The following is an 84,521-nucleotide window of genomic DNA, read 5'->3' as shown; positions in this document are numbered from 1 at the left end:
GATTTGCCGCCGACTTCCTTCAGGCTCCACCTCACGGTGGACACCCTTGTCTTAAGCTAATCGCTACTACTGCCTTCACGATTCAGGACTTTAACCTTATAGAATATGTGCATGCCTCGCACACTAAATAAAATCCGCTCAAAGCTTTGAGCGGATTTTTCAATGTTTAATTTTATATTATCCAAAAAAAGCTTCGTAAATGGATTTTACTGCTTTTTCGACGTCAGCTTCTTTGACACCAAACATCATACTCACTTCTGAAGACCCTTGGTTAATCATTGCAATGTTTACATTTGCATTTTGAATCGCAGTAACTGCTTTTGCGGCAACGCCAATCGTTTGATTCATTGCTTCGCCGACAATCATAATGAGTGCAATGTTCCGTTCAATTTTCACTTTGTCTGTATGAAGTTCTGTTTCAATTCGATCGATAAGCCGAGCTTCTTTATCTTCTGTTAGTTGATCTGCCCTCAAAATGACGTTGAGACTGTCAATGCCTGAAGGCGTATGTTCATACGATAAACCTTCTTCTTCAAAAATTTGTAGCAACTTTCGTCCGAAACCTATTTCGCGATTCATTAAATATTTTTCAACATAAATGTTCAAAAAACCATCGTCACTTGCAATACCAACAACAGGATCACCGTTAAGCTTTCGTTCCGCAACAATCATCGTTCCCGGTGCTAGCGGGTTATTTGTATTTTTTACACATACAGGGATACCCGCACGGAACGCCGGTGCAAGTGCTTCTTCATGAAACACACCGAAACCTGCATACGATAACTCACGCATTTCTTTATATGTTAATTCAGTAATTTCTTTCGGATGATTGACGATATTCGGGTTCACTGCATATACGGAATCAACGTCGGTAAAATTTTCATATAGATCGGCTTTAAGAGCAGCAGCTAAAATCGCACCAGAAATATCTGAGCCACCACGCGGAAATGTAACGAGATTCCCTTCTGGTGAATATCCAAAAAAACCTGGAAATATAATGATCTCTTGTTTATTTCGTAACTCATATAAACGATCATATGATTCAGGAAGCACTTGAGCATTTCCAACTTCATCACTGACAAGTAAACCAGCTTCTTTCGGGTTTACGTACGTCGCTGCAACACCTTCCCTTTGAAAATAGCGAGCGATGAGCTTCGCATTGTTATCTTCTCCACCCGCTTTAATACAATCTAGAAATCGTTCCGGATCGTCGCTTAAGGCAAGACGTTCTTTAAAGTCTAACTCTATTTCATTTACAATTTCTTTATCAAGTTCAAGCGTTTCTGCAATTTCACGATAACGGGCAATGACCGCTTCGAGTTCGGCTTTTGCTTCTCCATTTTTTAAATATTTTTCAGCTAGAGCAATGAGTAAGTCCGTCGTTTTAACATCATCAGAAAACCGTTTACCCGGTGCCGAAACGACAACGACTCTACGCTCTGGATCAGATTGAACAATGTCAAACACTTTGCGGATTTGCTCTCCACTTGCAACGGATGAGCCCCCGAACTTTGAAACTTTCACTCTATTTCCTCCTGACTGTGGACCAAAAAAAAGTTTACTAGATTAACTACAACAATTTATTTTAACATAAAATAAATATGTTGTAAGTGCATTTTTAATTCCAACATCAACGAAGAAGTCATGAAACCGGCAAAAGCAATCACAATCCCGAACAAATATGTGAGGACGATGTAGTTTGTAAAAAAAACCCAATTTTTTTCTTGTTTAAATGTAACAAGCTCAGCATTGATCGTTGAAAATGTTGTAAACGCTCCAAGAAATCCAACACCAAACAACAAATTCACCGTAGTCGAAACTTGAAAACCGAGCATAACACCGAGTACGAATGAACCGAGGACATTAACAAATAACGTCGCATGCGGAAACGTTCCAGAAAAATTTTTTGTCAATGAGCGTGTCACATAATAGCGGGCAATTGCTCCAAAAAAACCACCAACCGCTACGAGAAGGATGTTCATCATGATGCTGTACCCCCTTCTCTTTTGAAACGTTTTCCGATCGAATAACCGAACATTGCGATCAAAAAGCCGCCAACAGCACTTATTATCACATAAGTGAATGCTAAGAAATAAGCATCGTTCTGCAGCAACTCTAGTGTTTCGACACTAAACGCGGAAAATGTCGTAAATGAACCGATAAGCCCTGTATAAATGATCGCCTCTACTTTTTCAGATAATTGTCTTTTTCCTGAAAAAAAACTAATTAGCAATGCGAGGATTAAACTTCCAAGTAAGTTTGCAATGACCGTTGCGAACGGAAACGTATCTCCAGCAGCAAACGGAAAATATATACTTAAACTGTAGCGAAGGACAGCACCGATCGCTCCAGCTATTCCAACAAGTAAAAATACGAGCATGATTCATTCCTCTATTCACATAATTTCGTAGATTCGACTACCCTTCATGTCTACTTTACGATGTTCACCCCGATTCATCAACCTTCTTGTCATACGATGCGAATGACAATTCTTCAAGTGCTTTGCTTTCGTCAAAGGAACATTATACCCCGCGTAGGTAAATATCGATAAAGCCCGTTTTTTCAAACTCGGTTTAAATGAGTATCTTTAAATTGACCCGGATACTTTAATCCAAATCCGAACATTCGATCCATCCCAATATGCGCCATCCAAATTAAGCCAATCGCTAAGAGTAGTGGGTTTTCTAGTAACAAACTAATTAAAATAAAACCAATGACAACACTATACGTGTGAAAGAAGTTATAGACTATCGCTCCAATTCTATAATTTAATAAATAAGCGAACATCGAGAGATCTGGTGCAAATAACAAGATGACAAACATTACCCAGCTATACTGGAAATGCATGTACATGTATAGGCTTAAAAGTAAAATCGAAAAACCCTCGATGTGCAACATAATTTTATTCACCAACATTTCCCCCCTTGTTCAGCTAACGTTTATCACTACATTGAAGCGGTTTTTCCTATTCATTACGCAAAAATAATCACTAACGTACCAACGATAAAACAATATAAACTGAAGTAAATTAAATTCCCTTTCTGCATAATGCCCATAAACCATTTTAATGCAAAATAAGATGCAATGATCGATACGAGAAAAGCGAGTACATAGGGGACAAACAATGTCGTTAAATCAGGATCATTGATCATATCAGTTACACTTAGGAGTGTACCTCCAACACTAACTGGGATATAAAGCAAAAATGAAAACCGCAACGCAGTATCAGGTTTCATACCTACCCCCATGGCAGCGACAATCGTTGCACCAGAGCGGCTAATCCCTGGAATTAATGCAATCATTTGTGCCAAACCGACGATAATTGCATCACGAAGGCGTAAATCATTATCTTGTTTACGACCGCGAAGGTTCCGAATGAGAAATAACGCTACTCCTGTAATGAGAAGCGTGATCCCAATTCCAATAACGCCACCTTTAAAAATACTTGAAATTTTTTCTTCAAAAAGAACTCCGGCTACACCTGCAGGAATGGTCGCAATCATTAAATAAACGATAAATCGAAAATCCGATTTCGCTGCTTCATTGCGTGTTGTTAAGTATGAAAGCCCATTTTTGATGAGACGCCATATATCTTTTCGATAAATGATAAGAACAGCAATGAGTGATCCTGCATTGACAAGAAGCTCAAACGTTAATTTCTCAGTTGCAATCCCCATAAAATGTTGTGCTAACACGAGGTGTCCACTTGATGAAATCGGAATTGGCTCCGTAATCCCTTGCAATAACCCTAAAAAAATGTATTTAAGTAAAATCATTATATTTGTTTCCATCATCATTCCCCATTTCCCGACTTTTGCTTCCTATCAGTCTATCTAAATCTACTTTTCAATCGTCACAAGAACAGATGCCTCATCGTACTTTCCGTATGCCGCGTGATACGTCGGACCAACTCCCCGTTTGAATCCAAATGAATGACGGATCGCAGCTGTAATAAATTTTTTTGCTTTTTCAACCGCATCTAGTACTGTTTTTCCTTTAGCAAGTTCTGCTGTAATTGCAGCCGAATACGTACAACCCGCGCCGTTCGTGTGGATTGTGTTAATCCTAGGCGACTCCAAAATATAATACTGTTTCCCGTCATATAAGATGTCAGTAGCTGGACCTTCAAGCCGTCCGCCTTTCACAAGCACATAATCTGATCCTAATTCATGCAACGCTTTCGCAGCAGCTTTTAAATCGGAAACTGTCGTAAGTTTGTCAATGTTAAGCAGTCGAGCCGCTTCAGGCATATTCGGCGTAATTACTTTCGCGAGCGGGATAAGCTTCTTTTTCATTGCATCGATTGCATCGTCTTTTAATAATGCTGAACCCATTTTTCCAATCATGACTGGATCGACGACGATATTGTCCGTTTCAGCCTTTTTAAGCCAATTCGCTACATGTGTAATCACTTCTTCAGTGAACAGCATGCCTGTCTTGAGCGCATCAACGCCAATATCTCTTAAGATTGTATACAACTGTGCTTCAATCACTTCAAGTGAATGAGGAAAAATCCCTTTCTTCGTCTCCGGGTGAGTCGCAACTATTGCTGTAATTGCGCTCATTCCATAAACATCTAGTTCTTGAAATGTTTTTAGATCTGCTTGAATACCAGCTCCGCTTCTTGCAGCGGCTCCGGCAATCGATAATGCTCGGTACATGGATGTTTCACCATTTCCTTTCTATACTTACGTTATTATTTCTTAGCAACGACAATGCCAAAATTATACTTTACACCTTCACTAGGCTGCTCAAATGTCACTCCCCGCGTTCATAAAACTGCACTTGTTCAAAGGGCAGAGAACGAAATAGCGTCTCGAATTCTTCACGAGTCAGTTGAAAATAATGAAATCGGATACAGTACGGTTTACTTCTTCCTTCCCCAAATGGAGTAGACAATATGAATATACCACCAGGCTTTAAAAAAGCGGTACATTTGTTTAGCAAACTGTTTCTCGTCGGCTTACATGCTCTAGCGTTTCAAAACTCATAACCGTATCGAACTGTCCGATTTCTTGAATGAGGGTAATAGAGCATTCTCTCTTTGCTAAGTTACAAGAGGATGTTAATAACGTTTCATTGCATACTGAATTGTATCGTGGTCAATATCGACTCCGACAATTTCTTCACAATCGTGTTTACACATTTTTGCAACAAAATAGGCCCATCGCCCGAGCCACATGCGATGTCGAGCACTCTACCTTTTACATATGGAGTTACAAAATTTAATACATTCAATTATCCCGCTTCATAAAATCAGGAATGATCCGCTCCCCTGTAACAACTTAAACACCGCTTTCGATTAAAATAATTTGCACAGGAACGTCATTTTCATCAAATGCTGATGATGCAACTGCTTGAATAGGTACCTTGCGATGTTGTGGTTTCATCTGCGTTCAAAGCTTGCGGCACTTATGTCACCCTTAGAAACAGTTCATTCTATTACTGTATCGTAAAAAAATTTGTTTCACAAATAAAAATTGCCTTGCATGTTTCACTTGTTATTTGGAAAAACTAACGTTAAAAATTTTTGAAACTATGGATAAAGAAAGGTGAACAAAGTGGAAAGCACCTGTTTCAATTGTGATGATGTCATTGAAGAACGAAATTTTCATTATATTTCTTTTTTTTACGAAGCCAAAGAACGAGAAGAAACATTGTGTGATATCTGTTACTCTGAATGGCTTGAAGGCATCAAAGAATAAAGCCGATCACTTACCGGCTTTATCTTTTTTTCTTTATATCCGTTAATATAACTTTGCTTTTCGGAATGCTCGGCATATCAACTAAGCTATAGCTTAAATCTTGCTCAGGCAATTTATACTCGATTCGGTTAACAAGAAAATTTAGACTCATTTTCATCACTTCAATCGTAACTGCTTCTCCAGCACACCGATGTCCAGTGACATATTCTCCTCCTCCTTGCGGAATGAGTGTAAAAACATGCTCATTTTTTTCAATAAAACGATCCAACTTAAACAAATCGGGGTTTTCCCAAAGTTTTGGGTCATGATTTGTTCCATACAAATCAAGCAATGTTAACGTACCTCGTTTAAACGTAAAACCGTTCCACGTAAAGTCTTGTTTTACACGTGCGGCTGTATACGGAAAAAACGGATAAAAGCGTCGTACTTCATGGATAAACGGGTCTGCATACTGTTCAAAGTCAGAAATGACTTTCTCTCTGTCGTTTGGGTAATGTTTTAAAGCGAGTACAATGAAGCAAACATAAACTGCAATCGCAATAATCGGACGTAAAATATTAATTACTTCAACTGCCGCAACTTCAGGAGACAACAGTTGCTCATTAACATCACGATGCCATGAAAACGTATGTAACGCTGTTCCCTCCATCGGCTTTAACTTTTCCTCCCGAACGTCTGTAATAATTTTAGCAATCCAATTTTCAACTACATTTCTTCCGTGACGACCACGCCAATGATTCGGTCCAATTTTTGTAGGAGACTCAAACAAACTGCTTAAGGCATCAGTTCGTTCATGCCATTCGTTATCTTTTAGTGGAACACCTGTCCATTCGCAAGCGACTTGACAAAACATTTTTTTAGCTTCCTCGTATAAAATAACTTGCTCGGTTTGTTCCCAGTTTCGAACAGCATGCTCCCATGCTTTTTTTGTCAAATTCGCCAGATCTGCTAGTTTTTCAGAAGACATAAGCGACATAAACATTATCTTTCGATGCTTATGTGCTTCACCATCTAACGTCTGAACGCCTTTTTCTCCGAATAGCGTTTCGCGTACACGATTTGGCGCTGCACCCTGTCTTTGAAATTTTTCATTGTCATAAAAAAGCTTGACTGCTTCCTTACCACCCATGCAAACCGCTGTTTGTCCCATTAATCGAGTCTCAAATAAATCTGATTGAAGACTTTGTCTTCGGTTCAAGATGTAGCGATATCCTTCTCTCATTAAATTGATGCTATGATCGAATCCTTTTTCACGTGGTAATCGCTTCGTTTTTTGCATTGAACATTTCTCCCTGTCAAAATAATGATTTTCATGATAATAGCCCATTAATGTAATCGATCATTGTCAACAAATTTTCCATAATTCGGAACTGCCATTTGATCAAACTTTTCAACTAACATTTTTAAATTGCTTGAAAGCTCATTCCCCTCCATCGGTGCCCCGTGACCCGTTACCGCAACAGACGGCTTTAAAGCTTCTAGTTTTTCAACAGATTGTTTTGCAGCTTTCCAATCTGTCGTCAAGTAGCGTGGTGGTCCACTCATTTCTTTTTCTTGTGTTATCACCTTATACAAATATTCTTGCTTAACAGTAACAAACGCATCTCCTACTATGAGCGATCGATCATTCTCTCGGAATAACGAAACGTGACCAGGTGTATGTCCTGGTGTATGAATCCAGCGAAATCCAGGCATGTGTGGTACAGATCCATCTGAAGGCAAAAGATGAATATTCGTCCCTAAATCAATCGATTCATTCGGAAACATCGGAGACAACTTTGCAACGATTCCGCCTTCAACTGATGGATCGGGTTTAGGATAGCTTTTCTGCCCTGTTAAATAAGGTAGTTCTAATTCATGTGCATAAACAGGAATTTTCCAATACTCAACAAGCTCAATGACAGCTCCAACGTGGTCAAAATGTCCATGTGTTAAAATTATCGCTCTCGGTCGACTATTCTTTTTGAAACGACCTTCTACAACTGAAATAATTTTATTCGCCGACTCTGGCATGCCGGCATCAACTAATACAAACTCATTTGTCTCGGGCTTCCCGACTAACACGATATTCACGATTTGAATTGTATAACAATATAAATCAGGAAGTAATTCAATACCGATGCCACTTCCAATTGAAGTTGTCGGAATATATTTATAATCACTTCCGTAACTCATGTCTTTATTCAATTTTTATCTCTCCTGTTTCTCTCCAAATTTAATAAACGTTTGTTCGTTTTCGTTCAATCCGCAGACCGCACATTGTAGCCTTCTTTCTGGTCCACTATACATTTTGTGAAACGGACCAGGATTAACACCAGCTTCGTACTTTTCAATAATTTGACCTGTTTGAGGATCAAGCTTTACTGCATAAGCATTTTGTTCAATAATGTTAAAACGAGAACGATTTGTTCGACAATTTGGACAACGATACCGAGTAGCCATAGCAACAACTCCTTTACAATTAGTTAAGACTGTACATTTTATCATCCCCATTTCATAACAGTCTATAATTCAGTTAAATATTTTACACTTTTTCCCAGCTGAAGCGAAAAAGACTTGCAGACGAGCAAGTCTTTAATTTATGAGCTTTATTTCTTTCTAATAGGTTATAGATGGAAATACAAAAAGGCGCCATATCAGTATTTAAACTGAATGGTTCGCCTCTACAAAATTAGTTTTCTTCTATTCCCATTTCGTCTTGAACAATGCTCGAAATTTTTTGTACATATTCGTCGCATTGTTCTTTTAACGGGGCTTCAACCATCACTCGTACGAGTGGCTCTGTGCCAGATGGTCGTACGAGTACGCGCCCATCTTTGCCTAGTTCCCGTTCAACTTGATCAATCGTTTGTTTTATTCGCTCATTTTCAAGTACACGATTTTTGTCCGTTACTTTTACGTTAACGAGACGTTGTGGATACGTTTGCATATCTCCTGCTAACTCAGATAGCTTTTTGCCTGTCCGTTTCATGATGTTAACGAGTTGCAAAGCTGACAGCATCCCGTCACCTGTCGTCGTATAATCAAGAAAAATAATATGACCCGACTGCTCACCACCGAGATTAAAATTCCCTTCACGCATCATTTCCATCACATACCGATCACCGACTGCCGCTTGTTTAGATTGAATACCATTGGTTTCTAATGCTTTATAAAAACCCAAGTTACTCATAACGGTAGACACAACAGTATCGTTCTTAAGCAGTCCGTGTTCTTTGAAAAACTTAGCACAGATGAACATAATTTTATCGCCATCGATAACCGTGCCATTCTCATCAACAGCAATTAAACGATCACCGTCACCGTCAAACGCTAAACCGATGTCAGCATGTTCTTCTTTCACTAATTCGATTAATGCTTCAGGATGTGTCGAGCCGACACCAGCGTTAATATTTAGCCCATTCGGATTTGTACCCATTGTCACAATCTCAGCTTCCAAATCAGCAAATAAGTGAGGAGCAAGGGATGATGTCGCTCCATGTGCACAATCAAGGGCAATGACTAAACCTGAAAAATCTTCATCGATCGTTTGCTTTAAATATTGCAAATACTTCTGATTTCCTTCAAAGTAGTCATTCACTACACCTAGGTCTTCGCCAATTGGACGAGGTAAGTGATCGTTATCTTCATTCAACAAAGCTTCAATTTCAGCTTCTTGTTCATCTAAAAGCTTAAACCCGTCAGAACCAAAAAATTTAATCCCATTATCTTGCATCGGATTATGTGATGCTGAGATCATAACACCGGCTTGAGCATTTAACGCTTTTGTTAAATACGCAACCCCCGGTGTCGATATAACACCGAGACGCATCACCTCAGCGCCAATTGAAAGCAACCCTGCAATCAGTGCCCCTTCAAGCATGTGACCTGAAATTCTCGTGTCACGACCAATTAGCACTTTCGGTTTACCTTCACAATTTTTTGTTAAAACATAACCACCATATCTTCCAATTTTAAATGCTAGTTCTGGGGTGAGTTCACGATTTGCAACTCCACGGACACCATCTGTGCCAAAATATTTCCCCATTTCATTCACTCCTCTTTTACAATAACAACCATTAATGAATTGAAATCGTCGTTTTCCTTTTCTGCCATGATACGTTTTGGGGTCCGTTAAACTTTACTTCAACACTATGTTCTCCTTTTCCTAACCCTGAAGCATCAACAATCGCATGAATATCCTTTGCTGTAATACGTTCTAAAATTGTTTTTGCTCCACTCATGGCAACATCCAGTTCTCCATCTTTCGGATCGATAAAAGAAACCGTCAACCCTTCACGCAAACCATTCACTTCAAGCGGAACATTTTTAATTGTTTTTGTTTCTTTCTTTCCTAGTTCAATGGTAATTTCAATTTGTTCAGGCTCAACTCGTTTTACTCCTTTCGGTAACGGAATGTCAACGGTTAGCGTTACACTGTTCCCGTCTTTATCAGACAGCTTATTCAAATCGACTGCAACTTCAACGAACTCAATTTTTTCAATGTCACCCTTTGAACCGAAAATAACAACCGTTTCTGGGTTTGCTGATATCGATTCAATGCTGAGACCATCAGGTAAGCTATTTTCCCGATTTATTTTTATCGGTACAAACTTATGCGGAGATACAATTGGTATTTCAACATCAACGACATTCGGATTTAGTGAAAAACCAGTTAATTCATTATCATTCTTGTCGTACACCTTAATTGGAACACTTGTCATAAATGTATCTTGTGCTCCGTCCAAATCAACAAATCCTTTGATTGACGCAATTTGATTGAGTTGACTTTCACTTCCATAAATCGTCACTTTCGTCGGTGACACGACCGCGTCACTTACATTGTAACCTTCGGGCAAACTATCTTTATTTACATACTCTATTGTAATTGGAAAATCTTTGCTCACTCGTTCCTCAATTGTTACTGTTATGGACGCTGGATAAATGGCCACATCAATTCCATCTGATAACCCACGATGCTGAAGTCGAACCGTATGGGTCCCAACACTTAAGTTGTTCAAGTCCGCAAACACTTCTAAATTTTTTTCCATTCTAGCCATAAACAACTGTGTCGGTGAACCGGATAACGTGACGTCAACCGTTTCAGGCACACCTGAAACAACGTATTTCGCTTCATCGTAATAAGCATGCACTTCTACATCTTCCAACTGCTCTTGGCCAACTTGATTACGCGATTCCGAACCTGAATTCTGCATATTTTTTGGTACTGCTACGGTTGCATAAAGCATCAGTGCAAATATAAAGGAAATTAAGACGACAAACCAGTTGCTTTTCAACAGTTTATCCATTATTTTTCCCCCTCCATTGCCAACGTGACGAAGCTGTTGTGCTTTGACGATGGAGTTCAGTCGTTAACAATCGTTTTAATTGTTCTTCATCTAAGTCTCGATGAAGTTCTCCATTTTTGGCTAATGAAATTTGACCCGTTTCTTCTGAAACGACAAGCGTTAAACTGTCCGTCACTTCACTTATTCCGATTGCAGCCCGGTGCCTCGTCCCTAACTCTTTCGGAATCAATTGGCTTTCAGATAAGGGCAAATAACATGCTGCTGCTAAAATATTGTTTTTACTCACGATAACTGCGCCATCATGAAGGGGTGTATTCGGAATAAAAATATTGATGAGCAATTCAGACGTAATTTTTGCTTGAACCGGCACGCCCGTTTCTACGTATTCATTCATTCCTGTTTCACGCTCAATGGAAATTAACGCACCGATTCGTCGTTTAGCCATATATGTAGAAGCTTTAACGAGAGCATCGATCGCATCTTTATATTCGTCTTCTTCAATTGTCGCATATCGCGTAAAAAAACGACCACGTCCAAGCTGTTCAAGCGCTCGTCGTAACTCAGGCTGGAAAATAATAATAATCGCTAAAAAACCAAAATTTATCGCCTGTTCAACGAGCCATTTTAACGTCTGTAACTGGAAAGCACTGCTTAAAAACCAGACGGCAATAATGACAGAAATCCCTTTCAACAGTTGAATCGCTTTCGTTCCGCGTATAAGCATTGTTAATTTATAGATTACATAAGTGACGAGTAAGATGTCGATCACATCTCCAAAATCACTTATGAAGTTCGAAAAGTTCAATTCATTGAGAGGCCACATTCGTCATCCTCCAGTGCGTTTCTTTATCACAGGATTACGCCGTCCCTGCTGGACGACTTGTTACGATCATAACCATTTCATTATATCACATGAACAGCTAGCTATAGTAATTTTTCCCCAAATAAGGAACCGATAAGAGCAACCGCTGTCTGTGCCGTTTTATTCCGCTCATCCAAAATCGGATTCACTTCGACAAATTCAGCGGAAGTTACGATCCCGGATTCGGCTAACATTTCCATAGCTAGGTGACTTTCACGATACGTTAATCCGCCTAACACAGGGGTTCCAACTCCTGGCGCATCAAGGGGGTCAAGACTATCAAGATCAAAGCTTATATGTACGCCGTCTGTATGTTTTGAGAAATACGCAATCGTTTTTTCCATAATGTAAGCCATTCCTAGCCGATCAACTTCGTGCATCGTATAGACAGTGATGCCGAAATCACGAATCATTTGCTTCTCACCTTCATCGAGTGAACGTACCCCAATGATCGTAAGATGCTCTGGCTTTATTTTCGGAGAACCGCTCTCAATTTTCGTTAAAATATCGTCACCCATTCCAAGATTTACTGCCAAAGGCATGCCGTGAATGTTACCAGTTGGGGACGTTTCTTTCGTATTCATATCTCCATGAGCATCAAACCAAATCACACCTAGATTTTTATAGTATTTTGATATCCCAGCAATCGAACCGATCGCGATACTATGATCCCCACCAAAAATAAGCGGAAAGTGTCCTTTGCTGACAACATCTGAAACAAGTGACGCTAATTTACGATTTGCTCTCGCCACTTCTTTTAAGTTTTTTAATTTTTCATTCGTTTCTTTCACTTGAGGTCGTTCAATTTCAAGATCTCCAAGATCTTCGACGTCATAACCTAATCCAATCAGGCGTTCAAGCGCATCCGCATACCGCATTGCTGCCGGCCCCATATCAACCCCGCGCTTCGCCTGACCTAAATCCATCGGAACGCCAATAATTGAAATCGGTTTTTTCATAGGATATTCCCCTTCCACCCTTGCATAATTCGCTAATATAATTTCAATCATACCAAAAAGTAAAGGAACCTTAAATTTAACATTTAAGGTTCCTCGGATGGAGCCTAGCGGGGAGTCCCAAAAATATTATTCCTTTTTATGATACCTTTGACCCTTTCTGCATTTTGATTTTTAGTTTTAAGCAATCTAGATGAAGCAAAAAGCAAAGTAGTCTAGTAAATAATGCATGAATTTCACTCGATTTGTTTATTATACAGACAAATATACAACTCACATTAACATTAAAAATCTAAACGAATGAACACATCATCTTCCATGTCGTAATACTCCGTTAACGAACTAATATAATTATAGATAGACTGTGCACTCAAGTTCGTTTCAACAAAAATGCTCATTACTTCTTCACTTTTCCTCAAAACCTCGTCTGTATAAGATAGAAGTTTTTGAAAAGATTTTTGTTTAGGTAGTTCGAGATATTGCTCAATATCAAAGTCTGCTAGCCAATTTAAATAAGTAATTAATGTATGTTTCCAAGAGTTCACAATAAATTCTTCATCAGCAATTACTAAAACTTTTGGCTTTTTACCTGTGACTGAAAGTAATTCAAAAACAGAATAATATGTATCGCCTATTATTTCTTTTTCCTTACCTTTGTCATATCTATCTTCAGGGATTGGCCATATCTCAATGATTTTTTTATATAGATTTATACCTCTTTGGTGAATTGATTCTTTGTTCCAAGTATTATAACGACATACCTCTCGAGTTAATTTAATATTTGAATCTTGATAATAAGTCACTTTGTCATTAAAAGACTTATTGGACAACTCAGAATTATAATTCGTTAACGTTAAATTTCCTAATACATCTTTATAGAGTTTATGATCATCAATAGCATTATCGCCCAATTCTACCCGCCAACTAGGAGTTAAAGTAGCTGGTAAAATGTGTTCAATCGTCACTTCTTCAAAGTCCACTATTTCTTTATGCGTTTGAATTTCGATTTGACTAAGTATCAATTTAGCTAAACGATGATTACGATTATACATATCATCATTAAGAATACTTTCTTTTAATTTCTCATTTCTTGGAAACAATGCACTACCTGTTCGACTTAACAAATACTCCATAACAGACTCTTCTTCTGTTCGTTTTTCTTTATTTTTATCCGCATCCTTTCCAATTGTACTGAATACTTTATTCAAAGCATTTGTAGGGAAATTGACAATCGACCTTCTGATTAAATAAGAATTAATGATTGTTAAAATATTTATAAATTGTTCCTTATTAATTTCATTTTTATCGTAATATTTATCAAATAGGCGTAATAAGTACGGATACGTCACCGTAGACTTTAACTGAATAATCATCATTAAGTGATTTTGAACAATTTTATTTTTATTATTCGGATTTAATAATTCATTATAGTAACGCGCAAATTTTAGCAGATCTGCTAAAATTACTTCACTAGAAATTTGATTTTTTATCATATAATGTTTGAAATTTTGGTAAACTTTATTTTTATTTGGAATAGCACTTGTTTTCATCGTTAAATAATCTCGAATGAAATCTGATATTTTTGCATTCGTTAACATTTCTTCGATTAATAACCAATAATTTTTATATAAATGTTCTTGCACCATTGGTTTTTCATTCATTAATAAAAAATTGCGAATTAAATCTGATTCTGTTAAAGATAGTCCAGTTGAATTCAAACTTTCAAAAATCACCTGAGGATTTTCTTCTTTTTTTCCCTGTTCAAGTTCAATATAAACAATTCTAATTTTTTGAAGAGCATCAAACAATTGTTCACTAGTAGCTTTTGAATGTTGAATTAAGTAAATTAATCGTTTATAATTCATATGAATTTTCGATGGTTTATCATACTCATTATGAATTAATAATTCTAAAAAGTCTTTTCGGTCATCTTCTACAGATATTAATTTATATTTGTACTCTTCTTCAACGTTTCTATTCTCAAAATATGTTTCTTTGATATCTGCTCGTGTATTTTCATTATCAATTGAATTATAGATTGCTTTTAAAAATAAAAAAGTCGTTGTAATTCTTTGTTGTCCATCTATAATGATATAATCGCTACCCATGCTCGGAAAAGAAGTTTTAACAAATACAATCGTTCCTAAAAAATGTCCTTCGATATCATTATTTAAAGCAATTTTTTCTATATCATTAAAATATTGATTAATCTGCTCCTCTGTCCATTCATATCTTCTTTGATAGACAGGTATTCGAAATACAGATTTAGGAGGGTATAAAAACTCAAGCAACCTTATCGTTCCTGCATCCATTTGTAACACCTCTAATAGTTTTTATAAAAAATTAACACTCGACCCTTTAAACAATTTTCTAAATGTAATATTCCCAATATTTCTAATCGTTCATTGATTTAACACCTTTTAATCTCACGCCTCCCATCTTCAAACTCGATTTCAGTTTCATGCTCATTTATATAAGGAAGTAAATCTTCTTTCTATTGTTCTTCCTCTATATTTCGACCTCAAGATTCATAAAGAGCTGAGCAAAATAATCAGGTTTTCGAATATAAAATAAAGTCCGATTGGAATCTTTCTAAATAAATTTCATCATGACCGAACCGAATTGCTTATTAACGATGCATACTCTCATCCATACGAATTAAATATTTTGCTTAACACTCTTCTATTAGTCCTTCTACTCATTCGGCGATATAATTATTGTTTTTATGATTGATTAATAACTGCAGAGTCATAAACAAAATAGTCTTCCTTTAATTAATAGCATTGTACATTTCCTTAATTGGATATCCTGAAAATTTATTCGTACCACGATGTTTACTAAATTCACTTTTAATTTTTTTCAACATCTAAAAAGTCTTTTACAAATTCTTGAAATTGAGCAGTTACATAAATTGTACGTTTATAAATATTTAACAAACAATGCGTGTATTTATTTGTTTGGATAAAATTCAGAAAACATCTTTACCTCAACAAATATAATAGAGTCGAAATAAAAAAATGTCAAAACCCCTACCGCTTAAGGATTTTGACACTTCATAAAACCAAATAAAACTATTAAATGGAGCCTAGCGGGATCGAACCGCTGACCTCCTGCGTGCAAGGCAGGCGCTCTCCCAGCTGAGCTAAGGCCCCAAGACAAATATTGGATTTCAGACGCCAGATTCAAATCAGTTCTAGCTTGGAACTCCTGACTTCTGGCATGTTGGAGCGGAAGACGGGATTCGAACCCGCGACCCCCACCTTGGCAAGGTGATATTCTACCACTGAACTACTTCCGCACATATACATTCGTAAGCATGAAACATCGATGTATGATGGAGGGGGACGGATTCGAACCGCCGAACCCTAAGGGAGCGGATTTACAGTCCGCCGCGTTTAGCCACTTCGCTACCCCTCCGTTTCCTGAGATCAGAACACAGAAACCAGAGGCCAGATCATTATCATTCCAATCTGACTTCTGGCTTCTGAACTCGGTTTTCCAAAAAAGTATGCCGGCCAGAGGACTTGAACCCCCAACCTACTGATTACAAGTCAGTTGCTCTACCAATTGAGCTAGACCGGCATGATAATAAAACGAAGCTTTTCCACTTAACGTTTACCCCTGCATCTGCTAGCAATTTTCTCAGATGTCAATGCTTCGGGGTTACTCGCAGCTTATTCGGAAGATGTTATGCTCGTTGCTCTACAAATTGAGCTAGACCCGTTCGGTGGAAAATATGGTGACCCGTAGGGGATTCGAACCCCTGTTACCGCCGTGAAAGGGCGGTGTCTTAACCACTTGACCAACGGGCCATTATCTTCCGTCATTTAGAAACTGACGAATATCATTATATAAACAACCTGTACTTTTGTAAAGTGGTTCATTAATTTCTTTATTTTCACACATTTTAGCTTAATACATGTCATGCCGTTCAAACAATGAAGGCTACACGATTTTACAATACTATATAAATCGTTTGCTTAATCATAAAAACGCAGATACACTATAAAGCGAGACTTTGTCCCACAGAATGTGACTTTTAATATTAATATGAGGTGAGCGTATGTCTTCTGAGAGAAAAGAAATTGAACAGAAAATTGCTGAGCTAAAAATGGATTATATTCGTGTTCAAAATGACCTTGAAAAACTAGAATCTGTTGGTCAGCGTACAACAAAAGCTGAAGAACGATTAGAAGCTATTGAAAAAGAGTTAAGTCAATTAAGAAAGCAACTATAATACGGATAAGGAAAACGGTTCATCTGTTCATGAGCCGTATTTTCAATTGATGACAATCTAGATTGGAGTGAGAGGTGTGAAGCAACGAGACTCCCTTACACTTTCAGAATACACCTCGGCTAATAACGCTGCACAATTTTGGCAAGGAGTTAAAGATTGTGTTCCAACATTATTAGGCTACTTAAGTATCGGATTTGCAGCGGGAGTCGTCCAAAAAACCGCTGGCTTAAGCATTTTAGAGATTACACTTATGAGTTTGCTCCTTTATGCGGGCTCTGGTCAATTTATTGCTGCCGGTTTAATTGCCGCTTCCCATCCGATTTCTGCGATTATCGTTACGATCTTTTTTGTGAACTTGAGACATCTCTTGCTAAGTGCTGCCATCTCTCCATATTTTCGTCACTTGTCCCCATGGAAAAATATGATTATCGGAACGCATTTGACCGACGAAACATTTGGAGTTGCCATCAATAAACTTCCAGGCAAAGAACGTGCAAGCTTTTATTGGATGCTCGGTTTAAACATTACAGCCTATTTGAATTGGCTAGTCGCCAATATTGCTGGAGCTTATTTCGGAAAGTGGATCCCAAATCCTGAAGCGTACGGACTTGATTTTGCGTTGCCCGCTATGTTCATCGGATTACTCGTTTTACAAATGCTGAGTAGAAAAGAATATTTTGTCGATATTCTCGTTGGGCTAAGCGCTGTGATGATTGTCGTACTTGTAAGCTTCTTATTTTCAGGTAGTACAAGCATTATCGTCGCTACGATATTAGGCGCAACGATCGGGATGGTGATTGAAAAATGGATATAAACTCGTATATTTTATTCATTATCATCGGTTGTGCGATCGTCACGTTTATTCCGAGAGTTCTTCCGCTGATGCTATTAAGCCGAATTGAATTACCAAAATGGGCAATTAACTGGTTAAAACATATTCCTGTTGCCGTAATGGCTGCTTTGCTTGCACAAGAGTTACTTTTGTCAGACAACGAATTTTCACTCATAGACAATAAACTAGAATTATTTGCATGTATTCCCGCATTTTTAACAGCTATTTTAACACGCAGCTTACTCGGAACAGTCATCGTAGGATTACTATCGATGATGGTCCTGCGCTTTTTATTTTAAATCAAATTAAAAGCAGGCAAAGAAGTTCCTTGCCCGCTTTTTTATATGAACTTTTTAAAACGCACTTCCAGGTGTTGCCTCTGTTTCTTCAAAATGGGTCACGTCTTTATCCTTTTTAAATAGATAAACGACATAAGTTAACGCCAATGCAACAACACCAAATGCTAACAAAATTACGACGTTAAAGAAGATTTGCTCGGTATTTCCTAACATTAATGATGTACGAATTCCTGCAATTGAATATTTAAAAGGTAAAAACGGTGTTAAGCTTCTGAGTCCATCACCTAGCATGATGATGGGTAGATCTCCACCTGTTGTCGGTACTTGCATAAGAACAAAGGCAACGGCAATAAATCTTCCAACATTCCCGGCAACGGAAGCAAGGAATAAAACGATTGCAGAAAATGAGATTGCCGCAACAATTAAGGTGAGCACTAACAATCCAGGATTTGTTGCTCCCATTCGGATAAAAACAAGTGCATAAATTAACAACAATACAGCTTGAATAATAGCCAACAATGATAAGTTCACAAATCGGTCAACAAACCATCTTATCGGTGAAACATCTGCTGGTCTGTTAAAGTTCATAAAGAGCGACAAAATCAAAATCCCGACAAATAAACCGAGAGACATAACAAATGGCGCTGTCGTATCTCTGTAATACTCTGGGCTATTGATTTTTTCAGCCGCAAGCTCTACAGGAGAAGCAAACATTTCAATATTTTCTTCGTTATCTTTTAACGGCGCAATACTCTCTACACCTGCTTTCAATCCTTCAGCAAGTTCCTGACCGCCATCGCGAAGTTGGATGGCTCCATCGTTTAACTGTGTCGAACCATCAGCTAATTGTTTCCAACCTTCGTTTACTTGGGCAGTTCCTTCGGCAATTTGGCCTGCACCAACATTGAGTTTCGTAGATCCAACAGCTAATTGTTTCCAACCTTCGTTTACTTGAACATTACCATCTGCAATTTGAGAGGCTCCATCATCAAGCTGTGCTGCACCGCTTGTGAGCTCATTCCAACCACTTCTCACGCCTGCATTACCGTCAGCGATTTGTTTTGCGCCAGCTTGTAATTCAGTTACTCCTGCAACGACTTTATTTTGCCCCGCAACTAGTTGTGAAAGACCAGCATCTAATTTTTTTAACCCTGGTTGAAATTGAGTAGACAATCCATGATGTAATTTATTGGCACCAGCGTTTAGTTCATTGGCACCAGCTTTTAATTCATTAGCGCCATCCACTAACCTTTGAAAATCTTTCTGCTTATTAGGAGCTTCAGCAAGGTTCTGCTCAAGCTGGTTTAAAATCATTTGATAAACAGGGTTTTCTTTAACTGCTGGTGTTCCTAAAGGTAGTAAATCTTTTAATCCATTATATAGCAGCTCTATGCTTTCTATAGTTTCTCCTACTCCGGCTTGGGCTTCTTCTACACCTGCAGCGAGCTCTACACTTCCTTCAGCTAGTCTAGAACTTCCTTCAGCTAGATCTTTACTTCCCGGAACAACTTCCTTCGACAGACCGTTGTAAAGCTGTGAACTTCCACTTTTAGCATCTTTCAAGCCATCTAAAATCTGCCCTGTTCCGCCTTTTAACGTACTAGTACCTTTATGCAGTTCCTTGGATCCATCAGCTAGTTTTTTAATGTCTCCAGAGTTTCCTTTTAAATTGCTTAATAATAGGTTCGTACCGTCTTTAAGTTCTCTTGAACCCGAAGCTAATCTTGCAATATCACCTGTTTTACTTGTAACGGATTGATTTAATTCATTTGTTCCATCATTGAGCTCTTGTGAACCGGCAGCTAATCTTTCAATATCGGCTGTCTTACTCGTAACGGATTGATTTAATTCTTCTGTCCCTTCCTGAAGCTCAACTGTTCCGTCTGCAAGTTGCTCGGAACCATCAGCAGCTTCTTCAAGTCCTGAGCCGACTTGACCGACAACTTCCGTAGCAAATTGCTGAATAATCGTTTGTTCAAGTTGTTGGCTAATTGTATTCGCAGCCGTATCTGTAATCGTTGCAGCAGTAAAGTTAAGTCCTTCATTTTGAATATATTTCAATTGAAGCTTTTTCGGATCAGGTTCAGTTAGCGTCGTTACATTTTGTGAGAAATCTTCGGGAATGACGATCACCATGTAATAGTCATTATTTTGTAACCCTTCCATCGCTGTCGATGAATCTACAAAATCCCAACCTAACGCTTCACTCTCTTTCAGGCTTTCAACTAATTGATCACCGACATGTAACGGCTCCCCATCAGACATCACACCAACGTCATCGTTCACGACTGCAACTGGCAAGTTATCCATGTGGTCAGTAGGATGCATCTTAGAGGTTAGAAGAATAGCCCCATACAATGCTGGTATAAACAATGCTAAAATAATCGATATAAAAACAGTTTTATTTGCGGATAATTTTGAAAATTGACTTTTAATAAAGTCAGCCATTGAAGTTACACCTCCATAAATAAAGCTTCACACTTTTCAGTCATCAAACATGACCATACGACTCTGCCTTTATCGGTTGTTTGAAATCTTTGAATATTTAATAACCTCCTTTCAACTCCATTATACTGTAAGCGCTTTCTTTTTTGTTTTCTTTTTTTAAAAATGCTTTATTTATTTGTATTAGCGCATTGATAAACTGATGATGATATTTTCATGTTTTTTGGTAAAAAGCACACATACCATCACTCGTACAGCATGCGTGCCTCATTCATAATTTTTTATTCAATCATCACTTGTTTCTTTCTGAAAAGGACTAATGCCCCTCCAGCCAAAGCTAAGATCGAACCAAGTAAGAGGATCACAGGAGTATTCGTAGCTGTTTTAGGCAGTTCTCCACCTTTTTCGTTTTCATCACTTGTTTTCTTCTTAGTATCGTCTGATCCGTTGTCACTACCATCTATGTTAGTAGTTCCATCGTTATCATCACCATCATTGTCACTTCCCGGTCCTTCATCGTCATTACCATTTCCAGTGTCTTCACTGTCGTTGTCAGCGCCCGGACCTTCACCGTCATTGTTATTACCTAGGTCTTCATCGTCGTTGCCATCGCTTGGCCCTTCACCGTTATTGTTATCACCCGGTTCTTCACCTGGATCTTCATCATTACCTGGGTCACTATCACCTCGATCTTCACCAGCAATTTCAATTGAATTTAAAACGAGATTTTGACCATCAATTGGCGTACATGTTACATCAACAGATGTTAAACCACCTAGTACAGTAACGTTCGTAATAATTTCTCCAGCTGAAATTTCAACATTACCAGATTCATCGGCAGTTAAATCTACATTAATTCCGTCTGCTTCCGGAACTCTAAATTCAACGGTTTCATCTTCATCAACAATATTAATTGGACCAAAGGCTAAAGGCTCTGACGCTACATTCACTACATCGGATCCTGAGCCAGTTTCTGTAGCATTATTAAGTTTTAAATTAAATTGTGACACTTCCCCCTGAAGTGGGTTTGCTGCAGTTCTTAATATGTCGGTTACTTCCATGCTAATAGTTGTATAAGAGTTTTGAATTGAAAATTCAGCATCTGGTTCTACAGACTCGGGTACCGTTGAACTAATTTCCACATCCATATTGATATTAACATCAATTAGACCTGCGGCACTTCCAGTACAGCGATACTCCAATGTTTTAGTTTCCTCAGCTGCACTCACTTGTCCAGCCTGACCCGAGTAAAGTGCTATAAGTGGAACTGCCAAAGCTGTTATCCCAGTTTTTTTCAAAAATTGCTTCATTTTTCTTTAGCCCTCCTTGAAAGATTCATAGACTTGGTTTAGAAGCGATACGACCTTAGTATGTAACCCTATCCTCCCCCCTCACGCTGTTTGAAGCAGATTGTTCAGACAGATAAAAACGATTTAGCGCGTAAAAATATTTATATAGATCCTGTACTTCAGCTATAAATCAAAAGCATGTGCTGAATTAAGGATTGCGCTTGTAGAAAGCCCTTTCAACTGATCATGTATAAAGTAAAGATATGAATATAGGGATTTTTTAAAATTTAATATATGAAGGTATTTATGATCCTTTTAACCGTCATTATCTTGTTTGATAATTTCCCATAAATTGTAGTATTTTGTCCTTTGTTGTAATTTATATATTATTCTGCAATATTTTATGATTTCTGTCAATATTGTTTAGTTTGTTTTTTCTGAAAACATGCAAGATTTTATTTCATTGCTTTTATAGTGCCATTTCACGCCATATCATTTTTTTGTGTAATTTTTTGGAATATTTTGCGCATATTTCCTCTTATTTGCTTCACGTAAAAATCAACAAAACCATTTTTTCAGTATAGTGTATGTATATTTTTTACATAAAATCAACCTCCCAATGGTTTGGGAGGTTGATTAGCTTTCAATGTTCTTCTCCGATAACACCGTCAGCAATATTCACGGCGTGATCCCCGATCCGTTCGAGATTGCTGACGATGTCAACATACACGATGCCGGCAGTTCCTGTACATTGATTCGCATTTAGTCGAATAATATGTTTTCTGCGGAGTTCGCGTTCCATCTCATCAATTTGGCGTTCTTTCACAATCACAGCTTTTGCTTCTTCTAAATCATCGGTTTCTAATGCTGCTATTGATTGCTTCAAAGTTGAGAGCGTAAGATTGAACATTTCATCTAAATCTTTCAACGCTTCATCAGAGAATTTTACCTTATTGTTAATTTGACTATCAACGAGTTCCATAATATTTTCCATATGATCTCCGATCCGTTCAAGATTTATAACCGTATCTAATAACATGTGGTGTGTTTTTAAGTCTTGGTCTGTCAAAGAATGGTAAGAGATCTTCACTAAGTATTCAGTAATTTTTTTATCCAAGTTGTTTAACGCATCTTCAATTTGCGGAATAATCTCGCGGTGCTTTTTTCCTTGTGTTTTAAAATAATTGCCTACTTCTTCAATTCCTTGCATAGCTAATTTTGCCATCCTTAGCACTTCTTTTTTCCCTTGCCCGAGTGCAACGGAAGGAGATTGACGAATAAATTGTTCACCTAAATGAACAGCTTTATTTTCAATCATCCGATCTTCGCCTGGAACTAATTTCGTTACAATCCAAGCGAGTGCTGCAATAAACGGAAATTGAATAATCGTATTTGCAACATTAAATGTACCGTGAGCAAACGCAATTGTCATACGGGGATTTAAATCAAGGCTCGCTTGTAAAAATTCAATAAAATGCGTAAACGGAACAAATAAAATTAATACAATGATCGTCCCAATAACGTTAAAAATAACGTGCACAAGTGCTGCCCTACGTGCCGCAACCGAAGCACCAATTGAAGCTAAAATAGCTGTAATCGTCGTTCCGATATTGTCCCCAAACAACACTGGTAATGCAGCATGCAAACTGATTGCACCTTGGTCAAAAAGAGTCTGCAACAAACCAATTGCTGCCGATGAACTTTGGACAATCATCGTAAAAATAATACCAATCAGTACGCCTAGCAAGGGATTGTCTGACATTGAAAGCGTTAAATCAGTAAACGCAGGTGCATCGCGAAGTGGCTTCATCCCATCGCCCATTAATGTTAAGCCAAAGAAGAGTGAACCAAATCCGAAAAAGACTTGACCTAAGTTGTTAATTTTATGATTTTTAAAGAAAAAAATTAAAAAAGCTCCAAGCGCTATAATCGGTAATGCGTATTCGGAGATGTTAATACCGATAATAAACGCTGTCACTGTTGTCCCGATGTTCGCGCCCATGATGACACCTATCGCTTGACGTAATGTCATAAACCCTGCTGTAACTAATCCAATCGTTAACACTGTTGTCCCTGAGCTCGACTGAATTAAAATCGTAACAACAATTCCGGTAAGAACACCCATAAGCGGTTTCGTCGTAAACCGATCAAGCAAATCTCGCAGTCCATCTCCTGCAACTTTTTGTAGACCATCCCCCATTGATTTAATACCGAATAGAAAAATACCTAGACCACCAAAAAAAGAAAACAGCAATGTTTGTAAATCCATTTCTTCAGCTCACTTCTCATTGATTCAACATATTTCAACATTCTTTTCTTAGCTTTCCACTAACATGTTAAATAATAAACAAATGAAAGTAAACCATTTAATTGTTACCAAAATGTATTCTCTATTATTGTAACTCGTCTTTTTTTAAAAAGATATTAAAAAACAATTCCAACTTTTATCACTTCTGTATCGCATCCATACTTTTGTCGAATTACCGATGTTCATCCGACTTTTATAGGGATATCTATTGAATGAATACTACTTTAAAATGATTAAAAGCGAGAGATGAAAGGAGTGGGGGACAATGGTAGAAAACAACCCAACAGATTTGGTGCTCATAAGCGGTTTAATCAATATTCATAAATGGGGTAAAAATTTTTTACATACGATTACTAATCTTTGGGGTTCTAATAATGTATACATTATTTATACAAATTCCGAAACAAAGGTAAAACAAAATTATTTTAATGGAAAAATTGTGTATTCCATCGGAGCAAATAACTACCGTTCTGGAGCAGACTCTGTGGAAAAGCAAGCATTAGAAGTTGAAAAGAAAGTTCGTATTTTGCAGGAAAAACATCATTTAGGGGAGCATTTTCACATTATTGCTCACAGTATGGGTGGACTTGTCGCAAGACAATATATTTTCAATAATCCAAATACAGTCACAAATCTCGTAACACTAGGAACACCTAATTACGGATCGCCTCTAGCTGTCTTTTATAAATGGCTCAGTTTTTTAATCGGAGCTAGAAAAGCCTTTGAAAATTTAACGCCTGGATGGACAAAAGAGTTTAATACACGCTGTCCGATTCATCGTGCTCCACTTTGGAACAACGGAAAGATTTACACCATCCGAGGATATACAACGCGTAACCCTTTAAATAATTTTGGTGTTATCGGTGAGGTGTTATTTGCTTGGCTTACCTTACGGCTCATCTACAAAACGAAAAGTGATGGCCTCGTACCCGAAAATTCCGTCTTAGCTGAAGGGGCTGTACATTTAGCAGACTTCCCAACGTACAACCATTTAGACTTAGTCCGCCAATCATCAGTCGCGGAAAAGGCTTCATCTGTGCTATTAGATTTAAAATCACATTGAATGAAAAAAGATGTATTGTGAATGGAACAGTCTACCAATACATCTTTTTCGATAAAGTTTATTTAATTGTCAATTCTTGCCCTTTAATTACCGTTAAAAAGTTCGTTAAAATCCTTGCCGTTAATCCCCATATGACGTATTTATCGTAGAAATAAAAGTATTCAGGTACTTGACCAGTACGCCATTTATAATATTTCCCTCTTGGGATTAAATGGTAAGGAAACGAATCATCCGGTTTTACTTGTAAATGAACAGGATGTTGCTTTGGTTTGTAGTTAAGCAAGTAATCCAACGGAACAGTAAACACTTCTTCCACTTCAAAATCATCTGGGCAAATTGCCTCAGGCTGAAGGATTACTCCTACGTACGGATAAATGATCGCATGAAATGGTGTGACGTAAAGATCAAGCGGAGCAACCATTTTAATGTGTTGCTTTTCTAAGCCTAGCTCTTCACATGTTTCCCGAATCGCTGTTTCCGCCTCATTTTTATCTTGCCTTTCAACTCCACCGCCAGGAAAGCAAATTTCGCCTGGTTGTGTTCGTAGTCGTTTCCCACGCACCTGAAATAAAACATGAGTTTGCCCGTCTTTTTCTAGAAGTGGCAACAATACCGAAGCAATTCTCATCTGCTCATGACCTAATAAATTAGCACGTCGATTTTTGAATATGCCTTCAATTGATGCCAAATCAATACTCAAATCAGACGACCCCTTTTCTCATTTTATTACAGTTTAACCGCTCCGTAAGGCCCATCCTGTCAACGAGCATATCGAGGACTTATATTAAGTGTATACTCAAATTAAAAGATGGAATAAATCTTCATCATTATTAATTTCGATATACCGAAAGCCTTTTGTTTTTAGTCTTGAGATGAGCGGTTCGTAATCTTCCCGACATTTCAATTCGATTCCGACGAGTGCCGGACCTTCTTCACGGTTATTTTTCTTCGTATATTCAAATCGTGTAATGTCATCGTGTGGTCCGAGCACTTCTTCGATAAACTCACGCAATGCACCCGCCCGTTGTGGAAAGTTAACGATAAAGTAATGTTTTAATCCTTCGTAAATCAGCGACTTCTCTTTAATTTCTTGCATTCTGCCAATGTCATTATTACCGCCACTTAAAATACAGACGACATTTTTACCTTTAATTTCATCAGCATAAAAATCGAGCGCTGCAATCGAAAGTGCCCCAGCTGGTTCAGCAACGATCGCATTTTCGTTATATAAATCAAGGATGGTCGTACAAATTTTCCCTTCTGGAACGATAACGACGTCATCGAGTAAGTCTTTACAAATATTAAATGTTATCTTGCCAACTTTTTTCACGGCGGCCCCATCAACGAATTTATCAATTTTTTCAAGGTTGACGACTTTTCCTTGTCGGAACGATTCTTTCATTGTAGGCGCACCGCTCGGTTCAACACCAATGATTTTCGTTTCAGGGCTAATGCTTTTTATATAAGTAGCGACACCTGCAGCAAGACCTCCGCCACCGATACTTAAAAACACATAATCTGGTGGTTCTTCTATCTCGTTCATTACTTCCATCCCGATCGTTCCTTGTCCGACAATCGTTTTACAATCGTCAAATGGATGAATAAATGTCATTTTATGCTCATTACAATAATTGTTCGCTTTTTGAAACGAATCATCAAACGTATCCCCTGTTAAAATCACTTCAATATATTCCCCGCCAAATCGTTTCACTTGCGTAACTTTTTGCCTTGGAGTAGTCGTCGGCATAAAAACCTTTCCGTTAATCTGTAATTCTTTACACGAATATGCCACACCTTGAGCATGGTTTCCAGCACTTGCACAGACAACTCCTCTTTCCATTTCATCAGGTGACAAGCTCTGAATTGCGTTGTATGCTCCTCTCAGTTTAAACGAGCGTACTTTCTGCAAGTCCTCTCGTTTCAAATAAACGTTGCTCGCATATTTATCAGACAGAACATCATTAAGTTGAAGTGGTGTTTTACTAATGACATCTTTTAACTTTTGATTAGCGATAATGATTTCTTCGATATTCACTTTGTTACTCACTGTGGTCCCTTCTTCTGTCTTCATAACATGGTCCCTCTCTCTTTCCCAAAACAAATTTATCCTATTATTATCCCTTTATTTTAACATATATAAGTTTATTATGTGAAAAAAAGCTGACATGTTCATTATAAACGAGAACGATGTCAGCATGTTGTTCGTTAGTCCGTTACGTTCAAAATAATTTTACCTATATTCGCATTTGATTCCATATATTCATGTGCTTTTGAAACGTCTTTCCAATCGTAAATGCTGTCAATCACTGGTTGTAGCCGTCCATTTTTAAACCGCTCCAACGCAAATTTAGTGAATGCCTTCGTCAACTCAACCTTTTTTTCAAATGGCTGTGTCCGTAACGCTGTTCCGATAATTTGAAGGCGATTTTTTAAAATAAAACCTAAGTTTACATTATTTACGTGTATCCCGCCCATCGTTCCGATCACGATGAGCCTGCCATCGATTGCTAATGATTGCAAATTATCTTCGAAATATGGTGCTCCAACAAAATCGAGAACAATATTGACCCCATTATGATTCGTCTTTTCTTTTATCCACGGTAAAAATGAGCCTTCATTATAATTCCAACCGTCCGAAGCACCAAGTTCGATAGCACGAGCAATTTTTTCATTTGAACCAGCTGTTGCATAGGCTGTTGCCCCCGCTTCACGAATCAGTTGGATTGCTGCTGTTCCAACACCGCTCGCACCAGCATGTACGAGAACATTATAGTCTCGTTTTAGATTTCCGAGCATAAATAAATTCAAATATGCAGTTAAAAAAACCTCTGGAATCGCCGCTGCTTGCTCAAAACTTAAATTGTCTGGAATAGGAATAAGCATCTCTTCTGGTACGACTGTATATTGGGCATAACCACCTCCAGGCAAAAGCGCGCAGACTTTGTCACCTTTTTTCGCCTTCGTCACGTGATCCCCTATTTCTACGACTTCACCAGCCATTTCAAGTCCAAGAATGTTCGAAGCTCCTTTTGGTGGCGGATAAAATCCTCTACGTTGTAATAAATCCGCTCGGTTCAGCGCTGTCGCCCGAACACGAACAAGCACTTCATTCGCATTGATACTCGGTTTTTCCACTTTTTCAATCGATAGCATGTCTGGACCACCTGGTTCTTTAATGACGACTGCTTTCACAACGGTCACTCCTTACTTCATTTAAATTTAGGCGATTAAAACAATAATTCCATGCTTTGACTAAGAAGTTTCCCTATACAAATACATGATTCCAACCATATAGTGATCGTAAACGTAAGTTAGCAAGCTATTTTCTTAATGAAAGGAGTTTCAATATGTCAGCTGAACATTATTACAACATGTGCAATAAGAATATCGGTGTTCCTGTTAAAATTACGTGTCACGACGGTGCCGTTCACCACGGAATCATCGACCGAGTTGACCGTAAAAACGTTTATTTACGACCTCTTGATAGAGGCACGGGTGGCCATGGTGTTTATTTTTGGGGATTCGGTGCCGGTCTTGCCATCGGGATTCCGTTAGGAGCCATTGCCACTCTCGCATTTCTTCCTTGGGGTTGGTGGTAATAAACAAATTGTTTCTGTTCTGCGCCTTCATGAATGGTGAAGGCTTTTTTTCTTATAGAGACTGTTTAATTAGTCAAGTTTTAGCACACCTAAGAAATATGCACAAAGCTACCTGAACTACTTTTCATAGTTTTCAACATGCGATGATGTCCTTTGAACAATTAACCGGATCATTCTTTTACACATTTGGGACTCGTTAAAACGTTACAAATTCACTTATATCGTAAGCGGCTTAAGATTTTCATTCCCACTTAAATTCGAAATGAAATCGACGAGAAGTGAAATTTCTTCTTCAATATCTTGAAGACTTGCAGTCTCAACCGGTGAATGCATGTAACGCAATGGCAACGAAACAAGTGCAATCGGAACTCCTTTTCCAGTCAGTCGAATTTGGTCAGCATCGGTGCCCGTTCGTCTCGGTGTTAACTCATATTGCAGTGAAATATCTAGCCGTTCCGCACTTTTTTCTAGTAGCTCGTTAAGCTTCCAATTGATTGGTGCCCCTTTGGCTAGTACGGGGCCTTTTTCAAGATCAATCTCACCATGTTTTCCACGATCAACACTCGGATAATCTGTTGCAAACGTGACATCCAACGCTAGTGCCATCGATGGTTCAATGTTTGCACCAGCAAAATAAGCGCCCCCCATGTTTGTTTCTTCATTAACTGTGCTAACACCAAAAACACCAACATGAAGAGCTTTATCACTAAGCCTCTTCATGACTTCCGCAACGATAAATGCACCTGTCCGGTTGTCGAGACCCCGACCAGCAATCCGCTCATTGAGAAGTAATTCAGGATCGCGCTTATAGACTGCAACATCGCCAATTGAAACGTATTCTTGTGCTTCGCGTTTGCTTTTTGCTCCGATATCGATAAATAAATCATGAAATTTAAATTCGTCTTTCACACCGCCATGATGTTCCGCATTTACCCCAATCATGCCGATAATCGAGTTTTTTCCAAGAAATTGGACTTTCATACCGATCGCAGGTTTATGGCTAATGCCCCCGAGCTTCTCCACATAAATGAATCCGTTGTCATCAATTCGCCTCACAAGAAAGCCAATTTCATCACAATGCCCTGCTAATAAAACTTTAACATTTGCATTTTTGTTAAGAGCAGCAATTGCATTACCAGCATAGTCTGTCTCAATCGTATCAGCAAAAGGTTTAACATAGTTCAGCCACTTTTGCTGAATCTCCATTTCGTGTCCAGAAGGGGAAGGGGTTTGTAACAATTCAAGTAAAAACTGTTTCGACTGTTCGTCCAACATAATATCCTCCTAAACATTCCATTCATTTCCAACATTAGTATAACAAAAGAAAAGCTTCGTTTACATCAAACAGGCACATTTCGTTTATAGATTTCATGCATCCAAATAACGATGTTTTCATTTATAGTTGGAACATACGTTAGTCAGTATGTGCTAATCCTCTAAATCTTTTCCTTCACCTCTCCCGATCAAAAAAAGCTGAAAGGGATCTATAATGACTGCTTTCTCCGTAATGAGAGGGGAATGAATGACCAAAGTCTGGAACCTGAAACAAATTAAGTCATCATAAATGATTCTTGCAAAAGGATACAGCATAAATGAAAGGATTAACAGTGAAAGATTCATAAAAAAATTAAAGCGGCAAAAAAGGTGACAGTTAAATTAAATCCGTATGATTTTAATCATTCTGACGCTTGAGCGTTCATTTGGTCATAAAGTTTATGAAATTCATTATTGCCCAACACGTTACCACCTCAAATAACTACGCAACTTAGAATGTAGATTTTTGTCTTTTATTGTAAAAAATGCAGATGATAAAAGTTCTGCATCTATAGGTTTATTGTCCGAAAATGTAGCTTGTGGTAAATATGATATATTAGCCAATCTGAAACAACTGTGGAGGGAAGTACTATGGAAGAACTGCATTTTTATCCATCAAAGATAAGGAATTTTTTATTACTCATTATGGGCATAGTATTTTCAGCATTCGGATTTTTAATATGCGTAGCTGCTTTTAACGATGGAGACTACTTTCACAGTGCCTTGGGAGCAACTTTAGGATTGTTTTTTGCTGTAGTCATCATTGTCGGGTTTAAAAAATTCTTCTCCTCAGAGCCTTACTTGATTTTAACTAAAGAAGAGTTAATTTTAAGCGCATCATCAAAAAATCCAATTCCTATTAAATGGAAGGACATAGAAGGGTATCGAATTATAGAAATTAAATTTAATAAATTCGTAGAAATTTTATTACATGATGATGAAAAATACATTCATATGATGACAGTCAATGCGAGAAGACTTATTAAACTAAATCAAGCGATGAATTTTGCTCCATTTGCAATTGTATGGGGACTGATTAAACGAAAGGATCAAGAAAAACTAGTTCATGAACTAGATAGGCGTACTTTTGAAGAAAACGTGGCAAATAACAATTTGAAACATATTAATTGCAAGTGATGTTCACCATACGTTCACTGTACAAGATATAAACCCTTTTCTGTTAAATAAAGACAGAAAAGGGTTTTATACTTAAACTACGGGTTGAAACTTCGGCAATGTTACGTCCTCGGTCACTGGATCAAAAACGACTTCAACAGGCATGTCACAAACAAGTTTAGAACGGTCACAATTCACGATCGTACTCATCATCCGCACGCCTTCATCTAGTTCGATTAAAGCGATAATATACGGAACATTATCTTGAAATCCGGGTCCGCCTGCTCGATGTGCAACAGTGTATGAATAGATTTTGCCTTTGCCGCTACTTTCAACCCATTCGATTTCATCGGACATACAGTGCGGGCATATATTGCGTGGATAAAAAATATGACGTTTGCAATCTTTGCATTGCTGTACCATCAGTTTATTCTGTTTGCACTGTTTCCAAAAATAACGTGTGTCATGATCAATGAGTGGCAATGGTTTTTCATAATGTTGCATAGATTAGTCCCTCCCTAAAATACACGTTGCTGTTGATGAAAGGACGCCGCCTGTGCCATTCACAAGAGCTAGCTTTGCATCTGATACTTGACGGTCTCCACATTCACCACGTAATTGCTGAACGGCTTCGATTATTAAAAAGATGCCATACATACCTGGATGGGCGTAAGATAACCCACCTCCGTTCGTATTCATTGGAAAATCTCCACCTGGAGCCGTTCGACCATTGGCCACAAAATCAACTCCTTCTCCAGGTTTACAAAACCCGAGCGACTCGAGTGTGATAAGAACAGTTATCGTAAATGAGTCATAAATTTGCGCAATGTCAATGTCTTCATGAGTGACACCCGCCATTTCAAATGCACGTTGTCCTGATTCTTTCGCCGTCGTCAGTGTGAGATCCGGCATGCTGCTAATGAGTGAATGTGTATGTGCTTCACCGTGCCCTAAAATCCAGACAGGTGTTGTTTTACAGTCACGGGTTCGCTCCGCTGATGTAATGACGACTGCACCTGCACCGTCTGTCACAAGACAACAATCCAATAAATGAAGCGGCTCACATATGAGCGGAGATTGTAAAACATCAGTAACCGTTATTTCATCCCGGTACATCGCTCGTGGATTTAACTGTGCCCATTTTCTCGTCGACACCGCAATTTCCGCAAGTTGTTCGCTCGTCGTTCCATATTCATGCATATGACGATGTGCTGCCATCGCATACGCTCCGACTGGAGCTGGCATACCCCAAATGCTTTCAAATTGAGCAGTATATTCAGAAGGACGTCCAGCACTTAAATTTCTTGAACGATTGGACCGTTGTGTACTTCCGTATAAAATAAGCGCTACATCACAAAGCCCTGCTTGAATCGCTGCAGCTGCATGTCCGACATGCGCTTCAAATGAAGAGCCCCCGATATTTGTTGAATCGGTATAACGAGGACGAATTCCTAAATATTCCGCCATCGTTACACTTGGCATAAGCCCAACTCCAGGCAACCCCCATGAACCCGCAACAAACAATCCATCAACATCATCTTTCGTCAAACCTGCTTCTTCAAGTGCTTGTTTAGCGACAGTCGCTTGCATTTGAAGCACTGTTTTCCCACCTGGAACTTTTCCTTTTTCTAAATCATGTTCCGCAACTCCGACGATTGCAGCGGTGCGTTTTATTGACATTCCTCTCTTCCTCCTCAATGTAACATCACTCGTTCAAATGGAAACAAACATCCTTTGTTTATAACAAATGCGAAAAAACAAGACACGCGTAAGAACGTGTCGTGAACTGCTCCCACCACTTACCACCCTTACGGGTCGCTTGAAGTGGGGGCTTATGTTCTTTATGCTAATAAGCGCAATCCTTCATTTTTGATATTGATTGCTGAATTGTGATCACGATCGAATACAAAGCCGCAAGAACACTTATACACACGTTCGGGCGACGGAATTTCTTTTTCTATTCCTTGAGGATGGGAGACTTCTTTCGGAAATTAAGTTAAACATGATTCTACAATTACGACAGACGATCGATTGCCACTTGTGCAATTTTTTCATTATGTTCGTACGTATCACCTAGTAACGATGCACTTCTTGTTGCTCTCTTAAAAAAGAGATGCATATCATTTTCCCACGTAAATCCAATTCCTCCTTGCATTTGAATCGCATCACCGGTTACTTTTTTAGCCGCTTTTGAAGCATACGATTTTGCAATAGAAACTGCTAAGTCTGCTTCCTCATCTCCAGCTTCAAGTGCCCATGCAGCATATTCTACTGCTGATTTCGCACTTTCAACGAGCAAATACATATCAGCAGCCATATGCTTTAACGCTTGAAACGTTCCGATAACAACACCGAACTGCTTTCGTTCTTTCGTATATGCAACTGTATCATAAAGAGCACGTTCTGATGCTCCGACCATTTCAGAAGCGAGCAATAGTGCACCGAGTTGTTGTACTTTTTCCATGAGCGTATGTCCGACACCCATTCCGATTCCTTGGACAACGTTGCTTTCTTGCAGTGAATAATTGTGTAACGTAACGTCATAAATCGGATACGTTTCGTCAAATCCATTTCGTTTCCGCATGCTGATCGCATCACTATTCCGATCAAGGACAACGACCGTTTCCTCCTCGCTCGGTGTATAACCTGCACCAGCAAACCGTACAGAAGCAATGATTTTGTCTGCATCAGCAGCAAACGGAACTTCTTCAAGTACGCCTGAAAGTGAATATCCGTCCGTTGTTTTTATCGCGAGCGCCTCTTTCGGTCTCCATGCAATCGTTAGCATCGTTTTTCCAGCTTCAACTTCATCAATTAAAGCATCGTGTTGCTTGCATGTTTTCAGCGCATACAATCCCGCCATATTTTCAAGCAGTGGAAAAGGTAAGAGCGCCCGACCTGCTTCTTGAGCAATTAAAATTGCATAAGTCACACCGGTTATCATTTCATCGTCTTGTTCTACTATCCCAAGCAATCCTTGTTGACCAAATAATTCTTTTATTTTTTCAGAAACAGTTGGATTGTCCATAAACTGACGCACATGTTCTGTCGAGCAATGATTTTCAAGCATATCTTTGACACTTTTTTGCACCATTTTCTCTTCTTCATTAAAACCAAAAAACATGTTATCGTCACTCCTTACCTAGGCATTCCGAGAATTCTCTCGGCAATGATATTTTTTTGAATTTGCGTCGAGCCTGCATAAATCGTCGCTCCCCGCGATGAAAAATATACATCTTGCATCTTTCCACGACTGGCACTATCTTTACCCCAGTAAGGAGATTCCGCTCCAAGCACTTCCATTGCTACCTCGCCTAAATTTACATGCATCGTCGTCCAAAATAGCTTTTGAAGCGATGCTTCGGGTCCTAGCTTCCCTTCATTAAGTAATTGGCTAATCGTTTTTAAACCGTGATAGCGCATGATGCGTATGTCATTAAAAATTTCTACGAGACGCTGTCGGAAATATGGATTATCTTTAACAAGCGTGCCGTCAGCTGCCCGCATTTCTCCAGCAAGCTGCGCAAGCTCATTAAATTCATTTTGGAACCGGACTTGACGACCGAGCGCTAGCGTACCACGCTCAAATCCAAGCGTCCCCATTGCAACTTTCCAACCGTTATTCACACCACCGACGACGTGATCTTTCGAGATTCTAACATTATCAAAAAACACTTCGTTAAAATCTCTATTTTTATTTAATTGAACGAGTGGACGTACCGTAACACCTTCACTGTCCATCGGTACGAGAAAAAATGAAATGCCTTTATGCTTCGGCGCTTCTTGATCCGTTCTTGCAAGTACGAAACACCAATCCGCGTGATGAGCATAACTCGTCCATACTTTCTGCCCATTAATTACCCACTCATCACCATCTAGTTCCGCTCTCGTTTGCAAGGCAGCTAAGTCAGATCCAGCGTTCGGTTCAGAGAAGCCTTGACACCATACTTCATCACCTCGCAATAATGGCGGAAGGAACCGTTGTTTCTGCTCTTCTGACCCGAAAAGAAGCAACGTCGGACCGAGTAATAATTTTCCTAACACGTTAATGCCGCCTGGAGCATTTAATTTTCCAGCTTCTTCGTCATAAATAATTTCTTCAACGTGTGTTAACCCTTGCCCACCATATTCTTTCGGCCAAGAAATACCCGCGAATCCGCCTTCGTATAGCTTGCGATCCCATTCGCGCAATAACGCTCCTCGTTCTTTTTCATCATCTGGCCATTCAAACTGAGGCGTCCCCCAACCTTCTGGAATATTTTCTAGCAACCACTCGCGAACACGTTGACGATATTGTTCTTGTTCTGGCGTAAACGATAAATCCATTTCATTCACCTCGTTATGATTTTGTCCACACTCGAAACGTACCCGTAGCTTTTGAAACAATGTCATCTTTTTCATCTCGGACATCACAGTCCAACACAGCGATACTTCTCCCGGCTTGAATAAGCTCTGTTTCTGCCATAAGTTTTTTCCCTTTAGCCCCTTTTAAATAGTGAATGTTTAAATCAACGGTCACTTGCTGAACAAGTTCGTTAGGATGACACATAAACAGTGTCGTTCCCATTGCATTATCAATAAATGTCGCCATTATCCCTCCATGCACAATCCCAAGACCATTGTACATTTCCCACCGAAGCGGGAGTGTAGCAACTGTTTTCCAATCCCCTGTTCGTTCAATTGAAAGATCGATAAAGCCTCGAATGACCTTGCCTTCAGGTCCCCTCCTACCTGAAAACCCTTTATTTAAAATGTTCATGTAAAAATGGAGACTTTCTAATTGCTCAGGTGAAAATTGATCGATCATCTCTTTTAAATGTTCTCGATCATGGTACTCTCCAAGCTCAAATCCCATCTCTCTATCTCCCTTTCTATCTGTTAGATGTACAGCTCAACGTCTTGTGATTGTAGTTTGAGCTGTTGTTTTAATACTTTTCCGACTGCGTTTTTTGGCAATGTTTTAACAAACAGCACTCTCCGCGGGGTTTTATATTTTGCTAGTTTATCTTGACAGTACTCGATCAAATCTTCTTCTGTAATTTCGACTCTCGGTTTTTTCACGACAAATGCGACTACTTCTTCCCCCATTCTTTCAGAAGGTACACTGATGACAGCGACTTCAGACACAGCCTCATGTCGAGAAATTAATTCTTCTAGCTCACGCGGATAAATGTTAAAGCCACCACGAATTATTAAATCTTTTTTCCGATCGACGATATAAAGGTATCCATCTTCGTCGACTCTTCCCATATCACCCGTATGCAGCCACCCATCTCGAATTGCTTCTTTCGTCGCTTCTTCATTTCGAAAATATCCCGGCGTTATATTGTCACCACGTACGAGCAACTCACCAACTTCACCTGTTGGAAGTTCATTCCCATTTTCATCGGCAATTTTAATTTCAATGCCAGGAAGCGGTAGTCCGACTGATCCTGGTTTAACGGGCATCGTTTTGCGATTTGTCGATACGACCGGAGCGGCTTCTGATAGTCCATATCCTTCAAGTACATCGGCGTTAAATTTCTTTTTAAACCCTTCAATAAGAGCGACCGGAATCGGCGCTGATCCGGATCCGACTGATTCGAGACTAGATAGATCATATTTTTCAGTAATCGGACTCATTAGCATGGCGTGAATCATTGCAGGCACAGCATTGAAGCCTTTTACTTTATGCTTTTCAATCGCTTTACACACTTCTTCCAAATTAAACATTGCAAAAATGACGATCGATGCCCCTAATAAAAAACATGCGTTTGTTACGGTAAATCCGTATACGTGTGCAAGTGGGAGAACACCGAGTGTCGTTCCGCGCTCTTCATCTTCTTGTAATGAAGCGGATGTCGACGCGTTCGAATAAAGATTTTTATGCGTGAGCATAACCCCTTTCGGCTTTCCTGTTGTTCCTGATGTATACAAAATGACTGCTACATCACTTTCAGTCGCCGATACGCTTGTCTCGATCGGATCAAGACTTTCAGCTTCTGAATAAACAACAATCGCTTCTTCATCATTCACTTCATCTACAACAAAAATTTTCGGGCGCTTTGACAATCCATCGCAAGCTTTTTTAACTTTTGAATAAAGCATGCTTGATGTTATAATTGCTTTCGCTTCAGAATCTTGCAAGATAAAGTGTATTTCCTGTTGATGAAGCAAATACATGACAGGGATAACGATCGCACCAGTCCGCATAATCCCTTGGTATGAAAATATAACGTCAGGACAGTTCGGCATACAAACGACCACTCGGTCATCTTTTTTAATGTTATGTTGCGTTAATACAGCTGCAAACTGACCCGCATACTCAGCCGTTTCCACATTTGTAATCGCTTTCTCCCCGAAGTACAAAAAAGGATATTCTCCGTACTTATCAATGTTTTGCTGCATTAAATCTGTTAAAATCATCGCTGTCTAACCTCCTTTTTCTATTATTATTGTTCTATTTCTATTATATTAAAGATTCTAACAATTATCAAAATGAATTGTTATGAAAAATCCCCCTAATTTGTAGGGGGAACAAACTGACTAGTTAGTTAGTTTTACGATTAACTTTCCATAAGTTTTCCGGCTTCCAAGCATGTTTAACGCTTCAGGTACTTTCTCAAACGGAAATTCATCATAAATAAGAGGTTTAATTTTCCCTGCTTCATACAACTGCATTAATTTTTCATGAATATTAACGACGCCTTCTGGGTAGAGACGTTTGAAATAACCCCAGTGAACGCCTACAATCGAATAGTTTTTCACAAGAGCATGGTTTGCTGGTGCTTCAGGAATTCTGCCGCCCGCAAAACCGATGACGAGTAATCGACCATCAAACGCAATACATTTTCGTGATTTATCGAACGTGTCTCCTCCAACTGGGTCATAAATAACATCTGCTCCGCGACCATTTGTTTCTTTTTTCACAATCTCGACGAAGTCCTCTGACAAATAGTCGATAACAACGTCAGCCCCAAGTTCACGGCATACGTTCGTTTTTTCCGGTCCACCTGCGGTAGCAATTACTTTTGCGCCAGCTGCTTTTCCTAATTGAATGGCCGCTGAGCCGACGCCGCCCGCACCTGCGTGAACGAGCAGGACTTCTCCTTGTTTAATTTGCGCTCGATAATGAAGGGCGTAATATGTTGTTTGATATGTAATGTACATCGCTGCAGCATCTTTGAAATCCATCGTCTCTGGAATTTTATAAACCGAATTTTCTTCAGCAGCAGAAACATAATCTGCCAGCCCTCCGTTTGGCATTTGTGGTTGTGCTAAAACCCGATCGCCAACTTGGAATTTACTGTTATTTGGAACTTCAACGACCGTTCCCGAAACTTCTGCACCTGGTGTAAACGGTAACGGTGGCTTCTCTTGATATTTTCCTTGGCAAAGCAAAATATCGAAAAAGTTTAGCGCTGTTGCTTCGACTTTAATGATCACTTTTCCGTCTTCTAACTGTGGCTTTTCCACTTCTGCTATTTCGAGTGCTTCTGCTGGATCAGCTAAACGTTTTACTTGCCATGCTTTCATTTTCCATTACCCCCTCAAAATAAAGTAGATTCACAAATACTGTACCACTGAATTTATTATAAGTAAATAATATTCTGAAAGTAAAGTGAAGAGCAGTAACTATCCTGCTCCTGTAACAGATTATTACTTAAACGATTGAATCGCTTGTTCCGCGAGCAATGCAATGACTGCGTCATCCATCGGCGGATTGTGTAAACCAGCGCGAACATCACGATAATAACGCTGTAACGGATTTTTTGCTGACAAACTTCTCGCACCAACAATCCGCATTGCAAGATCAACGACTTCAATCGCAGTATTCGTCACCGTATATTTTGCTACTTGGAGTTGGGCTGTCATCTGATTTCGATTTTCCAGTTCTTCATCCCATGCTCTTGCAGTCGTATATAAAATTTGCCGTGATTGGTGAAGTTTCATTTCAATTTCCCCGATAAGTCTGCGTACGTTCGGAATTTCGCTAATCGTTCCGACGATGCTATTCGGAGAATAGGTCGTCGCAAATTTTAACGCTTCATTTCGAGCTGCACGCGCAATCCCAGAATAAACAGACGGAATATGCAAAAGCCAGCCGCTCGGTCGTGCTTTTCGTTCATTCCGTTTCGCTTCAACTAGATAGTGAGCAGGGATGATGACGTCTTGCATCACTAAGTCGTGACTTCCCGTCCCTTGCATTGCAACGGAATCCCACGTTTCTTCAATAGACACACCATTTGTATTTCTCGGAATAAGATATTCATTTACATCGGCTGTCTCATCATCGGTTGCAGCGACGAGAAAGTAATCGAGAACGGGAGACATCGTCGTAAACGTTTTTCTTCCAGTAATTTTCCATGAACCATCTGATTGCTTCACAGCTGTTGTCTCAGGTTTTCCACCTCGAGTCGGACTGCCTGTTTTCGGTTCCGTTGCTGCGCGATTTAAAAGCGCTCCCTCTTTCACAGCATGCTCACATACTTCCTTATAAACGTCGGCTTGCCACGGTCTACGTTCGGCTAAGTCCATCATAATCCCAAGATGCCAACCAAGCCCAAGTGCTGTTGAACCATCGGCTTGCCCAAGCTTTTCTAAATATAAAACCATTTCATACAACGGAATTTCTTCGCCGCCAAATTCTTTCGGAACGGTCAAACTCGTAAAGCCTATTTTCTTTAGTTCCTCAATATTTTCATACGGAAACGAATTTTCAGCATCTGCTTTTGCACCACACTGTTTAAATGCCCCTTCTCGTTCATCAAGCAGTTTATAAATTTCTTTTTGTCGTTCAGTTTTCAGTAATGGCATTTGCGTCCACTTCCTCGTTCATTATTAAAAATCGTCAGGGTTCGGACCAAGACGAAGGTTTTCATTCATCTTCGCAATATCTGTAATTTCTTGTTCTGTCAATTCAAAATCAAAAATATTTGCGTTTTCTTTAATACGCGCTTCATTGACAGATTTTGGAATCGTGACGATCTTTTGTTGAATGTCCCAACGTAAAATAATTTGAGCAACTGTTTTGTTATACTTTTTCGAAAGTGCAATCAAAGTCGGATGATCAAAAAATTTGCCTCGCATAAGCGGACTCCACGCCTCAACTTGAATGTCGTGCTTTTGGCAAAATGTAAGCAGTTCTCTTTGCGTCAACTTCGGATGAAGTTCAATTTGATTCACCATCGGCTTTACTTCACAATCTTCCATCACTTCTTCAAGATGATAAATTTGAAAGTTGCTCACTCCGATCGCACGGACTTTTTTCTCACGATAAAGGTGCTCAAGTGCTCTCCACGTGTCTTTATATTTCCCTGTAATCGGCCAGTGAATTAAATATAAATCAATATAATCGAGACCGAGCTTTTCCCTGCTAGCTTCAAATGCTCGCAGCGTGCTGTCATAACCTTGGGAATCATTCCACACTTTCGTCGTTATGAACACTTCTTCACGCGGTACACCTGACTCTTTTAGCGCTTTCCCAACGCCCCGTTCGTTTGCATAAAACTGTGCGGTGTCAATGCTACGATAACCGTGCTTCAAAGCTGCTTTCACAGCATTTTCAACTTCTTGACCTTCCATTGCTTTATATACACCTAAACCAACATATGGCATTTCCACACCGTTATGTAACGTTGCTGTATCAGTTAACCTCAACTCATCGCCTCCTCACAATTATTCTTTTGATTCTATCGTATTATAGTTTGAAATGAAGTGCAAAGCGATTTGCAAGCTCTGAGACGTTAACAAAATTGCCATTCAAAGCCTCATTGAGATCAAATACATTTCTTCATTTAAGATCGTATCCAATTGCAAGAGAAAATTTAAACTACGACGAAACCATAATCTGACAAGAACAAAAATAATACAGCCAGTCATCGTAACGATAACTGACTGCCCTTTTACTCATACTCCCCAAGAATTTCAACGGCCCTCTCGGTGATTGTCGTATCAATGGAATCGTCGAAGTTTAAGTCTCCTTTAATTGCGCCGTTCGCTTTGTACACTTCAAATTGATTTTTAATATCTTCGATAAACATCTCACCGTTTGGATTTAATCCTGTCACATTTACTTCTTTCCAAACCTCTTTTTCTTTTAGTGTCGTATATTTCGTCATAATGTCAATCATCTCGTCTTTGTCACCCGTTCCCTTTCCAAAGGCATCGTTATAATCACGAACACCTTTTAAATATGCAACCATGAACCGCAAGGCGACCTCTTCTCGGTCTACTAAAAATTTCGGAGAAGACAACACCATTGCGATTTGTGCTTCAGGTGCATAATCGGTCGCATCACCGAAGCGTTCGTGAATATTTTCTGCAATTCCTTTCGTAACGAGTGGTTCAATTTGTAACGCAGCGTCGATTGACCCATTCCCAATCGCAGCTAACATATTTCCAAAATCAGCCATTAATACAAACTCTACATCGTCGCGTGTCAATCCACCGTGATGAAGCATCTGTTCAAATATATAGTCGTCTACACCATTATTTGTTGAAACTGCTATCGTTTTTCCTTTGAAATCTTCGTAACTTTGAATTTCATTTGTAAGATCTTTTCGAATGACGAACGTAAAATACGACTTGCCTTTTATATTATGGCCTTTGTCAGCAATCATTTTTACGTCAATCCCTTGTGCAAGCGAATTAAAAAATGCCGCTGTCGATATTCCCCCCGCCACATCGACTTTTCCTGATGCGACAGCCGGCAACATGTCGTCAGAATTCGCAAATGTTACAAACTCGATGTCAATATTAAAATCTTTGAAATAACCTTTTTCATTCGCGATATAAAAACCCGCTCCCGAAGCTGCGCCATCTTCCGCAATGTACACTTTTTCTGTTTTTTCAAGCGGCGCGAGTCCATCAACTTCTTCTTTTCCCCTTTCGTTTTCCGAGGTGTCAACTTTCGAAGAACAACCTGCGATGACAAGCATGATTAGAAATAATGGAAACAGAATCATTTTTATTCGTTTTCGATTCAACATTTCTCACTCCTTTCTACGTCGTTTGTAACCGTGAACGTTGAACTTCTGTTTGCAAGTGTTGCCAAATTTCCACGAATTGCTTCGCGACGTCACGGTCAGAACGAATTTGTTCGAATCGCCGCGGGCGCGGGAGCTCGATTTTTTTATCAGCGACGATTTGACCAGGTTGAGCACTCATGAGTAAAATTCGGTCACTTAACATGAGTGCTTCGTCAATGCTATGGGTGATAAAGAGGACCGTTTTTTTCGTTTCCATCCATATGTTTAGTAACTCTTCTTGTAAAATATATTTATTTTGTTCATCGAGCGCAGCAAACGGTTCATCCATTAGCAAAATTTCTGGATCATTTGCGAAAGCCCGCGCAATACTAACCCGTTGTTTCATACCGCCTGACAGTTCTTTCGGATATCGTTTCGCAAATTGAGTGAGCCCTACTTTTTCCAAAAAATACTCCGTCTGTTCTTTGACATACGCTTTCGGAAGCTTTTGCATGTTTAAACCGAAGGCGACATTTTCCGAAACTGTAAGCCACGGAAAAATGCCCTTTTCTTGAAACACCATCGATTGAAGCGGTTTGTCTTTGTTTTCTCTTGAAATTGAATAGTTCCCTGTACTCGGTGTTTCTAACCCTGCTAAAATTTTTAACAGTGTCGTCTTACCACAACCGGACGGACCGATAAGGCAAACGAACTCACCATCTTTAACTTCAGTTGATATGTTCTGAACCGCTGTAATACTATTCCCTCGTTTATAAAACACTTTCGTTACATTCTCGAGTTTAATTTTCGTTTGACGCCCCATCATAGCCCTCCTTTAACTATCCTCTCTCCAAGGCAGAAGCTTTGCTTGTAACCAACGAAGTAATAACGAAAAGAAATATCCGAAAAATGAAATAAGGATGAGCCCGACATACATTTCTGTCAACACGAACGCTTTATATGATGTCCATATTAAATATCCAATTCCTTCGTTAGCGCCCATCATTTCAGCCGCGACGATCGTCAGCAGTGCAATTGCCTGCCCCATTTGAATCCCTTCGAGCATAACCGGTAGCGAGCCAGGCAAAGCAATTTTGAAGAAAAAATCTTTTGAATTGGCACCGTAGTTTTTTGCAACATCAACGTAAATGTGTTCGATATTCATGACACCAGCAGCTGTATTAATGACAACTGGAAAAAACACACTTCCTGCAATCGTTACGAGTTTGGAAGTTTCACCGATTCCAAAAATGATAATAATAATTGGAAGTAACGCTAACGTCGGTATCGGCATAATCGCCATGACGAGTGGCTGAAAGAAATGCCGAAAAGGTGCATACATTCCCATTAACAACCCGAGAACAATTCCCGGAATGACCCCTAATATAAAACCACCAAGAATACGCATTAAGCTAATACTTAAATGGTCAAATAACGTCCCCGTTTTAATCATATTAAAAAAGGTAGCTACGATCGCTGTTGGTGGCGGGAAAAACCGTGAATCAATAAGCTCTGTCCGTGATAGCAACTCCCACAAAAGCAAAATGAAAACAGGAGAGGCAATCGTCATCACTTGCTTTAGTCGCTGTTTTACTTTTTGCCGTTCCCATTCTTCACGTTCAATCTCTTCTGGACTTTTCTCTCGTTCATCCGTTCTATCATTTTCCATACACCACTCACCACCTCGCTATCGCATTATATTCACTCGTGCCTAGTTCGGTGAGAAGATTTCACTTTATCAACTTTTCCGTGTAAAATCGTACGTAATAAGGCGAAGGCAAAGAACAGTTTCCTGCAGTGTGACTTCGTTAATTTATAAAAAGGAGTTTCGATACATCGATGAAAGAGAATGAACTTATAAAGTACGCAGAATTGGCAGTGAAAGTTGGCGTCAACATTCAAAAAGGACAATTGCTCGTCATCAATGCACCGATTATTGCAAAAGATCTCGTTTATAAAATTACGGAAGTGGCCTTTAAAGAAGGCGCACATAACGTCCATGTCGAATGGAATGACGATGAATTTACGAAAGTAAAATATACGTATGCTCCAGACGAGGCGTTCGCAGAATACCCGTTATGGAAAGCAAAAGGCTACGAAGAAATGGCAGAAGACGGAGCTGCAGTGCTGTCGATTTTAGCACCGAATCCAGAACTACTTAAAGATGTCGATCCTGCACGCGTGGCAACAGCACAACAAACAGCAGGCGAAGCAATGGCGAAATTTCGTGAATACATTCAATCTGATAAAATCAGCTGGACGATCGTCGCTTCCCCGACGAAAGAATGGGCCGAAAAAGTGTTTCCAAACGAGCCTGAATCTGAACAAATGAAAAAACTATGGGATGCAATTATGACCGCAACGAGAATCAATGACACAGATCCAGTGTCGGCTTGGAGACAACATCAAGCAAACTTGCAGCAAAAAGTAGACTTTTTAAACGAAAAAAAATATAAAAAACTGCACTACAAAGGACCAGGCACAAATTTAACGATCGAGTTACCTGAAAAACACCTCTGGGTTGGCGGTGGCGGCAAAAGTGAGCGTGGGGTTGAATTCGTCCCGAACATGCCGACAGAAGAAGTGTTTACAACTCCGAAAAAAGACGGCGTTTATGGCACTGTGTCAAGTACAAAACCATTAAACTATGGTGGAACGATCATCGACAACTTTTCATTTACGTTTGAAAATGGAAAGATTGTAGATTTTACTGCAAAAGAAGGCTATGAAACGTTAAAGCGACTCGTAGAAACTGATGAGGGAAACCGTTATTTAGGAGAAGTTGCTCTCGTTCCACACGAATCACCGATTTCGCAAACAAATCTTACTTTTTACAATACGCTTTTTGATGAAAATGCATCATGCCATGTCGCGCTTGGAAGTGCGTATGCCTTTTGCCTAGAAGGTGGAAAAACAATGTCAAAAGAGGACCTTGCTAAACATGGAGCAAATACAAGTATTGTCCACGTCGACTTTATGATCGGCTCAGAAAAACTCGACATTGATGGAGAAACAGAAGATGGTACACTTGAACCGGTATTCCGAAATGGAAACTGGGCAAATGGAATCATTTAACAGACAAACGTCATGATGCTCTGTAAAATTGAAATTGATGTAAGTAAAAAGAAAGGAGAAAAATGATGAAGCCAATCAATCAAGACGCTGTCCAAGATGTACTGGATCAGTTCGCGAACAAAGATGTATACATTCACCTTGAAACGACGAATGGAGCATATGCTTCTCACTATAATGAGAACTTTCATAATGCTGGCGCTTATATTCGCAATGCAAAAATCTATTATTCACGCGGTAAAATTACCGGAGATGGTCCTTATCGAGCAGGGTTAAAGCTTAACATTGGCTGGGTATATGCCGAAGGTTTAACAGATTGGGAAGTCGATGAAAAAGGACGACTTTTACTAGCGGGACATGATCGTGACGGAAAGCTTGCGGTTGCGTTACAGTTAAGCGAAAATCCGTTTTAACTAGAAGTCAAAGTGCAAAATAAAAGACCGCCTCTTCCAGCTGAGTTTTGTCATTCGATACTGAAAAGGAGAGTTAACAAAATGGAAAAGGAAAAACACGTACTCGTCATCTTCCCACATCCTGATGATGAATCATTCGGGATTTCCGGAACGATTGCAATGTATACGAAAAATAATGTGCCACTTACATACGTTTGTTGCACACTTGGTGAAATGGGACGAAATATGGGCAATCCTCCCTTTGCTACGCGTGAATCATTACCAGAGATTCGAAAAAAAGAACTTGAAAAAGCTTGTGAAGCGTTAAATATAAATGATTTACGTCTACTCGGACTTCGTGATAAGACGCTTGAATTTGAAGATCTTGATGATTTAGCTAATTATTTTAGTCCGATAATTGACGAGCTTAAACCGTCTCTCATCATTACATTTTATCCTGGATATAGTGTACATCCTGATCATGACGCATGTGGTGCCGCAGTCATTCATGCGGTTGAACGTCTTCCAAAAGCAGAACGACCTACCGTTCATTGTGTCGCATTTTCAAACAATTGTGTTGATGAACTTGGACCTCCTCATATTACCCGTGACGTTAGCGCGTACGCAGAAGATAAACTAGTAGCCATTCAAGCACACGCTTCACAATTCGGAGCATTTGTGCGCGGAAGAGCGGCTAAACACGGACTTGAAGATAAACAAGTACGAGAACGAATCAATACAGAATATTTCTGGGTTTACAAATGGTCGGACTAGTGTGAATGGAGGTGCACAACTTGAACGAATGGTTTAAAATGGCAGAGCAAATGAAAAAGTGGATGCGCGAAGCAGGTGAAGAGCAAATCCGTCGTTTGCAAACACCGATGAAAATGACATCAAAATCATCAGACATTGACCTCGTAACGGAAGTCGACATATGGACGGAGCAATTTTTAATCGAGCGCATTCAAACGACGTACCCCTTTCACCAGCTACTGACAGAAGAAAGCGGAAGCTATGCAAATCAATCCGATTACGAATGGGTGATTGACCCGATTGACGGTACCGTTAACTATGCTCACGGATTTCCGCTATTTTCTATTTCCGTCGCATTAAAATATGAAGGTGAACCTGTCATCGGGCTCGTTTACATTCCAATGCTAAATGAAATGTATGAGACCGTAAAAGGCCACGGAGCTTTTCTTAACGAGAAGCAAATTCACGTATCAACGATTGAACAATTAACACAAGCGGTCGTTTCAACTGGATTTCCATATGACCGCGCAACCGATCCGGATAACAACGTGAACTATTTTAACGGTGTTATTTTAAAGATTGGCGGTATTCGCCGAACAGGTAGTGCTGCAATCGATTTATGCCAAGTCGCAGCTGGTCGTTTCGACGGCTATTGGGAATTTAAATTAAATCCCTGGGACATTGAAGCCGGCTTATTGCTCGTAAAAGAAGCGGGTGGCAAAGTGAAACGAATTCAACAAGAAAAAGGGACGTTTGTCCTCGTCGGAAACGAACCGATCTTCCATCAACTTAATGATGTGCTAAATGAAGTAAAACCAATCGAATAAGTTTACAACCTAATGTAGGACAGTAATTTATAAAATAACCTACTGTCCTTTTGCAATTTGTTCAATTTCTTGTTGGATATGATTACGTATTTTCGTCGTAACACTGAAGTCCATCGCATGAATATAATAGTCTTCAAGTTTGTCACGCAATATTTTTGCCTTTGCTAACGATGCAATGCCTTCATTCATATTTTTCTCATACGTTTGAATGACTGTTTCATCCTCTTCAAACATGTCGATTTCTAATACAGCTTCTTCCATATTAATGACGACATCTGTCTCTCGCTCAGGTTGAAGCTCGTGGGGATACTTATTATCAAAAATAGCCACATCCAATTCTCTTATAATCAAGAGATCAATGTTTTCTGGTTCAAATCCACAATGATACACTTCCGCATCATAGCCCCGAACTTCAGCTTCAAGCAATAATCGTTGTAATAACGTTGACTTCCCTGTTCCTGGACGACCGTTTAAAAAATATCGTTTCTGGAGAGGTTGTATCAGTTCCTCCATAAAGCTAAACGGTCCCGTCGGTGTATTAGCACCATGGAAACGATGTTTAATGATAGCTGTCGCCACTTGCGATTTTTGATTAAATAGCGTATTAACGAGCTCTTCCGTAAGCATCTTAACTTTATCGCTATTCAGCGATTGATTTACTCTTAGCTTGCGTTTTTCATGTAATACTTGTGCATCCCGGAACGAATCGTATGCCGATTGAAAAGCGGCGCTTACTTGTTTCGTCAACGGAATAATTTCATCTTTTTTGTTTCTTAATTTATATGCATCCCACGCTACACCTAAATTAACATAATCATCGATGACCCCAGGGAACTTCGGTTCAAGCACATGCGGTTTCGTACCGTCAACGATACCAACATTCAATTCACGGATGACAATTCCATCTACCGAATCTTTATCAGACGAGCAATACATATATTCGAGGGAGTAACCTCTTTTTTTCCATTCCCTTCCGACTTTTTTAATTAAATACGATTTGCCTGTGCCTGGTCCACCTTTTAAAATAAAAAGACGTTCAAGATTTGCTAAATTGGAATCAAATAAACTATAAAATCCTTTTGACGTATTCCCACCAGCAAAGTAGTTTAAAACGTTCCCTGTCAACTCCAAACACATCCTTCATATGTGAGTTCACTCTAGTTTATGATTAAATAACAGATAGGTGAATACCTAGAAGGTTAGAAATCAGAGAGCGAAAACCGGAGTAATCACAGAAGAAATTTGGCTTTAAACGTAGCAGTAACAACAAGATGTGCAGTGGTTTTTTGCGACTTATTGAATAAAAAATTAAGACTGGAGGATAGATATAATGGGAAATCATTGGGACCAACGATTTAACCAAGATGAATACGTGTATGGTACAGAACCAAATCCTTTTATTAAACAGATCGCTCGTCAACTAAAGGGTGAACGTGTGTTAGCGATTGCGGAAGGTGAAGGCCGGAATGCTGTTTATTTAGCGGAACAAGGGTTTCACGTCACAGCTTGGGACTATTCAGAAGTTGGACTTGAGAAAACGAAAACCCTCGCAGAACAACGCGGAGTAAAAGTTGAAACAGAACTCGTAGATCTAGAACAAGTAATATGGCAAGAACATTCGTGGGACATCATTGTGAACGTTTGGGGTCACATAAGTGGAGATGCGAAAAACAGTCTACTTCAAGGAATTAAAAAAGCTGTAAAACCAGGTGGAATGTATGCGACAGAAGTATATTCCATACACCAACTAGACTATAAAACTGGTGGTCCTTCAGTACTTGAGATGCTCTATACACCTGAAGATATTTTGCACCGCTTTTCGGACTGGAAATACATTCATTTCTATTATGGGGAAGCGACAAGACATGAAGGCGTTCTTCACACCGGTTTATGCCACGTCATTCAAGCATTGATTCAAAAGCGATAATAAACCATTTACACGCGATCGGTCACGGCTCGATAGCTACGTGATAACGTAAACGGTACACATGCAAATAGCACCCACTCGTATTACACAAGTGGGTGTTCATTCTTTAGAGGATTCTTACAGTTCTATATTCTTCTTTTAATTGTGCAATCATTGTCATGCGCAGATTCAATTTTTTCAATCGTGCCGACACCGTGCCTGGCAGACCAAATGTCTCGCCACGCTTTCGTCCATGAACTCGTATGGCTGAAATCACTTTTTCTTTTCGTTTCAATTTCTCAGGATTGAGACCTGTCTTATTAATACTCGACGCAAGCATGTTCGCATTTATACTTGAAAACGCATCCGTTTACTATATGTTTATTAAAATTGCACGAAACTGAACGTTTGCTATAACGGTCAAAAAAAATGGATTTTTACTGAAATGTTGCCGGATTCCTTTTTATTCCAATTCCCACTCTCATTATGTGGTAGTAACTTCGTCTATTTCCAAAATTAAATGCCTACCTCTGAAAAGTAATAAGGACATTACTCCTTTTCATAACAGAAAGTAACTTCCTCTTTTCACTCAACAATTACAGGAGCTCTTTGCGCAATTGTTCAGGGGTTTTCATCGATAAAAGTCCCGGCGGAATATCATATAACGTTTTGGCACCTGTTTGATCATTTTGATTTAGACGGTATGCCGCTCTCGCATAGGCAACGAGAACGCTTGCGGTAAATTCAGGGTTGCTTTCAAGCTTTAGCGAGAACTCTATAATTTGCTTATGGTTATTGCCTGTTTTTCCACTATGAATGACGAAACCACCGTGAGGCATGTTCGAATGATTTTCACGGAGCTCTTCTTCGCTAATGAAATGAACCGTTGTATCATAATCTGCAAAATAATTCGGCATCGTTTTAATCTCATGCTCAATTTTCGCTTGATCGGCACCTTCCATTGGAACGACATAGCACTCACGTTTATGTTTCTCCGCCGTTGAAAGCATCGGATTTTCTCCGCTTCGAACACGATTCATCACCTCTTCAGAAGGAATCGTATATTGTACGCCCGCTTTTACCCCGTCCACCCGTCTAACTGCATCGGAATGCCCTTGGCTCAAGCCTTTTCCCCAAAAAGTATACGTCTCCCCGTTAGGTAGTACAGCTTCCGTTAACATCCGATTCAATGAAAACAAACCGGGATCCCAGCCTACTGAAATGACGCTCGTTTTTCCACTCTCTTTTGCCGCCTCATCCACAGCAGCAAAATACTCAGGAATTTTCGCATGCGTATCATAACTGTCCACCGTATTAAACAACTTTGCTAAACTCGGGCCTTGCTCAGGCAAATCTGTCGCCGACCCACCACATAAAATCATCACATCAATCGTATTTTGATAGTTACCGATATTTGAAATATGTTCAACTTTCACGTTGTCATCGTCAATATGCAGTTCGTCCGGATTTCTCCGTGTAAAAATGGCAATGGGATGCATATCTGGATTATCCTTTAGTGAAAGCAATACACCTCTCCCTAAGTTACCATATCCAACAATTCCAACGTTAATCCGATTGTCCAATTCGTTCACTCCTCACTTCTCAACAAAATAAAAACTCCTTATCCATCGTAACTTTTTTTGTTTTTAGAGGCAAATGACAATCGTTATGGGATCGTATGAAGATGCGATTATCTGCAATCCTAATCTCTCTGTTCAATCGTAATCGAACCGACATCTGTCTTGACGTCAAGGAGCGGACCCCCTTCTCCTTTGTGAGCACGGAGCGGTTTTCCAGTTAACTGTTCAAAGCCTGCTAATCGAGTAACACTTACATTCCCAACCTCACTATCAACGTCTAATACTAGTGATTCTGGTACCTGTTTCATAACGACGTGAATCGCTCCAACATCAGATTTTAAACGAATGTCTTTCGTTATTTCACTCATCACTAGGTCAATATTTCCAGTATCAGTCTGAACATCGAGCTCACCTGATGCTTCTGCAACGGACACCGTACCTGCATCGGTACGCAACTCCATGCGTTCACCATGAAACTTTTCGATGGAAATTTCCCCTACATCACTATTAACAATTAGTTCCGCTACGTTTTTCGTTCCGATATCAATTTTGGCTACATCACCATGGACGACGACCTTTGTTAATCTCTTTTTCGGAAGTGCAATCTCTAGATTCCGCTTCGTATTCCAGTTAGTATTAATAAATGGAACCGAGAAAAAACTTCTCTTTGAGTGAGCCGCAATATTTGCATGATTCCCATTTCGCTCCGCCACAAACTTAAACTGTTCCGTCGGTACATTACCTCGATAATGAACAACAATCTCATCTGTATTACTTTCCGTAATGTTTACTTTTCCGATATCAACTTTAATTTCAATCGTCTCAACGCCTTCACTTCCGATCGTTTTCACTTCATCTATAGTGACATTTTCACTATTCAAAAAGCCTGAACCACTGTTTAAAAGTAAACCAACTGCCCCGAAAAAGATAAGCACGACACCAATTAACGCAAGCTTTTTCAACTTATTTTTCCCCCTTCACAATTCGCAAATTAAATTTAATGTATTTTAATAGCAAATCATATAAAAATTTACCGAAATAATAAACCCCTACGCTTAACAATAAGCCGATTCCACAAAACAATACGGATGCAAAAAATGATTGCAACATGTTCACTTGACCAAAACCGAACAGGAATGAAATAAACCAACCTAACGGGGATAAAACAAGCGTAATGGCGGTAACACCTAACCCGATATACACACCGATAACCGCTGCAGCTGGCCCTAATACGAAAATAAGATTAAAAAAGCTTAAACTAATCGTCGCAATCATCGCTTGAAATATATTTTTTACAGACTTTTCGGTCTCAGCTTGAGTGACGCGATAGTCGACGAGCAACTCTTTCGCAATTATCTTTGGATCGCCGAGGTCGCTAGCAATTTCATCTTCTCGTTTTCCTTCTGCAAGTCCGGCAGCGAAATGCTCTTCGAAATCGTACAAAATTTCTTCTCTTTCATAATCTTTCAGTTTCTGAAGCTCTCTCTCCAACGCTTGTAAAAACTCTGCCTTCGTCATTGTAAAGCCTCCTCAATCAGTTCATTCACACTTTTGCTAAACATCTTCCACTGCTCAATTAATTCATCCATATACTGCCTACCTTTATCGGTTAACGAGTAATATTTTCGTGAAGGACCTTCTGAAGATTCAGCTAAATACGTTGTAAAATAACCTTCTTTCGTCAACCGGCGCAATAGCGGATAAATCGTACCTTCAGCAACGTCAATGCGCTTTGAAATATTTTGAACGAGCTCATACCCGTATTGATCACGTTTTGAAATTAAAACGAGAACACATAGTTCAAGGACACCTTTTTTAAATTGAACATTCATTTTCCTCATCTCCTATGAGCGATCACCGCTACTGTGCAATATATAATACCATTTAATACAAGAATACATCATTCTATTGTGCATTGCAAGGTATTGTTTAAAAAACATAATGAATAAACCGATTCATTTTTTGGAAACATAAGTATATTACGACTGTTTAGGAGTCTTTTCATTGAAAAATATCTTTTCTATTTACAAACATGATTTACAGCTAATCTTCACAAATTGGGCTACCGCGGTCATTGTCTTTGGGCTCATTTTTTTACCGTCATTGTACGCATGGTTTAACATTAAAGCTTCGTGGGATCCTTACGGAAATACAAATCAGCTAAAAATCGCTGTTACGAATAATGATGTTGGTGCAAATGTGTTTGGCGAACAAATTCACATCGGCAATGAAGTAGTAAATGCTTTAAAAACGAATAAAAAACTTGGGTGGACGTTTGTAGACAATGAGAAGGAAGGACATGACGGAGTCATGCACGGAAATTATTACGCTAGTCTCGTCATCCCGCAGGATTTCTCGGAAAAAATCGCATCAGTTGTAACTGATAACCCGACGAAACCAGAAATTATTTATACAGTCAATGAAAAAATCAATGCGATTGCACCGAAAATAACTTCGACTGGAGCATCGAACGTCGTTGATGAAATAAGTTCAAATTTCGTAAAAGTTGCATCGGAAACAATTTTTAAAGTGATGAACGAGCTCGGACTTGAGCTAAAAAAAGAATTGCCTTCAATTAAAAGAGTGCGAGATTTCATTTTTAAATTAGAAAAAAGATTTCCAGAGTTAGAACAAGTCATTAACTCCGGACTCAACGACGCAATTAAAGCAGAAAAAATCGTCTCCGATGCTCAAAACTATTTACCGATCGTTACAGAAATGGCGCAAAATGGGGCGGAACTAACGGACAACATTACTGAATTCCTTGAACGAGGACAACAACTTAGTGAAACAATCGCACCGAACGTAAAACAAGACATGCTTTTACTTGAGCAAGCAGCGCATACAGCAAATAACGTAACGAGTGAAGTTGAACCTACATTTATCGAGCAAACACGCACTCGAATTCAAACAGGTATTACCGTATCAAACAATTTAATTGCGCTGTTTACTAGAATAAACAACTTGTCAGAAGCAAACGTGCTTTCCGAAGAAATTAACCATCTTCAAGAAGTGAACACATTACTTTCAGAACAAGTGAAAGCACTCGATTCTAATATACAGCTATCAGTCGAAAAAACAGACCAGACAGTTGGAATCATCGAAAAAATGCTTAATCGCTTTGACAACGAAATTGAACCAAAGCTTGCACAAGGAATTATGAAAGCTCAACAATCAGCTGAAAAAGCGGAAAAAATGTTAACAGGAATAAACGAAGCAATTCCTGATGTCCAAAAAATTTTAACCGATGCATCAAAAGGACTAGAGATCGGAAAAGACGAAATTGAAACGATAAAACAAAGCCTTCCAGCGACAAAAGCAAAAATTACTGATCTTGCAGATGAAATACGGAAGTTCGAAAAAGAAGCAGATATCGATGAAATCATTGCATTGTTAGTTAATGATTATGAAAAAGAAAGTGACTTTTTCGCTAATCCTATCGTGTTGACTGAGCATAAATTATTCCCTATCCCAAATTATGGATCCGCGATGTCACCTTTTTTCACCGCGCTTTCGTTATGGGTCGGTGCATTGCTGCTCGTTTCATTAATTACCGTTAACGTGCATGACGAACATCAACACTATACGAGCACTGACGTCTATTTTGGACGCTTTTTCACATTTTTAACAATTGCACTGCTCCAATCGGTTATTGTGACACTCGGAGATCTTTATCTTTTGAAAACATACGTCGCGAACCCATTATTATTCGTTCTGTTCGGACTTTTTCTAAGTGCAACGTTCATGCTTATCGTATACACTTTCGTCACTATATTTAACAACGTCGGAAAAGCACTTGCGATTATTTTGCTCGTGCTCCAAATTGCAGGGTCAGGAGGAACTTTCCCAATTCAATTGACGCCTCCTTTTTTCCAAGCAATCTATCCGCTTTTGCCTTTTACGTATGCGATAAGTCTTTTGCGCGAAGCAGTCGGAGGCGTTCTGTGGGATCTTGTTTTAAAAGATTTCGCCATGCTTACGGTTTTTATTGTTTCGACGTTACTGTTAGGACTACTGCTTAAAGAGCCTATTAATAAACTTAGCGCCCCTTTGAAGCGAAAAGCGAAATCGGGAAAACTTATTCATTAGATTCACGTCTTTGAAATTCATTTTCTGTTTTATTAAGTAGGCGAACGGTCCATCGTATTTTGTCTTTTCCTCGTTCAAGCGGACGTTTTAGTAAATCGTCGTGCTGTTTTATAGAATTCCGTTTAAGTTTTGCGGGGCCAAGCAAAAAAATCTCTCGTATGATTAAGGCTGTCAAACGGTATTTCCGTATACTTGAAGCAATTTTTAAAGAACAGCATACTATTTACCGTTATCACTTGTCAGTATCAAATATTTTTTACCTTTTAGCTAGATTACTGGGAAAATTTATGAAACTCTAGTAAGTAACGATAATTATAAGCATAAAGACAGAACCGTCTCCGAATCGAGGGGGAGCGATTGTAATCATCAGCCCTTTGCGGTATATCCCTCCAAAGATAAATTAAAACACAATCGTTTTATTACGATGAACGAGAATCCGATCTTCTAAATGCCATTTTACTGCACGTGCGAAAACACTCCGCTCAATCGAACGACCGATTTTCTTTAAATCTTCTACGTTGTCACGATGATCAACTCGATGGATATCTTGTTCAATAATTGGACCTTCATCAAGATCATTCGTTACGTAATGCGACGTTGCACCGATTAGCTTCACCCCACGCTCATACGCACGTTCGTACGGTTTTGCGCCGACAAAAGCAGGCAAAAACGAATGGTGAATATTAATAATCCGATTCGGATGTTTCGCAACGAAATCCGGCGTTAAAATTTGCATATATCTCGCAAGTACAATGAAATCGACGTCATACTCTTCAAGCAACTGTAATTGTTTCTTCTCGACTTCCGCACGGATATCTTTGTTTGCAGGAATGTAGTAAAACGGGATGCCAAGTGGCTCGACGTGCTCTCGTGCATCTTCGTGATTGCTAATGACGAGCGCGATATCAGTCATTAAGTCTCCGTTTTGCCATTCCCATAAAAGCTCTAGCAAACAGTGCAACTCTTTCGAAACGAAAATGGCCATTTTTTTTATGTCAAATACATATGTAAAGTCCCAGTCCATTGAGAATTGATGTGCGATTGTTGCTTCAAACGCAGCTTCTATCTCTTTCGACTTTGCTTTTAAATGGTCACATTCAAAAACAATGCGCATGAAAAAACGTCCGCCTTCAGGGTTAGTTGAATATTGGCTCGACTCTATAATGTTCGCCCCTTGTTCAAACAAAAATTGCGATACAGCTGCCACAATCCCAGGTTGGTCGGGACAGTCGATTAAAAGTCTTCCTCTGTTTTTCTTTTCTTCTTGAAACGCTTTTATTCGTTGTCTAATTTTCGAACTCATTGCTTCTCCCTCTTCACATATAATCTCATAATGAACAATTATACTATTGTCTCTTTACCGTGTCATTGCTCGACCTGAAGCTAACGCGAAAATCTTTATTAATTTTCTCAATTTCTATGAATATACTAGTGCTGACACATGTCTTAAAAACATTAGTTTTAGAAACTTACATTCTACTGCTATGAAAAATTTTAATTATTAGCTTCAAATGACAAAAAATATACTAGAAAAGGACTTACACAATGATCTTCGGGTTAACTATGATTTTAATTCTCGTGCTGTTTCTCCCTTTCTACGTAAAACAAGTTGAACAAAACTTAGAAGCTTTCCTATTCGTCATGGGTTTAGCAACTACGGTCATAAGTGGAGTATTAGATCGAACGCTATGGTTAAAAGCGTTGCAAGATCCCATTCAGATTACATTAGCGGTTTTACTAGCAGGGACCTTGTTTAAATGGTTTCACCGACAATTAGAAAAAACGATTCATGCGATGAGCAACATCATGTCACTTCGGATGTTTCTTGCTCTGTTCGTAATGTTTCTCGGACTCGTATCAAGTATGATTACAGCAATTATCGCATCTCTCGTCCTTGTCGCAGTCGCTTCAATTTTAAAACTGGATCGAAAATCTGAATTACAATTCGTCGTTCTCGCTTGCTTTTCAATCGGACTCGGTGCAGCATTAACACCGATTGGAGAACCACTCTCAACAATTGTTGTAAGCAAATTAAATGAAGATTTTTTCTATTTAATTCATTTAATCGGATTGTATATCATTCCTGCCGTTGCCATCTTTGGACTTCTCACTGCAGTCATCGTTAAGCCGAAAAATGAAATAAATCGATTGTCGAACAGTGGTAACGATGAAAGCTACCTTGACATTATTGTTCGTTCACTTAAAATCTACTTGTTTGTTATGGGATTAACGTTGTTAGGAGCAGGGTTTGAACCCTTTATCGAACGATATTTACTTCATTTAAGTCCATATATTCTTTATTGGATTAATATGATTTCAGCCATCCTCGACAATGCGACACTTGCAGCTGCTGAAGTTAGCCCTGCAATGAATACAGAAACTTTACAAGCTATTTTACTAGGATTACTCATTAGCGGTGGCATGCTCGTCCCTGGGAATATTCCAAACATTATTGCGGCTGGCAAATTGAACATTACGAGCAAAGAATGGGCACGCTTTGGCATTCCGATCGGTCTCATCGCAATGTTCGTTTACTTTTTAGTTATTCTTATTGTCTAATCCAACAAACGAGTTAGGAATACAGACAAACCGTTACTTTCAAACAATTGTTCTTCAGTGAACTGCTCCCACCACTTACTACCCTTACGGGTCGCTTGAAGTGGGAAATTGACCGAGCTAACACTCTTGTTCCAAAAGTTATGTTCTTTATGCTAATAAGCGCAATCCTTCATTTTTGATATTGATTGCTGAATTGTGATCACGATCGAATACAAAACCGCAAGAACACTTATACACACGTTCGGACAACGGCATTTCTTTTTCTATTCCTTGAAGATGGGAGACTTCTTTCGGAAATTAAATTATTCATTCCGTCAGTCCGACTGAAATAAAATTTTCGAATAGCATGACTATGGTTCGGTCCATATTTTTTCGCACTCATTTAATTAACTTTGGATTAACAATTTTGAGTTGCACGTGCTACTTTAATCGTTATCGTGACAAGCCTTTACACTACGTCCATCACCGTTTTTTCCGCTCTCTCCGACCCGAGCATCCCACTTGCTTAGTGAAACGACATCAATGGTAAATATAGGGCAATCGATCGGCAACTTACTCGTAGAGATAAATCGCTCGTTATTACTTGCGTTATGATAACAGCTAATAAGAACTAAAGGAATAAATACGTGAATGGCTTACACAACTTCCCCATAACCCAAGTGACGAGTATTCACTTGGGTTTTTTTATAATTTCCTAGTGTATAAAATAAAAAAGCGCACACATATCTGCTTTTCGATACGTGTGCAAATGGCGTTCCACTCACTGATTGGAGGAGTATATTGTGGAACACTACTGTCAAAGAAACGGTTGAACAACCATCGCCTACCATAAAGTATAAGCTTTCACAAAAGATTGATCATCCCGACAATTGTAGTGTTTTTTTACTTGTGCTAAAGTCTCATCCGAGCGCTTTTGCAACAAGTTCAGCTAAATCGTACGTTTGAACATGTTCTGCTTCGAACGCTTTCACTCCATCGTCCATCATCGTTAAGCAATATGGACAGTTCGACCCTATAATTGTCGGTTTTTCGTTCATCGCCTGTTTGACACGCGTCTCATTCACGCGAAGACCCTCATCTTCTTCCATCCACATTCGGGCACCACCTGCGCCACAACACATACCATCTTCTTTGTTCCGATCCATTTCAAGCAAGGTCACTCCTGGGATCGCTTTTAATATATCCCGAGGAACGTCGTAAATTCCGTTATAACGTCCTAAATAACACGAATCATGATAAACAATTCTTTCTTGCAACTCATTTGTCAATGAAATTTTATTTTCGCGAATGAGCTGTGCGATAAGCTGAGTATGGTGAATAACCTCGACGCCTTCTAAGCCAAAATCGGGATATTCATTTTTGAAAACATTATAAATATGTGGATCAATCGTTACAATTTTTTTCACGTTATATTTTTCGATTTGCTTAATGTTTCTTTCCGCTAACTCTTGAAACAAATATTCATTACCAAGACGTCGGATCGTATCACCCGTGCTTCGCTCTTGATTCCCAAGGATTGCAAACTTCACACCTGCTTCGTTCATAATTTTTACGAAATCAAACGCAATTTTTTTCGAACGATCATCGTACGAAGCCATTGAACCGACCCAAAACAAATACTCAAAATCATCGGTTTCTTTCACCGTTGGAATGGCTAAATCAGGCCTCTCATCGCGCCACTTCACTCGATCTTTTCGACTGATCCCCCACGGGTTACTTTGCCGTTCGTAATTACTCATCATTCGCTGTGCTTCGACAGGCATACTCCCTTGTGTTAACACAAGATAACGACGCATTCCATAAATAAGTGACAAGTGTTCGTTGCCAACTGGACATTGGTCCTCACAATTTCGGCACGTCGTACACGCCCAAATTTCTTGCTCAGTGACAACATTTCCTATTAAGTTAATATCCATGATGTTGCCTTCCGTTAGCCGATACGATTCAGACTGATGTCTTAACGTCGGACGAATATCGGTATGCAAGTTTGGATCAGGGTCAAATCCTTCTGGAGCTCCATGCGCAAATGGAACGTCTTCCATCATATGAATAAACCCTTTCGGATTCCCAAGAATTCGTCCAGTCGTCCACGGGGATTTTTCAGTAATCACTTCACCTTTTTCATTCAAATGCTCGCGAACTTTTGTCATAATGTGCATCGGCGAAAGCATTTTTCCAGTATTTGAACCTGGACACATATTCGTACAACGTCCACATTCGACACATGCATATAAATCAAGCAGCTCTCCACGTGTAAAGTCCTCGACTCGTCCAACACCAAATTCTTCCGCCGTTTCATCTGTAAAATCGATCGGAAGCATTTTGCTCGGAGGTCCCATTCGCGAAAACAAAATATTAAAAGGCGCAAACAATAGGTGCGCATGTTTCGACTGCGGAACATACACCATGAACGCTAACAAAATAAGTAAATGCACCCACCAGAAAAAGTAAAAAAGCCAATAGGCTGCATCAGAACTAACAAAACCAAAAATAACTTCAAACATCGAACTGAATGGACGAATCCAGCTCGGCTCAAGTCCGATCCAAAGTGCTTCAAACGCATAACTTAACAACACACTGAGCATTAACCCGCCAATAAAATAAATGACGAGCGTTGCTTTAACGTTCTGTTTTAATCGAGGCAAACGTTCACCAAACCTGCGATAAGCTGCATACAGAATTGCAATTAAAACCGCGGTTACCGTAAACTCTTGTGACAACGTGTAAAAAGGGTAAAGCTCTCCAAACGGCCATTTAAAATCTGGATAAAACCCTTTAATAATGAGCTCAAAAGCCCCTAACTGCACAACAAAGAAACCGTAAAAAATGAACAAGTGCATAATTCCACTTTTACGGTCTTTTAAAATTTTTGAATGACCAAATACTTGACGAAACGTCACGCGCAATCGTTCTTTCCAATCTTTAAATTCTCCCGTATCTTTGCCAAGTGACATGAACCGATACCGTATGTAAATGCTATAAATAAAGGCATACACGCCGTAAGCACTCACAGCTGCCGCCACTAGCGCGAAAATGACAAACGTAAGCGAAGGTCCCGTCATCCTAATTACACTCCTTTTCTAGCTGACAAATCCTCTCATTAGGATGACCAAGTTTTCGACAAAACATTACATGCTTAAAAAAAAATAGGCTCGTTTAACGTAAATTAGCACATTGAAACAGCCGATGATGAATCGTTATTAACTTCGCTCCATGACCTGCGGAGGCTCAACATCATAAATGACAGGTTCTTGTTGCTTTAAATCTGCATACGTGTTAAAGATTTCCGGGTTATAAATGATTTGGAGTGGCGACGGTTCCATAGGTAATTAGTTTATTTGTTTATACCAACATGAGAACGTGAAAATAAACAGTCAAAAACAATGGTCTTGAATGTCTTTTAGTGTTGTTAAAAGAACGTTTAGTTTCGCCACGAATTTTTTTCTGAAAATTCAATCCTTCTAATTGTAAATGCTTATATTTATACGTAATCTTATGTTTCGTTAAAAATTTCCGCAAATCATCAATCAAAAAGCTGTAACATTAAAGGGTTTCCGAAATGAAAACACATCGTCCCCTCACCTTTCTAGCCACTTATGCAAATAAACGAAAATACAAGTCCCATAGCTGTGCTCCATACGTATAACTAATCAATGAAGCAAGTCCAATAAACGGGGCAAACGGCATCGGCTGTTTGTGTTTTAATTTTCGCATTATGATAAGTACAAGACTAAACAACATACCGAGAAACGCAGCTAAAAATAACGTTAGCAAAACGCCTTTCACACCAACGAACAATCCAAGTACGGCAAACAACTTAATATCACCGCCACCTATTCCGCCTTTACTCACGACTGCAATGAGATACAGCAGTCCGAAACCGAGTAATGCTCCGACATATGCATCCCACCACGGTATCGTCGGGATAAATAAGCGAACAATGAAAGTTGTCATTCCGAATAACAATAACACTTTGTTCGGAATGAGCATTTTATGTAAATCAGAAATGGATACGATAATAACAAGTGAAATGAGTAAAAGTGCGATAAGCAACTCTTTTGACCATCCCACCACTATGGGTGAGATCGTAAAAAGACATGCTGTCAATAACTCAAACAATAGATATTTTGGAGAGAACGATTTTTGGCAATTTTTACATCGACCTTTTTGCAAAACATACGAGACGACTGGGATCAATTCCATTGCCGCGAGCTGTTGCTGGCAGTTCGGACAGTGTGAACGCGGTGTCACGATCGACTGCTTCTCAGCTGTTCTTATCCCAACAACATTGTAAAACGAACCAAAGATAAGACCAACTATGAATAAATAGCTATATAACATAATATCAAGCATCTCTGTCTTCCTTTGCTATGAAATTGAATCGGGTCTCAACACCAAAGCGCTGAGATTAAAAACTATTCGATTGAGACGTCCTTCTTCATTACATATCTTTCTACCGTAGTTTTCTATAGTTAAAGTCGCAGCAATTGAACATTTTTTCACACTTTAACTGAATATTCGAAAAATTATATGGTGTTTTCAGCCTGGTTTCTTTTTTTCAATGTTTTGTCAGTTCGATATTGAAACGATGAACGTGAGATTAGAAATTCACCTATTTTTTGTTCATATACAAACATGATGTAAAGGCCGGTTGCACCATTTACTCCATACGACTTAGGTGCCCAAATACAAGTCGCATCTCATCGTTTCCTTAAACCTAATTCTTTTTTACTATGCATGTATAGATTAACAGTGGGTAAATTCATTGTCAATAATTTCTAAGTAATTTTACGGTTTTATTGTCCACTTTTAGGAATTTTGTAAGATTCATTACCATTTTTGTAAATTATCTTAGTTTCTTTGAATTGTTAAACTATTCGTTTATATATATGTTAGAATTGTTGGATAAGCATGGAAGGAGTGTTTTATAAATCAGCTTGGTTCAATCATAAAAAATCCCTTTATTATGATCAATAACAAAATGTGGAGGTTCTTTTCCTATTATGAAGTTGAAACCATTTTATTTAGTAAGTATCACGATTTTACTCATGCTCATCGGCTGTGGAGCAAACGATGATGATGGAACTGTAAATGAGAGTAAAAATAATGCCTCTGGGAAAGAAATTATCATTGGCTTAGATCCATACGATTATGCGACTATTCCTGCCTATCTTTCAAAAGAAATTTTAGAACGTGAAGGATACGATGCAACCATTCAAGAAGCTGAGGTTGGTATTTTATACGAAGCGCTCTCTGAAGGCGATATTGATGTATACATTGATATTTGGTCTCCGAACATACAAAAAGCTTATTTAGAAAAGTATGAAGGCGACTTTGATATCATTGGAACGCTTTATTCTGGTGCGCCAGTTGGATTAGCCGTCCCAGAATTTATGGACCATATTAACTCTACGGAAGATTTAGAGACTTATATCGATGAATTCGATGGTATGATTTATTCAGTTGAAGCTGGTAGTGGAATGGATCAAACAACAAGAAGATTAATTGAAGAATATGATTTAGATTATGATGTGACAAATAGTAGTACCCCTGCAATGATTGCGCAAGCGAGTAAAATGATTGATGATAATGAACCGATCGTTTTCAACGCGTGGCGCCCACATACGATGTTTAAACTGCTTGACATTAAGATGATTGAAGACCCGAAAGACATTTGGGGTTCGGATGATGTCCAAGTCGGAGCCGTATTTGACTTGAAAGAGAAAGCACCAGAAGCATATACACTTTATTCAAATATGGAATTCACACTCGATGAAATTGAAGAATGGCTACTGAAAATGGAGCAAGACGGGAAAGAGCCTGCTGAACTTGCAAAAGAATGGGTAGACAATAACGAAGACCGTGTCAATAAATGGCTCGAAAAGTAATGTAAGCTACAACAAACAACAAACTTCCATCGCCTCGCAAAAGAGGTGATGGAAGTTTGTTTATTAATTCCATGGCAATAGTTTCTTCTCAAGCCATTGTAGCGTGCGATTAAACGTTAAGCCAAGTAGTGATAAAATTAAAACTCCGACCATTAATTTCGATGTAATCATTAAGTTACCATAGTGAAGGACCATCGAGCCGATCCCTTGTTGTGCAGCGATCATTTCAGCGGCAACGAGTAAAAGAAGCGACGTACCTGCCGCCAACTTTAGTCCCGCAAATATCATCGGTAAGGCACCTGGTAAAATGACTTTTCGAATGACATTGAGATGGTTCGAACCGAATGTAACTGCTGCTTTAATAAGCATTTGGTCAACATTTTTTACACCAGAATACGTATTAATGACGACTGGGAAAAAGACACCGAGAGCGATAATCGTCACTTTTGATAATTCACCAATCCCAAGCCACAAAATAAATAGTGGCAAAAGAGCAATTTTTGGGATTGGGTAAATCGAATAAACAACCGGCGTTCCGATCGCATCTGCCCAGCGCGAAAACCCGAGTAACAGTCCGATAAGAATACCGAACGTTGCGCCGAGCGCATACCCAATTATAATTCGATACAAACTCGCTAATAAGTTGTCGACGATTTCACCATTGATGAGCATGTTCCAACCATCGGTTAAAATCGTTGTTGGTGCAGGCAAGAATAACGGAGAAACGAAACCTAAGCGAGCAATCGCTTCCCAAATAACAAGCAAACCAGCGATGCCAAGTACGGATGCATAAACAGGTACTTTCTGGTCAAGGAAGGCAACACGGTTCGTAATCACTTTCCTCTGTTTTTCAGCCACCGTCTACCCCTCCTTCAACGCTTCTTCGGCATCATGGCGGATGAGCTGCCAAATCTCATCTGCATAGTGCTCAAATTTTTCACGATGTTCTTCGTCATTTCGACCGTTTTTTGGCAAATCAATATCAATAATACTTTTAATTTTTCCTGGATGACGTGATAAGACGATGACCCGATCAGCTAAGTACACCGCTTCTTGGATGTTATGCGTCACGTAAAGAGTGCTTAACTTCGTACGGTTCCAAATGGTTAGTAGCTCCTCTTGCATGATCGTCCGTGTCTGTGCATCTAAAGCTGAAAACGGTTCGTCCATTAAGAGAAGATCAGGTTCAATAGCGAGCGCCCTTGCAATACCAGCACGCTGCTTCATTCCACCCGATAACTGTTTTGGATACGCTTTTTCAAAGCCCGTTAATCCAACCATATCAATGTAATATTGACCTTTTTCTTTTTGCTCCGCTTTGCTTAACTTTCTTTCTTGTAGACCGTATATGACATTTTCATAAACAGTGCGCCAAGGAAAAAGGGCAATCTCTTGAAAAACAATCCCTAAATTTGGCGTTTTTTCATGTAATCCTTCGCCTTCAAAATAAACAGAACCTGTCGTAGGGGAAAGAAGCCCCCCGACGATGTTCAATAAGGTTGATTTTCCGCAGCCACTTGGACCAACAAGTACGACAAATTCTTGATCCGATATTGTAAAATTTATATTTTCAAGTGCGGTAACTTCTTTTTTCTTTGAATCGATGAATGTCTTACTAACATCCTCGATGACTATTTTCATGATGACTTCACTTCCCTAATCTTAAAAGGCCAGAACCTTATAAGCTCGCCCTGCGAGTTGCGAGTCACATATTCTAATCTCGGTTCTTTTTTCCTTTCCAATCGGATACATTATTCAAGCGATTGAAGGGCCTCTTCAAGCAACTCTGTGTTCACAATGTCATTTACATCAATCGCTTCATCAATTAAGTTTTCTTTCGCATACCAATCGACTTGCGTTTGGATGTCTGAAGCGAGTAATTTTCCATCACGGTCCATGTAAGGAAGACCTTTTTTAATTAAATCAGGTTCTTGGTCCGTATATTTCGCAATGATTTCAATTACTTCATCATAGTTTTCACCTGGTACGACTTCATCGCCTTCTTTAACTAACACAGCATCATAGTAGTAGTTCGTAGCTCGAATGTAGGCCTTTAAGAAACGTTTTGCTGCATCTTCATTCTCAGCAAATTTTTTCGAAAAGAAAATACCTGATGTTTGATAGTCAATTTCATCCCCAATTTGTGTAATGACTTTTCCGTACCCTTCATCAACCGCGACAGAAATGTTCGGCTCGTTTAATAGAACCGCATCGACTTGCTTACTTTCTAACGATTCCATTAGCCCCGGGATACTATTTAGTGGGACGAGTTCGACATCTTTAACGGATAAGCCGTGCTCTTCAAGCACGCGGCCAGCCATGTAATGGTATGTTGAACCTGTTTGAGTAATGCCGATACGTTTTCCTTTTAACTCTTCAATTTTCTCTACATCAGAATCGTTTGGAACGAGAAATGCAGTGGACGAATAGCCTTTTTGCTCTCTTCCTTTATCTGCAACGATAAGCAACTCTTCTCCACCGGCAACCATATTGTATAAGCTTGCTGTAATCCCTGTTGCACCAACATCAACATCTCCAGACGTTGTTGCGACAGCGATCGGTTGAGCTGCGTCAAACCATACTTCATTTGCATCAATGCCTTCTTCTTCAAAGAACCCTTTTTCGATGGCAATAAATAATGGCGCTGAGCTTGTCAGCTTGAGCATACCGATATCAACAGATACGGTTTCTGTATTGTCTTCTTTGCCTGTATCCGTTCCTGCTTGTTTTTCTTCGTCACCATTTCCTCCACAAGCTGCAAGGACGAGTGTTAAGACGAATAAAGAAATGAATGCTAAAAGTCCTTTTCTCTTCATTAGTGACATTTGTGTTACCTCCAAAATCTAATTATTTATTTAATGTCGCCACTGTAATACGTGTTCTTCTCCGTTTTGAAAAAACTTCGTGAGTAGTACAATTTGCCCCGTATGATAAGAATAGTGCGTTGCCGTATGATACACAAGGTCAAGTAGCGGCTTTTCGTATGATTTCATTGCTTGGTCAAATGGATAATGGATGTTTACAATCGTTGCAAAATCTTCTTCTGTTAGCATTTGTAAAATCGCTCGTGATTGTTCTCTCGTTGTAGTTAACTTCTCGCTTAACTCCTGTATGGAAAAATTTCCGTTCGCGAGAAATTCTGCTGATCGCGTTCGAATAAATGGGTTCTTCCCTATCCCACTGACGATATTTTGATATTCATTACCTGCTAGATGTAAACAAAGATTACCTACGCTATTCATGGAATACCTTGGCTTTTTCCAAACGTCATCATCAGAAAGCCGTGATAATGACGTATGTATGCGTGCTAGTTCGGTATCCATGAAGTAAAGCGTTTGTTTAATAAAAGGATGCATTTCCATTTACTTTGAAATTATTGAAGAGCCAGCGATCCCAGGATGTGTCATTTCAAATGGATCGAGAATTTGATTCAATTGATCCTCAGATAAAAGTTTGTATTCGATACATAACTGACGAACAGAACTACCTGTTTCTAACGCTTCTTTCGCTACTTTCGTTGCCGCTTCATACCCGATATGTGGATTTAATGCTGTAACAATACCAATGCTTTGTTCAACGTAGTCATTACACACTTCTTCGTTTGCGACGATACCTTCAATACAATATTGTCTGAAGACGTTGAACACGTTCGTCATCATGCTTAATGATTGATGAAGATTGTAGACAAGAACCGGTTCCATCACGTTAAGTTCAAACTGACCAGCCTCTGAAGCGAGACTAATGGTTTGATCATTTCCGATCACTTGGAACGCTACTTGATTCACGACTTCAGCCATCACAGGGTTCACTTTACCTGGCATAATCGATGAACCTGGTTGACGAGCAGGCAACTGAATTTCGCCGAAGCCAGTTCGTGGTCCTGATGACATGAGGCGAAGGTCATTTGCAATTTTTGACACATTGACCATACAAATTTTTAACGCTGATGATACTTCTGTATAAGCGTCCGTGTTTTGCGTTGCATCAACGAGATGCTCTGCACTTCTTAACGGATGTCCACTTAATCGACTCAACAATTCAACGACTCGTTCGATATATTTCGGTTCTGCGTTCAATCCCGTTCCAACTGCAGTCGCACCCATATTCACTTCATATAAATTTTCCCGCGTTTGTGCAACTCTTTTCATATCACGTGAGAGCACACGTGCATACGCTTCAAACTCTTGACCTAATCGAATCGGAACAGCATCTTGCAAATGCGTTCTACCCATTTTAATAATACCATCAAACTGTTCAGCTTTCCCTTTGAAAGTGTCTCGAAGCTCCGCCATCGCTTTTAATACTTGTTCAATAAGTGTTAACGTAGAAATATGAATCGCAGTCGGAAAGGAGTCGTTTGTTGATTGCGACATGTTGACATGCGTGTTCGGACTTAAAATTTTGTAGTCACCTTTCTCTTCTCCGAGCAGTTCAAGCGCGCGGTTTGCAATCACTTCGTTTGCATTCATATTAATCGATGTACCTGCACCACCTTGGATCGGATCGACGATAAACTGATCGTGTAGCTTTCCCGCAATAATTTCTTCAGCCGCTTTCACGATCACTTTGCTACGCTCTTCATCGAGTTGTCCTACTTCAAAGTTTGCAATCGCAGCAGCTTTTTTTACAATCGCTAGTGAGCGAATAAGTTCTGTATTTAACTGATGTCCTGTAATCGGAAAATTCTCAACTGCACGTAACGTTTGTACCCCATAATAAACATCAACTGGAACTTCTTTTGAGCCAATTAAATCAGATTCTATTCGTATAGACTTCTTCTCCATTCATATATCTCTCCTCTTTTTAACATTTACAAATTGTCCAGAAATCAATTCAAGTAAAATTCTTATATCTTTTAAAACTACATGAAACACGAAAAAATAGCAATCAACCTTTTGCATTATTAAAAAAATGTTCACAACTTAAGGTTGTAGATTTCGACAATGACAGACATTCATTTTACAACTTTTACCTGTATTTACACTCCTTAAGTCTTTGTTAATAGAAATAAAAAAAGGGCTTCCATCAAGGTTACCCTTCTCATTTATTTATTCTTCTAACAATAACGATGCGAGCTCGATTGGAGACAGCGACTTTCCATCTTTGTAAGCGCGCATGTTACCTCCTGAAATTTCATCAATCAAAGCGATCTGTTGTTCAACGCCAACTCTGCCAAATTCAAACTTAATATCATATAATTCGATCTCTTTTTTTGCTAGTTCCGTTTTTACAAGGTTGGCGATTTGAACGGTTAACTTTTTTAAAATTGTATAGTCTTCACGTGAAAGAATATCGAGCATCGCGAGTGCATCTTCGCTAATCGGAGGGTCACCGCGCTCATCATCTTTAAGTGTCACTTCAACAAAAGCATCAAGTGCTTGTCCTTCTTTTGCATATTTTCCGTAACGACGCAAAAAGCTCCCAACCGCACGATAACGGCAAATCACTTCAAGCCCATCACCAAACATTTCCGCTGGCTTCACTTTCATCGTCGCATTCTCCACATCAGCATCAAGATAATGAGTCGGAATTCCACGCTCATTCAACAATTCAAAAAAGTACTTCGTCATCCGCAGTCCAGCTCGCCCCGCTCCTTCGATCGATAACCCGACCGTATTCGCTCCTGGATCGAACACACCGTCTGCTCCTGTCACATCATCTTTAAATTTAAGCAAATAGGTTCCATTATCAAGCGCATAAACATCTTTCGTTTTTCCTGTATACGTAAGCTTCATATTTAAATATCCTCTCCAGAGTTCATTCTTCTTCATTATGCTATACACGTTTTACCGAAAGCAAGAGGCGCCATTAATTATATTGGAGAGAAAAATAATAGAATCGCCAATACAGGAAAAAAAACAGATATCATATATAAAACGACTCCTGCCGCTTTATTCTCTTCTTTCCATACTTGGTGACCTAGTTTAAATGTGTAATACATTAAATAGAGCGCAACAGCTATATAAAAAACTTTCACGTTCCACCACTCACTTCCGGTTTACGTAATTTTGCCGGTTTCGTTTGCTCTCCAAAATTTGCAATTTCAACGTTGTAATGAACTTTTACGTTTGCATTTTGGTATTTCTCTTCCCAATCAAACGCTTCAAACGACTGAATTGTCTTAAACTGTCTGCGCGTTTTCAAATGCCATAAAAAAGGTTCTGCTTTAAACTCATTTTGTGTTTTTTTAATCATATCCAACGTCCTTTTAGTTAATTGCTCTCGTAACGATTGCTTTAAAATGTTTTGTTTTTTTGCATTGGTTGAATAATTCGTTAAACTTAAATCTGACATTATTTGCAACCGAACTTGGAGCGAAACATCTATGTCAATCGGACTTTTGCTAAGATCAATTTTTATTCTCGGAGGTTGTACACTAGTAATTCGAGCCGTAATCGGAAAATTTTCTCTAAGCGGATCGATAAACGTATCTTGTGCATTTCTTGAAATTGCTTTCTCCCTTAGTGCGAGTGAAATTCTTGTTTCACGACCGCTTAAAGTTCCAATCATTTTACCGTATTGGAATACTGCCGATCCGATCATTTGAACCGGATCGCCACCTTGTTGTGGCAATTCACCAGCAGAATATCCTTCATTCTTCGGTTCGCTATTTAACTTTTCTGTTGTTGCATACGCTGTTAAAAACAACTCCCCTCCAAGTCTTTGGAAATAACGGTTTAAATTCGCATCTGGTACAAAACCAACATCTTCCCACCGTTCACGCATATATTGATAATATTTATGCGGACGGGTTTCTAACATTGGCTTATTTGCATGAATAAATGCCTTCGCAGGCTCTTTGCTCACAATATAACTAATCACACGGCGCGTTTCTTGCTCTATAATCATGGAAGACATCACACGGTGATGCAAATCTGAGCGTGCTAATTCTTCACCGACAATTAAAGTTTGCAAATGTCGAAAGCTCATTCGTCTAGTTACAATACTATTCGCTAGCTCTTTCGCTGCCGAAATGTCAGGTGCTGAAAGTGTTATAATTTCACTCGGTGGTTCGTTCGCTTCATCCCCGCGCGCAGATGAACCGACTTGCGGATTGGCAATTTGAAACGTCACTTCGATAAAATTTTCTTTTTCGTGTTTATCAATCCCAATAACGACGACATAGGCTCGCTCCTCTAATTCCTGTTTATCCCAACATCCAGTTAGTAAGAACAAGGATGTAACCGCACACAAAAGGAAAAATTTTTTTATCACTGTATCCTCCCTTTCCACTTGTCTATCACCCATAACAAAATGGGTAAGAAAAAAGCGAACCACGAACCACATACAACGATTACCTTTCTATAATGAGTAAGCGTAAAAATATTCTCAGGAAATAAACCAATTAAAAAAACGAGACCAGCTAACGGAAGCATCAATCGAAAATTCTCTTTCAGGCGTAAGAAACCTGCTAATAAAAAAGATGACAAGAATAAATAAAGCGCAAAATGAATCGCTGTCACCATCGACCAAAATCCTAAAAACAAACCTTCTATATGAGATACAGTCTGACCAATTGTAACGTATCTCGTCAGTTGCTGATATGGGAAGTTCATATGAGCAACACCAGGATAGTCAAACACGAGCACGAGTAAAGCGAGGAAGAATGAAAGTTGAACACATGAAAAAATAACCCCTACGTACGAGCTTTTCCGAAAGGCTTTATCATTCCGCAAAAACGGGTAAAACGCTGTTAATATAATCACTTCACCGATGATCGAACTATATTTTACACTTTCCTTCATCACTGTCATGATGCCAGGACCTTCAATCGGAAAGAAAAACTCCCAATTTATTTGACGCCAAGTAAAAATAACAAGAAACACCATTAATACTACGAGATAAGGAAAAACAAGCCATGCCGTTCGCCCAATTGTTTCAAAACCACGTTTAGCAATAAAAAAACTTGCGGTTACAATTAAAAAAAACAAAACCGGAAACGGTGTTTTTTGGTAAAATAACGTGTTCACAATTTCGGTATGACTACGGAAATTAACAATTGTACTAGAAAAGAATAAAACAAATAAAAAAGAAACTATAATTGTACCGATAACATTCCCTGTTAATTTAATAATAAGTTCTACAAAACCCTTTTGGTGTTTTTTTAACAAAGCGAGTAACATTAAAAAGGGAACGATAAAAAAGAGTAGTGAGAAAAGCGGGATCATCCAAGCTGCATTTTTGCCAACTTCATATAACAAATCCGGTGTCGCATCTTTAAACTTAATACCGATCATAAAAATGATCAAAGTAGTAAATTCTTTTACGCCGACTTTCCCATCATTCAATTTAATCATTTTTTCTCCCCTTCCGGTTTTTTCATCCTCTGTTTATTTTTGGGAGAAAGATTTGAGGGGCGCCACCATTGCTTTTGAACAGGTGGGCGAACATATAAATCTTTTGATGATGGGACAGCAGGAGCTAATGGTGAAAAAAACGGTACACCAAACGACGAATAAGAAGCCGCATAGGCAAGAAAAACAACAAAGCACAGTGACAGTCCAAGAAAACCCATAAAGGCTGCAGCCCCTAAAAAAATAAACCGTGTAATTCGGACCGTAATGTTAAAGCCTATATCCGGAATCGCAAATGACGATAACCCTGTAATCGCTACAACGATGACAAGAATCGGACTGACGACGTTCGCTTCAACAGCCGCTTGCCCAAGAATAATTGCTCCAACGATTCCAATCGTTGGACCTAATGCATTGGGTATGCGAATCCCTGATTCGCGCAAAATTTCAAATGTAATTTCCATAATCAATATTTCCCAAAGTGCGGAAAACGGAATCCTTTCTCGTGATGCTGCGATTGCAAGCATTAAATCCGTTGGAAGCATTTCCGGATGAAACGTTGTCACCGCTATATAAATAGCGGGCACAAATAATGTAATCATAAGCGCTAAAAAGCGAACGAGTCTTAGGAAGTTACCCGACACCCAACGTATATATTGTTCTTCTGCCGTATGTACTAACGTCCAGAACGTAATTGGAACGATGAGTGCTAATGGAGAACCTTCCATTAATAACGCAACATGCCCTTCACGTAAAAAAGAAACTGTGCGATCCGGTCGTTCCGTCGTAAGCGTAGATGGAATTAATGAATACGGCCGCTTTTCGATAAGATGTTCTAGTATCGTAATATCTACTAAAACGTCAATCTTAACTTTATCTAACCTTTTTTTTACTTGTTTAACAATCTCTTCATCAGCAATATCTTGAATGTACATAATCGTAAGTTGTTGCGGCTCACGATCCCCAACCGTCATCATTTCGCTCATTAAATTTGGATCTTTTAATCGTTTACGGATGAGCGAGCGGTTCGTCGATGCTGATTCGTTAAAAGCTTCTTTCGGACCTTTGACAACAACTTCTGTTGATGGTTCTACAATTTGACGCTCCTCAAAGCCTTGTGTTTCAACAGTAATCGCATCACTTTCATCTTCAACAAAAACGATCGTGTTGCCTATAAGCAATTCATCTATAACGGATGGGACTCGATTAATCTTTTTGCCACTTTTAACAGTTAAAACTTCTCGAAGAAGAAAAGTCGGGACATCTTCTTCATGTATCGTTCGAACGGTGTCACCTACTAACGGTTTTACGACTCGCTCTTCGACTTCTTTTGCTGATGCTGCTCCTTCAACATATAAAATGATCGCCTCTCTATTTAAAAACGAGATATACACCTCGCGAATTTTCAATGCATGGCTTTTTGGGTAGTGAAAAATTTTCTTAATTCGATCAACATTGTGCTGTAAATGTTTTGTTATAACATCCATACATAAGCAACCCCAAATGTGTATTAGTTATTTCTATTGTTTTCCAGCCCGCTGTAAAGTATGCATTTAAAAAAGAATGTCGATATTTGCAAAAAACAGTTGACTTTTTATTGCCTGATTGTCATAATAACAAGAACAATTTAAATCTTTTTGCCTTTAAAAAAGTCCAGTGAGGCTTAAAAGGTTAACGGAACGCCAACATCTTATGCTCGAATGCGTTCTTACATTGCTATAGAATCCGTATCACCTTGCCTTTTATTGGACGAGGTGTTTTTATTTTTTTGTCTCTTTTTTATCTTTATTGTTCGCTTCACAGATTGCAAAACTTGCGGACAGCGCCTCAGTTTACTAAAAGCATTGAGCAATATCTTCGGCTTTCGGCTAATGCTTTTTCGCTGGAGCCTACGTGTATTCAGAAAATCATTCATAGTTGGGAGAGATTATGATGAAACAGAGGGAAATTCAGGTTGACGAACGATTACCATTAGCTCAAAGTTTGCCACTAAGCTTACAGCATTTATTCGCCATGTTCGGATCGACAGTTTTAGTTCCAATTTTGTTCGGAGTCGATCCAGCTATCATTTTACTTATGAACGGGATCGGTACACTACTGTACATTTTCATTACGAAAGGACAAATTCCAGCGTACTTAGGTTCAAGTTTTGCATTCATTTCGCCAGTCTTCGCCGTTCTCGATAAGTATAATGGTGTGGAAGGTTACAGCTATGCGCTTGGAGGTTTCTTTGCGGTCGGAGTCGTCCTCGTCATCGTTTCACTTATTGTAAAAATAGCTGGTACAAGCTGGATTGACGTGATTTTTCCACCTGCCGCAATGGGCGCAATCGTGGCGGTAATCGGTCTTGAACTCGTTCCAGTTGCTGCGGAAATGGCAGGTTTAATTCAGCCTACTGATGTTCAAAACTGGACGATGGATCCGAAAATTGTTACCGTTTCTTTGCTTACCCTATTATTAACGATCATTTTTTGGGTAACATTACGTGGATTTTTAAAAATTATTCCCATTTTACTTGGGATTGTTTCCGGTTACGTCATCGCATACTTTTTCGGAATTCTTGATTTAAAAAACGTGCAAGAAGCGGCTTGGCTTTCATTGCCAACATTTTACGGGATTCAATTCAATTGGTCGGATATGTTAATTATTTTACCTGCTGCACTTGTCCTTATTCCCGAGCATATCGGTCACCTTGTTGTGACAGGCAATATCGTAAAAAAAGATTTAATGAAAAAGCCTGGGCTTGACCGCTCATTAATGGGAAATGGGATTTCAACAATGATTTCAAGTTTTGTAGGTTCAACGCCAAATACGACGTACGGCGAAAACATCGGGGTACTTGCAATTACTCGTGTGTATTCAACATGGATAATCGGTATTGCAGCCGTTATCGCGATGATTCTTTCCTTCTTTGGAAAGCTTGCCGCACTCATCTCATCGATTCCAACACCTGTCATGGGCGGTATATCACTTCTTTTATTTGGAATCATTGCAGCGAGTGGCATTCGGATGCTTGTTGAATCAAAAATTGATTATAGTAAAGCACAAAACTTAATTTTAACTTGTGTCGTGCTCGTTATTGGGATTAGCGGAGCAGCCATTAACATCGGGACAGTTCAGTTAAAAGGAATGGGACTAGCGACGATCATTGCGATTGTGCTTAGCTTGTTCTTTAAGTTACTTGAAGTTCTGAAACTATCGAATGAATAAACAGAAAAAAGACGCTCGGCTGTATAATGTATAGCCTTACGTCTTTTTTCATTTATGCTAAATTCACTATGATGCAATACCGCGATCAACTGAATTTAATCGACGATTGTTCGATGCAATAATGTAAATGAAAAATGCCCAAATGAGTACTGCAATAATCGAACCGATGTTAAAAATTCCTTTTTCAGCTGTCCACATAATCGAATAACCGATGGAACCAGCAATTAATGAGTAATAGACAAATGGTATGAGTGTTTTTCGAATTACGTGTCCTTCTTTACCGAGCATACCAACGACCGCAGATGCCGCGACGACGTTGTGTACACAAATCATGTTCCCGGCAGCTCCGCCTACAGCTTGAAGAGCAACCATCCATGAACCATCTACAGCAATTCGATCAGCAACGCCAAATTGGAAGTACGAGAACATCATGTTACTCACTGTGTTCGAACCTGCTACGAATGCACCAAGTCCTCCGACGAATGGAGCAAAAATTGGATAAACTGAACCAGCCAATGCAGCTACACCGTCGGCAAGCGCAATTGGCATTTGGTCATAACCCGCTGCCCCACCTCCGCTATTAATAAACACTTGTACCATCGGGACAGTAAAAACGAGTGCCGTTGAAGCACCGAGCATTGTTTTCCCTGATTCTTTCCAAGCTTTACTATAGTCAGTCGCATTCATATTGTGTACGAAATACGTAATAATTGAAACAATGATAAAAATAAATCCTGGTGAATATAAAATTTCCCAATTTGAAGAAATGTCTGTTCCAAAAATGTTTGGAATCGAGATTTTTACATCACGAATGGCTGTTTGCAATGGTTTAATTAATCTTGTCGCCAGCAACAATAACGCGACGAAAATATATGGTGACCATGCGCGCACCATGCTAATTTTGCCTGCGTGAGCATCGTTATTTTTAATTTCTAATTTACCATTCCATAACGGATCCCAACGATCTTTCGGTTCAAAATCCCATATTTCATCTTTCGGCATGAGAAAGCCTTTTTTCGCAGCTGGGATTACAATCGCTAACCCAATAAGTCCTCCAATCATAGACGGAAACTCTGGTCCGAGAAGGTGTGCAACAATTATATACGGGATTGTCATCGCTAGTGAAGCAAAAAGTGCAAATTTCCATACTCTTAAACCTTCACTAAACGATTTGTTTTTTCCAAAAAATCGCGTTAAAAATGCTGCTAAAATTAACGGCACGAAAAGCCCAGCGATTGTATGAATCGTTGCAACTTTTGCTGCTGTTTCGAATACAAATCCGTCAACGTCCGCAAGTTCAGCTGCTCCCATTCCCGGACCAACCCCGCCAAGCATCGGTGTACCGACAGCACCGAACGAAACGGGTGTACTTTGAATAATCATTCCAGAGACAACCGCTGCCATTGCTGGAAAACCAAGGCCAACAAGTAATGGTACCGCCACAGCTGCAGGCGTACCGAATCCAGAAGCACCTTCAATAAATGAACCGAAGAGCCATGCGATAATAATCACTTGAATCCGACGGTCTGGTGTAATGTCTGTAAATCCGCGACGAATCGTATGAAGACCACCACTTTCCTGCAGTGTGTTCAACAGTAATACGGAACCAAAAATAATAAATAATAACGTGATAGCGGTTACAAGACCATGCACGGATGCAGCAGCGATTTGAGAAAAATCAACCTTCCAAACAAACAATGCTAATAGAACTGCCGCAATGTAAGATAACGGCATCGCTCGACTAGCTGGCCATCTTAGCCAAACTAAAAAAATACCGACAACAACAATTGGCAATAATGCCAAAATTGCCAATGTTCCTGTACCCATATAAAATCCCCCTTTTAATAAAGTTATTTTATTTTTTAATAAACCATAAGAAGGAACATACAGATCCTTCTTATGATTTAATTAAAACGAAAGGTTCCACTGCTTCTAGCAATAGATCAGCAATATGGACGACACGAATGCTGTCAGCTAATCCTTCATTTTCAACCCCAAGCTTCATTTGCAACAAACAGCCTGGGTTTGATGTGACAATTGTCACTGCATTTGTTTCTTTCACATGCTTCATTTTACGTTCAAGAATTTTCGTTGACATTTCAGGTTCTAAAATATTATATATACCAGCTGAACCACAACAATGGTCAGCATTGTTCATTTCCTTATAAGAGATACCGTCAATCGCTTGCAATAGTTTACGAGGCTCTGTTGATACTCTCATAACATTGCGTAAATGACACGAGTCTTGATAGGTTACTACTTGTTCGGGGAGCGATAACGGTTTCTTTAAAAAATCTAGTTCAATGAGTAAACTCGATAAATCTTGCAATTTACTAGTGAATTGTTGCGCTCGTTCTGCCCACTCTTCATCATTTTTAAACAATTCATCGTAATCGTGAAGAAACGCTCCACATCCTCCAGCATTCGTTATGACAGCATCGACATCAAGCTGTTCAAATGCTTTAATATTTCGTTTCGCCATCTCCTTTGCTGTCTCTTTTTCTCCACCATGTCCGTGTAGCGCCCCACAGCACGTTTGCGGCTCAGGAATACTAATTTCACACCCTGCAAGCTGTAAAAGCTTTATTGTTGCTTCATTCGTTTCTAAAAACATCGTATCCATGAGGCAACCGGTAAAAAAGGCAACTTTTTTCTTTGTCACACCAATCGCTGAGACATGTGTTGGACGCTCTTTCATCATTTTGTAGCCCGGGACGATCGGAAGAATTTTTTCCATATGTTGCAATTGAGTCGGCAGAAATTTAAGCACTCCTGTTTTTCGAGCTGCTTTTTGTAAGCCTGAACGTTGGTAAAACGAAAGCAACCCTGTCATTTTTTTCATTCTTTTTTGTTGTGGAAACAATTTTTTAAACGTTACATTTCTAGCAACTTTAGCTGGTAACGAATGCTTTTTATGTTTATTGATAATGTCACGCGCTTCTTCCAGCAAGTGTCCATATTTTACATTAGAAGGACAAACTGGCTCACACGCACGACACCCTAAACATAAATTTAAATGATTCTCAACATCTTCATCAGGTTCAATTAACCCGTCAGTAACAGCTTTCATTAACGCAATTCGTCCTCGAGGTGATGCCGCTTCATCTTGCGTTTCAAAATATGTTGGACAATGTGGCAGACAAAACCCACACCTCATACAATTTAATAATTGCTCTTCATCCATTCGAAGCTCGAAGTCTATTTGCATCTTTTTCATTGCCCGGTCACCACTCTTTTCCGTTTGTCTTTCGCAAAAATTTTTCCAGGATTCATAATGTGATTCGGGTCAAATGCTTGTTTTACTTGTTTCATAATTTCAATGCCAGCACTACCGAGCTTCATTTCTAAATAAGGGGCTTTCACTTCTCCGACTCCGTGTTCGCCGGTAATCGTACCACCTAACGAAATTGCTTTTGCAAAAATTTCTTCAAAGGCTTGTTCAACGCGTTTAATTTCAGCTTCGTTACGAACATCGGTTATACACGTCGGGTGTAAGTTTCCATCACCCGCATGTCCAAATGTGCAAATCGTTACATCATATTTTTCAGCTATTTCATTAATTGCATTTACCATCGTCGCAATTTCTGAACGCGGTACTGTCGCATCTTCTAAAATGGTCGTTGGTTTCAAGCGTGCAAGGGCCGACAATGCTGTACGTCTTGCCTCTTTTAAATCGTGTGCTTCTTCATCAGAGTTTGCGACTTGTACATTAATTGCCTTCTGTTGTGTGCAAATTTCGGCAATTTTGACAATATCACGTTCAACAACTTCTGCAGGACCGTCTTGTTCGATTAACAAAACAGCTTCAACATCTGTCGGCAAACCAATCTTTGCAAAATCTTCTACAACTTGAAGTGTTGGTTGATCAAGAAACTCTAATGTTGTCGGTATAATTTTATTAGCAATTATCGCGGAAACCGTTTCTGCTGCAGCTTCTAAACTATCATATTGAGCAAGTAATGTTTTTTTCGTTTCTGGCATTGGAATAAGTTTTAAAGTCGCTTCCGTAATAATACCTAATGTCCCTTCCGAACCAACAAATAGTCTCGTTAAATCGTAACCAGCGACATCTTTAGCTAACTTTCCGCCTGTCCGAATAATCTCTCCGTTCGGAAGTACGACTTCGAGTCCTAGTACGTAATCACGAGTAACACCATACTTTAATCCTCTTAATCCACCAGAATTTTCATTTAAGTTTCCGCCTATTGTCGAGATTTTCATCGAACTCGGATCAGGTGGGTAAAACAACCCTCTTTTTTCGACTTCGTTTATCATTGTTTGTGTAACAATACCTGGCTGTACAGTAACAGTCAAGTTAGACTCATCGATTTCAAGGAGTTTATTCATACGGTTAAAAAGTAACACGATACCCCCTGAAGTCGGACAAGTACCTGCTGCTAAATTCGTACCTGAACCTCTAGGAACAATCGGAACTTTATACTCATTACACAGTTTCACAATTTCACTAACTTCTTGCGTATTTCTTGGCGAAATGACCGCATCTGGTAACGATTGAAACTGTGGTGTAGCGTCGTAAGAGTAAACGAGTAAACTAGCTTTCGAATCTGTTACATTTTCCTTTCCTACGATATTTACTAATGCTTCCTTTATATCATTTGCAAGCATTTTTCATCACCTATTTTAAGTATAAGGAATTGTGACAGATTGTTGAAATGTGTAAAGAAACAAATTTAGCGCAATTTCAACGAAACTAATTTGTATGATCATCCAAAAACAACAACGCCATATATAAAGTCACTCGATCTTTAAATTGTTTTGGATTTAATAACGTTATCTCTTCTATACGTTTCAAACGATAATGAAGTGTATTGATATGGATGTGTAACTGTTTAGATGCTTGTTTAAGTGAACCATTGCATTCGATGTACACTTTTAACGTTTCAATTAATTCATCTTCACCAAGTAACGGTTCTAACGTTCGTTTTAAAAATAGAATACGTGTTTCTTCAGTAATATCTTGTAAGCAAATTTCTAATCGAAGGTCAGATTCAAACACGATCGCATTTTTTTCAATTGCAACCGGTAATGCGCGTCTCGCTTGCTCATAAGATTCATAAACTTTATTTGCACTTACTGGTCCCCCCACTCCGACGGCAATTTGAAATTTGAATTTTTTATATATAGACTCTCTTAATTTCTGTAAACGATATGTTGTTCGCGCATTGCTATCATGAGCATCAACCTCTTCCAAAATAACAAATCGATTGCTTCCCCAACGTACAAGAATATCATTCGTATTGAATTGAGTGACAAAACGTTGGAGATATAACCAAAGACTAGGTTGTAACGATTGCAAAAATTCTTCATTTTGGATATGGATGAGAATACATTTCCGTGGGACATCAAGTTGAAGTCCTAATATTTCTCCACGCTGAATCATCGCACTCGACCATTTTTTCATTTTTAACCAATCAAGTACATAGGCTTCTAATGAACGTTCGCGCCAATCCATTTGTTCGCGAATATAATTTTCTTGAATAAGCAATTCAGTCATTCTTCTTAATAAATCACCATGCGGACCAACTTCTTTCGGAGTACCCGTTATCCCAATGACTCCGATAACTGCATTGTTAAAGCGGATCGGCAAATTGACTCCTTCTTTGACACCTTTCAGTTTTTTCACATCGTCTTTTTTAATATCAAGTTTTTCACCTGTTCGAACAACGATCGATGCCCCTTCATGAAAAGTTCCGACTCTAACGGGGTCAGTGCTAGCCATTATAATACCGTCCACACCGACTACGATGACATTTTCTTGTAAAACTTTCTGAACTTCGGTAATTATTTTTTCCGCTAAACTTGATGAGAGTTTCATTGAAACATCCCCTATACGTTACGTAAATTAATTATATTCTGATAATTGCCTTTAACAATGTTAGACTTCCTACAAATGAATGGAGTTTACACGAGATAGTAATAATTTAAAAATTTCAATTTTATTACATATCAATTTACCAGAGATTTTCATTGCGGTAAACACCTACATTAACGTTTTGTATTAATAACTTTCAAGTTACAGCATATTGCGATGTTAATTTGCATACTTAAAAATATAGGTTCTTTAAAAAAAATATAAAATTAAAATACTAACTAAATTGTAATGGTTTGTATATTATAGTAATTGTAATTTGTTCTTTAAAAATTTTGGAGGTGTCCTATCATGTCAGATAAACAAAATAAAAAGAAGCTTACAACTGCAGCTGGTGCACCAGTAGCAGACAACCAAAACGTGTTTACTGCAGGTCGCAGAGGACCAATGTTGTTACAAGATGTATGGTTTTTGGAAAAGCTCGCTCATTTTGATCGTGAAGTCATACCGGAACGACGTATGCATGCTAAAGGCTCAGGTGCTTTCGGAACATTCGTAGTTACAAATGACATCACTCAATTTACAAAAGCAAAAATCTTTTCAGAAGTTGGTAAAAAAACAGAAATGTTTGCCCGTTTTTCCACAGTCGCAGGCGAAAGAGGTGCGGCTGATGCCGAACGAGATATACGTGGCTTTGCATTGAAATTTTATACTGAGGAAGGAAACTGGGATCTCGTCGGTAATAATACACCGGTCTTTTTCTTTCGTGATCCATTGCAATTTCCTGACTTAAACCATGCGGTAAAACGTGATCCGCGTACGAACCTACGCAGCCCTCATAACAACTGGGACTTTTGGACAAAATTGCCCGAAGCTCTTCACCAAGTCACGTATATTATGGGTGATCGCGGAATTCCAAAATCTTATCGACATATGCATGGATTTGGCAGTCATACATTCAGCTTAATTAACGATAAAAATGAACGCACATGGGTCAAGTTCCACTTCCGTACACAGCAAGGCATTAAAAACTTAACAGATGAAGAAGCCGCTGATCTAATCGGTCGTGATCGTGAATCTCATCAACGTGATTTGTATGAGAGCATTGAGGATGGAAATTTTCCTAGATGGAAAATGTACATTCAAGTCATGACTGAAGAAGAAGCTAAAAATATGCCGTACAATCCTTTTGATTTAACGAAAGTTTGGAGCAAAAAAGATTTTCCTCTTATTGAAGTTGGAGAATTTGAATTAAATCGCAATCCCGATAACTACTTTGCTGATGTTGAACAAGCAGCTTTTAATCCAGCAAATATTGTTCCTGGAATCGGTTTTTCACCTGACAGAATGCTGCAAGGGCGTCTATTTTCTTATGGAGATGCACAACGATATCGTCTTGGTGTAAACCACTTTCAGATTCCTGTAAATCAACCACGTTGTCCGTTTCATAGCTATCATCGAGATGGAGCGATGCGAGTGGATGGTAACGTTGGTTCTACACTTCATTACGAACCAAATAGTTATGGTGAATGGCAAGAGCAACCCGAATATAAAGAACCACCTCTTGAACTTGAAGGTGATGCATATCAATATGATTTTAGAGAAGATGATGATCAATACTTTACTCAACCTGGGCTTTTGTTTAACTTAATGGATGAAGAAGAAAAAGAAAGATTGTTCGCCAATACTGCACGAAATATGGGAAATGCACCAGAAAAAATTAAAATTAGACATATACACAACTGTTATCAAGCTAATCCTGCGTATGGAGAAGGTGTCGCAAAAGCATGTGGAATTCCCATGAGTCAAGTAAAGAGCAATTCGTAAAATTGAGCAGCGTAATGGTTACGCTGCTTTATTTTTTTTAATAAGTTAAGTTTTACATATTCATTGTTTTATTGAAAATGTTTAGTTTGACCTAATTAAATTATTTGGAGCTTGTTTGTACTCTCAAGTGAGTGATAAATCTTGTCGAATATTACCCGGGAAATGACTGATTAAGTTTTTTACTTTCGGGAAACTTAATGAATAATGTCGAAGGAGGCTGACATAAAATGAAGCGAAATAAATTAGCATTAACAACAATTATACTTGGAGTTGCTTACTTACTTCGTACTAAAAAATCACGAAAAAAATTAAAAGAGCAATTTCAGCAGTTCATGAACTCGCGAGAAAAATCTCAGGCGTAAGTTCATAAAAATAAAAGAGGGACTGACTTTACATCTGTCTCTCTTTCATTTGTTCATATGTGAAATAAAGTCTCCAAGTAAATCAGTTGCATCTTCTTCAATTATTTCTTCTTCCATTGTAGGCGCTAGTTGTTGTCGTGCTTCGTTTAAATCAAAATTCTCTAAATCATCATCTTCATCTCGTTCGGTCGCGGTTGAACTCAAAAGATTAGGCTCTAGTTCCTCTTGTAAATAAAGAGCATCTTCAATATTCGTCGCATTACTGTTTAATGAGGCAAATAGTGCTGTCGCTCGTACAGGGTCTTCAAGCAATTGATATACAATTGTTCCGATAAGTGTCTCCGAATGCGAGTGCCTCAACCAGCTTCGTTGTTCTTTTGTTAGTTGTTTTGGTAAAGGAATCGTAATTGATTCTCTTTCTTTTACTAGTGAGTTTTTTACGCCTTCCAACGCAAACTCTGCAATTGTACTTGAGAAATTTCGTCTTTCTGTCTCTTTAAGCTTCTGCAATTGCTTTAATATATGATCAGGTGTATCGGAAGGTAGTCGAAAAGTAATCGCCTGTCCTCTCCGAATTGTTGTCATTCCTTTGTTCTTCACGGAATCACCCTATCAATTCTTTGCATGTTTTTTGTTGCTTGCCTCATTTTTCTCTTCATTTTTCACAGATTTATCGAATGCTGAAATAAGTTTATAATACGCATTTGCCATCATCCAAATGCTCTCTTTTTCATCTTCAAAAAATGCTATATTATAGCCATCTAAACTGTTATTTAACGTTATTAAATATTCTTTTAAAACGATCGAACCGCCACCAACAAAATAACAAATTTCAGTTTGGGAGTTCTTTTGCCACATATTTCGCAAATGGCGATATTGCTTTTTCGCTAATTCAAGTAAAACTCGATCAACGATATCGTGAACGCTCGTACGATTCCCTTTCACCATTATATGGTTTCGATCATGTTTACGCGTTATGATCTCAACGACATCACGTCGGCTATCCAACTCAACACCATGTCTTGTACGAATTTCTTCTCGTATTTCTTCTAATGATTCTGCTACGCCGATATTAAACCCTTGAGCTTTGTCATCATCAACATTACGATTTTTAATGACCGCTATGTCTGTTGATAAACCACCAATATCTTGAATAATGATTCGTTTATCTACTAATTCTCGATTTATAATATTTAAATTATTATCCATAACAAGATTAATATAAGCGGCAAACCCTTCAGGGTACACTTTCACTTCATCAAATTTAATATTTACTTTTAGTCCCTGATATTTTGGAGTTACTAGAAACTCAACTTGATGAACTGAACCGAGTAATTGTGAACGATAAGCGACATCTCTCCCTTCTTTTACTTCACGAAGTGGCAATCCTGTTCCAAGTGTATACGTTGCGTCAATGACTTCATTTGTTTTTTTAAATACTGCTGCATTCTCTTCTCGAACAGCATCTAACGCAAGTGATGTAAATAACATAACAAGGGATTGATCTTCCTCTGATTTACTGCTTCCTGGATCTAATTCCGTCGCATTGCTACTTTTTGTAGCTAAGTTTCCAACCCGATAAATCACGTTGTTCTCTCTCAAAGCAGGGGAGTGTACTTTTATATGTATTCCTTCCAACGGATCTTTCTTATCTAGTTCTTCTATTCCTA

Annotated in this window: 74 protein-coding genes, 5 tRNA genes, 2 pseudogenes and 1 riboswitch (1 of these 82 only partly in view); of the genes and pseudogenes, 17 read left to right on the top strand and 64 right to left on the bottom strand. The window is 39.1% G+C overall.

Annotated elements, in window-relative coordinates; all coding sequences use genetic code 11:
- Window positions 1-177: 177 nt before the first annotated feature.
- From ABU914_RS02730 to ABU914_RS02640, 19 genes are all read right to left on the bottom strand, one after another.
- Window positions 178-1,524 carry an aspartate kinase gene (locus tag ABU914_RS02730; protein WP_379668220.1) on the bottom strand — a complete coding sequence of 449 codons (1,347 nt, stop codon included), beginning with the start codon at window positions 1,522-1,524 and terminating at the stop codon, window positions 178-180.
- Between the two features lie 56 nt (window positions 1,525-1,580).
- Complete coding sequence (locus ABU914_RS02725; protein ID WP_379668219.1) at window positions 1,581-1,985, bottom strand: fluoride efflux transporter FluC; 405 nt, start codon at window positions 1,983-1,985, stop codon at window positions 1,581-1,583.
- Window positions 1,982-2,380, bottom strand: a complete 399-nt coding sequence (gene crcB, locus ABU914_RS02720; RefSeq protein ID WP_379668218.1) for a fluoride efflux transporter CrcB — start codon at window positions 2,378-2,380, stop codon at window positions 1,982-1,984. Before crcB ends, ABU914_RS02725 begins: the two co-directional genes overlap by 4 nt.
- A 182-nt stretch (window positions 2,381-2,562) precedes the next feature.
- Complete coding sequence (locus tag ABU914_RS02715) at window positions 2,563-2,910, bottom strand: DUF4260 domain-containing protein (protein WP_379668217.1); 348 nt, start codon at window positions 2,908-2,910, stop codon at window positions 2,563-2,565.
- Between the two features lie 62 nt (window positions 2,911-2,972).
- Window positions 2,973-3,791, bottom strand: a complete 819-nt coding sequence (locus ABU914_RS02710) for an undecaprenyl-diphosphate phosphatase (protein ID WP_379668216.1) — start codon at window positions 3,789-3,791, stop codon at window positions 2,973-2,975.
- A 48-nt stretch (window positions 3,792-3,839) separates the two neighbouring features.
- Window positions 3,840-4,661 (bottom strand): bifunctional hydroxymethylpyrimidine kinase/phosphomethylpyrimidine kinase, encoded by an 822-nt coding sequence (gene thiD / locus ABU914_RS02705; RefSeq protein ID WP_379668215.1) that lies wholly within the window; start codon window positions 4,659-4,661, stop codon window positions 3,840-3,842.
- A gap of 1,063 nt (window positions 4,662-5,724) precedes the next feature.
- Window positions 5,725-6,984, bottom strand: coding sequence for a CYP152 family fatty-acid peroxygenase CypC (gene cypC / locus ABU914_RS02700; protein ID WP_379668214.1), 1,260 nt, complete (start codon window positions 6,982-6,984; stop codon window positions 5,725-5,727).
- A 47-nt stretch (window positions 6,985-7,031) separates the two neighbouring features.
- Window positions 7,032-7,880: an MBL fold metallo-hydrolase gene (locus ABU914_RS02695; protein WP_379668225.1), complete on the bottom strand. Its 849-nt coding sequence runs from the start codon at window positions 7,878-7,880 to the stop codon at window positions 7,032-7,034.
- Window positions 7,881-7,895: 15 nt separating this feature from the next.
- The gene (locus ABU914_RS02690) at window positions 7,896-8,147 is read right to left on the bottom strand and encodes a DNA alkylation repair protein (RefSeq protein ID WP_379668213.1); all 252 of its coding nucleotides are present in this window, start codon (window positions 8,145-8,147) and stop codon (window positions 7,896-7,898) included.
- Between the two features lie 229 nt (window positions 8,148-8,376).
- Complete coding sequence (glmM, locus tag ABU914_RS02685; RefSeq protein ID WP_379668212.1) at window positions 8,377-9,732, bottom strand: phosphoglucosamine mutase; 1,356 nt, start codon at window positions 9,730-9,732, stop codon at window positions 8,377-8,379.
- Window positions 9,733-9,763: 31 nt separating this feature from the next.
- Window positions 9,764-10,993 carry a CdaR family protein gene (locus ABU914_RS02680; RefSeq protein WP_379668211.1) on the bottom strand — a complete coding sequence of 410 codons (1,230 nt, stop codon included), beginning with the start codon at window positions 10,991-10,993 and terminating at the stop codon, window positions 9,764-9,766.
- A complete protein-coding gene (cdaA, locus tag ABU914_RS02675; RefSeq protein WP_379668210.1) occupies window positions 10,986-11,816 on the bottom strand; it encodes a diadenylate cyclase CdaA in 831 nt (276 codons plus the stop codon). The genes ABU914_RS02680 and cdaA overlap by 8 nt, the downstream gene beginning before the upstream one ends.
- Before the next feature lie 101 nt (window positions 11,817-11,917).
- Window positions 11,918-12,814, bottom strand: coding sequence for an arginase (rocF, locus tag ABU914_RS02670; RefSeq protein ID WP_379668209.1), 897 nt, complete (start codon window positions 12,812-12,814; stop codon window positions 11,918-11,920).
- A 281-nt stretch (window positions 12,815-13,095) separates the two neighbouring features.
- A complete protein-coding gene (locus ABU914_RS02665; protein ID WP_379668208.1) occupies window positions 13,096-15,123 on the bottom strand; it encodes a DUF262 domain-containing protein in 2,028 nt (675 codons plus the stop codon).
- Between the two features lie 767 nt (window positions 15,124-15,890).
- A tRNA-Ala gene (locus ABU914_RS02660) sits at window positions 15,891-15,963 on the bottom strand.
- A 71-nt stretch (window positions 15,964-16,034) separates the two neighbouring features.
- A tRNA-Gly gene (locus ABU914_RS02655) sits at window positions 16,035-16,109 on the bottom strand.
- Between the two features lie 37 nt (window positions 16,110-16,146).
- Window positions 16,147-16,228: transfer RNA gene (locus ABU914_RS02650), tRNA-Tyr, on the bottom strand.
- Window positions 16,229-16,320: 92 nt separating this feature from the next.
- A tRNA-Thr gene (locus ABU914_RS02645) sits at window positions 16,321-16,393 on the bottom strand.
- Between the two features lie 155 nt (window positions 16,394-16,548).
- A tRNA-Glu gene (locus tag ABU914_RS02640) sits at window positions 16,549-16,623 on the bottom strand.
- A gap of 251 nt (window positions 16,624-16,874) precedes the next feature.
- Here ABU914_RS02640 and ABU914_RS02635 point away from each other — a divergent pair.
- The 3 genes from ABU914_RS02635 (at window position 16,875) to ABU914_RS02625 (ending at window position 18,179) form a co-directional block, all read left to right on the top strand.
- Window positions 16,875-17,048, top strand: coding sequence for an SE1832 family protein (locus tag ABU914_RS02635; RefSeq protein WP_379668207.1), 174 nt, complete (start codon window positions 16,875-16,877; stop codon window positions 17,046-17,048).
- A gap of 76 nt (window positions 17,049-17,124) precedes the next feature.
- Window positions 17,125-17,862: an AzlC family ABC transporter permease gene (locus ABU914_RS02630; RefSeq protein WP_379668206.1), complete on the top strand. Its 738-nt coding sequence runs from the start codon at window positions 17,125-17,127 to the stop codon at window positions 17,860-17,862.
- A complete protein-coding gene (locus ABU914_RS02625; RefSeq protein ID WP_379668205.1) occupies window positions 17,853-18,179 on the top strand; it encodes an AzlD domain-containing protein in 327 nt (108 codons plus the stop codon). The genes ABU914_RS02630 and ABU914_RS02625 overlap by 10 nt, the downstream gene beginning before the upstream one ends.
- A gap of 54 nt (window positions 18,180-18,233) precedes the next feature.
- Here the strand turns inward: ABU914_RS02625 and ABU914_RS02620 are convergent, their stop codons facing one another.
- The 3 genes from ABU914_RS02620 to ABU914_RS02610 all read right to left on the bottom strand — a co-directional run bounded on the left by ABU914_RS02620 (window position 18,234) and on the right by ABU914_RS02610 (window position 24,182).
- Window positions 18,234-20,627: a YhgE/Pip family protein gene (locus tag ABU914_RS02620; protein ID WP_379668204.1), complete on the bottom strand. Its 2,394-nt coding sequence runs from the start codon at window positions 20,625-20,627 to the stop codon at window positions 18,234-18,236.
- Between the two features lie 278 nt (window positions 20,628-20,905).
- Complete coding sequence (locus ABU914_RS02615) at window positions 20,906-21,934, bottom strand: LPXTG cell wall anchor domain-containing protein (RefSeq protein ID WP_379668203.1); 1,029 nt, start codon at window positions 21,932-21,934, stop codon at window positions 20,906-20,908.
- A gap of 622 nt (window positions 21,935-22,556) precedes the next feature.
- Window positions 22,557-24,182 carry a Na/Pi cotransporter family protein gene (locus tag ABU914_RS02610; RefSeq protein ID WP_379668202.1) on the bottom strand — a complete coding sequence of 542 codons (1,626 nt, stop codon included), beginning with the start codon at window positions 24,180-24,182 and terminating at the stop codon, window positions 22,557-22,559.
- 304 nt (window positions 24,183-24,486) lie between these two features.
- Here ABU914_RS02610 and ABU914_RS02605 point away from each other — a divergent pair, with 304 nt between their 5' ends.
- Entirely contained in the window at window positions 24,487-25,284 is a 798-nt protein-coding gene (locus tag ABU914_RS02605) for an alpha/beta fold hydrolase (protein ID WP_379668201.1), read from the top strand.
- 58 nt (window positions 25,285-25,342) lie between these two features.
- On the opposite strand, the gene ABU914_RS02600 is transcribed toward ABU914_RS02605, so the two are convergent.
- The 3 genes from ABU914_RS02600 to ABU914_RS02590 form a co-directional block, all read right to left on the bottom strand.
- Window positions 25,343-25,984, bottom strand: a complete 642-nt coding sequence (locus ABU914_RS02600) for an NUDIX hydrolase (RefSeq protein WP_379668200.1) — start codon at window positions 25,982-25,984, stop codon at window positions 25,343-25,345.
- Window positions 25,985-26,080: 96 nt separating this feature from the next.
- On the bottom strand, window positions 26,081-27,355 hold the full coding sequence (gene ilvA / locus ABU914_RS02595; RefSeq protein ID WP_379668199.1) for a threonine ammonia-lyase IlvA: 1,275 nt from the start codon (window positions 27,353-27,355) through the stop codon (window positions 26,081-26,083).
- Window positions 27,356-27,489: 134 nt separating this feature from the next.
- Entirely contained in the window at window positions 27,490-28,476 is a 987-nt protein-coding gene (locus ABU914_RS02590) for an NAD(P)H-quinone oxidoreductase (RefSeq protein WP_379668198.1), read from the bottom strand.
- Between the two features lie 155 nt (window positions 28,477-28,631).
- On the opposite strand from ABU914_RS02590, the gene ABU914_RS02585 reads away from it, so the two are divergent.
- Complete coding sequence (locus ABU914_RS02585; RefSeq protein ID WP_379668197.1) at window positions 28,632-28,883, top strand: hypothetical protein; 252 nt, start codon at window positions 28,632-28,634, stop codon at window positions 28,881-28,883.
- A 216-nt stretch (window positions 28,884-29,099) separates the two neighbouring features.
- Here ABU914_RS02585 and ABU914_RS02580 read toward each other — a convergent pair whose 3' ends face one another.
- A complete protein-coding gene (locus ABU914_RS02580; protein WP_379668196.1) occupies window positions 29,100-30,155 on the bottom strand; it encodes a zinc-binding metallopeptidase family protein in 1,056 nt (351 codons plus the stop codon).
- A gap of 633 nt (window positions 30,156-30,788) precedes the next feature.
- On the opposite strand from ABU914_RS02580, the gene ABU914_RS02575 reads away from it, so the two are divergent.
- Complete coding sequence (locus ABU914_RS02575) at window positions 30,789-31,334, top strand: STM3941 family protein (RefSeq protein ID WP_379668195.1); 546 nt, start codon at window positions 30,789-30,791, stop codon at window positions 31,332-31,334.
- A gap of 72 nt (window positions 31,335-31,406) precedes the next feature.
- Here the strand turns inward: ABU914_RS02575 and ABU914_RS02570 are convergent, their stop codons facing one another.
- The 13 genes and pseudogenes from ABU914_RS02570 to ABU914_RS02510 form a co-directional block, all read right to left on the bottom strand.
- Entirely contained in the window at window positions 31,407-31,817 is a 411-nt protein-coding gene (locus tag ABU914_RS02570) for a Zn-ribbon domain-containing OB-fold protein (RefSeq protein WP_379668194.1), read from the bottom strand.
- Window positions 31,818-31,820: 3 nt separating this feature from the next.
- The gene (locus tag ABU914_RS02565) at window positions 31,821-32,993 is read right to left on the bottom strand and encodes an acetyl-CoA acetyltransferase (protein ID WP_379668193.1); all 1,173 of its coding nucleotides are present in this window, start codon (window positions 32,991-32,993) and stop codon (window positions 31,821-31,823) included.
- A gap of 161 nt (window positions 32,994-33,154) precedes the next feature.
- Window positions 33,155-33,277 (bottom strand): annotated as a pseudogene (locus ABU914_RS02560) (zinc ribbon domain-containing protein); the annotation flags it as partial.
- Window positions 33,278-33,327: 50 nt separating this feature from the next.
- Window positions 33,328-34,437, bottom strand: a complete 1,110-nt coding sequence (locus tag ABU914_RS02555) for an acyl-CoA dehydrogenase family protein (RefSeq protein ID WP_379668192.1) — start codon at window positions 34,435-34,437, stop codon at window positions 33,328-33,330.
- Window positions 34,438-34,451: 14 nt separating this feature from the next.
- Window positions 34,452-35,639: an acyl-CoA dehydrogenase family protein gene (locus tag ABU914_RS02550; RefSeq protein ID WP_379668191.1), complete on the bottom strand. Its 1,188-nt coding sequence runs from the start codon at window positions 35,637-35,639 to the stop codon at window positions 34,452-34,454.
- A 13-nt stretch (window positions 35,640-35,652) separates the two neighbouring features.
- Window positions 35,653-36,168 carry a PaaI family thioesterase gene (locus ABU914_RS02545; protein WP_379668190.1) on the bottom strand — a complete coding sequence of 172 codons (516 nt, stop codon included), beginning with the start codon at window positions 36,166-36,168 and terminating at the stop codon, window positions 35,653-35,655.
- 23 nt (window positions 36,169-36,191) lie between these two features.
- The gene (locus tag ABU914_RS02540) at window positions 36,192-37,718 is read right to left on the bottom strand and encodes a long-chain-fatty-acid--CoA ligase (protein ID WP_379668189.1); all 1,527 of its coding nucleotides are present in this window, start codon (window positions 37,716-37,718) and stop codon (window positions 36,192-36,194) included.
- Between the two features lie 120 nt (window positions 37,719-37,838).
- Complete coding sequence (locus tag ABU914_RS02535; protein WP_379668188.1) at window positions 37,839-38,828, bottom strand: NADPH:quinone oxidoreductase family protein; 990 nt, start codon at window positions 38,826-38,828, stop codon at window positions 37,839-37,841.
- A gap of 123 nt (window positions 38,829-38,951) precedes the next feature.
- Window positions 38,952-40,109, bottom strand: a complete 1,158-nt coding sequence (locus ABU914_RS02530; RefSeq protein ID WP_379668187.1) for an acyl-CoA dehydrogenase family protein — start codon at window positions 40,107-40,109, stop codon at window positions 38,952-38,954.
- Between the two features lie 24 nt (window positions 40,110-40,133).
- Window positions 40,134-40,910, bottom strand: coding sequence for an aldo/keto reductase (locus tag ABU914_RS02525; RefSeq protein ID WP_379668224.1), 777 nt, complete (start codon window positions 40,908-40,910; stop codon window positions 40,134-40,136).
- A gap of 287 nt (window positions 40,911-41,197) precedes the next feature.
- Window positions 41,198-42,259: an ABC transporter substrate-binding protein gene (locus tag ABU914_RS02520; RefSeq protein ID WP_379668223.1), complete on the bottom strand. Its 1,062-nt coding sequence runs from the start codon at window positions 42,257-42,259 to the stop codon at window positions 41,198-41,200.
- A 37-nt stretch (window positions 42,260-42,296) separates the two neighbouring features.
- Window positions 42,297-43,085 carry an ABC transporter ATP-binding protein gene (locus ABU914_RS02515; RefSeq protein WP_379668186.1) on the bottom strand — a complete coding sequence of 263 codons (789 nt, stop codon included), beginning with the start codon at window positions 43,083-43,085 and terminating at the stop codon, window positions 42,297-42,299.
- A 12-nt stretch (window positions 43,086-43,097) separates the two neighbouring features.
- Window positions 43,098-43,931 (bottom strand): ABC transporter permease, encoded by an 834-nt coding sequence (locus ABU914_RS02510; RefSeq protein WP_379668185.1) that lies wholly within the window; start codon window positions 43,929-43,931, stop codon window positions 43,098-43,100.
- A 170-nt stretch (window positions 43,932-44,101) separates the two neighbouring features.
- Here ABU914_RS02510 and ABU914_RS02505 point away from each other — a divergent pair, with 170 nt between their 5' ends.
- The 4 genes from ABU914_RS02505 to ABU914_RS02490 all read left to right on the top strand — a co-directional run bounded on the left by ABU914_RS02505 (window position 44,102) and on the right by ABU914_RS02490 (window position 47,306).
- Window positions 44,102-45,337: an aminopeptidase gene (locus tag ABU914_RS02505; protein ID WP_379668184.1), complete on the top strand. Its 1,236-nt coding sequence runs from the start codon at window positions 44,102-44,104 to the stop codon at window positions 45,335-45,337.
- A gap of 65 nt (window positions 45,338-45,402) precedes the next feature.
- Window positions 45,403-45,747, top strand: coding sequence for a YojF family protein (locus ABU914_RS02500; RefSeq protein ID WP_379668183.1), 345 nt, complete (start codon window positions 45,403-45,405; stop codon window positions 45,745-45,747).
- Window positions 45,748-45,828: 81 nt separating this feature from the next.
- The gene (gene bshB2 / locus ABU914_RS02495; protein ID WP_379668182.1) at window positions 45,829-46,500 is read left to right on the top strand and encodes a bacillithiol biosynthesis deacetylase BshB2; all 672 of its coding nucleotides are present in this window, start codon (window positions 45,829-45,831) and stop codon (window positions 46,498-46,500) included.
- 20 nt (window positions 46,501-46,520) lie between these two features.
- The gene (locus tag ABU914_RS02490; RefSeq protein WP_379668181.1) at window positions 46,521-47,306 is read left to right on the top strand and encodes an inositol monophosphatase family protein; all 786 of its coding nucleotides are present in this window, start codon (window positions 46,521-46,523) and stop codon (window positions 47,304-47,306) included.
- A 39-nt stretch (window positions 47,307-47,345) separates the two neighbouring features.
- Here the strand turns inward: ABU914_RS02490 and ABU914_RS02485 are convergent, their stop codons facing one another.
- Complete coding sequence (locus ABU914_RS02485; RefSeq protein ID WP_379668180.1) at window positions 47,346-48,431, bottom strand: PRK06851 family protein; 1,086 nt, start codon at window positions 48,429-48,431, stop codon at window positions 47,346-47,348.
- Between the two features lie 205 nt (window positions 48,432-48,636).
- Between ABU914_RS02485 and ABU914_RS02480 the strand changes: the two genes are divergently transcribed.
- Window positions 48,637-49,233: a class I SAM-dependent methyltransferase gene (locus tag ABU914_RS02480; protein ID WP_379668179.1), complete on the top strand. Its 597-nt coding sequence runs from the start codon at window positions 48,637-48,639 to the stop codon at window positions 49,231-49,233.
- Between the two features lie 106 nt (window positions 49,234-49,339).
- Here ABU914_RS02480 and ABU914_RS02475 read toward each other — a convergent pair whose 3' ends face one another.
- The 5 genes from ABU914_RS02475 to ABU914_RS02455 all read right to left on the bottom strand — a co-directional run bounded on the left by ABU914_RS02475 (window position 49,340) and on the right by ABU914_RS02455 (window position 52,624).
- Window positions 49,340-49,552: a hypothetical protein gene (locus ABU914_RS02475; protein ID WP_379668178.1), complete on the bottom strand. Its 213-nt coding sequence runs from the start codon at window positions 49,550-49,552 to the stop codon at window positions 49,340-49,342.
- Between the two features lie 256 nt (window positions 49,553-49,808).
- On the bottom strand, window positions 49,809-50,795 hold the full coding sequence (locus tag ABU914_RS02470; protein WP_379668177.1) for a diaminopimelate dehydrogenase: 987 nt from the start codon (window positions 50,793-50,795) through the stop codon (window positions 49,809-49,811).
- 119 nt (window positions 50,796-50,914) lie between these two features.
- Entirely contained in the window at window positions 50,915-51,754 is an 840-nt protein-coding gene (locus ABU914_RS02465) for a DUF4097 family beta strand repeat-containing protein (RefSeq protein WP_379668176.1), read from the bottom strand.
- A gap of 1 nt (window position 51,755) precedes the next feature.
- Window positions 51,756-52,310 (bottom strand): HAAS signaling domain-containing protein, encoded by a 555-nt coding sequence (locus ABU914_RS02460; RefSeq protein WP_379668175.1) that lies wholly within the window; start codon window positions 52,308-52,310, stop codon window positions 51,756-51,758.
- Complete coding sequence (locus ABU914_RS02455; RefSeq protein ID WP_379668174.1) at window positions 52,307-52,624, bottom strand: PadR family transcriptional regulator; 318 nt, start codon at window positions 52,622-52,624, stop codon at window positions 52,307-52,309. Before ABU914_RS02455 ends, ABU914_RS02460 begins: the two co-directional genes overlap by 4 nt.
- Window positions 52,625-52,796: 172 nt before the next feature.
- On the opposite strand from ABU914_RS02455, the gene ABU914_RS02450 reads away from it, so the two are divergent.
- Window positions 52,797-54,881, top strand: coding sequence for a YhgE/Pip family protein (locus ABU914_RS02450; RefSeq protein ID WP_379668173.1), 2,085 nt, complete (start codon window positions 52,797-52,799; stop codon window positions 54,879-54,881).
- Window positions 54,882-55,281: 400 nt separating this feature from the next.
- On the opposite strand, the gene purU is transcribed toward ABU914_RS02450, so the two are convergent.
- Window positions 55,282-56,184 carry a formyltetrahydrofolate deformylase gene (purU, locus tag ABU914_RS02445; RefSeq protein WP_379668172.1) on the bottom strand — a complete coding sequence of 301 codons (903 nt, stop codon included), beginning with the start codon at window positions 56,182-56,184 and terminating at the stop codon, window positions 55,282-55,284.
- A gap of 242 nt (window positions 56,185-56,426) precedes the next feature.
- On the opposite strand from purU, the gene ABU914_RS02440 reads away from it, so the two are divergent.
- A complete protein-coding gene (locus ABU914_RS02440) occupies window positions 56,427-57,440 on the top strand; it encodes a DUF1646 family protein (protein WP_379668171.1) in 1,014 nt (337 codons plus the stop codon).
- A gap of 147 nt (window positions 57,441-57,587) precedes the next feature.
- Here ABU914_RS02440 and ABU914_RS02435 read toward each other — a convergent pair.
- The 3 genes and pseudogenes from ABU914_RS02435 to ABU914_RS02425 form a co-directional block, all read right to left on the bottom strand.
- A pseudogene (locus ABU914_RS02435) lies at window positions 57,588-57,710 on the bottom strand (zinc ribbon domain-containing protein); the annotation flags it as partial.
- 629 nt (window positions 57,711-58,339) lie between these two features.
- Window positions 58,340-60,502, bottom strand: a complete 2,163-nt coding sequence (locus ABU914_RS02430; RefSeq protein WP_379668170.1) for a (Fe-S)-binding protein — start codon at window positions 60,500-60,502, stop codon at window positions 58,340-58,342.
- Between the two features lie 532 nt (window positions 60,503-61,034).
- Complete coding sequence (locus tag ABU914_RS02425) at window positions 61,035-61,793, bottom strand: prepilin peptidase (protein ID WP_379668169.1); 759 nt, start codon at window positions 61,791-61,793, stop codon at window positions 61,035-61,037.
- A 283-nt stretch (window positions 61,794-62,076) separates the two neighbouring features.
- Window positions 62,077-62,160: riboswitch (cyclic di-GMP riboswitch) on the bottom strand.
- 283 nt (window positions 62,161-62,443) lie between these two features.
- Between ABU914_RS02425 and ABU914_RS02420 the strand changes: the two genes are divergently transcribed.
- Entirely contained in the window at window positions 62,444-63,328 is an 885-nt protein-coding gene (locus tag ABU914_RS02420; RefSeq protein WP_379668168.1) for a glycine betaine ABC transporter substrate-binding protein, read from the top strand.
- Between the two features lie 63 nt (window positions 63,329-63,391).
- On the opposite strand, the gene ABU914_RS02415 is transcribed toward ABU914_RS02420, so the two are convergent.
- The 9 genes from ABU914_RS02415 to ABU914_RS02375 all read right to left on the bottom strand — a co-directional run bounded on the left by ABU914_RS02415 (window position 63,392) and on the right by ABU914_RS02375 (window position 73,109).
- Window positions 63,392-64,186 (bottom strand): ABC transporter permease, encoded by a 795-nt coding sequence (locus ABU914_RS02415; RefSeq protein WP_379668167.1) that lies wholly within the window; start codon window positions 64,184-64,186, stop codon window positions 63,392-63,394.
- A 3-nt stretch (window positions 64,187-64,189) separates the two neighbouring features.
- Window positions 64,190-64,969: an ABC transporter ATP-binding protein gene (locus ABU914_RS02410; protein ID WP_379668166.1), complete on the bottom strand. Its 780-nt coding sequence runs from the start codon at window positions 64,967-64,969 to the stop codon at window positions 64,190-64,192.
- Window positions 64,970-65,079: 110 nt separating this feature from the next.
- The gene (locus ABU914_RS02405; protein WP_379668165.1) at window positions 65,080-66,153 is read right to left on the bottom strand and encodes an ABC transporter substrate-binding protein; all 1,074 of its coding nucleotides are present in this window, start codon (window positions 66,151-66,153) and stop codon (window positions 65,080-65,082) included.
- A 30-nt stretch (window positions 66,154-66,183) separates the two neighbouring features.
- Entirely contained in the window at window positions 66,184-66,684 is a 501-nt protein-coding gene (locus ABU914_RS02400; protein ID WP_379668164.1) for a DinB family protein, read from the bottom strand.
- A gap of 6 nt (window positions 66,685-66,690) precedes the next feature.
- Window positions 66,691-68,112, bottom strand: coding sequence for an aspartate ammonia-lyase (aspA, locus tag ABU914_RS02395; RefSeq protein ID WP_379668163.1), 1,422 nt, complete (start codon window positions 68,110-68,112; stop codon window positions 66,691-66,693).
- 264 nt (window positions 68,113-68,376) lie between these two features.
- Window positions 68,377-69,063 (bottom strand): phosphoribosylaminoimidazolesuccinocarboxamide synthase, encoded by a 687-nt coding sequence (locus ABU914_RS02390; protein WP_379668162.1) that lies wholly within the window; start codon window positions 69,061-69,063, stop codon window positions 68,377-68,379.
- A 238-nt stretch (window positions 69,064-69,301) separates the two neighbouring features.
- Entirely contained in the window at window positions 69,302-70,543 is a 1,242-nt protein-coding gene (locus tag ABU914_RS02385) for a Ger(x)C family spore germination protein (protein ID WP_379668161.1), read from the bottom strand.
- Window positions 70,540-71,625, bottom strand: coding sequence for a GerAB/ArcD/ProY family transporter (locus ABU914_RS02380; protein WP_379668160.1), 1,086 nt, complete (start codon window positions 71,623-71,625; stop codon window positions 70,540-70,542). The genes ABU914_RS02385 and ABU914_RS02380 overlap by 4 nt, the downstream gene beginning before the upstream one ends.
- Complete coding sequence (locus ABU914_RS02375) at window positions 71,622-73,109, bottom strand: spore germination protein (RefSeq protein ID WP_379668159.1); 1,488 nt, start codon at window positions 73,107-73,109, stop codon at window positions 71,622-71,624. The genes ABU914_RS02380 and ABU914_RS02375 overlap by 4 nt, the downstream gene beginning before the upstream one ends.
- Before the next feature lie 445 nt (window positions 73,110-73,554).
- Here ABU914_RS02375 and uraA point away from each other — a divergent pair, with 445 nt between their 5' ends.
- Window positions 73,555-74,832: a uracil permease gene (gene uraA / locus ABU914_RS02370; RefSeq protein WP_379668158.1), complete on the top strand. Its 1,278-nt coding sequence runs from the start codon at window positions 73,555-73,557 to the stop codon at window positions 74,830-74,832.
- Window positions 74,833-74,898: 66 nt separating this feature from the next.
- Here the strand turns inward: uraA and ABU914_RS02365 are convergent, their stop codons facing one another.
- From ABU914_RS02365 to ABU914_RS02350, 4 genes are all read right to left on the bottom strand, one after another.
- The gene (locus ABU914_RS02365) at window positions 74,899-76,659 is read right to left on the bottom strand and encodes an L-lactate permease (RefSeq protein ID WP_379668157.1); all 1,761 of its coding nucleotides are present in this window, start codon (window positions 76,657-76,659) and stop codon (window positions 74,899-74,901) included.
- A 70-nt stretch (window positions 76,660-76,729) separates the two neighbouring features.
- Complete coding sequence (locus tag ABU914_RS02360; RefSeq protein ID WP_379668156.1) at window positions 76,730-78,049, bottom strand: (Fe-S)-binding protein; 1,320 nt, start codon at window positions 78,047-78,049, stop codon at window positions 76,730-76,732.
- Window positions 78,046-79,458, bottom strand: a complete 1,413-nt coding sequence (gene glcD / locus ABU914_RS02355) for a glycolate oxidase subunit GlcD (RefSeq protein ID WP_379668155.1) — start codon at window positions 79,456-79,458, stop codon at window positions 78,046-78,048. The genes ABU914_RS02360 and glcD overlap by 4 nt, the downstream gene beginning before the upstream one ends.
- 85 nt (window positions 79,459-79,543) lie before the next feature.
- Window positions 79,544-80,668, bottom strand: coding sequence for a CdaR family transcriptional regulator (locus ABU914_RS02350; RefSeq protein ID WP_379668154.1), 1,125 nt, complete (start codon window positions 80,666-80,668; stop codon window positions 79,544-79,546).
- A gap of 345 nt (window positions 80,669-81,013) precedes the next feature.
- On the opposite strand from ABU914_RS02350, the gene ABU914_RS02345 reads away from it, so the two are divergent.
- Both ABU914_RS02345 and ABU914_RS02340 read left to right on the top strand, forming a co-directional pair.
- Complete coding sequence (locus ABU914_RS02345) at window positions 81,014-82,489, top strand: catalase (protein ID WP_379668153.1); 1,476 nt, start codon at window positions 81,014-81,016, stop codon at window positions 82,487-82,489.
- A 227-nt stretch (window positions 82,490-82,716) separates the two neighbouring features.
- The gene (locus ABU914_RS02340; protein WP_379668152.1) at window positions 82,717-82,851 is read left to right on the top strand and encodes a hypothetical protein; all 135 of its coding nucleotides are present in this window, start codon (window positions 82,717-82,719) and stop codon (window positions 82,849-82,851) included.
- A gap of 45 nt (window positions 82,852-82,896) precedes the next feature.
- On the opposite strand, the gene ABU914_RS02335 is transcribed toward ABU914_RS02340, so the two are convergent.
- Together ABU914_RS02335 and ABU914_RS02330 are read right to left on the bottom strand one after the other, a co-directional pair.
- Window positions 82,897-83,451 (bottom strand): hypothetical protein, encoded by a 555-nt coding sequence (locus tag ABU914_RS02335; protein WP_379668151.1) that lies wholly within the window; start codon window positions 83,449-83,451, stop codon window positions 82,897-82,899.
- A 12-nt stretch (window positions 83,452-83,463) separates the two neighbouring features.
- Window positions 83,464-84,521, bottom strand: the 3' portion of a protein-coding gene (locus ABU914_RS02330) for an Alp7A family actin-like protein (RefSeq protein ID WP_379668150.1). 127 nt of this gene lie beyond the right edge of the window; only the last 1,058 of its 1,185 coding nucleotides appear in the window; the start codon falls outside the window, past its right edge; its stop codon occupies window positions 83,464-83,466.

Origin of the sequence: Pueribacillus sp. YX66, from assembly GCF_041725775.1 — a bacterium.
Classification (GTDB): Bacteria; Bacillota; Bacilli; order Bacillales; family UBA6769; genus Pueribacillus.
Note: the sequence above shows the minus strand (reverse complement) of the source record. Positions and strands in the feature narration are given on the sequence as shown.

Excerpts from the sequence above, each read along its gene's own strand:
- glcD (WP_379668155.1), bottom strand. The coding sequence starts at position 79,458 with ATGCTTGCAAATGATATAAAGGAAGCATTAGTAAATATCGTAGGAAAG.
- ABU914_RS02690 (WP_379668213.1), bottom strand. The coding sequence starts at position 8,147 with ATGGCTACTCGGTATCGTTGTCCAAATTGTCGAACAAATCGTTCTCGT.
- ABU914_RS02540 (WP_379668189.1), bottom strand. The coding sequence starts at position 37,718 with ATGATTTTAACAGATTTAATGCAGCAAAACATTGATAAGTACGGAGAA.
- glmM (WP_379668212.1), bottom strand. The coding sequence starts at position 9,732 with ATGGGGAAATATTTTGGCACAGATGGTGTCCGTGGAGTTGCAAATCGT.
- ABU914_RS02565 (WP_379668193.1), bottom strand. The coding sequence starts at position 32,993 with ATGTCAATAAAACGCACCGCTGCAATCGTCGGAGTTGCGGAACATGAT.
- ABU914_RS02500 (WP_379668183.1), top strand. The coding sequence starts at position 45,403 with ATGAAGCCAATCAATCAAGACGCTGTCCAAGATGTACTGGATCAGTTC.
- ABU914_RS02530 (WP_379668187.1), bottom strand. The coding sequence starts at position 40,109 with ATGCCATTACTGAAAACTGAACGACAAAAAGAAATTTATAAACTGCTT.
- thiD (WP_379668215.1), bottom strand. The coding sequence starts at position 4,661 with ATGTACCGAGCATTATCGATTGCCGGAGCCGCTGCAAGAAGCGGAGCT.
- ABU914_RS02475 (WP_379668178.1), bottom strand. The coding sequence starts at position 49,552 with ATGCTTGCGTCGAGTATTAATAAGACAGGTCTCAATCCTGAGAAATTG.
- ABU914_RS02365 (WP_379668157.1), bottom strand. The coding sequence starts at position 76,659 with ATGGGTACAGGAACATTGGCAATTTTGGCATTATTGCCAATTGTTGTT.
- cypC (WP_379668214.1), bottom strand. The coding sequence starts at position 6,984 with ATGCAAAAAACGAAGCGATTACCACGTGAAAAAGGATTCGATCATAGC.
- ABU914_RS02545 (WP_379668190.1), bottom strand. The coding sequence starts at position 36,168 with ATGGGATTTGAGCTTGGAGAGTACCATGATCGAGAACATTTAAAAGAG.
- ABU914_RS02480 (WP_379668179.1), top strand. The coding sequence starts at position 48,637 with ATGGGAAATCATTGGGACCAACGATTTAACCAAGATGAATACGTGTAT.
- ABU914_RS02520 (WP_379668223.1), bottom strand. The coding sequence starts at position 42,259 with ATGATTCTGTTTCCATTATTTCTAATCATGCTTGTCATCGCAGGTTGT.
- ABU914_RS02680 (WP_379668211.1), bottom strand. The coding sequence starts at position 10,993 with ATGGATAAACTGTTGAAAAGCAACTGGTTTGTCGTCTTAATTTCCTTT.
- ABU914_RS02570 (WP_379668194.1), bottom strand. The coding sequence starts at position 31,817 with ATGCAACATTATGAAAAACCATTGCCACTCATTGATCATGACACACGT.
- ABU914_RS02550 (WP_379668191.1), bottom strand. The coding sequence starts at position 35,639 with ATGGATTTATCGTTTACGCCAGAACAAGAACAATATCGTCAACGTGTT.
- ABU914_RS02555 (WP_379668192.1), bottom strand. The coding sequence starts at position 34,437 with ATGTTTTTTGGTTTTAATGAAGAAGAGAAAATGGTGCAAAAAAGTGTC.
- ABU914_RS02635 (WP_379668207.1), top strand. The coding sequence starts at position 16,875 with ATGTCTTCTGAGAGAAAAGAAATTGAACAGAAAATTGCTGAGCTAAAA.
- rocF (WP_379668209.1), bottom strand. The coding sequence starts at position 12,814 with ATGAAAAAACCGATTTCAATTATTGGCGTTCCGATGGATTTAGGTCAG.
- crcB (WP_379668218.1), bottom strand. The coding sequence starts at position 2,380 with ATGCTCGTATTTTTACTTGTTGGAATAGCTGGAGCGATCGGTGCTGTC.
- ABU914_RS02380 (WP_379668160.1), bottom strand. The coding sequence starts at position 71,625 with ATGATTAAATTGAATGATGGGAAAGTCGGCGTAAAAGAATTTACTACT.
- ABU914_RS02585 (WP_379668197.1), top strand. The coding sequence starts at position 28,632 with ATGTCAGCTGAACATTATTACAACATGTGCAATAAGAATATCGGTGTT.
- ABU914_RS02620 (WP_379668204.1), bottom strand. The coding sequence starts at position 20,627 with ATGGCTGACTTTATTAAAAGTCAATTTTCAAAATTATCCGCAAATAAA.
- ABU914_RS02510 (WP_379668185.1), bottom strand. The coding sequence starts at position 43,931 with ATGGAAAATGATAGAACGGATGAACGAGAGAAAAGTCCAGAAGAGATT.
- ABU914_RS02460 (WP_379668175.1), bottom strand. The coding sequence starts at position 52,310 with ATGACGAAGGCAGAGTTTTTACAAGCGTTGGAGAGAGAGCTTCAGAAA.
- ABU914_RS02515 (WP_379668186.1), bottom strand. The coding sequence starts at position 43,085 with ATGGGGCGTCAAACGAAAATTAAACTCGAGAATGTAACGAAAGTGTTT.
- ABU914_RS02350 (WP_379668154.1), bottom strand. The coding sequence starts at position 80,668 with ATGAAACTCTCATCAAGTTTAGCGGAAAAAATAATTACCGAAGTTCAG.
- ilvA (WP_379668199.1), bottom strand. The coding sequence starts at position 27,355 with ATGAAGACAGAAGAAGGGACCACAGTGAGTAACAAAGTGAATATCGAA.
- ABU914_RS02575 (WP_379668195.1), top strand. The coding sequence starts at position 30,789 with ATGGAAGAACTGCATTTTTATCCATCAAAGATAAGGAATTTTTTATTA.
- ABU914_RS02725 (WP_379668219.1), bottom strand. The coding sequence starts at position 1,985 with ATGATGAACATCCTTCTCGTAGCGGTTGGTGGTTTTTTTGGAGCAATT.
- ABU914_RS02665 (WP_379668208.1), bottom strand. The coding sequence starts at position 15,123 with ATGGATGCAGGAACGATAAGGTTGCTTGAGTTTTTATACCCTCCTAAA.
- ABU914_RS02615 (WP_379668203.1), bottom strand. The coding sequence starts at position 21,934 with ATGAAGCAATTTTTGAAAAAAACTGGGATAACAGCTTTGGCAGTTCCA.
- cdaA (WP_379668210.1), bottom strand. The coding sequence starts at position 11,816 with ATGTGGCCTCTCAATGAATTGAACTTTTCGAACTTCATAAGTGATTTT.
- ABU914_RS02425 (WP_379668169.1), bottom strand. The coding sequence starts at position 61,793 with ATGCTTGATATTATGTTATATAGCTATTTATTCATAGTTGGTCTTATC.
- ABU914_RS02420 (WP_379668168.1), top strand. The coding sequence starts at position 62,444 with ATGAAGTTGAAACCATTTTATTTAGTAAGTATCACGATTTTACTCATG.
- aspA (WP_379668163.1), bottom strand. The coding sequence starts at position 68,112 with ATGGAGAAGAAGTCTATACGAATAGAATCTGATTTAATTGGCTCAAAA.
- ABU914_RS02430 (WP_379668170.1), bottom strand. The coding sequence starts at position 60,502 with ATGACGGGACCTTCGCTTACGTTTGTCATTTTCGCGCTAGTGGCGGCA.
- ABU914_RS02345 (WP_379668153.1), top strand. The coding sequence starts at position 81,014 with ATGTCAGATAAACAAAATAAAAAGAAGCTTACAACTGCAGCTGGTGCA.
- ABU914_RS02400 (WP_379668164.1), bottom strand. The coding sequence starts at position 66,684 with ATGCATCCTTTTATTAAACAAACGCTTTACTTCATGGATACCGAACTA.
- uraA (WP_379668158.1), top strand. The coding sequence starts at position 73,555 with ATGAAACAGAGGGAAATTCAGGTTGACGAACGATTACCATTAGCTCAA.
- ABU914_RS02410 (WP_379668166.1), bottom strand. The coding sequence starts at position 64,969 with ATGAAAATAGTCATCGAGGATGTTAGTAAGACATTCATCGATTCAAAG.
- bshB2 (WP_379668182.1), top strand. The coding sequence starts at position 45,829 with ATGGAAAAGGAAAAACACGTACTCGTCATCTTCCCACATCCTGATGAT.
- purU (WP_379668172.1), bottom strand. The coding sequence starts at position 56,184 with ATGAGTTCGAAAATTAGACAACGAATAAAAGCGTTTCAAGAAGAAAAG.
- ABU914_RS02605 (WP_379668201.1), top strand. The coding sequence starts at position 24,487 with ATGGTAGAAAACAACCCAACAGATTTGGTGCTCATAAGCGGTTTAATC.
- ABU914_RS02625 (WP_379668205.1), top strand. The coding sequence starts at position 17,853 with ATGGATATAAACTCGTATATTTTATTCATTATCATCGGTTGTGCGATC.
- ABU914_RS02390 (WP_379668162.1), bottom strand. The coding sequence starts at position 69,063 with ATGAAGCTTACGTATACAGGAAAAACGAAAGATGTTTATGCGCTTGAT.
- ABU914_RS02360 (WP_379668156.1), bottom strand. The coding sequence starts at position 78,049 with ATGAAAAAGATGCAAATAGACTTCGAGCTTCGAATGGATGAAGAGCAA.
- ABU914_RS02405 (WP_379668165.1), bottom strand. The coding sequence starts at position 66,153 with ATGTCACTAATGAAGAGAAAAGGACTTTTAGCATTCATTTCTTTATTC.
- ABU914_RS02610 (WP_379668202.1), bottom strand. The coding sequence starts at position 24,182 with ATGGATTTACAAACATTGCTGTTTTCTTTTTTTGGTGGTCTAGGTATT.
- ABU914_RS02375 (WP_379668159.1), bottom strand. The coding sequence starts at position 73,109 with ATGGATGTTATAACAAAACATTTACAGCACAATGTTGATCGAATTAAG.
- ABU914_RS02710 (WP_379668216.1), bottom strand. The coding sequence starts at position 3,791 with ATGGAAACAAATATAATGATTTTACTTAAATACATTTTTTTAGGGTTA.
- ABU914_RS02695 (WP_379668225.1), bottom strand. The coding sequence starts at position 7,880 with ATGAGTTACGGAAGTGATTATAAATATATTCCGACAACTTCAATTGGA.
- ABU914_RS02525 (WP_379668224.1), bottom strand. The coding sequence starts at position 40,910 with ATGCCATATGTTGGTTTAGGTGTATATAAAGCAATGGAAGGTCAAGAA.
- ABU914_RS02340 (WP_379668152.1), top strand. The coding sequence starts at position 82,717 with ATGAAGCGAAATAAATTAGCATTAACAACAATTATACTTGGAGTTGCT.
- ABU914_RS02455 (WP_379668174.1), bottom strand. The coding sequence starts at position 52,624 with ATGAATGTTCAATTTAAAAAAGGTGTCCTTGAACTATGTGTTCTCGTT.
- ABU914_RS02505 (WP_379668184.1), top strand. The coding sequence starts at position 44,102 with ATGAAAGAGAATGAACTTATAAAGTACGCAGAATTGGCAGTGAAAGTT.
- ABU914_RS02440 (WP_379668171.1), top strand. The coding sequence starts at position 56,427 with ATGATCTTCGGGTTAACTATGATTTTAATTCTCGTGCTGTTTCTCCCT.
- ABU914_RS02535 (WP_379668188.1), bottom strand. The coding sequence starts at position 38,828 with ATGAAAGCATGGCAAGTAAAACGTTTAGCTGATCCAGCAGAAGCACTC.